This is a genomic window from Streptomyces albidoflavus (assembly GCF_000719955.1).
GTDB lineage: Bacteria > Actinomycetota > Actinomycetes > Streptomycetales > Streptomycetaceae > Streptomyces > Streptomyces albidoflavus.
On record NZ_JOII01000012.1, the window covers coordinates 1 to 115,343 of the forward strand.

A 115,343-nucleotide genomic window follows, 5' to 3' on the forward strand; every position below is an offset into this window, starting at 1 on the left:
GCCCCCGCGCCACCCGCCGCGCCCCGCCCCCTGGACGCCGCCCGCGACCAGCTCCAGGCCGCCCTGACCGCCCGCCACGCCGCCCTCCCCGAGGCCGAACGCGCCCTGCTCCCGGCCCCGTCCGTGGTCCCGCTCGGCGCCGCCGACACCCTCGGCACCGGCGCCCCGGACCCGTACGCCGCCGCGCGCCCGGCCGCCACCGTCCACCTCACCTCCCGCGCCGTCCTCACCGGGCCGTGGCTGCCCGAGGGCGCGGGGCCCGAGACCGCCGGCGCCTGCGGCCAGTGCCTGGCCATGCGGTGGCAGCGGCTGCGGGGCCGCACCGAACGGGAGGCGCTGGAGCGTCGGCACGTCCCGCACGGCGCCACCGGCTGGCCGGTGGTCACCGACTGGGCCGTGGACGCCGTCTGGGCCGCGTACCGGGCGGTGCACCGGCCGGGCCGGACGGCCCCGGAGGCCGAGGAGCCCGCCGACCGGACCCTGCCCCGGGTCACCCGCACCGACCTGGTCACCCTCGCCACCGCCACCTTCCCCCTGCTGCCCGACCCGCTCTGCCCGGCCTGCGTCACCCCGCGCCCGGAGACCGCCGGCACCGCCCGCCTCACCCTGGAGCCGGCCCCCAAGCCCGACCCCGGCACCTACCGCGTACGCCCCCTCGGCGCCTACGCACTGCCCGTCGCCGCCCTCGCCAACCCGGTCTGCGGCGCCCTCGGCTCCGACACCTGGATCAACCCGGCCTCCACCACCACCGCCCCCGTCGCCGGCACCCACTTCGTGCGCGGCTACGCCGGACTCACCGACGTCACCTGGTCCGGCCAGGCCAACCGCACCGCCACCAGCCGCCGCCTCGCCTTCCTGGAGGGCCTGGAGCGGTACGCCGGCACCCACCGCCGGCGCGGCACCACCCCCGTCCTCGGCAGCTACCACCAGCTCGCCGCCGACGCCCTCGACCCGCGCACCTGCGGGGTCTACGCCCCCGAGACGTACGCGAACGACCCCCTGCTCAGCCCCTTCGACCCGGACCGCGAGATCCCCTGGGTCCGGGGCCACTCGCTGCGCGACGAGCGGCCCGTCCTCGTCCCCGCCCGGCTCGCCCACTACAGCGCGGGCGTCGACGCCGACAACTTCGTCTTCGAGTGCTCCAACGGCTGCGCCACCGGCTCCGGGCTCGCCGAGGCGATCCTTTTCGGCCTTCTCGAACGCGTGGAACGTGACGCGTTCCTGCTCGCCTGGTACGGCCGCGCCCGGCTCACCGAGATCGACCTCGCCACCCTCACCGACCCCGAGGTCCGCGCCATGACCGGCCGGGCCGCCCTGCACGGCTACGACATCCACGTCTACGACACCCGGATGGGCCCGCCCGTCCCCGTCGTCACCGCCCTCGCCGTCCGCCGCGACGGGGGCCCCGGCACCCTCGCCTTCGCCGCCGCCGCCGGGTTCGACCCCGCCGAGACCGTCGCCTCCGCCCTCTCCGAGGTCCTCACCTACATCCCGCACCTGCCCTACCAGGTCACCGAACGGCGCGCCGAACTCACCGCCATGGCCGCCGACTTCACCCTCGTACGGGAACTCAAGGACCACGCCCAGCTCTACGGCCTGCCCGAGATGGCGCACCACGCCGAGCCCTTCCTCGACCCCCTGGACCGCCTCCCGCTCGCCGAGGTCTTCGCCGACTGGGACGCCGTCCGCCCCCGCACCGGCGACCTCCGCGACGACCTGGCCCTGCTCACCGGCGCCCTCGCCGACGCGGGCCACGACGTGATCGCCGTCGACCAGACCACCCCCGAACAGGCCCGCGCGGGACTCAGTACCGTCGCCACCGCCGTCCCCGGCCTGCTCCCCATCGACTTCGGCTGGACCCGCCAGCGCGCCCTGACCATGGACCGCCTGCGCACCGGGCTGCGCACCGCCGGACGCCGCCCCGACGACCTGCCCGCCGACGCCGTCCACCTCGCCCCGCACCCCTTCCCGTGACGGTCCGGGCCCGGGACACACGAGGGCCCCTGACCCGGCGGTGGACGCCGCCGGGACAGGGGCCGTACGCGCGATCGGCCGGATCAGGCCGAGCAGGAGGTGGTGCTGGTGGTGCTGGAGCAGGTCGACGTCGAGGAGCAGGACGTCGAACCGGCGAGCACGACCTCGGCCGCGTCCGAGTAGTCCGAGATCTCGAAGGTCTCCGACTCCAGCTCCAGGATCTCGTCGGCGAGGGTGGCCAGCTCGGTCTTGGGGGTCATCGCGTACTCCCTGCGGTCCCAGGGGTCCACCGGCCGCTCCGGCGGAACTCACCTGCTGCCGCCATCCCAGCCCCACCCGCTGTCAGATCCGCCGCCACCCCGCTGTCACCGGCTGACAGTGGCCTGACAGCGGAACGAGACGCCCCTGACACGGCCGCGCCGCACGCTGCCCGGACGGCCCCGTACCTGAGGACGAAGAGGTGACGCCCGTGGCCGCCCCCGAGACCCAGCCGCCCCGCGCCGAGGTGAGGGCCGCCGTCGAGCTGTACCTCGCCCTGCACCGCGCCCCCGAACTCTCCGGCGCCGAACACGCCACCGCCGCCCTGCTCGCCGACCGCCTCACCGCCCTCGGCCTCACCGTCCACCGCGGCCTCGCCGGTACCCCCTCCTTCCTCGCCGAACTCCGCAACGGCCCCGGCCCCACCGTCCTCATCCGCACCGAACTCGACGCCCTCCCCGTCACCGAGGCCACCGGCCTGCCCTACGCCTCCACCGTCCCCGGCGCCATGCACGCCTGCGGCCACGACCTGCACGCCGCCGCCGCCCTCGGCGCCGCCGCCCGCCTCGCCGCCACCCGCGCCGGCTGGCGGGGCCGCCTGCTCGTCCTCGGCCAGTCCGCCGAGGAGACACTGACCGGCGCCCGCGCGCTCGCCGACGACGGGCTGTACGACCGGTTCGGCCGTCCCGACGCCGTCCTCGCCCAGCACGCCGCCCCGCTCCCCGCCGGCACCGTCGCCCACGCCACCGGCGGCCCGCTGATGGCCGGCAGCCGCACCCTGGACGCCGTCCTGCACGGCCGCGGCGGCCACGCCGCCACCCCGCACCTCGCCGCCGACCCGCTCCTGATGGCCGCCTCCGCCGTCCTGAGGCTGCACACCCTCACCGCCCGCGAGAGCGCCCCCGCCGAAGGCGCCGTCCTCACCGTCGGCACCCTGCACGCCGGGACCCGCGCCAACGTCATCCCCGACCGGGCCACCCTCTCGCTGGGCCTGCGCGCCTTCACCGAACCCGCCCTGGACCGGCTCCACGAGGCGGTACGCCGCGTCCTGGACGCCGAGAGCCAGGCCGCCGCCGCACCCCGGCCGCCCGAACTGACCCTCACCGCCCGCTCACCCGTCCTCACCCCGGACCCCGCCCTCACCGCCGCCCTGCGCACCGTCCACGCCGAACACCTCGGCGCGGGCCGTGTCCTGGCCGCCGCCCCGTCCCCGGCCACCGAGGACCTCACCCACCTCACCGCCCTCCCCGACGGCACCCACGTCCCGCTCGCCTACTGGATGCTCGGCACCACCCCCGCCGCCACCTGGCGGGCCGCCGCCGCGGAGGGCCGCACCGTCCCCGCCAACCACGCCCCGGACTTCGCCCCCGACCTCCGCCAGGCCCTGCCCACCGGCATCACCGCGCTCACCGCCGCCGCCCGCCACCTCCTCGCGGCCGGCCCGCCCACCGTGGGAGCGGTCCCGCCCCACCCGGAGGCCGCCCCATGACCCCCCGGCTCCCCGCCCACCTCGACGTCACCCTCCACCGCGCCGACCCGGCCGCCCCGCCCGGCCAGATCACCGTCATCCGCCTGCTCGCGCTGTTGCCGCCCGACTGGTGCTGCCACCCGGACGCGGGCACCGACCAGCTCCGCCTGCGGGTCCGCCCCGCGCCCGCCGAGCCGGGGCCGGCCCTGGCCCGCGCCCTGGCCGACCCGGCGCTGTGCGGGTGGGGGATGGCGGGGCAGGGGGCGTCACTCCGCTGAGCCGGGCGGCGCCTCCCAGAGCCCGGCCAGATGCGCGTGGAGCACCTCGTACGCCTCCTCCGGGGTGAGGTGGCCGACGAGGACGTGTGTGGTGAGGCCGTCCGCGAGGGCCAGCAGGGTGCGGGCGGCGCGGCGCGGATCGGGCGGCGCGGGGTGCCCGGCGTCCTCCAGGGCCTCCCGGGCCAGCCCGGTGAACGCCTCCTGGAGCCGGGCGTAGTCGGCCCGCAGGGTCCGCGCCAGCGCCGGGCTGACGGCGGCCTGCGCGACGAAGGCGAGCCAGACCCGGGCCTCGGCCCGGTCCTCCGCGCGCAGCAGGGCGGTCTCCTCTGCGGCGTGGCCCAGCGCGGTGCGGGCCGACTGGGCCGGGCTCCCGGCGAGGCGGGCCCGTACGCGCCCGGTGACCCGCTCGCCGATCTGCCCGAGCGTGAAGGCGAGCATCTCCTCCTTGGTGCGGAAGCACCGCTGCACCGCCCCCATCGACACCCCGGCACGGGCCGCCACGTCGCGCAGGGTCACCCCTTCCAGCCCGTGCTCGTCGGCGAGCCGGCAGACGGCCCCGGCGATGAGGCGCCGCCGTTCCGCGTGATCCACCTGCTTGGGCATGCCCGTCCCTCTCGTCGTACCGCTCGTACCGCTCGTACCGCACTCGGCTCGCCCGCAGCTTATTCGATGCGGGCGTATCGGTTCAGGGGTTACCGTGGCGTTCCGATGCGAGCGCATCGGTACATCGGAGTGCGCCCCGGAACGGAGAACCATGCAGGACGACGCCCTGTGGAGGATGACGGCCGCGGACCAGGCCGCGGCCGTGCGCGGCGGGCAGGTCTCGGCCGCCGAACTGACCGACAGCCACCTCGCCCGCATCGAGGCGGTCAACCCGCGGGTGAACGCGGTCACCCAGCTCTGGGCGGACCGCGCCCGCGAGGAGGCGGCCCGGCTGGACCGCAGACGGGCGGCGGGGGAGGAACTGGGGCCGCTGGCCGGAGTGCCCTTCACCGTGAAGGAGAGCACCCCCGTCGAAGGCGTCCCCACCACCTTCGGCGCCGAGCGCTTCCGCGACCTGGTGGCCCGCGCCGACGCGCTGCCCGTGGCCCGGCTGCGGGCCGCCGGGGCGATCCCCGTCGGGCACAGCAACATCCCGACCATGATCCTGGCGGGGATGCACACCCGCAGCGAGCTGTTCGGCGACACGGTCAACCCGTGGGACCCCGCCCGCACCCCCGGCGGCTCCAGCGGCGGCGACGCCGTGGCCGTCGCCACCGGCATGGCCCCGCTCGGGCTCGGCAACGACTCCGGCGGGTCGGTGCGCATCCCGGCGCAGTTCTGCGGCGTCGCCGGACTCAAGCCGTCCACCGGCCGCTTCCCCGCCGACCACCGCGTCCTCGGCCCGGACGACCCCGGCCTCGCCTCCCAACTCCTGGTCACCGACGGCCCGCTGGCCCGCAGCGTGGCCGATCTCCGGCTCGCCTACGAGGTGCTGGCCGGCACCGACCCCCGGGACCCGCGCGCCGTACCGGTCCCCGCGTACGGGGAACGCCTCCCCGGCCCGCTCAAGGTCGCGGTGGTGGCCGACCCCGGCGGGCACGGCGTCCACCCCTCGGTCCGCCAGGCCGTCGCGCGGGCGGCCGACGCACTCCGCGACGCCGGGTACGAGCTGTGCGAGGTGCCGGACGTGCCCCGTCTCGACGAGGCCCTGGAGGCGTACGGCCGCATCACCGTCACCGAGTTCGCGCCCTCCTGGCCGGTGGTGCGCACCCTGCTCGGCCCCGGCGGCGACCGCTACATCGCCGCGGCGATGGAGCAGACCCCGCCCGCGACCGCCGCCGAACTGACGGCGCTGACGGGCACCTGGCTCGGCGTCCGCCGCGCCTGGGCCGAGTTCCTCGACGCGTACCCGCTGCTGCTCGGCCCCGTCTTCACCGAGCCGCCGGTCGAACCGGGGCTGGAGTCCCGGGACCGGGCGGGCCGCGAGCGGGTCGGCTCGGGGATGCGGCTGTGCACCGCGACCAGCTTCGCCGGCGTACCCGGCGTGGCGGTCCCCACGGGCCTGGTGGACGGGCTCCCGAGCGGGGTGCAGCTGGTCGGGCGCGCCTTCCGGGAGGACCTGTGCCTGGCGGCGGCCCAGGCGATCGAGGACCGGCTCGGCGTCCTCACCCCGCTCGACCCGCGCCCCTGACTCAGACCCACCCCCGCTCGCGCGCCAGCAGGGCCGCCTGCGCCCGGCTCGCCGCCCCGAGCAGCTGCATCAGGTCGGCGACGTGCCGCCGGTAGGTACGCACCGAGACCCCCAGTTCGCGGGCGCCCGCCTCGTCCTTGCCGACCGTGCACATCGCCAGGAGCACCCGGCGCTCCATCTCGCTCAGGGGGCTCTCGCCGTGCTGTCCCGCGGCCTCGTCCAGGGGGGCGGCCTGGGCCCAGATCTTCTCGAAGAGGGCGATGATGTTGGCGACCAGGCCGCTCTTGTGGGCCAGCAGGGCGCCGCGTGCGGTGTCGCGGGGGTCGAGGGGGACCAGCACGGTCCGGCGGTCGTAGACGAGGAGGCGCTCGCCCGCCTCGCCCTCGTCGGCGACCCGGATGTGGGCCCCGGCGGTGGCCAGCTCCCGCAGGTAGGCGGCGGTCGGCGGGTCGGCGAGGGCCGAGTGCCGGACGACGTTGCGGATGGTGACGCCGCGGGCCAGGCAGCGCAGGTCCAGCGGGCGGGAGCGGGTGATGTTCTCCGGGGAGAGCCGCGTGTAGGGCTCCACAGAGAGGATCTCCTCGCGGGCGAAGAAGGCCAGGTCCTCGATGCGGCCACGGATCGCCGCCAGCCCCTCGATCTGCTCGATGCCCTGCGGGGTGGCGGTCCGCGCCCCCTGCTCGGCCCGCAGCCCGTCCACCACGTGCCGGGAGCGGGTCACCCGCCGCAGATCCTGGTGCAGCTCGTGCAGCCGCCGGTCGGTGAGGCGGGACACGGCCTGTTCCGGGTCGGCCGGGACCACCCGGCCGTCCGGCCCGGTGGGCAGCAGCAGGCCCAGCTCGCGCAGGCGGTCCAGCGCGCGGGCCGCGTCCTTGTCGGCCCGGTCGGCGGTGCGCAGCAGCAGGTGCACGTCGTCGGCGGAGGTCCCCGGATTGCGCAGGAAATGCCGGTAGAGCTCCTCCTCGGTCGAGGAGAGCCCGAAGACGGCCATCTCGTTGTCACCCACGCTCTGCCCCCGGCTGCGTCATGGGCCGACGGCACGGTCCGGAGATTGTCCGGGCACGTGCCGCGACGGTCGAGGTTTTTTCGGCACAGAGTAAGCGTTCGCGCCCCACGCCGGGATGGGGCCGGTGCGAATTGTGTGCGAAGAGTGAGCCAACCGTGCCCGGTTCCGCGTGAACCCCGGACGCCTTCCGTCCGTACGGCACGCGCCGCGGCGACCCAGCGCGAGCGGGACGCGACGGACCGTGCCGGACGCGTCCACCGGCCGCACGTCGTACGCTGGAGACCCCCGGCCCGTTGGACGTGTCGGGCACTCGCGTGTTCCCCGTCGGCGTGACGACTCCGCCCCGCCCGGGCGCCCCGGCGCCCGGGCAGCGCCGGGCACGCGGTGGACGACGACCACGACGAGCACGAACGAGGACGGACTTCCCTTCATGAGCCTGCACGGACTGCTCGACGCGGTGACCGAGGACCCGGCGCTGACCCAGGCGCTGAAGGCGGCCGGGGACGGGCACCTCCTCACCGCCGACCTGGTCGGCCCGCCCGCCGCCCGGCCCTTCACCGTCGCCGCCCTCGCCCGCGAGACGGGCCGTACCGTGCTCGCCGTCACCGCCACCGGCCGCGAGGCCGAGGACCTGGCGGCCGCCCTGCGCACCCTGCTCCCGCCGGACGGCGTCGTGGAGTACCCCTCCTGGGAGACGCTGCCGCACGAGCGGCTCTCGCCCCGCTCCGACACCGTCGGCCGCCGCCTCGCCGTGCTGCGCCGCCTCGCTCACCCGGACGCCGGCGACCCCGAGACCGGCCCGGTCTCCGTCGTCGTCGCCTCCGTGCGCTCCGTCCTCCAGCCGCAGGTCAAGGGGCTCGGCGACCTGGAGCCGGTGGCGCTGAAGGCCGGGCGGACCACCGACCTGGAGGAGGTCGTGCGGGCGCTGGCCGCCGCCGCGTACTCCCGGGTGGAGCTGGTCGAGAAGCGCGGCGAGTTCGCCGTGCGCGGCGGCATCCTCGACGTCTTCCCGCCGACCGAGGACTACCCGGTCCGCATCGAGTTCTGGGGCGACGAGGTCGAGGAGATCCGCTACTTCAAGGTCGCCGACCAGCGCTCCCTGGAGATCGCCGAGCACGGCCTGTGGGCCCCGCCCTGCCGCGAACTCCTCCTCACCGACCAGGTCCGCGAGCGGGCCGCCGCCCTCGCCGTGGACCACCCCGAGCTGGGCGAACTCCTCGGCAAGATCGCCGAGGGCGTCGCCGTCGAGGGGATGGAGTCCCTGGCCCCCGTCCTCGTCGACGAGATGGAACTCCTCCTCGACGTGCTGCCCGAGGGCGCCATGGCCCTGGTCTGCGACCCCGAGCGGGTCCGCACCCGCGCCGCCGACCTGGTCGCCACCAGCCTCGAATTCCTCCAGGCGTCCTGGGCCGCCTCCGCCGAGGGCGGCCACGCCCCCATCGACGTCGGCGCGGCCTCCCTGTGGGGCATCGCCGACGTCCGCGAACGCGCCCGCGAGCTGGGCATGATGTGGTGGTCCGTCTCGCCGTTCGCCGCCGACGAGGAGACGTACGACGGCGACACCTGGCAGCTGGGGATGCGCGCCCCCGAGACGTACCGGGGCGACACCGCCCGCGCCCTGGCCGACACCAAGCGGTGGCTCGGCGAGGGGTGGCGGACCGTCTTCGTCACCGAGGCGCACGGCCCCGCCGCCCGCACTGTCGAGGTGCTGGGCTCCGAGGGCGTCCCGGCCCGGCTCGACGGCGACCTCGGCGAGATCAGCCCCTCCGTCGTCCACGTCGCCTGCGGCGCCATCGACCACGGCTTCACCGACGAACGCCTCAAGCTCGCCGTCCTCACCGAGACCGACCTCTCCGGCCAGAAGGCGGCCGGCAAGGACGGCCAGCGGATGCCCACCCGGCGCCGCAAGACCATCGACCCGCTCACCCTCGAGTCCGGCGACTACATCGTCCACGAGCAGCATGGCGTCGGCCGCTACATCGAGATGGTCCAGCGCACCGTCCAGGGCGCCACCCGCGAGTACCTCCTCGTCGAGTACGCCCCCGCCAAGCGCGGCCAGCCCGGGGACCGCCTCTACATCCCCACCGACCAGCTGGAGCAGGTCACCAAGTACGTCGGCGGCGAGGCGCCCACCCTGCACCGGCTCGGCGGCGCCGACTGGACCAAGACCAAGGCGCGCGCCAAGAAGGCCGTCAAGGAGATCGCCGCCGACCTCATCAAGCTCTACTCGGCCCGGATGGCCGCCCCCGGCCACGCCTTCGGCCAGGACACCCCCTGGCAGCGCGAACTGGAGGACGCCTTCCCGTACATGGAGACGCCCGACCAGCTCTCCACCATCGCCGAGGTCAAGGACGACATGGAGAAGACGGTCCCGATGGACCGCCTGATCTGCGGCGACGTCGGTTACGGCAAGACCGAGATCGCGGTCCGCGCCGCCTTCAAGGCCGTCCAGGACGGCAAGCAGGTCGCCGTCCTCGTCCCCACCACCCTCCTGGTCCAGCAGCACTTCGGCACCTTCTCCGAGCGGTACGCGCAGTTCCCGGTGAACGTCCGCGCCCTCTCCCGCTTCCAGTCCGACGCCGAGGCCAAGGCCACCCTGGAGGGGCTGCGGGACGGCTCCGTCGACATCGTCATCGGCACCCACCGCCTCTTCTCCTCCGAGACCAAGTTCAAGGACCTCGGCCTGGTCATCGTCGACGAGGAGCAGCGGTTCGGCGTCGAGCACAAGGAGCAGCTGAAGAAGCTCCGCGCCAACGTCGACGTCCTCACCATGTCCGCCACCCCCATCCCGCGCACCCTGGAGATGGCGGTCACCGGCATCCGCGAGATGTCGACGATCACCACCCCGCCCGAGGAGCGCCACCCGGTCCTCACCTTCGTCGGCCCCTACGACCCGAAGCAGATCGGCGCCGCCATCCGCCGCGAACTCCTCCGCGAGGGCCAGGTCTTCTACATCCACAACCGCGTCGAGTCCATCGACAAGGCCGCCGCCCGGCTGCGCGAGATCGTCCCCGAGGCGCGGATCGCCACCGCCCACGGCAAGATGTCCGAACAGGCCCTGGAACAGGTCGTCGTGGACTTCTGGGAGAAGAAGTTCGACGTCCTCGTCTCCACCACGATCGTCGAGTCCGGCATCGACATCTCCAACGCCAACACCCTCATCGTCGAGCGCGGCGACAACTTCGGCCTCTCCCAGCTCCACCAGCTCCGCGGCCGCGTCGGCCGGGGCCGCGAACGCGGGTACGCCTACTTCCTCTACCCGCCCGAGAAGCCCCTGACCGAGACCGCCCACGAGCGCCTCGCCACCATCGCCCAGCACACCGAGATGGGCGCCGGCATGTACGTCGCCATGAAGGACCTGGAGATCCGCGGCGCCGGCAACCTCCTCGGCGGCGAGCAGTCCGGCCACATCGCCGGCGTCGGCTTCGACCTGTACGTCCGCATGGTCGGCGAGGCCGTCGCCGACTACCGCGCCGCCCTCGACGGCGGCGTCGAGGAGGAACCGGCCCCCGAGGTCAAGATCGAACTCCCCGTCGACGCCCACGTCCCGCACGACTACGCCCCCGGCGAGCGCCTCCGCCTCCAGGCGTACCGCGCCATCGCCTCCGCCACCACCGAGGACGACATCCGCGCCGTCCGCGAGGAACTCACCGACCGCTACGGCAAACTCCCCGAGCCCGTCGAGAACCTCCTGCTCGTCGCCGGCCTCCGCATGCTCGCCCGCTCCTGCGGCATCGCGGAAATCGTCCTCCAGGGCAACAACGTCCGCTTCGCCCCCGTCGAACTCCGGGAATCCCAGCAACTCCGCCTCAACCGCCTCTACCCCCGCACGGTCATCAAGGCCAACACCCACCAGATCCTGGTCCCCCGCCCGACGACCGGGAAGATCGGGGGGAAGCCCGTGGTGGGGCGGGAGCTGCTGTCGTGGGTGGGGGAGTTCCTGACGTCGATTCTGGGGTCGTAGGGGGCGTGGGGCCGCCCTCCGCTCTCACTCCGGTCGCGGACCGGGGTGTGCGGGTGGCCCCTCGGCGCGTAGCCGGAAGGTCAGGTCCAGGAGTCTGCGGGCATGCATGGCCAGGGTGAGGACGGGGGAACGTCCGGGGGTGGGCGCCCTGCCCGCGGCGCGTATCGCTGCCACCACGGCAGGATGGGTTGCCTCGTCGTAGCTCACGCACAAGGCCCGCAGCCCGGCGGTCAGCTGACGGGCCTGACGCGTGGAGAGGCCCTGCCCTGCCAGGGCGGCGTCCGCAGCGACCGACAGCCTGTGCAGCGCCTTCATGCAGAACAGATCCGGGTCTGGCCACCGGTGCGAGGCGCCTGCGGCGTTCATCGGGGCACCGTCCCGCCCAGAGGGAGGAACGCGCACATCTTCTTGCCCGTTGCGACCTGTTCCCAGGTCGTACGAGCTCCGAGCGCGTTGACGAGGAACAGACCGCGCCCGCTTTCGGCTTCCGGGTGGGGAGGCGGTGCGGGTGGCGCGGCGGGGAGGCTTCCTTCGTCAGTCACCTCGACGGACAATCCGCCGCACGGGTGGACGCTCAGCCGCAGCAGAAGTGCGGTGTCTTCCGGTGATGAACCGTGCTCGACGGCGTTGGTGACCAGCTCCGAGACGATCAGTACGGGAGCATCCAGCTCTCCCCGGTAGCCGAGCCGGGGGAGCAGCCTTCTCGCGGCCGCTCTCGCCTCTCGCACCGCCCTCCGGTCCGGCCGGAACTCTCCGGACCATTCGCGGGCCCTGGCTGCGGAAGCTGTCGTACTCAAGCCCGTCCTCCTTGGACACGGAACCCAGAAGAAATCGCTCTGCGTACGGCTTGAGCGACGCTGGGTGACCGTACTGCTTTTCGCGAATTCCAGCAAGGTAGGGTGGGCTGTCTGGAACGGTCACCTACTGTGTGGTCCCGTAGATTGCGCGGGAAGAGCCGAGAGGACGGTGGGTCGTGGGCGACGCCGAGAGGGCCAGTACTTCCGCCCGGTATCTCGCGGCAGGCGGCGCCGGGGGTGACGCGTGGGCGGCCGAGGCTCGGGCAGAGGGGCGGCGCGGGACACAGCGCATCGTCCAGGCGGGCGAGGTTCCCGCGCCCGAACTCGTCGCCGGGCGGCTGGGACTGGAGCCCAGCCAGCCGGTGATCGCCCGCCGCCGCATCATGTACGCCGACGACGAGCCCTGCGAGCTGACGGACACCTACTACCCCGTGTCGATCGCCCGGGGGACCGCCCTCGCCGGAACGGCCAAGATCCGCGGGGGAGCGATACGCCTGCTCGCGGAGCTGGGCCACGTCGGCGCCTGGGTCGAGGAGGACGTCACGGCCCGCCTCCCCACCCCGGACGAGGCGGCCACCCTCGCCCTCTCCGGCTCCGAACCCCTGCTCCAGCTCGTCCGGCTCACCGAGGACGCCGAGGGGCACCCCATCCAGCTGGACGTGATGGCGATGGCGCCGAGGCGGCAGCGGCTTCGGTACCGGTTCAGGGCGGGTGACCGGCCGTGACGCGAGGTGGGGCCGACGGCGTGGACCCGCGTTCGCTGCATGAACGGATCGCGGCTGACTTGCGGGCACAGATCCTGAGCGGTGACCTCGCGCCCGCGTCGGCACTGCCCTCGACCGCACAGCTCAAGAAGCGCTTCGACGCGTCGAACGCCACGATTCAGAAGGCGTTGCAGCTCCTGAAGAGCGAGGAGTTGGTGGTGGGCCGCGCCGGTGCCTCGGTGACGGTCAGGGCGCGCAGGCAGCGAACGGTCCGGCCGTCTTCCTACCTGGCCGCCGGAGCTTCCGGTACACCGTCCCGCTGGCTGGCGGAGACGGACGACGAGGCCCCGCCGGCCCGGAGCGAACTCCTGGACGTCGCCGAGTGCCTGCCTCCGGCCGACGTACGAGCGGTCCTCGGGACGGGCGAGCCGGACCTGGCCGTCCGTCGGCGTCAGCTTCTCCTCTTGGGCGAGGAACCGGCGGAGCTGGTCACCTCGTACTACCCGGCAACGCTGGCCCGGGGGACGGCTCTGACCGTACGCCGCAAGATCCGTGGCGGAGCCCCGGCCGTCCTGGCGGAGCTGGGCGTACCACCCCGGCGCTGCGTCGACCGCGTCTCGGCCCGCGTGCCGACCCAGGAAGAACACCGGCTGCTCCGCCTGCCCACCGGTCTGCCGGTACTGCGGACACTCCGGGTGGCCTTCAGCGCCGACGGAACGCCGGTGGAGGCGACGGTGATGGTCAAGGCGGGGCATCTGTACGAGCTGGAGTACGGGTTCGGGGTGGCGTGACGTCCGCACGACGGGCACGCGTGGTGCTCCGGTCGCACACGCAGCCGGTTGCTGCGGAAGCCGGTGCAGGGCCCCGTGGCCCGGTTCAGCCCGGAAGCGCGTCCCCGAGTTCGGCCAGCTCGCGCGGGGTCAGCGTGAGTTCCACGGCTCTGGCGGAGTCGGTGATGGAGGACGGGCGGCTCGCTCCCGGGACCGGGATCATCGCCGGGGAACGGGCGAGCAGCCAGGCCAGGGCGAGCCGCTGGGGGCTGACGCCGTGTCCGGCGGCGATGCGGTGGAAGGCGGTGGCGGCGGGGGCCAGGCCGGAGGGGCCGTCGAGGGAACTGCGGGAGATGCCGCCGAGCGGGCTCCAGGGCAGGAAGGCCAGTCCCAGCTGTTCACTCAGCCGCAGCTCGGGCTCGCTGTCCCGGACGGCGGGCGAGTAGCGGTTCTGTACCGAGACGAGTCCGTCGCCCAGGATCTGATGGGCCTGGCGGATCTGGTCGGTGGTGACGTTGGAGATGCCGACGGCACGGACGGTGCCGGCGTCGAGCAGCTCGCGCAGCGCGCCGACGGAGTCCGCCCAGGGCACGGCCGGGTCCGGCTTGTGCAGTTGGTACAGGCCGATCGCGTCGACGCCCAGGCGCCCGAGGGAGGCCTCGGCCGCTCGCTTGAGGTGGTCGGGGGTGGCGGTGACGGTCCAGCTGCCGTCGCCCGGGCGACCGCGGCCGCCCTTGGTGGCCACCAGGACATGGGAGGTGTCGGCCCCGTAGCGGGCCAGCGCGCGGGCGATCAGCAGCTCGTTGTGGCCCGCCTCGGCGGCGTGCCAGTGATAGCTGTCGGCGGTGTCGATGAGGGTGACCCCGGCGTCGAGGGCGGCGTGAAGGGTGGCGACCGCCCGCGCCTCGTCCGGGCGGTGCTCGATGGACAGCGGCATGGCGCCCAGGCCGATGGCGCTGACGGCGGTGTGCGCGAGGGTGCGGTACTTCATGGCGGCCTGATTCCTCAGTCGGTGGGAGCGGCGGGTAGGGCGAGAGCGGCGGCGACGGCGCCGGGCAGCCAGTCGGTGGTGCGGGAGAAGGCGAAGCCCAGTTTCTTCGCGCGGGCGTTGCTCATGGCGTAGTGACGGTCGAAGGAGAACGGCGAAGCCTTCTCGCCCGCCGGGACGATCCGGTGGACGGCCTTCCGGCCGGCCTGTGCGGCGACGATCCCGGTGAGGCCGCGCACGTCGAGCGGACCGTCGGAGCAGGCGTTGACCGGGCCGGTGAAATCCGCGGTGGCTGCCCAGGACAGCAGATCCGCCAGTTCCTCGTGGTGGATGAAGACCGTGGGCAGCGCAGGGGCGTGCACCGCGATGTCCTCGCCCCGGCTGACGCGCCCGGTGTAGTGCGCCAGCCGACCGGTGAACTCCTGCGCGCCGCCGCCCAGAACATGCGCGCTGCGCACCGAGGCGAAGGCGAAGCCCGCGGTGCGGGCGAAGACGGCCTCGGCCTGCCGCTTGCCCTCGGCGTAGTGGGCGTCCAGGTAGGCGTCGTCGTGCCAGGGGAGGTCCATGGCCACCCGCCAGCCGGCCGGGTCCACGCTCTCCTCCGGTACGGGGGTCGACGGGGGTACGGGCGGCAGGGCGGCGGTCGCGGGGTCGTAGACCTCGATGGTGGAGGTCATGGCGTAGCGCCGGGTGCGGCCGGTGAAGGCGCGGGCGGCGATCGCGGCCTGCACCGGGGTGTAGCAGACCTGGTCCACCACGACGTCGAAGGTGCGGGTGCCGAGTGCGGCCGTCAGGGCCGCCTCGTCGTCGCGGTCGGCGACGAGACGGGTGACGCCGGCGGGTGGCGCGGTGGAGCCGCGGTTGACGACCGTGACCTGGTGGCCCGCGTCACGCAGACGTTCCACCAGGAGCTTTCCGAAGTACCGGCTTCCGCCGATGACGCAGATCTTTGACATGTCCCCATCTTGGGGAGCTACCGTCACCAGCAGAAGTCCTCACTTGCTGGACGGGTATGAAGGAAAACTGTTGATCGATGTGCAGCGGCTCCGTGTCCTGCGGGCGGTGGCGGAACACGGCAGCTTCAATCAGGCAGCCACGGCTCTCCACCTCACCCCCTCGGCCGTCTCCCAGCAGGTGGCGGCCCTGGAACGCGGACTCGGGACCCAGGTCGTCGCACGCAGCACCCGGGGCGTCACGCTCACTCCGGCGGGCCGGATCATGGTCGGCGCCGCCGAATCCGTCGCCGCCGAACTCGAACACGCGCAACAGCGGATCGCCACCCTCAGCACCGGCCGCACCCAGCTCACCGTCGCCGCCTTCACCAGCGGCGGCAGGCTCCTGCTGCCCGCCGCCCTGCCCCGGCTCATGGCCGCTCACCCCCGCACCGTGCTCCACATCAGGGAGGGCGAGCCCGAGGAGATTCTCCCCCTCGTCCGCCAGGGCGCCGTGGACCTCGCCCTCGCCTACCACTTCGACGGCCCGCTCCCCGCCGGACCGGGCCCTCGCTCCAGCCTGACGTGGACGCCGCTTCTCGAAGACCCCCTGCACGTCGTCCTGCCGCAGGGGCACCGGCTGGCCCGCCAGGACGCGCTCGACCTCGCCGACCTGGCGGCCGAACCCTGGGTGCTGGGCTGTCTGAAGACCGAGGCGTACCTGCGCCGCTACGCCGAGCGGGCCGGCTTCGACCCGGAGATCCGCGGGACCACCACCGACTACTTCTTCGCCCGTTCCCTCGTCGCCGCGGGCCTGGGAATCTCCCTGATCCCGTCGATCGCGCTGGCCCCCGAGATCCCGGGACTGAGCACCGTCCCGATCGTTCCCCCGGGCCCGGTCCGCCACATCGGCGTCGCCACGCTCGCCGGCCGCGACCAGCCCCACGCGACGACGCTCGTGCACGCCCTCCGTGAGCAAGCCGACGCGACACCGGCCGAGTTGCTCCGCCACGGGCCCGTCGGGGTCCGGCGGCGGAGCACCTCCTGAGCCCTGCGGTGACGGCAGTACACCGTGGCCCCGGCCGGGCACCCGCCGTACCTCCGGCCCGGACATGAGCGCGCTGCGGTCCCCTTCACCCCACCCGCGGCTCCCGCATCCCGTCGATGATCCGCGTCCAGTTGTCACCCCCGTGACCGTCCTCCACCGCCCGCCGGTAGTGCCCGAGGATCGTGCTCGGCAGGGCCAGGTCCAGGCCGAGCGTCGCGCTCGTCTCCAGGATGTGGTCGGCCGTCGCGCCCATCATCGTGACCGTGCTGAGGTCGCCGGGGTGTTCGCCGGCGTCGAGGGCGGCGCCGGGGCGGTCCTCGCCGGCGGTCATCATGGCGCCGATGGTGTCGGCGGTGAGGAAGAGTTCGGGGAGGGCCTGTTCGGCGGTGATGCCGGCGGTGCCGAGCAGGGCGGTGGCGTGCATCAGGCCGGAGAGGGCGGTGAGGAAGACGGTGAGGTGGGCCTGGTACATGAGCTGGGCGAGGCCGGGGTCGGTGCCGAGGTACTTGGGGGCGCCGATGACCGCCAGTGCGGCCCGGTGGCGTGTCAGGACGTCCTCGTCCCCGCTGTAGTAGACGTACGCCTCGTCCGTGCCGACCATCGGGGCCGGGTTCATGACGCCGCCGGTGAGGAAGGCGGCGCCGTGCCCGGCGGCCCAGGTGGCGGCCTCCCGGGAGCGGTCGGGGGTGTCGGAGCTGAGGTTGACCAGGGTGCGGCCGGAGAGGGCGGTTGTGGCGTCGGTGAGGATGTCGTACATCGCCGGGTAGTCGGTGAGGCTGAGCAGGGTCAGTGGGCTCGCCTCGATCGCCTCGCGCGGGGTCGTCGCGCGCTTCGCCCCGTCGGAGACGACGCCGTCGGCGCGGGAGGCGGTGCGGTTCCACACGGTGACCTCGTGGCCGGCCGCGAGAAGGGTACGGACCATCGCCCGGCCCATCGGGCCGAGGCCGATCACCGTGACAGGGGTGGGAAGTTGAGCGGTGGGGTGCGGGTTCTCCTGGTGTGCGTTCACGGCTCCATGCTGTGGGGGCGCGACTAGGATCGTAAGTACCCACTATTTACTGCGGTACTTACCTTTTGGTGCGTGAGGGGAGCAGGGGTATGGCGGCCAGAGCCAAGGCGCCGCGTGTCGGGCCGTATCTGTGCGGCATCGACGCCGCGTTCGACGTGCTGAGCGGGAAGTGGAAGGCGCTCATCCTGTGGGAGCTGCACGCCCACGGCGTCCGCCGTTTCGCCGAACTGCGGCGCGGGGTACCGGGGGTCAGCGAGAAGATGCTCACCCAGCACCTGCGGGAGATGGAGGAGGACGCCCTCGTCCACCGCGAGGTGTACGCCGAGGTCCCACCCCGCGTCGAGTACTCCCTGACCGAGCACGGCCACACCCTCAACGAGGCGCTGGGCGCGCTGGGGGCCTGGGGCGAGGAGCGGATTCGCCGGGAGGGGTGCGAGGTGGTGGGCGGGGCGGAAGCGGTCGCGCGTTGACAGGACGCTCGCCGAGGCGGGAGTGCCGACACGTGGCGGGAGCCCACGAGGGGCCCCCGCCACGAAGGTCAGCCGAAGCTGAGCTTCGTCGTCCCCCACCCGCTGCCGGCGCTGATCACGGTGACTCCGGCTCCGAGCTGGGTGGCGCCGCCGGCGAAGACCTTGACGCTGCCGTCCGGGGAGAGCGCCCAGATGTCAGGGATGCTGTCGCCTGTCACGTCCGGGGTGCCCCTGAGGAACCGCGTGGGATAGCCCGCCGCCGTCCAGCCGGAGGCGTACGTCTGGTCGCTGCCGGGCCGCGACCCCGCCGAGGTGGCCAGGGAATCGAGGGTGGCGCCGCCGGTGGTTGCCTTCCTGCCGTACCGGATACGAAGGTTGTCCGACTCCGAGCGGAAGAGGAGGTCGGGTACCCCGTCCTTGTCGACGTCTCCGAGGGTCACCAGATCCCGGCTCTCCCAGGCGCTGACGGCGATCTCGTGCGCCGCGACGAAGGAGGCTCCGGTGTATCCGGTGAGGGCCCAGAGGCCGCCTGAGGTGGTGGTGGCGAAGAGGTCGGTGTGCCCGTCGGCGTCGTAGTCCCCGACGATCATCTGGTCGAAGAGGGCGGGGTCGGGGCCGGGAGGCAGCTCCATCAGCTGACGCTGTTCGATGTCGACGCCTCCGTAGCCGTCGCCGCGGTACACGTACAGCTTGCCGTCGGGCATGCGAGCGAAGAGGTCGCCCAGGCCGTCGCCCGGCAGGATGTCGCCGCCGTGGGCGAGCAGGGCGGGCTTGTCGCCGGCCTTCCAGTACCCGGGGGCCAGAGGGTCGCTGCTCTCATCGTCGACCGGCAGGATCAGCTGGTGCCCCGAGCTGTGGGCTGCCGGCATGCCGCGGTGCAGGTCGCCCTTGTCGTTGGCCGGGTAGAGGTAGAGGTTGCCGGCGCCGTTGATGACGAAGAGGTCGGGGAAGTTGTCGCCCGTCACATCGCCGGGCTTGTCGGCGCTGTCCCTGGGGGTGACGTAGAAGACATAGGCGGTCGGCGTGGAGGTGTTGCCGGCGCTGTCCTTTGCGCAGACGTACAGGATGTTGGGCCCGGCCAAGGGCGGCGAGAGGCTGATCTTCAGTGAGGCGCCGGCCTGGACCGCCTTGGAGGTGGCGCAGGTGCCGGTGTTGAAGGAGTACCCGAAGCTGGTGACGTCCTTGTCCTCGACGGGAGCGAAGGTGAACTCACCAGGATTGCCCAGGGGCTTCACCGACCACACGTCGCCTGCGTCCGTCTCCTCCGGGAAGGCCGTCGAGGTCACCTCGGGTGAGTTGGGGAAGGTGCTGTCGTAGACGAAGCGGCAGGTGGGATCGAGCTCGTCGGTGTTCAGGGGCGCCCATTCCGAGCTAGCGCCGCTCGTGTCCGTCGCTTTGACCCCCCAGGAGTAGGTCCAGCCGTTCTTGAGGTCGGAAACCGGGAAGATCGCCTCGGCGCTGCCCTTGCCCTTGTCGTCGTCCTTGCTGACGCTGACCGTCTTCGACTTGAGCGTGGTGTCGGCGTAGCCGGTGCGCCACAGCTCGAACGTGAGCGACTTGAGGTTCTTGTCGGGGTCGGTGCTCGACGCCGACAGGCGCAGTTCGCGCTTGCCGATGTGAGGGTAGGGGGCGGAACGGTCGCAGGTGGGGCCGGGCGACTGGTCCAGCGCAAAGGGGGTCTTCGGCTTGCGGTTGTAGGTGATCTTGATGTGTGGGGCGTTCTTGCCCTCGGCGCGGAACTTCTTCCAGGCGTACGCGGACTTCTCGTCCCTGGCCTGGAGGCCGATGGTCACCGAGCTCCACCCGCCGTCGGCGGCGTCCTGGACCAGCGACCGGCCGTCGAAGTCGATGTACTCGTCCGGGCACGACGAGTTGTAGCCGTGGGCCACGTCGAGCGCGTCCACCTGCCGCTTCCAGTCCGGCTGGTTGCTCCAGGTCGTCTTGGAGGAGATGGCACCCGTGTGCCAGAGCTCCACCACGCGCCCGTCGCAGGACCATGAGTAGGTTTCCAGCAGGCGGACCGACGCAGCGGAGATCTTGGCGCCCTTGAGGTTCTTGAGGCCGTCGAGCCGGAAGAAGGAGCGCGAGGTGCCCCAGGTGGTCGACTCGAACCCCACCCGGCCCTCGGTCGTACCGGTGTTGTAGTTGGCCCCGTCGTAGAAGCTGGAGTTCTTGAACCGGTCGTACGCCGTTGTCCAGTTCGTGGTCTTCGCGGTGATGGAAGGGTCGATGAAGAGCGGGTACTCCGTCTTCTCGCCCGTCACCAGTCCGCGCGGGGGTGTGACGGTCAGCACGGCGTCGTGGGTGTCCTCGCCGTCGAGTTCCGCCTCGGCCGCCGCGGCGTGAGTGCCGGGGTCGGGACCGGCCAGGCCGGGCAGGTCGAGGATCTGGCGGTCGGTGAGAGAGGGACGGGTCACGAACGCGGCTTCACGTACGGATGCGCCGGCCTCCGGACGCGGCGCCTGCGACCGGTGGGCAGCCGGGTCGACCGGGCCCTCGGAATCGTCGGCGTCCGAGGGCGGCCGGGTGGGCTCCTCGAGATCTCCGTCGTGTGCTCCGCCGGGACTGGGTGACTCGTCCGTCTCCGGTGCCTGCGTGGGGTCGGGGAGTGGGTCGGGTTCCGGGTCGCTGCCCTCCGTGACGGCCAGGGTGCCCGCCGAGTCCCAGGCGAAGGGGGTGGGGCTGACCGCCAACTCGTCTCCGTCCCGGTCCACGGCTGTCACCACATCGGTCTTGGCATCGTGACGGAAGACCAGTTCGTCGGAGGTCAGCCGGTAGGGGAGGCTGAGAAGCTCCGGACTGGTGGCGGCGCGTTCGGTGTGGACCACCAGGACGTGGTTGAAGCCCCCGTCCCGCGCGGTGAGCAGCAGATCGGTCTCGGGGAGGATGTTCCGGTAGAGCGCGCGAGAGCCCTCGATCACCGGCTCGGGCACGTCCCCGGGCCAGCTGAGGACCAGTTCGTGCCCGTCGGTGACCAGGCGAACCAGTTCGGTGAAGCGGGAAGGGTCCTCCGCCGTGGCCGTCCGGGAAGTGGTGCTCGCTCCCGTCGTGCGGCGCAACACGGCGGACGAGGTGGTACCGAGGTCGCTCCGGCCGGTGGAGACCTGGTCCGTCTCCGAGGCCCGTCCTCCGTTCGAGAAGACCACGGGCGCGGTGGAAGCAACCGGGGCCCAGCCCTCTTCGGTCCGCCGCAGGGTGGTGTCGATGGAGCGCCACCGGCCATCGACCCGAGCGCGTACCGGTGCGGCGTGGCTGACCAGTTCGAAGCTGCGGTTCGGCAACGCGTAGGTGGTGCTCGTCTCGGTGCGAGCGGCCGTCACCTCGACACGTTTACCGCTGCGTACGGCCTTCTCCTGAGCCCTGTCCTCCGGCAGGCCGGCTTCCTGTGCACCGTGCTCAGCCGACGCGGCGGTGTCGCGGTCCTGGGCGTCGGTCCACAGCAGAGTCCCCACGGCAAGGGCGGCTGCCGTCACTCCGGCCACGGCGGCGGCCGCTCGGCGGCGACGCGTGCGGCGCCTCGGTTCCGGTGTCTCCACGTTCTCGTTCCCTGCCCCTCGTGAGTAGTGGCAGACGCGTCGAGGAGGTACGCCGGGCGCCGCCGTCACACCTGCGAAGCCCAAGTGAAGCTTTGGAAAAGCCACCGGCCAGGTGAAAGCACGAACGAAGGATGACGTACGGGCCCCCGTCCCGCCACCGGCCTGAATTCGGGAAAGCCTGTCGAGGAGGCAACCGGGTCGGTTGTTTCTGCCTCTTCCGGGGTGTCGCGAAGGGCGGAAAAGGGTGCCTCGGGGAAGCCCCAGGATTTCCCGGTGGATCGTTTCAGGGGAATTTGCTCCGTATGCGTACCGTCCGAAGAGGCCATTTTGACCTGGTAGAACAGCCGCTGTGTGACCTCGTGGGAGATGGGCGCCTCTGTCTCGGTGGCGCCCTTCCTGCTGTTTGCAGGAGCATGATCCACTGTTGCCCTGAACATCCTGTGAACCAAGTCACGTAACTCTCTGCCGAGTTGACGTGACGTCGGGTCTCTCCGCAAGATTCCGCTCATCAATCGGGGAGCAGTGGACCCTCAGAATCCGTTTTTCTGACCCCTGCCGAATCGCAGGGGGCTGTGAAAGCCGTGTGGAGATCAGTTCTGCGCAGCGCGCGTGCCACGTCGAGACGACGTCAGGCGCGGCGGAACCGTGACGGCTTCCGCGGCCCGAGGCTCGCCCTTGTGGCCGCGATCTTCCTCTCCCTGATGGTCGGGGCGGTCCCGCTCGCCGCCGCAGCGCCCCCGGACCGTGACCGCAGCGGTGTCGAGCTGGTCGATCTCCCCGAGGACGTGCCCCAGGAGGCGGCCGAGGAGAACCGCCTCACCGAGCTCACCACGGGCAACATCGACCCCGAGGACGAGTTCGACCCCCAGGCGGTGGCGGAGCCCGCGGGCGGCCAGGTGGTCGAGGAGCTGTCGGACATCGCGCCGGGGGAGCTCGTCCCCCTCGGGGACCTCCCCATCGCGGTGGGCGCCCCCGAGGACGCGTCCGCCGAGGCCACCGAGGCGCTGGAGGGGGAGTGGCAGGCGGCCCTGGCCTCACCCGAGGAGGTCGCCGCGACCGAGATCCAGGGTCTCGTCTTCTCCGTGAACCCTCCCGCCGAGGCGTCCGGCGAGGTCGTGGTCTCGCTGGACTACACGGAGTTCGCGGAGCTGTACGGCGCTGCCTGGGCGGATCGCCTGGACCTGACCCGCCTGCCGTCCTGCTTCCTCGAGACCCCCGAGGTGGAGGCCTGCACCGAGCCCGCGGACGTCAGCACCGATCAGAGCGTCACCCCCAAGGCCGGTGACGCCCCCACCGACGGCAAGCTCGACGGCACCCGGCGGATCACGGCCACGCTCGACGTCGCCGAACTCACCGACGACGGCACTCCCACACCCAGCCCGGCCGTCTCCCACACGTCCGGCGCCACCACCGACGCGCTCTTCCGCCCGCGCACCGGCGACGGCATGGCCTTGACCTCGCTGCGTCAGGCGGCGGCCACGAACACCCAGGCCGGGACCGTGCTGATGGCCACCTCCAAGGGCAGCGGCTCGCAGGGTGACTTCGCCGCCACCCCGCTGGCGAGCGCCGGCTCCTGGTCGGCGGGCGGCTCCTCGGGCGCCTTCACGTACGGCTACACGCTGAACACCCCGGTCGTACCGGGCGGCCCCTCGCCGAGCCTCTCGTTCAACTACAACTCGCAGGGCGTCGACGGCCGTACCTCGGCCACCAACAACCAGGCCTCATGGATCGGCGACGGCTGGGAGTACAACGCCGGGTCCATCAGCCGGACGTACCGCTCGTGCCGCGACGACGCGAAGGACGGCAACAACGAGAAGCGGAAGACCAGCGACCTCTGCTGGGCCTCCGACAACGCCGTTCTCACCCTCGGCGGCAACACCACCGAGCTGGTGAAGGACGACGACGAGAAGTCCGACATCTGGGTCACGGCCAACGGCGACGGCAGCAAGGTCGAGCTCCGCAAGAACAGCGGCTACGCCAACGGGGACGCCGACGGTGAGCACTGGGTCGTGACCACCCGGGACGGTACCGAGTACTGGTTCGGCCGTAACCGGCTGCCCGGCTGGAAGGACGGCGACCAGGCCACCAACTCGGTGCTCACCGCGCCGGTGGCCGGCAACCACCCCGACGAGCCCTGCTACAAGGCGGCCTTCGCCGACTCCTTCTGCGCCCAGGCGTGGCGCTGGAACCTCGACTACGTCGTCGACGTGCACGACAACGCCATGGCTCTCTACTGGAAGCAGGAGACGAACCACTACGCCAAGAACAACGCCTTCAAGAAGGCGGTCCCGTACGACCGGGGCGGCTATCTGGAGCGCATCGACTACGGCCTGCGCGTCGACGACGACAAGGTGTACGGCAAGGCCCCGCTGTCCCGGGTGACCTTCCGGACCGAGGAGCGCTGCTTCAAGGAGTCCGACGTCACCTGCACGGACGCCAACTTCAGCTCGGGGCACCACTACAAGAACCGCATCTGGTACGACACCCCGGCCGACCTCTACTGCAAGGGCGGCAGCGCCGAGTGCTACGTACCGGTGCCCACCTTCTGGTCCCGGAAGCGTCTGGAGCAGGTCACCACCTACACCCAGCGCACCAAGGGGTCGACCGAGCTCTCCAAGGTCGACAGCTGGACGCTGCACCAGTCCCTGCCGCCCCACCTCACGGATGAGGGGACCGCCCTCTGGCTCGACTCCATCACCCGCATCGGCTACGACACCGCGGGGGAGCCCGACTCCCTCAACCCGATCGAGTTCGTGGGCAACCAGGAGTCGATGCCCAACCGCGTTCGCCTCGGCGCCGCCGACAAACGGCCCGACTTCGACCGCCGCCGGATCGAGCGGATCGTCAACGAGTACGGCGGCGAGACCCTCGTCTCGTACCGGAGCCCACGCGGCCCCTGCCAGACCGGCGAGGGCCTGCCCGCACCGGAGAAGAACACGGGGCTGTGCTACCCCGTGTACTGGCATCCGGACCCCGACAAGGCCGACGAGACGCTCTCCTGGTTCCACAAGTACGTGGTGGACACCGTCGAGGAGAAGCCCAACATCGCCGGCAGCCCGAGCGAGTTCACCAGGTACGAGTATCTCGGGGACGGCGGCGGCTGGGCCTTGAACCAGGCGGAGTTCTCCAAGAAGAAGACCCGCACGTACGACCAGTGGCGCGGCTTCGGCCTCGTCCGCACCCTCACGGGCGCCGACAGTGGCAGCGGCTACACGGCGACGCAGGCCGGTATGACCGAAACCGTCTTCTTCCGCGGGATGGACGGCGATCCGCTGCCCGGTGAGAACAAGTCCCGCGAGGCCGTCGTCAAGGACGCCGAGAACGGGACGATCGCCACCGATCACCTCGCCTACCAGGGACGCGTCGCCGAAACCCGCACGTACACCAAGGCGGGCGGCACACTGCTCACCCGCACGGTGGACAGACCCTCCAGCCCGCAGGTGCTGGCCACCCGCAAGCGCGACGGCGGCATCCCTGCGCTGAGGGCGTACCGCGTCCTCGCGGCCGGAACGGACACGGTCACCCGGTACTCCGGCAAGAGCGGAGACGAGACCGACGCCTGGCGGACTGTCTCCACCCGCACCGCCTACGACGACACCTACGGTCTCCCCGTCTCCACCGAGTTCCTCGGGGACACGGCGCGCACCGGCGACGAGAGCTGCACGGTCAACACCTACGTACACAACACCGGCGCGCACCTGATCGGCCTGTCCGCCCAGTCCCTGACGACCGCCGGGACCTGCGACAAGCCGGGCGAGTGGGTTTCCGGCTCCCGCGTGGCCTACGACAAGCGCGCTTTCCAGGACGCCCCCACCAAGGGCCAGGCCACCATGACCTGGACCATCAACGCCGCGGGCGACAACTGGAACCCCAGCGGCACCGTCACCTACGACTCCCTGGGACGCCCCACCGCGGCGGAGGACGCGCTCAAGAACACCTCCACCACCACGTACACCCCCGCCTCGGGCCAGGTCTACGAGGTCAAGACCGCCAACGCGCTCGGCCACACCACCACCACCGAGATCGAGCCCGGCCGGGGCGTCGCCCTCCGGGAGACGGACGCCAACGGCCGGACCACCGCCTACACCTACGACGCCCTCGGCCGCACCACCGAGGCGTGGGCACCCAGCCAGCCCCGCACCGAGGACCCCTCGGTGAAGTTCACCTACGACATCTCGCAGGGCAACCCGGTCAACGTCACCACCTCAGCGCTGAACAACGAGGGCACCTACGACCGCAGCGTCGTCTTCTACGACGGCCTGGGCCGCGAACGCCAGACCCAGATTCCCGCGGTCGGCGAGGGACGGCTGATCACCGACACCCTCTACAGCGCCAACGGCACCGTCCGGCAGTCCAACAACGCCTACTACGCCACTGGCGACCCCGACGGCGTGATGTTCGACCCGAAATCGGACTCCGAGGTCCAGAACGCCACGCTGTACTCCTACGACGGCCTGGGCCGCGTCCTGACCGAGACGCCGTACCTCAACGGCAAGGCCGAGCCCTCCAAGGCCGTGCATGTCGTCCGAGGCTACGACCACACCACCGTCGTCGAGCCGAAGGGCGCCGCAACCCAGCGAACCTGGAGCGACGCGCTCGGCCGCACCGTCCGGGTGGACACCTTCACCGACGAGGCGCGCACCAAGTTCCGCAGCTCGACCTATGAGTTCGACGCCCGCGGCAACCAGGTCAAGGCCACCGACGCCGGTGGCAACTCCTGGAGCTGGGACTTCGACGCACGGGGCCGCCAGACCAAGTCCGTCGACCCGGACACCGGCACGAGCACCACCACCTACGACGTTCTGGACCGCCCGGTCAGCACCACCGACAGCCGGGGCAACACCGTCTGGACCAAGTACGACGCCCTTTCGCGGCCGGTCGAACAGCGCCGCGACAACCCGCTCGGGGAACGCCTCACCGCCGCGACCTACGACGCCGTGGGCGCCCTCGGCCTGCCCGCGTCCAGCACCCGCTACACCGACGGCCTCGCCTACACCTCGACCGTCACCGGCTACACCACCGACTACCAGCCGCTCGGCGAGAAGCTCTCCCTCCCGCCGCTGGTCGCGCAGAAGTACGGGCTCCAGGAGACGTACACCCACACCTACGAGTACGCCAGGAACGGCCTGCTCAAGTCGACCACCCTGCCCGCGGCCGGCACCTTCGGCGCGGAGAAGGTGATCACCCGGTACAACAAGGACGGTCTGCCGGTCTCCACCTCAGGAGAGAACTGGTACGCGGCAGACACCACGTACAGCCCTTGGGGGCAGGTGCTGCGCACCGCCTCCGGTGAGAACCCCTCCCGAGTCTGGACCACGCAGCTCTTCGATGCGGCGACCGGCGAACTGACCCGTCAGGTGGTCGACCGCGAGTCGACCACCGACACCACCGCCGTCACGGGCCACCGGGTCAACTCCCGCTACTACAACTACGACGACGCGGGCAACGTCCGGCAGATCACCGACTACTCCGGCGGACGCACCGACCGCCAGTGCTACGCCTACGACCCGATCGGCCAGCTCACCGAGGCGTGGACCTCGCCCAACGACGGCTGCCGCGCGACGGGCAAGACCGAGCGCATCCCGGACTACGGCGACGGAACAGTCAACGTCACCGCGGACAACAACGGTTACTGGAACTCCTACCGGTACGACGCCGTCGGCAACCGCACCGAGCTGGTCAACCACGACCCCGCACTCAACGCCGCCAACGACACCCGCACCACCTACCGGTACGGCACCGAGGACGGCAAGCGCCCGCACACCCTCTCCGCCTCCACCTCGACCCTCACCAAGGACAACGGCGTCCGCATCACCGAGGAGTCGACCTACGACTACGACGCCGCCGGCAACACCACCGCACGCCGTCAGGGCGGCGACGAACAGGCCCTCGCCTGGACCTGGGACGGTCAGATCGAGAAGATCACCGGCTTCGGGGCCTCAGGCGAAGGCGCCTTCGTCAACACGGCGAGCGGCATGTGCCTGGATCTGACCTCCGGCCTCACCAACGCGGGCACCGCCCTCCAGGCATACGGCTGCAACGGTGCCAAGGGCCAGAAGTTCCGCATCGAGGCCGCCGACGCCAAGGCCGACCCGGCGACCGGCCAGCTCAAGGTGGTCGGCCGGTGCGCCCAGCCGACCAAGAGCGGCACGAGCGCGGGCACGCTGGTCGTGATCGCCCCGTGCTCCTCGGCCACCGCCTCCCAGCAGTGGACGGCGACCTCGACCGGCGCCCTGAAGCACGTCGCCTCCGGCCTGTGCCTCACAGTGCCCGGCACCAACCCGGCCGTCGGCACCGACATGGTCCTCGGCGCCTGCTCGGGCACCGGCTCCGTCTGGGCACCCGCCGACACCACCACGTACATCTACGGCCCCGGTGGCCAGCGGCTGCTGTCCGTCTCGGCCGGCCAGAACGTCCTCCACCTCGGCTCCACCACCGTCGCCACCACGGCGTCCAAGGCTCCCTCCTACACCGAGCGCTACTACTCGCAGCCGGGCGCGCCCACCGTGATGCGCCACGCCGAGGGCGGTGCGGAGGCCACGCTCTCCGCGCAGGTGCAGGACAACACGGGCAGCGCCTACGTCAGCGTCGGCCTCCAACAGGGCAACCAGGTCCAGTTCTCCCTGCGCGACCCCTTCGGCGTCGAACGCACCGAGGACTCCCGCTGGCGCTCGCACCGCGGTTTCGTGGGCGGCAACGACGACGACGCGGCCGGCCTGACCCACCTGGGCGCCCGGATGTACGACCCGTACACCGGACGCTTCCTGTCGGCCGACCCGATCCTCGACCTGGCCGACCCCGTCCAGATGAACGGGTACGTCTACGCCGAGAACAACCCGGTCACCTACTCCGACCCCAGCGGTCTCTCCTCGGGCATCGACGCGTCCGACTACTACGACGGGCCTTCGGCCTCGGCGGTCAGCGACGCCAAGGCCACCATGGGCACCACGATGTGGGACATCATTCTGTCCAACGGGTGGGCCGTGCTCGGCGAGTTCATCGGGTGGGGTGACATCAAGGCATGCTTCGGGCGCGGGGATCTGTGGGCGTGCGGAAGCATGGTCATCTCGGCCATTCCCATCGGAAAACTCGGGAAGATCCCTGCCGTCTGGAAGGCGATCGAGCGGATCGACGCGGCCATCGGCGCGTGGCGGGTGGCGCAGCGGGCGGCGAAGCAGCTGCTCGCCGCGGCAGAGCGGGCCCGGGTCGCCGCGGAGAAGGCGGCGGCCGCGGCCAGAGCCGCCGCGAAGAAGGCGGCCCAGGCGGCCAAGAAAAGGGCGGCCGAGGCAAGGGCCGCCGCGACCCGCGCGGCCAAGGAAGCCCAGAAGAAAACCGGTAACGCCGTCCAGAAGGCGGCCAAGACCAACGCGACCAAGACCGCGGCCAAGACCCAGTCCACGACGGCCCGTAAACAGTCCAAGGGCGACGACAGCTCAGGCCCGGGCAAGAACAGGAAGCCCGACGAGCACGAGGGCGCTTCTGAGGGCGGCTCCTGCCCCATCAACAAGACCGACAACAGCTTCACCCCCGGCACGGCCGTGATGATGGCCGACGGCACCACGAAGCCCATCGAGGACGTCGCCATCGGCGACACCGTCCTGACCACCGACCCGGAGACCGGCGAGACCTCCCCGCAGAAGGTCACCGCCACCATCACCGGCAAGGGCACCAAGCACCTCGTCGACATCACCCTGCACACGACCGACCCCGAGTCCGAGGCGGAAACGGAGTCCGGCACCAAGTCCGCCGGCGGAAAGGGCCCCGCCCCGACCACCCTCACGGCCACCGACGGCCACCCCTTCTGGGTCCCCCAGCTGGACACCTGGATCGACGCGGCCGACCTCAACACCGGCCAGTACCTCCAGACCTCCGCCGGCACCCGCATCCAGATCACCGCGATCACCCAACGCACCACCCAGGCCACCGTCCACAACCTGACGGTCGCGGGGACGCATACGTATTATGTGGTGGCGGGGACTGCGCCGGTTCTGGTTCACAATTGCGGTAGCGTCTACCGCGGGGAGTCTCGTTCGCCTGAAGAAATCCAAGCTGATGGAGGTTTCACTCCGCAAGCCCCGGGTTCCAGCACCACCCTTTACGAATATGTAGTGAAAAACTCCCCTAGCAACTTTGTGAGCACTTCCAAGCATGCCAACACCGCTGCAACGTTCCCCGCAGGAGGGAACGCTGGTCTCTACGTATATGAGATCAGAATGTCAGGTGGCATTGATGTGAATGCGCGGCTAGGGCCTGGGGTCAATCCCAACGCGCACGAAGCGGAAGTGGCATTCGAGGGTGGAATACCCTGGAGTGCGGTATCTCGTGTCTGGATGAGGGACCCTGAGACGGGGGACATCGATTTTGATTTCGACGATCCGATTTGGGAGAGAAAGTGACACGCTCCTCCAGGGGAGGATGAGGCTCCTGTGAGCAATTTTCGCTTCGGTGAGGATATTACGGTCTGCGATACAGAGCGGCTCGAAGCCTTCTTGATGGATCGAACCGATCGTATAGCCCGAGCTGATCGCGGATCCGATGAGCGCATGGTGGCGCGTTCCGTCAGAGCCGCCCTTCGGCAGCACGTTGTCACGATTCAGCACTGCTTCTCATTCCCTGCGGAAGGCGCCGGCCCCCAGGAGCTGATTCGATGGAAGGTGATGCTTTCGTGGAATTCTCTTTGCGTCCTGGCCTCTCCGTGGCTGGGTCACGAAGGCTATGACCGTGAGAGGTGGACATCGGTTAAAACTTGGGGGCGTCCAGTCGGCACGAGTCGAAGTGAATGAGGGCGTCGATCGTGCGGGGATGGTCTCTGTCGAATTCAACTCTGAGGGACGGAAAACTGGCCTGCTTCAGCGGTGAGTTCGACTCGATCCTTGACCTGCAGGGCGTTGTGTCATTTCGTCCCGGTTCGGCCTAGGGTATCGGAAAGTCGTTCTTGAGCCAGCTCCGTATCGCTTCCCATGGTGGTCGGAGGGCCGCCTGTCCAGCCGCGCTTCTGGATGCCCCGATCGCTCAGAGTGGTTGACCCCTTGCCCACCACCACATGGGGGCGTGGCTGAGGTACAGCTCGCGCCCTCCTGCCCGCCTCCCCAGTCGCCAGAAGGGGTGTGTGGGTCAAGGGCTGCTTACGGTTGGCGGCCGCCTGCCTGGTCTTGAGGGGAGACCGTTCTCTGTAGCGCCTTGCGTGGTGTGGAACGGATGACGAAGGCGGATTCGAGGCGCCGCCGCCAGGGGCTCCCCTTGCGGCGGTGCGCGCGTGCTCGAGGAGGCGGAGCAGGGCCCATGCCAGGCCGATCACCAGGGCCAGGACGAGGATTCCGAGGACTGTGGCGAGTCCGGGTGGGAGGTCCGCGACCTGCTCGACTCGGTGCCGGATGTTCATTGCCCTCCGTCAGCCGAGCAGGGCCAACTGTGCCCGTACCAGAGTCTCCGGTACGGCCGGCGGCTTGGTCGAGTCTCCCGCTGTGGCCTCGGTGCGGAAGGTGGCGATGACCGCTCCCTTACGGGCCACCACGAACGTGACGGGTCCTGCGGTGTCGAGGGTCGCCGTCAGGGACATGACCTCGTCGGCGCCTGAGGGGGCGAGGGCGCGGGTGATGTCCGTGACCTTGGTGCGGCCGTCGGGGGCGTTGTAGGTGAAGCCTTGGGCGCAGGTGTCGGTGGCCGTACCCAGTGCGGCGGTGGCCGTGGTGGCCTCGTCGGCCTTGTAGGCGGCCAACACGGTGGTGACCGTGACCTTGTCGGCTTCGGAGTCCTTGCCGGTGTTTCCCCGCCAGTTGTAGCCCGCCGTGGCTTCCGGCGTGCCCAACGCTGATCCCGCCACCAGTCGGGCCAGGGGAGTGCAGGGTTCGTCCGTGGTGCGGACCTTGTCGCCGGGCAGGGGGTGGTGGGCCGGGCCTTTGAGGATGCGGCCTTCGCCGAGGTCGGCCTGGTTGAGGGTCGCGCCCTGCAGATGGGCCTGCGAAGGGGCGGCCGCTTCACCGAAAGGGTCGACCGCAGCGGAGGGGAGAGGTTCCGCACGTCGGGTCTGGGAGTCGGAAGAGGCGGTGGCCTGGTCCGTCGTGGCGTCGGGGCCGGACGTCGTGCAGCCCGTCACGGGGAGGGCGCAGAGCAGTACGCCGGTCAGGGCGCGAGCGGGGAGGGTGAGGCGCATGGCGGGGTCGGTCTCGCAATCTGCCGCACGTGAAGGCGCGTTCGTCCGGTGACGGACGCCCGCGGACCGGAGGGCCGCCTCGGTTGGTTCGGTTCGGCGGTCAGATCATACGGACGGATCCCCCCGAACTCCGTCCCCCCGATCCCCCCACGCCCCCGCCCCGCCCCCACCGCGCCCCACCCCGTCCGACTGCCCGTCACTCCGCAGGGCAGGATGCCTCTGGGATTGGGACGGAAGCAGGGCTGGGCGAGAGAAGGGTGTGCGTGGTGACGGTGCGGCGGTACGGGATGGTGGGGCTCGCGGTCGGGGCGCTGCTGTGGAGTGCGGGGTGTGGGCTCGGGGAGCCGTCGACCGGGAGTGACGGGGCCGGCGGCGAGGGTGCCAAGGGCGGGGCTGCCGCCGGGACGGCGCTGGCGGCGCTGGAGACGTTGACCGTCAAGGAGGAGGGGAGCAAGGACGGGTACGGGCGGGAGCGGTTCGGGTCGGCGTGGGCCGACGTGGACGGGAACTCCTGCGGTACGCGGGACGACATCCTCAAGCGGGACCTCGCCGAGGTGGAGTACAAGGACGGCGACGACTGCGTGGTGGCGTCGGGGGTGTTGAAGGACGACCCCTACTCGGGGGAGGACGTGGAGTTCCGGCGCGGGGCCAGCAAGGTGGACATCGATCACCTGGTCTCGCTCTCCGACGCCTGGAAGAAGGGGGCGTCCGAGTGGGAGCCGGCCAAGCGCATAGCCTTCGCCAACGATCCGCTCAACCTCCTCGCGGTCAACGCGAGCCCCAACCGCGCCAAGGGCGACGGTGACGCCGCGAAGTGGCTGCCGCCGAACAAGACGTACCGGTGCGCGTATGTCGCCGGGCAGGTGGCGGTGAAGAAGAAGTACGAGGTGTGGGTGACCGCCGGGGAGCGGGACGCGATGCGAACCATCCTCGACGGCTGCCCGGAGGAGAAGCTGCCGGAGGGGGACGCGCCCACCGAGGCGCCGGACCGTTTCAGCGCGAAGTAGCGGCCCCAGGACCGTTCGGGGGAGCGGCCCGGGCCGGAGCGGCACCGCATGACGGTGCTCGCTCCGGCCCGGGCCGCCCCGGCGTGGCGACCGCCGCCCGGGTCGTCGACGCGGCCGGCGCCGGTGCCGCGCTCGGCCGCAACCTCACCCTGCTGCGGCCCGACCCGGACGCCCTCGACCCCTGGTTCCTCGCCGGGTTCCTGCGCGCGACCGCCAACCACCGGCAGGCCAGCAGCTACGCCTCCGCCGCCACCCGGCTCGACGTCCGGCGCATCCGGCTGCCACGGCTGCCGCTGGCCGAACAGCGGGAGTACGGCGCCCGGTTCGCGGCCGTCGCCGCCTTCGAGGAGAGCCTGCGCCGCGCCGCGCGCCTCGGCGGACAGCTGGTGCAGGGGCTGCACGACGGGCTGACGGGACCGGCACTCCCGCCCTCCTGAGCCGAACATGTCACACCTCGTCACCAGGAGGACAACGGTTCCGTACAACGGGGTCCGGCCTGCGGCGGCGGGTGTATACGCTCGGACCCGCACGCGCGTCCGGCGCGGCCCACGATCTTCAGGGAGCAGGACATGCACAGCACCTACCCGGCGGCCCCGAAGCCTCAGGGTCCGTCCAGGGAGGCCCGCGTCTGGCTCCGGGTGCTGTTCACCGCTCTGGCCGTGATGAGCTGCGGGTTCTTCGCCTTCGGCGCCCTGATACGCCTGGCCTGCCTGACCCGCAGGCCCAAGGACTGGGTGCTGACGGGGATCTCCGCCGCCTGCACCTTCCTGGCGATCGGGATGATGCCCGAGGGCGACGACAGCACGACCATCCTGGACGACCTGGCGGTGGGGCTCATCCTGCTCAACATGGTCGCCGTCGTCACGTACTACCTCTGGGCCGACATCCGCCACGACCGGAAGGTCTACGGCACCGGCCACCCCGGCGTCCCGGGCCCGCACCTCGCCGGCCCGTACCCGCCGCACGGCGTCACCCGCCCCGCCACCGCTCCCCTCCAGCACCACCCGTACCCCCAGCCCCCGCACCAGCCGCACCCCCAGCAGCACTACACCCCGCCGACCGCGCCCACCGGCGTCGGCGAGGCCTGGGCCCGGCCGCAGACGGGGCCCGCGCCCACCCCCGCCGGGCCGCGCCCCGCGCCCGGCACGCCGCCGCCCGGCGGTCCCGCCCGCATCGACCAGGTCCGGGCCGAGCTGGACGAACTCAGCGCCTATCTGCGGGACTCCGGCGGACAGCAGGGTGACGGCCGGGGCAACGGCTCGCAGGAGGGATCCCGTTGAGCGGGCGGATCATCGCCGGGCGGTACGAACTCTCCACCCTCATCGGCCAGGGCGGGATGGGCCAGGTGTGGACCGGGTACGACCAGCGGCTCGACCGGCGCGTCGCCGTCAAGCTGCTGCGGCCCGACCGGGTCGCCGGGGCCGAGGCGGAGGAGCTGCGCCGCCGCTTCGTGCGGGAGTGCCGGGTCACCGCCCAGGTCGACCACCCCGGCCTGGTCACCGTGCACGACGCGGGGACCGAGGGCGAGGAGCTGTACCTCGTCATGCAGTTCGTGGACGGCGCCGACCTCGGCGACCACCTCGCCGAGCACACCCCCTACCCGTGGGAGTGGGCCGTCTCGGTCGCCGCCCAGCTCTCCGCCGTGCTCTCCGCCGTGCACGCCGTGCCGATCGTCCACCGCGACCTCAAGCCGCGGAACATCATGATCCGGCAGGACGGCACCGTCACCGTCCTCGACCTCGGCGTCGCCTCCGTCATGGACAGCGACACCACCCGCCTCACCCACACCGGCTCGCCCATCGGCAGCCCCGCCTACATGGCCCCCGAACAGGCCATGGGCGGCGCCGTCGGCCCGTACACCGACCTGTACGCGCTCGGCATCGTCCTCTACGAACTCCTCAGCGGGACCGTGCCGTTCGACGGGAACACCGTCCTCGGCGTCCTCCACCGCCACCTCTACGAGGCGCCGCTGCCGCTCGGCCGGCTGCGCCCCGGACTGCCCGACGGGCTCGAACCGCTCGTCATGCGGCTGCTCGCCAAGGAGCCCCAGGACCGCCCCGGCTCCGCCCAGGAGGTCTACCAGGCGCTCGCCCCGCTGCTGCCGCCCCGCGGCATCCCGCGCGGCACCCCGCTCGACCCGGCCCGGCCCTTCCTGCGCCCGCACGCCCCCTGGCCCGACCACCCGCTGGCCCCCGCGCCCCGGCCCGACCGGCCCCCGGCCGCGCCCGCCGGGGGCGAGGGCGCCGATGTCGCCGCCGCCGTGGACGACGTCAAGCGGCTGCTCGGCGAGGGCCGCATCACCCAGGCCGTCGACATCCTCGGCGCGATCCTGCCCACCGCCGCCCGGCAGCACGGCGAGCACTCGGCGGTCGTCCGCACCCTGCGCAAGCAGTACGCCGCCACCCTGCTCGACGACGGCCAGTACCGCCGCGCCCTGCCCGAACTGCGCCGCCTCGCCGACGAGTACGCCGCCGAGGCCGGCACCGCCGACCCGCGCTCCCTCCAGTTCCGCTACGAGGCCGCCCAGTGCCTCGAACAGCTCGGCGAGCCCGCCGCCGCCCTGGCCGAATACCGCGCCCTGCTCCCGTACTTCGAGAACCAGTACGTCAGCACCGACCGGGATCTGCCGCTGGAGGTCCGCCGCCGCATCGGCCACCTGCTGCTCGCCCTCGGCGACCGCCCGGCCGCCCAGGACACCCTGCTGCGCCTGCTCCACGACGCCGAACAGCGGTACGGTCCGGGCCATCCGCTCCCCGCCGAGGTGCGCCGCACGCTGCACTGGCTCGGCCTGGTCTGAGCCGGACACCCGGCCGCGAAGGGCGGCGGGGGACGGACAGGAACCGGACACGCGGGGAATCGTTGCTCCCGACAGTGGCCCAGATCACGCCGACTGCCTACGATCGATCTTCGCAAGGACGTCCGGACCGTCAGGTCGTATGTCGTCAGGTCGCAGGTCGTCAGGTCGCCCCATCGTCCCCGCACCGCCGAACGATCCCGCCGGGAGGCTCCCTTTGCACCGCCGCCGTCGCACCTCGCTCGCCCTCATGGCCGCCACCCTGGTCGCGGCCCCGCTGCTGACCGCCTGCGGCGCCGACGCCCGGCCCGGTGCCGCCGCCGTGGTGGGGGGTGAGCGCATCACCGTCGCCCAGCTGGAGGCCCAGGTCGGCCAGGTCCGCGACGCCCAGGTCGCCGTCCTCGGTGAGGAGGGGTACGCGGACGCCCTCGACCAGCAGTGCTCCGCCGCCCGCCAGGCCGAGCTGCAGCAGCGTGACGCCTCCGCCGCCCAGGGGGAGAAGGTCGTCGAGGGCCGCGAGACCTGCGCCCCCGACCGCTCCACCCTCGCCGGGATGATCAGCGAGCGCGTCGTCAAGGAGGCCGCCGACGAGGCCGGGATCAGCCCCACCCGCAAGGAGCTCCGCGAGCGCCGCGCCCAGCTCCAGGAGCAGACCGGCGGCACCGCCGAGCAGCTGGAGGAGGCGTACCTGCGGACGTACGGCATCCCCGCCGCCCGCATCGACGACCACCTCGCCTACCAGCTCCGCCTCGACGGGCTCCGCCAGAAGTACGCGCCCGGCACCTCGCCCGAGCAGGCCGACACCCAGGTCCGCAAGGAGCTGGTGCGGACCGCCAAGGGGCTCGGCATCGACATCAGCCCCCGCTACGGCGCCTGGGACGGTGAGCAGCTCCTGATGGTCACCGGCTCCGACCCCTGGCTCAGCTCCGACCCGCGCCGCCTCGGCGAGGAGAAGGCCCAGGCCCGCTCCGAGTCCCAGAGCGAGGGCCTCCCGGCGCTCTGACCGGCGCCGACCGCCCCACCGGGCCCGGCGGCCGGGCTCCCGGGTGCGTTACGTTCGAGGCGTGAACGCACCCAGCCCCGGCCGCCTCGTCCTGCTCACCACCAGCCACCGGGTCGCCCCCGGCCAGCTCTCCTGGCCCGCCTGGCAGGCCCTGCACCAGGCCGACCGGGTGCTCTGCGCCGACCCGGCCCACCCGCAGCTGCCCTACCTGCGGGAGGCGGGCGTCGCGGTCGAGGTGGCGGCCACCCCGGACGCAGCCGACCTGGTCGACTTCCTCGCGGGCGGCCGTACCGCCGTCCTCGTCCAGTCCGGCGAGGGCGACCGGCGCCTCACCGACGCCCTCTCCCGCCTCGCCGGCTCCGGCCGCGTCGCCATGCCCGACCTGGAACTCCTCCCCGGCGCCTACGACCTGCCCGGCGCCCGCCTCATCGACCTCGTCCAGGTCATGGACCGCATCCGCGAGGAGTGCCCCTGGTCGGCCCGGCAGACCCACGAAGGGCTCGCCAAGTACGCCATGGAAGAGGCGTTCGAACTCATCGAGGCCATCGAGGAGGGCGACCGCGACGCCCTGCGCGAAGAACTCGGCGACGTGCTGCTCCAGGTCGTCTTCCACGCCCGTATCGCCGAGGACGGCGCACCGGCCACCGGGGACGACGAGGAGGCGGAGGACGGGGGGCCGTTCTCCATCGACGACGTGGCCGCCACCCTCATCGACAAGCTGGTCCGCCGCCACCCGCACGTCTTCGGGGACGCCGTCGCCGAGACGCCCGAGGAGGTCCGCGCCCAGTGGCTGCGGGTGAAGGGGGAGGAGAAGGAGCGCACCTCGGTCACCGACGGCGTGCCCGTCGCCCAGCCCGCCCTCGCCCTCGCCGCCAAGCTCGCCTCCCGCGCCCGTGGCGCCGAGCTGCGCGTCCCGCTCCCCGAGGGCCCCGGGCCCGGCCCCGCCCTGCTCGCCCTCGCCGTCGAGGCCGAGCGGCAGGGCACCGACCCCGAGGCCGCCCTGCGCGAGAGCGCCCGCCGCTACCGCGAGGCCATCCGGGCCGCCGAGGGCCACTGAGCCGGGCCACCGGGCCCCCGATACGGTCGGACCATGAGCGAAACCCAGGCAGCCGGGCGTCCCGAACTCTTCGGCTGGGAGTTCGCCGCCGACCCGTACCCCGCCTACGCCTGGCTGCGCACCCACGAGCCGGTCCACCGGACCCGGCTGCCCAGCGGTGTGGAGGCGTGGCTGGTCACGCGGTACGCGGACGCCCGGCAGACCCTCGCCGACCCCCGGCTCAGCAAGAACCCGGTCCACCACGCCGCCGACGAGGCCGGGCGCAGCCGCACCGGCATCCCCGGCGAGCGCAGCGCCGGGCTGATGACGCACCTGCTCAACATCGACCCGCCGGACCACACCCGGCTGCGCCGCCTGGTGTCGAAGGCGTTCACGCCGCGCCGCGTCGCCCAGTTCGCGCCGCGCGTGCAGGAGCTGACGGACGGGCTCATCGACGGTTTCGCCGGGCGCGGCGAGGCCGACCTCATCCACGAGTTCGCCTTCCCGCTGCCCATCTACGCCATCTGCGACCTGCTCGGCGTCCCGCGCGAGGACCAGGACGACTTCCGCGACTGGGCGGGGATGATGATCCGGCACGGCGGCGGGCCGCGCGGCGGCGTCGCCCGCTCGGTGAAGAAGATGCGCAACTACCTCGCCGAGCTGATCCACCGCAAACGCGCCGACCTCGGCGACGACCTCATCTCGGGCCTGATCCGCGCCAGCGACCACGGCGAGCACCTCACCGAGGAGGAGGCCGCCGCCATGTGCTTCGTGCTCCTCTTCGCCGGCTTCGAGACGACCGTGAACCTGATCGGCAACGGCACCTACGCGCTGCTCCGCAACCCCGCCGAACGCGCCCGCCTCCAGCGCGCCCTGGCCGAGGGCGACGAGGCGCTGCTCGACACCGGTATCGAGGAACTCCTGCGGTACGACGGCCCGGTGGAGATGGCCACCTGGCGGTACGCCACCGAGCCGCTGCGGATCGGCGGGGCCGACATCGCCGCCGGGGACCCGGTCCTGGTCGTCCTGGCCGCCGCCGACCGCGACCCCGCACGCTTCGACGGGCCCGACCGCCTCGACCTCGCCCGCACCGACAACCAGCACCTCGGCTACGGCCACGGCATCCACTATTGCATCGGTGCCCCGCTGGCCCGTCTGGAGGGAAAGGCGGCCCTCGCCACCCTGCTGACACGCCTTCCGGACCTGCGGCTCGGCACCGAACCCGAGGAACTGCGGTGGCGCGGCGGACTCATCATGCGCGGACTGCGCACCCTGCCGGTGGAGTTCACGCCGGAGCGGGGCTAGGGCGCGAAGAAGGTGTCAGGGCCACCCTTTTCGTTCACGAGAACTGACGACACGTCAATAATGTGATGTTGACGTGATCTCCGCTGCATCGACTTGTGACGAACGTTCGACAGCCGCTACCTTCAGCGCCAACCGGAAGCCCCGCCGCCACCTGGCGGGCGCCGGTCAGCAGTCGTCACGCGAAAGGCAACCGCATGCTCTCCGGGAACGGACGTCACCGACGCCCCCGACAGGCTCCGGCCTTCGTCGTCGCGGCCGGGGTGACCGGTTCGGCCATCGCCATCCCCCTGCTCGGCGCCGGATCGGCCAGTGCGGCCGACACCGCCACGTGGGACCGGCTGGCCGAGTGCGAGAGCGGCGGTGCCTGGAGCACCAACGCCGGCAACGGCTACTACGGCGGCCTCCAGGTCACCCAGGAACTCTGGGAGCGCCACGGCGGCCTCAGCTACGCGCCCTCCGCCGACCTCGCCAGCCGCTCCCAGCAGATCGTGGTGGCCGAGCGCATCCTCGACGCCGAGGGCACCGCCGCCTGGGCCACCTGCGCCCCCGCGATAGGCCTGAAGCAGGGCGGCGAGTCCGCCGACGTGAACCCGGGCGTCCCCAGCGGCACCGGCACCCCCTCCGCCTCCCCGACCTCGCCCGCCGACAAGGGCGAGGGCAAGGGCGACACCGAGGACGAGGACGGCAAGGCGTCCGGCAAGGACAAGAAGGACGAGAAGGACAACAGGGACGAGAAGGGCAAGGGGGAGAAGAAGGAGAAGGGGGAGAAGGGGGACGCCGCCTCGGCCACCCCCTCCGCCGACCCGACCTCCCTCCCCGACGGCTACCCGTCCGCGACCCCGGACGAGGAGGCCACGGAGATCCCCGACGCCCCCTCGGACGCGCCCTCCGCGACCCCGGGCGAGGACGAGGACTCCGGAGGCGGACGCCATCGCGGCGGCACCGCGGCCGAGCCGGGCTCCGGCGAGAGCCGCGAGGGCTCCGGGCGGCACGCCTCGCGGGGTGACCGTGGCGACGCGCCCGACGCCTCCGGCGCGTACACCGTCAAGGAGGGCGACAGTCTCTCGGTCATCGCCTGGCTCCACGAGGTGGACGGCGGGTGGCCCGCGCTGTACGAGGCGAACAAGGAGATCGTCGGGGACGACGCGGACCACATCCTGCCCGGTCAGGCCCTTGATCTCGGATCGGACCCGGCGGCTGAAAAGGACCGAATCGGGCGCTAGTTCGGGCGCAAATGTCCGGATCGGGGGAAGTGAGACATGGATCTCAGACCCCCTGATCGTCTTTGGAATCTGCCGCCGGCCGTGCTTACGGTCTAGGCCGCTCGCCACTGGCGGGCCCCAGCGGTCGTTACGCCGAATCCTGTCGACGGCCGTCCGGGACAGTCGTCGCGCAAGCGCCGTAGACAGGAGCGGGGGACCCAAGGTTTGCCGCCGCACCGGCCGTTCGCCCCGTCACGGGGCGGGCGCCGGAGCGGCTCGGGGTGAAGCCGCGCGTTCCGCACAGGAGCGCGTGGCCGGGCACTCATCCGGCCCGAACCCGACAGCTCACCTCGTAGGCGTCGGTGAGGAGATTCCTTTCATGCTGACCAACAAGGCCAAGCACCGCCGTCCCTCCAAGGTCACCCGCATCCTGTCGCTCGCCGGGGTCGCCGGTGTCGCCGTCGCCGCGCCGCTCGTCGCGACCGGCTCCGCCTCCGCCGCCACCGCCTCCGAGTGGGACGCCGTCGCCCAGTGCGAGTCGGGTGGCAACTGGTCCATCAACACCGGCAACGGCTTCTACGGCGGCCTGCAGTTCACGCCGTCCACCTGGGCCGCCTTCGGTGGCACCGCCTACGCCTCCAGCGCCGACCAGGCCACCAAGGAGCAGCAGATAGCCGTGGCCGAGAAGGTCCTGGCCGGCCAGGGCAAGGGTGCCTGGCCGAACTGCGGCACCGGCCTGAGCAACGCCGCCTACAACGGTGGCGGCGCCGAGGCCGAGAAGCCCGCCGAGAAGCCGGCCGAGCAGCCCGCCCCGCAGGCCGCCCCCGAGCGTCCCGAGCCGCGCGCCGACCGCAGCGAGCAGCGGACCGCCCCGGCCGAGGAGACCGTCGAGACCCCCACCGGCGAGACCGTCGCCAAGGGTGACGGCGAGTACAAGGTCGTCAAGGGCGACACCCTCAGCCAGATCGCCAAGGCCGAGAACGTCGAGGGCGGCTGGAAGAAGCTCTTCGAGCTGAACAAGGACGTCGTCGACAACGCCGACCTGATCTTCCCGGGCCAGCAGCTCCACCTCTCCTGATTGCGAGCTTCGCTCGCCTCCGGGGCGCTGGGGTCGTTGTCGAGCCACCCGACGTGCTCAACCGCTTCGCGGCCTGCGCGCGACGGGTGTCTCGACAACGACGCGCCCCTTCGGCTCGCGAAGCCGCCGGTGTGGCGGGGTGAGCAGGCTCCCCACGGCCTGACCCCGCCCCCCTAGACAGCCCCGTTCCGATGCGTGACTCCCCCCCTGCGCATCGGGACGGGGCTTCCCCTTTCCTCCCCGTCGCCGCCCGGCGGTCGTTACCGGTGAGTAGAAATCGGCGGTTGCGTAGGGTTTCGCCCCGTACGGGCCTCTTTTCGTCCCAGCGTCCGGGCGCGAGGCCGGGATGGGGCCGGCCGCCGGTTAGGCTCTGGAGCGAACGGCCGACCGAAGGCCGACCCGCGTCACATCCCAGAAGGAGATGCTCGTGCCGTCCATCGACGTCGTCGTAGCCCGGGAAATCCTGGACTCCCGAGGCAACCCCACGGTCGAGGTCGAGGTCGGCCTCGACGACGGCAGCACCGGCCGCGCCGCTGTGCCGTCCGGCGCCTCCACCGGCGCCTTCGAGGCCATCGAACTGCGTGACGGTGACCCCAACCGTTACCAGGGCAAGGGTGTCGAGAAGGCCGTCCTCGCCGTCATCGAGCAGATCGGCCCGGAGCTCGTCGGCTACGACGCCACCGAGCAGCGCCTGATCGACCAGGCCATGTTCGACCTGGACGCGACCGACAACAAGGGCTCGCTCGGCGCCAACGCCATCCTCGGCGTCTCCCTCGCCGTCGCCCACGCCGCCTCCGAGGCCAGCGACCTGCCGCTCTTCCGCTACCTCGGCGGTCCCAACGCGCACCTGCTCCCGGTGCCGATGATGAACATCCTGAACGGCGGCTCGCACGCCGACTCCAACGTGGACATCCAGGAGTTCATGATCGCCCCGATCGGCGCGGAGTCCTTCTCCGAGGCCCTGCGCTGGGGCACCGAGGTCTACCACACGCTGAAGAAGGTCCTGAAGCGCAAGGGCCTGGCCACCGGCCTCGGCGACGAGGGCGGCTTCGCCCCGAACCTCGACTCCAACCGCGCCGCCCTCGACCTCATCCTGGAGGCCGTCAAGGAGGCCGGTTACGTCCCCGGCAAGGACATCGCGCTCGCCCTGGACGTCGCCGCCTCCGAGTTCTACAAGGACGGCTCCTACGAGTTCGAGGGCAAGTCCCGCTCGGCCGCCGAGATGACCGAGTACTACGAGGAGCTCGTCGCCGCGTACCCGCTGGTCTCCATCGAGGACCCGCTCTTCGAGGACGACTGGGCCGGCTGGAACGTCATCACCGAGAAGCTCGGCGACAAGGTCCAGCTCGTCGGCGACGACCTGTTCGTCACCAACCCCGAGCGCCTCGCCCGCGGCATCGAGGAGAAGTCGGCCAACGCCCTGCTCGTCAAGGTCAACCAGATCGGCTCGCTCACCGAGACGCTGGACGCCGTCGAGCTGGCCCAGCGCAACGGCTTCAAGTGCATGATGAGCCACCGCTCCGGCGAGACCGAGGACGTCACCATCGCCGACCTCGCCGTCGCCACCAACTGCGGCCAGATCAAGACCGGCGCCCCGGCCCGCTCCGAGCGCGTCGCCAAGTACAACCAGCTCCTGCGCATCGAGGAGATCCTGGACGACGCCGCGGTCTACGCCGGCCGCAGCGCCTTCCCGCGCTTCAAGGGCTGACCCGGCCGGGCCGCCGACGGCCCCCCGGCCTCCCCGCGTCCCCGCCCCCGGTCCCGTACCGTGGGCGGGGACGCGGGCACGTGCGGGCGAGGATCAGCAGCACGTGCGGTCGCGGAACACCTGACGGACGGGCAGAGCGGCCGCGCACAGCGCACGGCCGAAGGGGAGGCGGGCATGGCCGGGAAGAAGAGCGGCGCGGACCGCTTCTCCACCGCGACCCGGCTCAGGCTGTTCGGCGAGCAGACCGCCGCCCGCGTCTACCGCTCCCAGAACCGCCGCCAGGCCCGCCGCTCCCGCCTCACCGGCCGCGCCGCCCTCCTCGCCCTCGTCCTCTGCTCCCTGATCGTCGCCCTCGCCTACCCGATGCGGCAGTACGTCTCCCAGCGCGCCGAGATCGCCGACCTCCAGCGCGAGCGGGAGGCCCACCGCGCCAGGGTCCAGCAGCTGCGCGACGAGAAGGCCCGCTGGGAGGACGACCGCTACGCCGAGCAGCGCATCCGCGAGCGCCTGCACTACGTACGCCCCGGTGAGACCGGCTACACCATGATCGACCCGGACGCGGCCGAACCGAGCCGCACCGACCGCACCGCCGCGACCCGGCCCTGGTACACCAACCTCCTGGAAGGCGTCGACCGCGCCGACCAGGCCGCCGGGCCCCGCCCCGTCCGCCCCGCCACCGAGTGAACGACCGAGAGACCTGACCCCGCCATGGACACGCCCCCGCCGCCCACCCCGCGCACCGAGCCGACCGCAGCCGACGTCGACGCCTTCCAGCAGCAGCTGGGCCGTCCGCCGCGCGGGCTGCGCGCCATCGCGCACCGCTGCCCCTGCGGACAGCCCGACGTCGTCGAGACGGCGCCCCGCCTGGAGGACGGCACGCCCTTCCCCACGCTGTACTACCTGACGTGCCCGCGCGCCGCCTCGGCCATCGGCACGCTGGAGGCCAACGGCGTGATGAAGGAGATGACCGAGCGGCTGGCCACCGACCCGGAACTGGCCGACGCCTACCGGGCCGCGCACGAGGACTACATCAAGCGCCGCGACGAGATCGAGGAGCTGAAGAACTTCCCCTCGGCCGGCGGCATGCCGGACCGGGTGAAGTGCCTGCACGTCCTGGTCGCCCACTCGCTGGCCGCCGGACCCGGCGTCAACCCGCTCGGCGACGAGGCGCTCGCGATGCTCCCCGAGTGGTGGCGCAAGGGCTCCTGCGTGACGCTGCCGATCAGCGCCGAGCCGTCCGCCCTGTCCGCCGACGAGCCCGCGGGGGAGGGCCGGTGACCGCCCGTCGCGTCGCCGCGATCGACTGCGGCACCAACTCCATCCGCCTGCTGGTCGCCGACGCCGACCCGGCCACCGGCGAGCTGACCGACCTCGACCGCCGGATGCGGATCGTCCGCCTCGGCCAGGGCGTCGACCGCACCGGCCGCCTCGCCCCCGAGGCCCTGGAGCGGACCTTCGCGGCCTGCCGCGAGTACGCCGAGGCCATCCGCGAACTGGGCGCCACCGAGGTCCGGTTCACCGCCACCTCGGCCACCCGCGACGCGGAGAACCGCGCCGAGTTCACCGAGGGCGTCCGCGACCTCCTCGGCGTCACCCCCGAGGTCGTCACCGGCGACGAGGAGGCCGCGCTCTCCTTCACCGGCGCCACCAAGGAACTGACCGGCCGCGCCGACCTGGACACCCCGTACCTGGTCGTCGACATCGGCGGCGGCTCCACCGAGTGCGTCGTCGGCACGGACGGCGTCCGCGCCGCCCGCTCCGTCGACATCGGCTGCGTCCGCCTGACCGAGCGCCATCTCGCCCGACCCGACGGCACGGTGACCGACCCGCCCACCGCGGACCAGGTCGAGGCGATCCGCCGCGACATCACCGCCGCCCTCGACGAGGCCGCGCGTACCGTCCCGCTCGCCGAGGCCCGCACCCTCGTCGGCCTCGCCGGCTCCGTCACCACCGTCGCCGGCCTCGCCCTCGGCCTCACCGCGTACGACTCCACCGCCATCCACCACGCCCGCATCCCCTACGCCAAGGTCAAGGAGGTCACCGACACCCTCCTGACCTCCACCCACGCCGAACGCGCCGCCAACCCGGTCATCCACCCGGGCCGCGTCGACGTCATCGCGGCGGGGGCACTGATCCTCCTGACCCTGATGGAGCGCACGGGCGCGAGCGAGGTCGTCGTCAGCGAGCACGACATCCTCGACGGGATCGCCTGGAAGGCCGCGGGGGCCTAGAGACCCCGGGGGAAGGGCGGTTCGGCGACGGGCGGGTACCCGGGCCGGGCCGCCCTTCCGCGTTTCCGGGCGTCGCTCAGCGCAGGTCCGCCGCCCGCGCCGCCAGGACCAGCAGTTCGCCCCCGCGTACCAGGCAGGCGAGGCGCTGGCCCTCCACGCGGAGGCGGAACAGGCCCGGGGTCGTGCCGATGGGGGCGGCGTCCGGGTGCGGGCCGGCCGGGTCCTCGGCGACGGCGGTCAGGGTGGCGAGGACGCGCAGGGCGGTGGGGCGGGGGAGGGAACGGAAGTGGTGGCGGGCGGCCGGGGTGAAGTGGGGCGCGGGGGTCATGCCGGGCCCGGGGTGCGGCCGGAGAAGAGGTCGGCGACCAGTTCGGCCATGGTGACGGTCGGTTCGTCGCGGGCCAGGACCGCCTCCGCCTCCCGGGCCAGCATCAAGTCGGCCGCCTCCTCCAGGACTTCGAAGTCGGCGAAGGGGACCAGGGCGGCGACGGGGGCGCCGTTGCGGGTCACCACGGTCGGGGTGCCGGACTCGGCCCGGTTGATGTGCTCGGCGAGATGGGCGCGGGCCTCCCGCACGGAGACGCTGTTCTCCACTGCTTCGACGGCGGCCCGCGCGACACCGCCCGCGTGCTCCTGGTGCTCCGGCATGGAGGGGAGGGTACGCCTCCGGTTACCGGCATCGCGACATCGCGGCGGGAGCGGTACGGGGGCCGGTCCGCGCGGCCGGACCAGGGGTGCGTGGAGGACCGGCGGGACGGCCTGGAGAAGGGTACCCGTCGATCCGGCCCGGAGCCGCCCGGCCGGATCGCGGGCTCCGGCGGCGGGGGCAGGTTCACGGGTGCGGTCCGCCCCTCGTCCCGACGCTCCCGGCGCGGTGGCGCGCCCCGGCGCGGGCGCCCTCGCGCACGCCCTTCAACCCCGGTGCCGCACTGCCCGTTTGAGCGTCGCGGGCACGGGCCTGAGCGGCCCCTGAGGGCCGTCCGGGGGGTCTCTCCGGCATGCCGTCGGGAAACTTCGTGAACTTCTTCACAAGAGAAAGTGCTCCGATGGGCGAAGTCGAGGGCCTTTCGGCCTCCATCTGGGCGACTCCGGGCCCCAACCCTCTGTGCATGGGGTGTTTCCCGCGCGTTGCCTGGGGATGAAAGGCCGGCCGGGCTCCTGCCCCCGGAAGAGGCGAGCGGGCAGCTCACAGGGGGTGGGGAACGTCCGAAGGGGGATGGTGGTTCCGCCACGCGGACATGACCTGGGTCACGCGGGCCGCGCAGTGTAGCAGAGGGGGTGGGGAACCTTGTGAAGGGGCGCACGAACCACCCCCCATGGACGGGTGGATACTCGATGGCATGAGCACCACGGAGCGTCCCAGGATCCTCGTTGTAGGCGGTGGGTACGTTGGCTTGTACGCAGCACGACGCATTCTGAAGAAGATGCGCTACGGCGAGGCGACCGTCACGGTCGTCGACCCGCGCTCGTACATGACGTACCAGCCCTTCCTCCCCGAAGCCGCAGCCGGCAACATCTCGCCGCGCCACGTCGTCGTCCCGCTGCGACGTGTACTGCCGAAGGCCGAGGTGCTGACCGGCCGGGTCACCACCATCGACCAGGACCGCAAGGTTGCCGCCATCGCGCCGCTGGTCGGCGAGGCGTACGAGCTGCCTTTCGACTACCTCGTCATCGCGATGGGCGCGGTCTCCCGCACCTTCCCGATCCCCGGCCTCGCCGAGCAGGGCATCGGCATGAAGGGCATCGAGGAGGCCATCGGCCTGCGCAACCACGTCCTCGAGCAGCTCGACAAGGCTGACTCCACGACCGACGAGGAGGTCCGCCGCAAGGCGCTGACCTTCGTCTTCGTCGGCGGTGGCTTCGCCGGGGCCGAGACGATCGGTGAGGTCGAGGACCTCGCCCGGGACGCCGCCAAGTACTACAACAACGTCTCCCGCGAGGACATGCGGTTCATCCTCGTGGACGCGGCCGACAAGATCCTCCCCGAGGTGGGTCCGAAGCTCGGCGCGTACGGCAAGAAGCACCTGGAGAGCCGGGGCGTCGAGGTCTACCTCTCGACCTCCATGGACTCCTGCGTCGACGGCCACGTGGTGCTCAAGAACGGCCTTGAGGTCGACTCCTCCACCATCGTGTGGACCGCCGGTGTGAAGCCGAACCCGGCGCTCAGCCGCTTCGGCCTGCCGCTCGGCCCGCGCGGGCATGTCGACACCGCCGCCACGCTCCAGGTGCAGGGCACGGACTACATCTGGGCGGCCGGCGACAACGCGCAGGTCCCGGACATGATCGGCCGCAAGAACGGCAACCCGAACGCCTGGTGCCCGCCCAACGCGCAGCACGCGCTGCGGCAGGCCAAGGTCCTCGGCGACAACGTGATCTCCGGCATGCGGGGCTTCCCGCAGAAGGAGTACAGCCACGCCAACAAGGGTGCGGTCGCCGGTCTCGGCCTGCACAAGGGCGTCGCGATGATCGTCATGGGCAAGATGAAGATCAAGCTCAAGGGCCGTCTCGCCTGGTACATGCACCGCGCGTACCACGGCATGGCGATGCCGACGTTCAACCGCAAGATCCGCGTCTTCGCGGACTGGACCCTCGGTATGTTCCTCAAGCGCGAGGTGGTCTCCCTCGGCGCGATGGAGACGCCGCGCGAGGAGTTCTACGAGGCGGCCAAGCCCGCCCCGGCCCCCGCCGCCAAGGCGGAGGAGTCCGAGTCGGCCAAGGCCAAGGCGTCCTGACGTCCTGACCGCACGCTGAATGCTCCCTGAGGGGGCGCTCGCCGTCCGTGGTGCGAGCGCCCCTTTCGGCGCGCCATATAGATGGCCTCTACATGTATTTTGCGGATTCCTTACCCGGAACCGGGACTGCGCGAGCCCCCCATCGGTGTTCACATGTGTACGTACAGCAGCGGCCGCGTCCGCACGCGCGGCCGGCCACCGACACAGGAGCTCAGGCACACCGAACCCGGAAGGTGACGCGTCATGCACGGTGCCGCCCAGCGGCTGGCCACACACGCCGAACAGATACTGGGAGCCCCCCTCCCGGTCCGCCTGCGCGCCTGGGACGGCACCGAACACGGCCCGCCCGGAACCCCCGTGATCATCCTCCGCAACCGCCGGGCCCTGCGCCGCATCCTCTTCAAGCCCGGCGAACTCGGCCTCGTGCGGGCCTGGGTCTCCGGCGACCTCGCCATCGAGGGCGACCTCTACGAGGCGCTCGACCTCCTCGCCGGAGTGGTCTGGGAGACCGAACGTCCCCCACTCGGCCCCCTCGACGCCGTCCGGGACCCGCAGGTGCGCGCCGCCGCCCTCGACGTCGCCCGGCTGGCCGGGCCCTTCCTCCCGCCGCCGCCCCCGCCCGAGGAGGCCCCCGTCCGGCGCCGCCTCGGCAGCCGCCACACCAAGGGCCGCGACCGCAAGGCCATCAGCCACCACTACGACGTCGGCAACGACTTCTACGAGCGGGTCCTCGGCCCCTCCATGGTCTACTCGTGCGCCTACTGGCAGGGCGACGCCACCCTGGAGAGCGCCCAGCGCGACAAGCTCGACCTGATCTGCCGCAAGCTCGGCCTCGCCCCCGGCATGCGCCTGCTCGACGTCGGCTGCGGCTGGGGCTCGATGGCGCTGCACGCCGCCCGCGAGTACGGCGTCCAGGTCGTCGGCGTCACCCTCTCGCGCGAACAGGCCGCCTACGCCCGCAAGCGCGCCGCCGAGCAGGGTCTGGCCGACCGCGTCGAGATCCGCGTCCAGGACTACCGCGACGTCCGGGACGGGCCCTACGACGCGATCTCCTCCATCGGCATGGCCGAGCACGTCGGCGCCGTCCGGTACCTGGAGTACGCCGAGGACCTGTACGCCCTGCTCAAGCCCGGCGGCCGGCTCCTCAACCACCAGATCGCCCGCCGCCCCCAGGACGACGAGGCCGCCTACCACGTGGACGCCTTCATCGACGCCTACGTCTTCCCCGACGGCGAACTCGCCCCCGTCGGCTCCACCGTCGCCCAGCTGGAGCGCGCCGGCTTCGAGGTCCGCGACCTGGAGGCGCTGCGCGAGCACTACGCGCTGACCCTGCGGGCCTGGGTGCGGAACCTGGAGGCGAACTGGGAGGAGTGCGTCCGGCTGGCCGGGGCCGGCCGGGCCCGGGTCTGGCTGCTCTACATGGCCGCCTCCGCCCTCTCCTTCGAGCGCAACCGGATCGGCGTCAACCAGATCCTCGCCGTCCGCACCCCCGCCGAGGGCCACCCCGGGCTGCCGCTGCGCGCCCGGAAGTGGACCGCCCTCTCCGCCCGGAGCGACACCGGCCGGGACTCCACGTCACCCGGCCGGCCCGACGGCGGCGCGGCCGGCCGGGACGAGGCCGGCGCCCGCCGCGAGGAGCCGGGCGGTCGCGCCCCGGGCTCCGGCGACGACGGGACCACCCCGGCACCCCGGTCCCCCGAGTCGGTCTGAGGCCACCCCGCCCTTCGCGCGTACGGCGCCGGGCCCCGCCCCTGCGAACAGGGGCGGGGCCCGGCGCCTCGCTCGTACCGCCGCCCGTCCCGGGCGGTCCGGCCGGTCTACTCGGTCTTGATCGCGGTGAGCATGTTCAGCCGGGCGGCGCTGCGGGCCGGCCAGAGGGCGGCCAGGACACCGACCAGCCCGGCCAGCGCCAGGAAGATCGCGATCCGGTCCCACGGCAGCACCAGCTCGTACCCGGGGACGGACTCCGCGATCGTCTCGCCGATCGCCCAGCCCAGGAAGACCCCGAGGGCGGTGCCGAGGACCGCGCCGAAGAGCGAGATCACCACGGCCTCCAGCCGGATCATCCGCTTCACCCGGCGCCGGTCCAGGCCGATCGCCCGCAGCATCCCGATCTCCTGCTGCCGCTCGAAGACCGACATGGCCAGCGTGTTGACCACACCCAGCACCGCGATGATCAGGGCCATCGCCAGCAGGCCGTACATGATGTACAGCATCGTGTTGATCATGCCGCCGAAGGCGTTGCGGATCTCCTGCTGGTCCATCACGTCGATCGCCGGGTTGTTGCCGAGTGCGTCCACCAGGGCCTGACGGGCGGAGTCCGAGGGGCCGCCGTCGGTGTTGACCCAGATCTCCATGATCATCGGGGCGGCCTCGTGGGCGTCCGCCACCGCGCGGTCGATCAGGACGCTGTCGAGGAACTCGTTGCCCTCGAAGGTGGCGCCGACCTTCAGCTCGCCCTTCTTCTCGTCGTCGAAGGTGACCGGGAGCGTGTCACCGACCTTCCAGCCGCGCTTGTCGGCGGTCTTCGTGTCGACCGCGATCGCGCCGTCCTCGAGCGTGGCGAGCGAGCCGTCGACGACCTTGAGGTGGAAGACCTTGTCCACCGCCGCCGGCGTCACCGACGAGGCGCCCAGGTAGTCGTCCTCGAACTGGAAGCCGGCCGCCTGCTTCGGCGACACCGCGCTCACGCCGTCCGCGCCTTCCAGCGCCTTCAGGGCGGAGGAGTCCATGGGGCGGCCGGAGGCCATCGTCACCATGTAGTCGGCCCGGATGTGGTCCGTGGTCATCCGGTCGATGGCCTGGCCGACCGTGAGACCCAGCACCGACAGGCCGGTGACCAGGGTCAGCCCGATGGCGAGCGCGGAGGCCGTGGTGCCGGTACGGCGCGGGTTGCGCACCGCGTTCTGCGCGGCCAGCTTGCCGGAGACGCCGAACACCTTGGTCAGCAGCGGCCGGACCGCCGCGATCACCGGCCGCGACAGCAGCGGGATCAGCACCATCACACCGAGCAGTGCGAAGAAGGCGCCGCCCGCGATCAGGTACCGGCCGTCCCCGCCACCCTTCGAGGCGCCCGCGACGATCGCCACCGCGCCCGCCGCCGTCACGATCGAACCGATGGTGTTCCGCACCACCAGGGACTTCACCGTGGCCACCGCGTGCACGCTGTTCATGGCGGCGACCGGCGGGATCTTCGCGGCCCGGCGGGCGGGCAGCCAGGCCGCCAGGACGGTGATCACGACGCCGACGCCGAAGGCGGAGCCCACCGCCACCGGCGAGACCACCAGCGGACCGGCGGGCATCTCCGCGCCGAAGGCGTCCATCGCCGAACGCAGCGCCACCGCGAGCCCGAGCCCGAGGCCGAAGCCGACCGCCGAGGCGACGAGACCCACCAGCGCGGCCTCGGCCAGCACCGAGCGCTTCACCTGGCGGCGGGAGGCGCCGACCGCGCGCATCAGCGCCAGCTCACGGGTGCGCTGGGCGATCAGCATGGTGAAGGTGTTGGCGATCAGGAAGACACCGACGAAGAGGGCGATCCCCGCGAAGGCGAGCAGCATGGTGTTGAGGCCGGTCAGCCCCGACTCGATGTCCTTGGCCTGCTCCTCGGCGAGGGCCTGTCCGGTCTGCGCCGTGGCGTCCTCGGGCAGCAGCGCCTCGACCTTCTCCAGCAGCGCGGTGTCCGAGGCGCCGGAAGCCGCGGTGACCGTCACGTCCTTGAAGTAGCCCGGGCGCAGGTACTGCTTCTGGGCGGTGCGCTGGTCGAAGAGGACCAGGCTGCCGCCGGCGTTGACCGCGCCGTCCTCGGTGGTGAAGACGCCGGAGAGGGTCAGCTCCTGGACGGGCCCGTTGGTGGCGACGCGGACCTTGTCGCCGACCTGGTACTCGCCCTGGTCGGCCGTGGCCCGGTCGAGCGCGACCTGGCCGGCCTTCGGGCCCTTGCCGTCGGTGAAGGTGTACTGGGGGTCCTTGCCGTCCGCGCCCGGGGCGAAGTTGGCGCCGGTGTTGGACCAGCCGCTGCCGATCAGCTTGCCGTCCGGGTCGGCGACGCCGGCGAAGCCGGAGACCCGGCCGTGGGCCGCGGCCACGCCGTCGATCCCCTGGATCTTCTCCAGCGTCGCGGCGTCGATGCCGGTCTTCTCCTGGTCGCGCTGGTCCGCGTAGGTCTGCACGGAGACGGCGACGTCGTCGTAGCTCTTGGCGGACTGGTTGCGCAGGGCGTTGCCGAGGGTGTCGGTGAAGACCAGGGTGCCGGAGACGAAGGCCACGCCGAGCATCACGGCGAGCACGGTCATCAGCAGCCGGGCCTTGTGCGCAAGGACATTGCGCAGGGCGGTACGGAACATGAGGAGTCCTGGGAAGGAAGGGGCGCGCCCGGTGGGCCGCGCGGGACGGAGGAGTGAGCGGGGGCGCGGTCCTAGCTGGTGCGGCCCTTCGCGTCGAACTCCTTCATCCGGTCCAGCACGCTGTCGGCCGTCGGCCGGTGCATCTCGTCGACGATGCGGCCGTCGGCGAGGAAGACCACGCGGTCCGCGTAGGAGGCGGCGACCGCGTCGTGGGTCACCATCACCACGGTCTGGTGGAGGGTGCGCACGGAGTTGCGCAGGAAGCCCAGCACCTCGGCGCCGGAGCGGGAGTCCAGGTTGCCGGTGGGCTCGTCGCCGAAGATGATCTCCGGCTGCGAGGCGAGCGCCCGGGCCACCGCCACGCGCTGCTGCTGGCCGCCGGAGAGCTGCGCCGGACGGTGCTTCAGCCGGTCGCGCAGGCCCACCATGTCGATGACCTGGTCCAGCCACGCCTGGTCGGGCTTGCGCCCGGCGATGTCCATCGGGAGGGTGATGTTCTCCAGGGCGGTGAGCGTCGGCAGCAGGTTGAACGCCTGGAAGATGAAGCCGATCTTGTCCCGCCGCAACTGCGTGAGCTGCTTGTCCTTCAGCGCCCCCAGCTCCGTGTCACCGATCCGCACCGAGCCGCCGTCGAAGGTGTCCAGCCCCGCCACGCAGTGCATCAGCGTGGACTTGCCGGAGCCCGAGGGGCCCATGATCGCGGTCAGCTCGCCCTGCCGGAAGTCGATGGAGACCTGGTCCAGCGCGACCACCCGGGTCTCGCCCGTGCCGTACACCTTGCTGAGTTCGGTGGCGCGGGCGGCCACCTCGGTGGACCTGGAGGCCAGAGGGGTGGTGGTGGTCACGGGGAAGCTCCTGTCGGTGGGGGCGGCGCGGACTCGTGGCTCCCGGCGTCTGCCCGGCGGGCGGACACGGCAAGCCACCCCTGTTCCTGAGGCCGGGGTGAGTCGTCTGACGGTCTGCGTCCATCCTTCCTGCCGGAACCCCGCCGGCCATCACCCCCCAGTTCCCTTTCGCGTGCCACTCCGTGGGGTGACCCGGGGAGCCGCCCTCATACCTGGGTATGACCCTCCGCCCGCCCCGACCCTGACGGCCGCCCCTGAGACGGGTCCCCGGGAAGCCCCGCGCGGCCCCGGGAAGCCCGGGCGTCAGGAGACCCTGATCACGCTTTCCGGTGGTTCTCGTGGCCCGCCCCGTGCCCCGGTACCGGCGCCGCTCGGTAGGCCCGGGGGAGGCGCCGCGGCCCAACCCGCCACGGAGGCAATGATCTTCGACCGCCGGCTGGTCGCATTCCGGTCATTCTCGGTCCGGGCCGCCTTCGGCCGGGTGTGGGGAGTGCCTGCCGAAGGGCGGCGTGGGGGGAGCACGCGATGTTCTGATGCACCCTCAGGCGCCAATAAAATAAGACAACATCGGCTTGAGGGCCCGCTGTCCGAGTGACTTGTCCGGATAGGCTCACACCGCGTATATGCGGCCCCCAGCTTGCCCGGATGGTGGAATGCAGACACGGCGAGCTTAAACCTCGCTGCCCTTCACGGGCGTACCGGTTCGAGTCCGGTTCCGGGCACATCCGCACCCAGCCTCCGGGCCGCGTGAGCCCCCCGCCGCCCTCACCCCGCCCGGCGCAGGATCTCCGCCACCACCTCGCTCTTCGCGTCCGCGTACTGCTGCGTGTACGTCCAGCTCCGGGCGGACAGCTCGCGCTTGGTGCGCGCGTACAGGTCGCGGTCGGCGGCGTCGGCGCGCAGGTGGTCGCGGAAGCGGAGCATCCGCACGGTCTCGGGGCAGTCCTCGGGGAAGACGTGCAGGTTGACGGCGTCCGCCGCGGGGTGTCCTGCCGCGCCCCTGAGCAGGCGGTGCGCGTACCAGTCGGGCTCGCGGATCGTCAGGCGCAGGCCGAGCGGGGCGAGCGCCGGGACGTAGGCGTCCTCGTCGGCCGGGTCGGGGACGGTCAGGACGAGGTCCAGGACCGGTTTGGCCGGCAGTCCCGGGACCGAGGTCGAGCCGGCGTGGTCCAGGCGGTGCGGGAGAGGGGTCAGCCGCTCGCCGATCCGGGCCGCCAGTGCCGCGTACGCCTCGGGCCAGCGCGGGTCGTACGGCACGAGGGTGACCGGTCCGTCCAGCCGGGGCGGGGCGGTGACGTATGCGGCCTCGATCTCCGTGTCCGTCATGGGGGTGCGGTCCTCGGGGCGGGCGGGGGGCTGCTGGTCAGGCATGAGGGCTCCTAGCGGGCGGGGCGGTGGCCTTCCTGGATTCTGCCGCTCGCGGCGGGCCCTCGCCGCCGCCCGCCGGCTTTGCCTTTTCCTGACCTTCGGCATACCGAACACTGGAAGAGATGTAGTACTCCTGCTACGTTTCATCGCAGTAGCAAGACGGGGAAGTGAAGGTACGCACGGATGGGGGAGCCGGAGATGGCGTTCGACAGCGGGGGCACGGGCGGGGGCGGCGAAGTCGTCGTCGACGTGCGGGACCTGTGGATGAGGTACGGGGAGAAGGACGTGCTGCGCGGGGTCTCGTTCGAGATCCGGCGGGGCGAGGTGCTGGGGCTGCTCGGGCCCAACGGCGCGGGGAAGACGACGACGATCGAGATCATGGAGGGGTTCCGGCAGCCCTCCTCCGGCCACGTCCGGGTGCTCGGCGAGGACCCGCTGCACGGCGGGGACGCCTGGCGGGCGCGGGTCGGCGTGGTGCTCCAGTCCTGGCGCGACCACAGCCGCTGGCGGGTCGGCGCGCTGCTGGAGCAGTTCGCCTCCTACTACCGGCCGTACGCCGGGCGCGACGGGTACCCGGGGCCGTACGAGGTGGCGGAGCTGCTGGCGCGGGTCGGGCTCTCCGACAAGGCGGAGACCCGGGTCGGGGCGCTCTCCGGCGGCCAGCGGCGGCGGCTCGACGTCGCGGTGGGGATCGTCGGCCGGCCGCGCCTGCTCTTCCTGGACGAGCCGACCACCGGCTTCGACCCGAAGGCGCGCAGCGACTTCCACGACCTGGTCCACGCCCTCGCCGACCTGGAGGACACCACCGTCCTGCTGACCACCCACGACCTCGCCGAGGCGGAGAAGCTCGCCGACCGCATCCTCATCCTCGACGGCGGCCGGATCGTCGCCGACGGCAGCGCGGAGCAGCTGGCCCGGCAGGTCGCGGGCGAGGACGAGGTCCGCTGGACGCGCGACGGCGTCCGCGAGGTCCACCTGACACCGGACGGCACGCGGTTCACCCGCGAGCTGTTCGAGCGGTACGGCGCGGAGATCACCGAGCTGGAGGTGCGCCGGGCCAGCCTGGAGGACACCTACCTGCGGATGGTCGCGAGGAGCGAGGCGGGGCTGGAGGAGCCGGCTCCGGACCAGGAGACGGTCAAGGAGCGGACGGGGGAGCCGGCATGAGCGGGACAGTGAGCGGAACGGGCGCGCGGGAGCGGGGAGCGGCCCGGCCCGCCCGGGGCGGAGGGTACGGACCAGGGGTCCGGCGTGGCTGCACGGAGTTCATGAACTCCCTGCGCACCCCGACCGACGTGGGCTACTACGTCATCGGTTCGGCGGTCTTCCTCTTCGTCATCCTCCGCAACCGGGACACCATCGACGAGACGACCGGCCTCAGCGCGGGCGCGCTCATGCTGCCCGGTGTGCTCGCCTTCTCGATGATCTTCGCCGCGCTCTTCGGGCTGGCGACCGCCGTCGCCACCGAGCGCGAGGACGGCACGCTGCTGCGCGCCAAGTCCCTGCCGCACGGCACCACCGGCTATGTCGTGGGGCAGAGCACCAGGACCGCGCTGGAGGTCTGCTTCTCCCTCACCCTGCTGCTGGTGCCCGGCCTCATCCTGCTCGACGACGGCTGGTCCGGCGGCGTGTGGGGGGTGCCGCACGCGGCCTCGCTGCTGGTGCTCGGGGTGCTCGCCTCGACCCCCCTCGGCTTCGCCGTCGGCTCGCTGGTCAAGAATCCGCGCACGCTCGGCGGCTGGGGGTTCCTGTTGATGGGCGGCATGGTCGCGATCTCGGGTACGTTCTTCCCGCTGTCGGTACTGCCCGGCTGGGCGGCCGGGCTCGCGCAGGTCTTCCCCCTCTACTGGCTGGGGCACGGTCTGCGCTCGGCGATGCTGCCGGACGCCGCGGCCGCCGGAGAGATCAACGGAACCTGGCAGGTGTGGGAGAGCTATGCGGTCCTCGGGGCCTGGGCGCTGCTCGGGCTGGTCCTCGCGCCCGTGCTGCTGCGCCGGATGGCGCGCAGGGAGTCGGGCGCCTCGATGTCCGCGCGCAAGGAGACCGCGCTCCAGCGGTACTGAGGTGAACCGATGACGCCCCGTACGGAGGGGGCGGGGTCCGGCGCGGCCGCCGCGCCGGACCCGGTCCACAACCGCATCGCGATGCTCCGCGTCGAACGCCAGGTCACGCGCCGCCAGCTCGCCGACGCCCTCGGTGTCCACTACCAGACCATCGGCTACCTGGAGCGCGGCGAGTACAGCCCGAGCCTCCACCTCGCCCTGCGCATCGCCGCCTACTTCGAGGTGCCGGTGGAGTTCATCTTCTCGCTGACTCCGTTCGCCCCGCTCAAGCCGTGACCGGCGGGGTCCCGGCGTGCGGGGTGGGCCCATTCCCGTCGGCCGTGAGGTGAAGGTCACCCGCCCGGCGCCCCGGTGCCGGGCGTCCTCGTGCGCATCCCGGCCGGCGTCGGGCGTGGTTGCCCGCGCGCACCCTGCCCCGCCTGCGAAGACGTCCCCCGCTCGGCGTCACGGCGAGTTGCCCTGGAGTACCCGCTTTGGGGGTTTGACCCCGGGGGATTTCGGTCAAGAGCGCGGAAAGATCCTTCCCAAGCAGTAGGGTCATTCTTTTGCCCACCCATTACTCTTGGGCCAAGGCCACGCAGGGTGGCCACGGAGGAGTGAGATGAGGAGCAGCAACCCGGTCTTCTCGCGACGGGGGTTCAGCCGCGACAACGGCCACGCGCAGTTCAACGCGGCGCCGCAGGCCGGGGGCCCCGCCGTCGGAACGCAGCAGGGCAACCCGTACGCGGGCGGCAACCCTTACGCGGGCCAGAACCCGTACGCCGGTCAGAACCCGTACGCCCAGGGCGACCAGCAGACGTACGCCAACCCGTACGCGCAGGACCAGTACGGCGTCCAGGCGCCCACCACCGACCGTATGACGATGGACGACGTCGTCATGCGCACGGCGACGACCCTCGGCACGCTGATCGTCACGGCCGCCCTCGCCTGGTGGTTCCTGCCGATCGACCCGGCCAACATGGGCAAGTCGTACGGCATCGCCATCGGCGCCGGTCTCGTCGCGATGGTGCTGGCGCTCGTCCAGTCGTTCAAGCGCAAGGCCTCGCCCGCGCTGATCCTGGCGTACGCGGCCCTCGAGGGCGTCTTCCTCGGCGTCGTGAGCAACGTCGTCGACAACTACGTCGCCAACGGCGCGGCCATGCAGGCCGTCATCGGCACCATGGCGGTCTTCACCGCGGTGCTCGTGGCCTACAAGGCCGGCTGGATCCGCGTCAACCGCCGCTTCTACGGCTTCGTGATGGCCGCCGCGATGGGCTTCGTGCTCCTCATGGCGGTCAACCTGCTCTTCGCCGTCTTCGGCGGCGGTGACGGCCTCGGCTTCCGCAGCGGTGGCCTCGGCATCATCTTCGGCATCATCGGCGTCCTGCTCGGCGCCTGCTTCCTCGCCCTCGACTTCAAGCAGGTCGAGGACGGGATCGCCTACGGTGCTCCGCGCGAGGAGTCCTGGCTGGCCGCCTTCGGCCTGACCATGACCCTGGTCTGGATCTACATGGAGTTCCTGCGTCTGATCGCCATCCTCCAGGGTGACGACTGACGGTAGGTCGCACGCACGCCGAAGCGCCCCGCGGAGCTGTCCGCGGGGCGCTTCGGCGTTCCCCGGCCGCCCCAGGGCATAGGGTCGGCGGTGTGCTTGATACGACCCCGCTGACCAGTGCCGTGGACCAGTTCGCCGACCGGCTGCGGGCCGCGCCGCAGAGCAGGCTCCAGCGCGGCGCCGCCGCCGAGGCCCTGGAGCTGGCCCGCGAGCTGTCCGCCCGCGCCCAGCGCCTGGAGGAGCCCTCCGGGGAGGTGCGCGTGATGCCGGACGCCGGGATGTTCGCCGTCGCCGACCAGGTCACCGTCGCCGCCCACGACCTCGCCCTCGTCCTGCCCGGCGAGGCCGCCCTGGAGTCGGCCGTGGCCCGGGTCGCCGAGGCGCGGGAGCGGGCCGGGATCTGACGGGGCGTACGCGCGAGGTCCGCGCCCCCGGCGGGGACGCGGACCTCGGAATGCGGAAGGCCGGACGGCCGGGCGGTCAGACGGAGGCTATGACGCGGTCGGCCAGCAGATAGACGTTGTCCTCGCCGCAGGAGAAGGTCAGGGCGTACGCGCCCGAGACCCCGGAGCCGCCCAGCAGCACCGGCGCCTCACCGGCCCGCAGGGAACCCGCCAGCAGTTCGGCCGTCTCCCGGTGGCCCGGGGTCATGCAGAGGGTGGTGCCGTCGGCGAAGACGTAGACGTCCAGGGTGCCCAGCGGGCCCGGGCGTACGTCGGCCAGGGCGGTGCGGGCCTGTGCCAGCTCCTCCAGCACGGCCACCGTCGTCTCGTGGTCGTCACCGGCGGTCTCGCGCTCCACCGGGGTGGGGCGGACCGGGACGAAGTCCGGGTGCGAGGGGTGGCGGCGGCGGGCGGCGGCCAGCTCGGGGGAGTCCTCCTCCGGCTCGGCGGCCGGGAGGTGCTGGGCTGCCTCGGCGGCGTCCAGCGCGTCGAGCCCGGCCAGGTCGGCCTGGCGCGGGATGAACAGGTCGTCCACCAGGCCGTGCAGGCCGCCCAGGAGCGAGGGCGCGTCCGAGGCGTCCCGCGCCTCCTGCGCCGCCCAGAACGCCCGTGCCTCGGCCAGCTCGCGCTCCCGCTCCTCGGCGAGCGCCTCGGCGACGGCCTCGCGGATACCGTCCGCGTCGGCCCGGGCGGCCGGGACGGTGGCGCGGCCGGAGTGGGTGGCGTGCAGCTCGGCGCGGAGCGCCGCGATCTGCCGGCGCAGCCCGTGCACGGCGTGCAGGGCGACAGCCCCCACGGCCACCACGGCGGCGAGGGCGATCAGCAGGGCAAGGGTCATGGCGCTCACTGACGTACTCCCGGTTCGAGTCGGTCCCCGACTTCCTACATCAGCTTGAAGGGCGAACCATCCGGCTGTCAGTGCATTACGTCACGAAAGGGACAGGTCTTTCGGCGGGGCGGTCCCCCTCAACCCATAGTGACCTGCGGAAACGCTGATCCCTCGGGATATAGGTCACATCCTGGGGGAGATTGGATCACGGAATGGAGGAGGGGCGGGTGGTGCGGAAGGGGCGCGGTACGGCCACTCCCCTCCCCACCTGCGAAGGGTGGCCCGGCGTGCGCGCGGGGCCACCCTCCGTGGGTGGGACCTGGGGTCCCGGGGCTGTCAGCTGAGGCGCTCGATGACCATCGCCATGCCCTGGCCGCCGCCCACGCACATGGTCTCCAGACCGAACTGCTTGTCGTGGAACTGGAGGCTGTTGATGAGGGTGGTGGTGATGCGGGCACCGGTCATGCCGAAGGGGTGGCCCACGGCGATGGCGCCGCCGTTGACGTTGACCTTCTCCAGGGGCAGGCCGAGGTCGCGGTAGGAGGGGATGACCTGGGCGGCGAACGCCTCGTTGATCTCGGCGAGGTCGATGTCGTCGATGGTCAGGCCCGCCCGGCGCAGGGCCTGGTTGCTCGCCTCGACCGGGCCGTAGCCCATGATCTCGGGGGAGAGGCCGGAGACGCCGGTGGAGACGATCCGGGCCAGCGGGGTCAGGCCCAGCTCGCGCGCCTTGGTGTCGGACATGATCACCAGGGCGGCGGCGCCGTCGTTCAGCGGGCAGCAGTTGCCCGCGGTGACGCGGCCGTCGGGGCGGAAGACGGGCTTCAGGCCCGACACGCCCTCCAGGGTGACGCCGGCGCGCGGGCCGTCGTCCTGGCTCACCACGGTGCCGTCCGGGGTGGTGACGGGGGTGATCTCGCGCTCCCAGAAGCCCTTCTTGATGGCTTCCTCGGCGAGGTTCTGCGAGCGGACGCCGAACTCGTCCATCTCCTCGCGGGTGACGCCCTTCAGCCGGGCCAGGTTCTCGGCGGTCTGGCCCATCGCGATGTACGCGTCGGGCAGCTTGCCGTCCTCGCGCGGGTCGTGCCAGGAGTCCGCGCCCTGCTCGGCGACGGCGGCCGTACGGGCCTCCGCCTCGGCGAAGACGGGGTTCCGGGTGTCCGGGAGGGAGTCGGAGTTGCCCTTGGCGAAACGGGAGACCGTCTCGACGCCGGCCGAGATGAAGACGTCGCCCTCGCCGGCCTTGATGGCGTGCAGCGCCATGCGGCTCGTCTGGAGGGACGAGGAACAGTAGCGGGTCACCGTGCAGCCGGGCAGGTGGTCCATGCCCATCTGGACGGCGATGATCCGGCCGAGGTTGTTGCCCTGCTCGCCGCCGGGGAGGCCGCAGCCGAGCATCAGGTCGTCGATGTCACGAGGGTTCAGCTCGGGGACCTTGGCCAGAGCCGTCTCGATGATGTGGGCGGTCAGGTCGTCCGGGCGTACGTCCTTCAGGGAGCCCTTGAAGGCGCGGCCGATGGGGGAGCGGGCGGCAGAGACGATCACGGCTTCGGGCATCGGGCGGCTCCAGTCGGTACGGGGGCGGGGCTTCCTTGCGGAAGCTACCCGTACGTAGGGTGCGGGTCACCCACTCTGGGCTGTGACACGGACCGCACTTTCTAAGCGCTTGCTCACGGCCGCGGGGCCGAGCTACAGGGCTGGGGGTGCGGGGGCTGGGGTGGCCTCAGGCGCCGGCCGGGCTCAGTGGCCTCAAGCGCCGGCCGGGCTGGGATTGGCTGAGGTGATGCCTCAGCCGTCCGTCACCGATGGCCTCAAACGCCGGCCGGGCTATCGATAGCTCGGCCGGCGTCTGAGGCCACCTAGCCGGGCCGGCGCTTGAGGCCACTCAGCCGGGCCGGCGTTTGAGGCCAAGGAGCCCGGCCGGCGATTGAGGCCACCCCTAGCCGGGCCGGCGATTGAGGCCACACTCAGCCCGGCCGGCGATTGAGGCCACCCCTGTCAGGGGCCGGGGTCTGGGGGGTCGGGGTGGGGGAGGGCTCGTGGGGGATGCGGCGGCGTCGGCGGCGTTTGAGGAGGGCGAGGGGGCCTCGGGGGCCGGTGGCGGCGGTGACCTCGGTGCCGCCTTCGGAGGCGGCGCGGACGGCGGCGCGCGCCACGGGCAGGAACCCTTCGTCGCGGGCGGCCTCCGGCCGCTCCCCCTCGGGCCAGAGTCCGAGCGAGGCGCAGAGGGTGGGGAGCACCGCCATCGCCGCCGTCGCGTACCCCTCGGCGGAGGGGTGGTAGTTGTCGGGCCCGAACAGCTCGCGCGGGTTCTGCGCGAACTCGGGCCCGAGCAGGTCGCCGAGGGAGACGGTCCGCCCGCCCTGTTCCACCGTCCCGATGGTCTGGGCGGCCGCCAGCTGCCGCGAGGCCCGCCGGGCGAGCCAGCGCAGCGGCTGGTAGACGGGCTCGATGGTGCCGAGGTCGGGGCAGGTCCCGACCACCACCTCGGCCCCGGCCGTGCGCAGCCGCCGTACCGCCGAGGCGAGCAGCCGGACCGACTCGGTGGCGGCCATGCGGTGGGTGACGTCGTTGGCGCCGACCATCAGCACGCAGACGTCGGGCACCCACCCGCCGTCGGCCAGCGCCAGCGACACCTGACGGTCGAGGTCGTCGGAGCGGGCGCCGGGCACCGCGACGTTCCGCAGCTCCACCGGGCGCTCGGCGACGGCGGCGAGCCCGCTGGCCAGCAGCGCGGCCGGGGTCTGCCGGGACCGGTGCACGCCCTGCCCGGCCGCCGTCGAGTCGCCCAGCATCAGGAACCGCAGCGGCTCCAGCGGCGGCTCCCCGTCCGGGCGGAGGCCGAAGGCCCTCCCGTACACCCCGTCGGCGCGCGGCGGCGCGGCCCCGTTCCCCTGGCTCCCCACGGAGCGCTTGGCCAGCTGCGCCTCGGCCAGCAGCACCCCGACGCCGGCCACGCCGAGCAGTCCGATGCCGCCGCCGCCGTACGCCGCGCCCGCCGCGATCCGCCGTGCCACCCTCGCCCTCGACAACACCGGCAGCCACCTCCTCGTAGCCGTACACCCACACTGTGCCCCGCCGGGGCCGTGCGCCAATCCCCGGCGGCTTACGCTGTGCGCACCCATACAGCCCTGCGTTACGCAGTCATCGACGCCCGGAGACAACGGTGCACATCCACGACTCGATGGTCGATCTGGTCGGCAACACCCCGCTGGTCAGGCTCAACAACGTGACCGAGGGAATCCAGGCGACGGTCCTGGCCAAGGTCGAGTACTTCAACCCCGGCGGTTCCGTGAAGGACCGCATCGCCCTGCGCATGATCGAGGACGCCGAGGAGCGCGGGCTGCTCGGCCCCGGTTCCACGATCGTCGAGCCGACCAGCGGCAACACCGGCGTCGGCCTGGCCATCGTCGCGCAGCAGAAGGGGTACAAGTGCATCTTCGTCTGCCCCGACAAGGTCTCGCTGGACAAGATCAACGTGCTGCGGGCGTACGGCGCCGAGGTCGTGGTCTGCCCCACCGCGGTCGACCCGGAGCACCCGGACTCGTACTACAACGTCTCCGACCGGCTGGTCCGGGAGACGCCGGGGGCGTGGAAGCCCGACCAGTACTCCAACCCGAACAACCCCCTCTCCCACTACCACTCGACCGGCCCTGAGCTGTGGGAGCAGACCGACGGGAAGATCACCCACTTCGTCGCGGGCATCGGCACGGGCGGCACCATCTCCGGCACCGGCCGCTACCTCAAGGAGGTCAGCGACGGAGCCGTGCAGGTGGTCGGCGCCGACCCCGAGGGCTCGGTCTACTCCGGCGGCTCCGGCCGTCCGTACCTGGTCGAGGGCGTCGGTGAGGACTTCTGGCCGACCGCCTACGACCGGAACATCACCGACCGGATCGTCGCGGTCTCCGACAAGGACTCCTTCCAGATGACCCGCCGCCTCGCCAAGGAGGAGGGGCTGCTGGTCGGCGGCTCCTGCGGGATGGCGGTCGTCGCCGCGCTGGAGGTCGCCCGCGAGGCCGGCCCCGACGACGTGATCGTCGTGCTGCTGCCGGACAGCGGCCGCGGCTACCTCTCGAAGATCTTCAGCGACGAGTGGATGAACGACTACGGCTTCCTCGACCAGGGCGGCGACGAGCCCCGCGTCGGCGACGTGCTGCGCGACAAGGAGGGCGCCATGCCCTCCCTCGTCCACATGCACCCCGAGGAGACCGTCGGCGAGGCCATCGAGGTGCTGCGCGAGTACGGCGTCTCGCAGATGCCGATCGTCAAGCCGGGCGCGGGCCACCCCGACGTGATGGCCGCCGAGGTCGTCGGCTCGGTCGTCGAGCGCGAACTGCTCGACGCCCTCTTCGCCAGCCGCGCCGCCCTGGACGACCCGCTGGAGAAGCACATGTCGCGCCCGCTGCCGCAGGTCGGCTCCGGTGAGCCGGTCGCCGACCTGATGGCCGTCCTCGGCAAGGCGGACGCCGCGATCGTGCTGGTGGAGGGCAAGCCGACCGGCGTCGTCAGCCGCCAGGACCTGCTCTCCTTCCTCGCCCGCTCGGCCGGCACCGCCGTCAAGTGAGCCCCCGCGCGGCCCGCCTCCCGGACCTCCCGGAGCGGGCCGCGCTCCCCTTCGCACAAGTGGTACGAGCCCGACACGTCGGCGCAGCACCCGGTTAACACGCGTCCGGCACATTGGTGGGTGTCGGCAGGAGACAGCACACGACCACCGGGGGAACCCGGGGGCGATGGGCCGCTTCCCACCGGCACGCGAACGGCGTCACGGACCTCCGGAGCGGCTCCCGGACCTCCGCACGACGCCCGTGGGCGCGGTGCCCGGCCCTGACCCGGCGCCCGCCCCTCGCGGGGACCGCCGTCGTCCCGCCCTCCTGGGGCTCGCCCCGGGGGGTGCGGCGGTCCCCGCGCATCTCTCCTCCTCAGCCGGCCCTCGGACGGTACGAGCCGCCGTGCTCCACTCCGCGCCCGGGAATCGTCGTCCAGGCTGCGCGAGGGATTTTCCGCCTGGTGTCCCCCGTCACGGTCCGGCCTTTCGGCGGAACCATTCCCTTCGCTTTCGGATTCCGTCGGGAGGAACATCAGGGTCCGGTTCTTCGCGCGTTTCGGCCACGCGGAAATCCCTTGAACGGGCCGGTCCGGCGTTGTTACTTTCGGGGCGTCAACTTCACTGCTGCAAACGAGATTTGCACTGCGAGAGGTGTTCGTCTTGAAGATGCGCAAGGTCGGCAGGGCTTTCTTCGTGCTTTCTGTGGCGGCGGGTATGACCGTGGCGCTGCAGGGCTCGGCTTCGGCCGCGTCGTACACCTACCGGGCCACCGACGTGAGTGGCGGGCCGGACTGGAATCAGCTGAAGGCGTGTTCCTACGTCAACTACAACGGGGAGGCGGGACGGGCCTGCTTCCAGCCGAACGGTGACAAATTCTGGGTGCAGGACCTGAAGGCCGACGGGCATCACGTGGAGATGAATGCCCAGGTGAATGTCAACGGCAACTGGTACCACTGCCTGAATTACCACGGCAAGGCGGCCGGCTGGACGTCCTGCTCCTTCGCCACGGTCGTCCCGGAGAACGCGAGGATCGCCTACAACGTCTCCGTCTGGGAGGGGGACAAGCTGCTGCGCTCGGGCCAGCTGATCGCCGCCGACACGTAAATTCCCCGCTGTCGGAGCTCCCGGTGGCGGCCGGCCGTTCCGCCCCGGGGTCTCCGGGCGCCCCGGACCGTGTCTCCTGCCCCCGTCACCCTGTATAGGGTCATGCACAGCGCATGACGGATGAATGGCGGCGAGCTCCGAGGGGACGCGACCGATGACCCACAGCCCGGCCGGGAGGCTTCAGGGGCTCTTCGAGGGGCGGCGGCTGACGCCGACGCAGCGCAGGATCGCGCACTGCATGGTGCGCCATGCCGACGAGGTGCCGTTCCTGTCCAGCGTGGAGCTGGCGGAGCTGGCCGGGGTCAGCCAGCCGTCGGTGACCCGGTTCGCGGTCGCCCTCGGCTTCGACGGGTATCCGGCGCTCCGGCGCGACCTGCGGGAGCGGGCGCCCGGTGCCCCGTCCGCGCCCGCCGAGGCCAACGGCTACCAGCAGGCCGTCGAGGCCGAGGTCGCCAATCTGCGGCGGCTCGCCGACTTCCTCGCCGACCCGGCGCCGTTGCAGCGGGCCGGGCGGCTGCTCGCCCAGTCGCGTCCGCTGCCGGTGCTGGGGCTGCGGGCGGCGGCCGCGCAGGCGCGGGGCTTCGCCTACTTCGCCGCCAAGGTCCACCCGGACGTACGGCTGCTCGACGAGGGCGGCACCATGCTGGTCGACCGGATCGACGCGGCCCGGCTCGCCGGGGCCTCCGCGCTGCTCTGCTTCGCGCTGCCGCGCCACCCGCGCGAGGTGGTCGAGGCGCTGGCGTACGCCAGGGAGCGCGGGCTCACCGTGGTGACCGTGGCCGACTCGGCGTTCGCGCCGGTCGCCGCCGAGTCGGACATCCTCGTCCCGGGCGCGGTCGGGACCGGGCTCGCCTTCGACACGGCCTGCGCGCCGATGCTGCTGGGGCGGGTCCTGCTGGAGGCGATGTGCGACGCGCTGCCCGACGCGCAGGCCCGGATGGAGCGGTTCGACGTGCGCGCCGCCGACCGGGGGCTCTTCGCCGACTAGGACCGAATGGGACCGAAAGAGCCGCATAGGACCGAACAGAGGGGGAGGCCGGTGTTTCTCACCCGCGTCTCAGGAATGGCCGGTAACCTCCGGGCCCACACCGGCCCCGGGCGGCCCGGGGCGAGCGGCAGTGGGAGGAGCGGGAGTTGAGACGCGGAGCGCGGGGACTGGTACGGGTGGCGGTGGTCCAGCGGGCCGGGGCGGCACCCCTGTGGTGGCTCGGAGTGGTGGCGGCCGGCGCCGGGCTGGTCCCGGAGGGGCTGACCGGACGCCGTATCGGCGTCCTCGTCGGGGCCCTGCTCTTCCTACTGGCGGCGGCGGTGGTCGCGCTGGTGCGCGGTGGCCGGGCCGCCGCGCTGGCCGCGGAGGCCGAACGCGCCGCCCGCTCTGACATCCTCCAGGCCCGCTCGGTGACGGTACGCAACTGGCGGCGCGGGCACCGCTGGTGGCTCCTGCTCGCCTTCGCCGCCGCCCTCGGCAGCGCCTTCGCCCTGCCCGCCGCCGGCGGCATGGCGCTGGCCGGCTGGGGGGCGGGGCTGTGGCTGCGGGCCCGCGGGACCGGGCGGGTCGAGGAGGCGCGGGAGGTCCTGCTGTGGACCGCCGCCGACGCCCTCGGCCGGGGCGCGGGCGACCCGCTGGGGGCGAGGACGACCCGGCTGTGGACGACCGGCACGGAGGCGGGGGACGCGGCGCCCGGCGGCGGCCGGCGGCGCTGACCGCGCCGGGGGCGTCCCCCGTCCCGTACCGGTCCTACCGGCTCAGACCTCCAGTTCGGTCTCGATGCGGCGCAGCTGGTGGCGGGCCATGGCCAGGTTGGCGCGACCCGCGTCCAGCACCAGGTAGAGGAAGAGGCCGTTGCCGCCACGGGACTTGAGCAGGCGGATCAGGTGGTACTGGCCGCTGAGGGTGATCAGGATGTCCTCGATCTCCTCCTTCAGCCCCAGGTGCTCCATGGTGCGGAGCTTGGCGCGGACCACGTCGGTGTTGCCGGCCGCCGCGACCTCCAGGTTGAAGTCCTTGCCGCCGCCGAGGGTGCCCAGCGCCATGCCGCTCGTGTAGTCGACGAGGGCGACGCCGGTGGCGCCCTCGATGATGCTCATCGCTTCCTTGAGGGACGTTTCGGTGTTGGCCATGGGTGCGTTCCTTTTCTTCCTCGGATGGTTGCGCGTACGGGGTGATGCGGTGGGGCTCATACGGGACGCCGGGGCAGGACGCCCGGCGGGGTGCCGGTGGCCGGGCCCGGAGCCTGCGGCGGCGGGGCCGCCGGGCGGGCGGGCATGGCCGTGCGGGTGTGTTCGGGACGGGGCTGCGGGGTGGCCGCCCGTTCCAGGGCGGCGTCGACCAGGGCGCCGATCCGGGTCCCGGCGCGGCGGCCCTCCAGGTGGAGGCGGCCGACGTTGATGCGGTCCTCGGCGAGCAGGGTCAGCACCGCCGAGGAGCCCGCCGCGTACGTCGCCACGTACCCCTTCTCGCCGCGGACCAGGAGTTCGCGGAAGGAGCCGCGGGCGGTCGCGTCGGTGAGGCGGACCGCGACGCCGAGGGCGGCGGCGGTCAGGGCGGCGAGGCTCTCCGCCTCGACACCGGCCGTGTCCTGGGCGAGGACCAGGCCGTCGGCCGAGGCCGCCAGGGCGCCCGAGAGCAGCGGGACGCGGGCCCGCAGCCGCTGGAGTTCGTCGAGGACTTCCCGTTCGGCGGCCATCAGTTGTCTCCTCTCGGCACGCTGTCGGCGCGCACGTATCACAGGACCTCCAGGGCGTCTCGGAGCCGGCGCAGCAGGGCGATGTCCGGGTCGGGCGTCACCTCGGGGAGGACGGGGGCCCCGGCGCGCGGGCCGGACGAGCCGTCGTCTGGGCGGCCGCAGGACCGGACGGCGTCCAGCGCGCCCGCCGCCGCCAGCCGTCGTACGTCGACCAGGGTGTGGAAGGCGGAGCGGCCCAGTCCGCGGGCGATCTCGGCGGCGGACCGGGACCCGTCGACCGCGGCCAGGACGGCGCGGCGGCGCGGGGTCAGCGGCGGGGCGGCGGCGTCCGGGAGGCGGACCAGGGGGGCCGTGTCGACGGTGGCGTCCGGCCAGATGCGGTCCAGCAGGGCGCGGCGGCGCAGGGTCTCGCGCTCCACCGAACCGGCGGCGACCGGGTGGACCGGGCCGATCCAGTGCGAGACGCCGTACCGGAAGCGGGCCGGGGTGCTGGTCGGGGCGAGGGCGAAGAAGGCGGCGTCGTACAGGGCGCCGAGGTGGCAGAGTTCCAGTGCGCCGCCCGGCACCCGGCCGCTGTCCACCAGGTACGCCGCGACCCGCTGCCGTGCGCCGGCGGCGGCCACCGCCTCCCACCAGCCCGCTCTGGCCAGGGTGCCGCCGGCCGTGAGCAGGACGTCGATGCCCGGGGTCGCCGGGGACTCCGCGTGGACCACCTGGCCGTCGGCGAGGTAGAGGGTGCCGCTCTCGCGCATCAGGGCGCCGGTGGCGCGCTCCTCCGCGAGGCGCCGGAGCATCGGGGAGACCGCGGGTAACGGTGCGGTGGGGGCGGGGGAGGCCGGGGGTCTCATGCCAGGACCAGCCGCCGGGCCAGTTCGCCGAGGCGGATGCGGGCGAGAGCCAGGTTGCCTTCGGAGCGGTGCAGCCAGAGGTGGACGAAGACGCTGCTGTCGAAGTCGGTCTCGACGAAACGGAGGATGTGGTAACCCGCCGGGGAGGTGACGATGACGTCCTCGACGCCGGAGGCCGGGGGGTCCTCGTCAGGGGTCCCCGAGCGGGCCGACTCCTGGGCGAACGCGGGCTGTTCGGCGGCCATGCGGGCGACCTCGGCGGTCTCGGCGGCGGTGGCCTCGTGGTCGTCGTGCGGGGATTCGCCGATGGTGCCGAGGGCGAGGCCGCTCGTCCAGTCGACGACGGCCGCGCCGCGCGCGCCGGGGAGTTTCATGATGTCGAGCAGGCACTCGTCGATTCCGGGCATGCGGGGGGTTCCTCCCGGACTGGGCAGCGGCTGGGGGTGTGAGCAAGAGGCTACGCATGGTGGTGGGGGGCTTGGGGAAGTTCTGGCATTTTCCAGGGGTACTTGCGTTCGGGGCGATAAGGTTCGGCCCCGTTCGGCACGGGGGTTGCCGTGGACGGTGGCAGGGCTGTATGGGCATGGCTGTGCCACGGGGGTGGCCTCGGGGGCGGCCGGGCCGGATTCTGGGCGGGGCCGGCGGCTCCGGGTACCGGGCCGGGACGGTTCGGCCGGGGCCCGAGGCTCGTAGCCCGAGGCGCCTCAGCCTGCCCCGGAAGCCGCTAGCGGATCAGCCGAGTCGTGCCGGCCGGCCTGCCACCCGTCCGCCACGGGGCGGAGTCAGGAGGACTCCCGTACGACGAGTTCCGTCGGCAGGACGACGTGCTGCCGAGGCTGTCCGGGGTCGTCGATCTCCGCCAGGAGGATCTGGGCCATCGTGCGGCCGATCGCCTCGACCGGCTGGCGCACGCTGGTGAGGGGCGGGTTGCTGTGCCGGGCGATGACGGAGTCGTCGAAGCCGATCAGCGCCACGTCGTCGGGGACCCGCCGGCCCTGGCGGCGCAGTTCCGCCAGCGCGCCGGCCGCCATGACGTCTGAGGCGGCGAACACCGCGTCCAGACCGGGATCACGTTCAAGTAGTGAACGCATCGCGGCCTCGCCGCCGGCCTCGGTGAAGTCGGCGGTGGCCACCAGCGTCTCCGCCGCCTCGACGCCCTCGTCCCGCAGGGCGTCCCGCCAGCCGTCGAGGCGGCTGCGCGACACGTCCATGTCGAGGGGCCCGCTGATGGTGGCGATCCGGCGCCGCCCCCGGGCCACCAGGTGGGCGACGGCCGCCGCGGCGCCGCCCTCGTTGTCGGCGCGGACATGGCTGAGCGGCTCGCCGTGGGCGCGCCGGCCGGCGAGGACGGTGGGCAGCCCCATGTTCTCCAGCAGGCCCGGCAGCGGGTCCTGCTCGTGCACCGAGACCAGCAGCACCCCGTCCACCCGGCGCTCGGCGACCGACTCGGTGAGCTGGTCGCGCTCGGCCTGGTCGCGTACGAGGACCAGTTGGAGCTGGATCCGCCGCTCGGTGAGACCGGTGCTGACGCCGCGGATGACGGCGGAGAAGTAGGGCTCCGAGCCCAGCCGGCTCTCCGACTCGGGGATGACCAGGGCGACGGAGTCCGTCCTGCTGGTCACCAGCCCCCGCGCGACCGAGTTGGGCACGTAGTTCAGCTCCGCGATGGCGGCGAGCACGGCCGTCCTGGCCTCGTCGCTGACCAGCTCCGAACCGTTGATGACGCGGGAGACCGTGGTCCGTCCCACGCCCGCACGCGCGGCGACGGTCTTGATCGTCGGGCGTTGCCTGCTGCCCATGGAGCCTCCCTCGCGCCAGGTCGGTCAGACCGTGATCCGCCGGGCGGGGCCTGGCCGTGACCTGCCGCCGTTCGCCTGCGCATTCTGCCAGAACGCCCCTGCGGCCGACGGGGTCGGAGAGCGGCGGGCGGACATCCCCCCGAAACAAAGTCGCGTCAACTTCTTGACACAGCCTTTCGGCGGCGGCCAGTCTTCGAGCTCCCAAGTGGGTACGTTCCCACCGTCAGTTGGGAACGTACCCACTACGCAAATCGGCCTTGCGGGACAGCTACGCGGGCTCGAACCCCGGTGCGTGAGCGCCGCTGAGGAGGACTACATGCCCAGAACCCGCAGGAAGCCGCGTACAAGAGTCGTCGCCGCCATCTCCGCGGTGTCGGCCCTCGGGTTGCTCGTCGGCTGCTCAGGCGGTGGCGAGAGGACCGGCGGCGGCCGGAAGGACGGCAAGGTCACCATCAGCATGGGGCTGTACGGCGTGATGGGCTTCAAGGAGACCGGGCTGCTCGACAAGTACATGGAGGAGAACCCGGACGTCGTCGTCGAGGCGGAGATCGCGGGCGACGAGCAGACCTACTACACCGCGCTCCAGACCCATCTGGCCGCCGGCAGCGGGCTGAAGGACATCCAGGGCATAGAGATCGGCCGGGCCAAGGAACTGGTCGACACCCAGAAGGACAAGTTCGCCGACCTGTCCGGCGTGAAGGGGACCGACCACTTCCTGCCGTGGAAGCAGAGCCAGGTCACCTCGGGCGACGGCAAGGTCATCGGCCTCGGCACCGACATCGGCCCGATGGCGGTCTGCTACCGCAAGGACAAGTTCGAGGAGGCGGGCCTGCCCACCGACCGCGACGAGGTCGCCAAGTTGTGGGAGGGCGACTGGGCGAAGTACGTCGCTGTCGGCGAGCGCTTCAAGGAGGGCGCCAAGGGCGACAAGGTCGCCTTCATGGACAGTGCCAGCGGACTGTTCAACGCCATGATCTACGGCGGCCCCCAGCAGTTCTACGACAAGGAGGGGGAGCTGGTCTACGCCGACAACCCCGTCGTGAAGGACGCCTGGAAGCTGGCCTCGAAGGCCGCCACCTCCGACCTCACCGCCAAGCTCCGGCAGTTCCAGCCGGGCTGGGACCCCGGGCTCGCCAACGGCACCTTCGCCACCGCCGTGTGCCCGGCCTGGATGCTGGCGCACATCAGCGAGAAGGCCGGCGAGGCCAACAAGGGCAAGTGGGACGTGGCCAAGGCCCCCAAGGGCGCCAACTGGGGCGGCTCGTTCCTCGGGGTGATGGAGGACAGCCCCGTCAAGAAGGAGGCGCAGGAACTCGTCGCCTGGCTCACCGCGCCCGAGCAGCAGGCGTTCCTCTTCCAGAAGCAGAGCCTCTTCCCCTCGTCCCGGACCGCCCTGGAATCCCCTGAGGTCGCCGGCGCCAAGTCGGAGTACTTCAACGACGCGCCGATCGGCGAGATCTTCGGCGCCGCGGCCCGGGAAGTCCCCGAGGAGCAGGTGCTCGGCCGTAAGGACGGCACCATCAAGGACATCTTCTCCCAGGGCCTGACGCTGATCGAGTCGCAGAACAAGAGCCCCGACGACGCGTGGAACACCACGGACGAGCGCGTCAAGAAGGCCGTCGGCTGACCCGGGGGGCCCGGCCCCCCCTCGCAGCGGTCCGGCGCCCCCTGCCTCCCCTGAGGGCGCCGGACCGGACCCCGACCGCCCACCCACCCACCCCCAGGAAGGACGCCTTCCGGTGGCCACCTCCACCTCGTCCCCCCAGGACCGCACGACCGGTACCGGCCCGCCGCCCGGCACCGACCCCGGTGTGAAGCGCCGACGGCGCGGTGCGCTGCTGCACCGACTGGACGTCAAGGGCGCGCCGTACGCCTTCATCGCACCGTTCTTCGTCGTCTTCGCGGCCTTCAGCTTCTACCCGCTCATCTACACGTCGTGGATCTCGCTCCACCGCGTGGAGCTCGCGTCCCTGGACTTCATGGAGTGGGTGGGGTTCGACAACTACCTGGCACTGGTGCGTGACGAGCGCTTCTGGAACGCGCTGGGCAACACCATCACCATCGGCGTCCTGTCGACCGTGCCGCAGTTGCTGATGGCGCTCGGACTGGCGCACCTGCTCAACTACCGGCTGCGCGGCTCGACGTTCTTCCGCGTCGCCAGCCTGACCCCGTACGCCACCTCGGTGGGTGCGGCCGCCCTGGTCTTCACCATGCTCTTCGAGCGCGACTTCGGGATGATCAACTGGGGCCTGAGCCTGTTCGGGTTCGAGCACCTGGACTGGGAGAACAACAAGTGGGCCGCGCAGGCGGCCATCTCCGTCATCGTCATCTGGCGCTGGACGGGCTACAACGCGCTGCTCTACCTCGCGGCGATGCAGGCGATCCCCCGTGACCGGTACGAGGCGGCGGCCATCGACGGCGCCTCGCGGTGGCAGCAGTTCACCAAGGTCACCGTCCCCGGCATCCGCTCCACCATCGTTTTCACCATCGTGCTGTCGACCATCGGCGCCACCCAGCTCTTCGGTGAGCCGCTGATCTTCGGGCAGGGGCCGAACGGTGTCACCGGCGGAGCCGACAACCAGTACCAGACGCTCGGTCTGCTGCTGTACGAGGAGGGCTGGAAGAGCTACCAGATGGGCCGGGCCGCCACGGTCGCCTGGGCGATGTTCCTGCTCCTCATCCTCGTCTTCGTCGTCCAACGCCTCGTCAAGCGCTTCGTCGCGCGCAAGGCCTGACCGGGAGATCCCCCATGACCACAGACAGCCTCCCGGTCCGGCCCCCGGACACGCCCGTGGCCCCGCAACCGGGCAGCGGCCCCCGGCCCGCCCCACGGCGCCGGCGGTTCTCCCTGCGCCCCAGCGCGGGCCGCCAGCACCACGCGGGCCCCCTCGCGTACGTCCTGCTCGGCCTGGCGTCGCTCCTCTCGCTCTTCCCGCTCTACTGGACCCTGGTGGCCGCCTCGTCCGACAACACCCGGGTCACCCAGACGCCGCCGCCGTTCCTCCCTGGCCCGCATCTGCTGGAGAACCTGGGCAAGGCGTGGCAGGACGCCGCGCTGGGCAAGGCCATGTTCAACAGCCTGGTCGTGGCCGGCGCGGTCGCCCTGTCCACCGTGCTGTTCGCGACGCTGGCCGGATTCGCCTTCGCCAAGCTCCGCTTCAAGGGCCGCAACATCCTGCTGATGCTCGTCATCGGCACGATGATGGTCCCGCCGCAGCTCGGGGTCGTTCCCCTCTTCATGATGATGACCGAGCTGGGCTGGGGACAGAAACTGCCCGCCGTCATCTTCCCCACCCTGGTCAGCGCCGTCGGCGTGTTCTTCATGCGGCAGTACCTCGCCGAGGCGCTGCCCGACGAACTCGTCGAGGCCGGGCGGGTGGACGGGGCGCACTCGCTGCGCATCTTCTGGAGCATCGTCCTGCCCGTCGCGCGGCCCGCGATGGCCGTGCTCTTCATGATCACGTTCGTGCACACGTGGAACGACTTCTTCTGGCCGTTCATCGTGCTCGACATGAGCAACCCGACCGTCCCCGTGGCGCTCACCCAGCTGAGCGCCGGATACGTCCGGGACCAGTCGCTGATCATGGCCGGCGCCCTGCTCGGCACGCTCCCCCTGCTCGCCCTCTTCGTCGTCTTCGGCCGCCAGATCGTCGGCGGCATCATGCAGGGCGCCGTGAAGGGATGAGTGCCCGCCGCCTCCCCGCGTCCGGGCCCCGCCGTCCACCCGAGGGCCCCGAACCCGCCCCGCAGCCCCGCTCGGAAGGAACCACGTGACCATCGCCCCCCGACGTCCCGCCACCGTCCCGCAGACCCCCGGCGTCCGCCACTTCCCGCAGGGGTTCACCTGGGGCACCGCCACTGCCGCCTACCAGATCGAGGGCGCCGCCTCCGCGGGCGGGCGCACCCCCTCCATCTGGGACACCTACGCGCACACGCCCGGCCGGGTGCGGAACGGCGACACCGGTGACGTGGCCACCGACCACTACCACCGCTGGCGCGAGGACGTCGAGATCATGGCCGATCTCGGGGTGAGCGCCTACCGGTTCTCCATCGCGTGGCCCCGTGTGCAGCCGACGGGCCGCGGCCCGGCGGTCGAGCGGGGACTCGACTTCTACCGCGCGCTGACCGACGCCCTGCTGGAGAAGGGCATCGAGCCGGTCGCCACCCTCTACCACTGGGACCTGCCCCAGGAGCTGGAGGACGTCGGCGGCTGGCCCGGCCGCTCCACCGCCGGCCGGTTCGCCGACTACGCCACCCTGGCGGCGCGTGCCCTCGGGGACCGGGTGAAGACCTGGATCACCCTCAACGAGCCGTGGTGCAGCGCCTTCCTCGGCTACGCCTCCGGAGTGCACGCGCCGGGCCGCACCGAACCCGTGGCGGCCCTGCGCGCGGCGCACCACCTCAACCTGGCGCACGGCCTGGCCGTCCAGGCGCTGCGCGCCGAGCTCCCCGCCCGCGCCGAGGTGGCCGTCACCCTCAACATCCACCACGTGCGGGCCCGGACGGAGTCCGCCGAGGACCTCGACGCGGCCCGGCGCATCGACGCGCTGGCCAACCGCGTCTTCACCGGGCCCCTGCTGGAGGGGAAGTACCCCGCGGACCTCCTGGAGGACACCCGGACCCTGACCGACTGGTCCTTCGTCCAGGACGGGGACCTCGCCACGATCCACCAGCCGCTCGACTTCCTGGGCGTCAACTACTACACGCCCACCCTGGTCTCCGCCGCCACCGGCGAGGGCGGGCACGGCTCCGACGGCCACGGGGCGAGCGAGCACAGCCCGTGGCCCGGCGCCGGCCACGTGGCCTTCCACCGCCCGCCCGGCGACACCACCGCCATGGGCTGGGCGGTCGACCCCAGCGGCCTCTACGACCTGCTGCTGCGCCTCAAGGCCGACCAGCCGGACCTGCCGCTGATGATCACGGAGAACGGGGCCGCCTTCGACGACTACGTCAACCCGGAGGGCGAGGTCGTCGACCCGGAGCGCATCGCCTACCTGCACGGTCACCTGACCGCCGTGCACCGGGCGATCGAGGCGGGCGTCGACATCCGCGGCTACTTCCTCTGGTCCCTCCTGGACAACTTCGAGTGGGGCTACGGGTACAGCAAGCGCTTCGGCGCCGTCCACGTGGACTACCCGACGGGCACCCGGACCCCGAAGTCGAGTGCGCGGTGGTACGCCGAGGTGGCCCGCACGGGCGCCCTCCCGGCCGAGGCCGGGCCGGGCCGGTGAGCGAGCCGTAGCGCCCCGGCGGAGCCTGGGGGTCGTGGGGGCGCTCGGGACTGCGGTAGCCGCGGGAGGCGTGGTGAGGGCCCGCGGCCACCGCTGTCCCCGGTCCGCCCGGGACCACGGGGAAGGCCAGCGGCGGGACTCAGCCCCGCTCTCCGCGCAGGACCAGCTTGTTGAGGCCCCAGAGGCCGATGCCCAGCAGCAGGAGGACGCCGGCGCGGATGTAGACGTCGGCGGGGCGGTCGGCGAGGGGGCTGGCGAGGACGAGGGCGGTGAGGGCGCCGAGGACGGGGAGGGCGGTGGGGGTGCGGAAGTGCGGGTGGTCGACGCGGTCCTTGCGGAGGACCAGGACGGCGATGTTGACGACGGCGAAGACGCAGAGGAGGAGGAAGGCGGTGGTGTCGCCGAGGCCCTCGATCTCGCCGGTGAGGACCAGGCCGAGGGCGAGCAGGGTGACGAAGACGATGCCGACGACGGGCGTGCGGCGCTTGGGCAGGACGCGGCCCATGGCGCGGGGCAGGATGCGTTCGTTGGCCATGCCGTAGCAGAGGCGGGAGGCCATCATCATGTTGATCAGGGCCGAGTTGGTGACGGCGAAGAGGGCGATCAGGGCGAAGAGCTGGGGCGGGAACTGGACGCCGCCCGCCTTGACCACTTCGAGGAGCGGCCCGTCCGAGCCGGAGAGGGTGCCGGGGTCGACCAGGAGCGAGGAGACCAGCGCCACCAGGATGTAGATGGTGCCGGTGACGGCCACGCCGATGAAGATGGCACGCGGGAAGGTGCGGGTGGGGTCCTTGGTCTCCTCGGCCATGTTGACCGAGTCCTCGAAGCCGACGAAGGCGAAGAAGCCGAGCGCGGTGGCGCCGAGCACGCCGGTCATCAGGGCGAAGCCGGTCCCGCTCGACTCGAACTCGACCAGCCGGGACGGCTCACCGCCGCCGGTCAGCACGGCGTACGCGCCGATGCCCAGGATGATGGCGAGGCCGCTGAGTTCGACCAGGGTCAGGACGACGTTCATCTTGACCGACTCGGCGACGCCGCGGAGGTTGACGGCGGCGAGGATCAGCACGAAGGCGACGGCGATCAGGGTGGGCGGCAGGGCGCCGGCGGTCAGCTCGCTCATGTAGTCGCCGCTGAAGGCGAGGGCGGCGGCGCTGGCCGAGGAGAGGCCCGAGCACATCACCATGAAGGCGATGATGAAGGTGAGGAAGGGGACCTTGAACGCCTTCTGGGTGTAGAGCGCCGCCCCGGCCGCCTTCGGGTACTTGCCGACCAGTTCGACGTAGGAGGCGGCGGTCAGCAGCGCCACCACGAAGCCGATCGCGAACGGGACCCAGAGCGCGCCGCCGACCTTACCGGCGACCTTGCCGGTGGTGGCGTAGATGCCGGTGCCGAGGATGTCGCCGATGACGAAGAGGATCAGCAGCTTGGGGCCGATGGCCCGTTTGAGGGACGGCTCCCCGGCCGGGGAACCGGCCTTCTCCTCGGGCGGGTTGCCGGGGGCTCCGGCGGGTCGGGTGGCGTCCATGGGTCCTCCCCCTGGTGAGTGATGGAGGCTTCCTTACCCGCACCCGACCCGCACAAGCACCTCAGATCCCGGCCTCGGAAGGGCAATTCAGGTCAGGCCGTCAGAGATCCGCCAGCCCGGTGAGGCCGTCCCGGTGGGCCTCGCCGCCCTCGGCGACGATCTCGGCCACCGTCTGCGCCGGCCGCACCGTCGCGAACCGCACCTCCGGCTCCTCGCCGGCCGCGCCCGGCCGCTCCGTCCAGCCGTGCACGGCCGGCCGGGGCAGGCTGTTGTACGCGTAGTGGTGGGCGAAGTAGTACGCCCCGGTGTCCAGGGCCGCCGCCCAGTCGCCCGGGTGCAGCCGCGGCATGGTCTGCCCGGTGGCGAGCAGGTCGCCGGCGAAGCAGGCGGGGCCCGCCACGTCCTGGACGACGGTGTCGCCGGTGCGCGGGCGGCCCTCGGCGTCGAAGGCGGCGATCCGCAGCGGCCAGGACTCGGGGTTGTAGACGGTGCGGGTGGCGACCTGGACCCCGGCGTGGGTGACGGCGATGGGGCGCTCACCGGCCGACTTGGTGTACTCGACCCGGGCCAGGACCGTGCCGTGCTTGGCCAGCACCGAGCGGCCGAACTCGGTGACCAGGCCGTACCGGCCGTCGAAGAGGCCGGGCACGGTCTTCCTCAGCAGGGCGGCGTAGGCGGCGTGGCTCGGGTCGTCCGCGTCGGAGTGGAAGTTGACGGGGAGGCCGCCGCCGATGTCGAGGGTGTCGATCTGCTTGCGCCCGGCCGCCTCGTTGATCTCCTCGGCCAGGTCGTACAGGGCGCCGAGTCCTTCGGCGAGGAGTTCCAGCGGCATGCCCTGCGAGCCGGAGTGGGCGTGCAGCCGGGTGAGCCAGGGGCGGGCGGCGTAGGCGCCCAGGACCCAGTCGCGGGCGCCCGGATCGCGCAGCGCCACGCCGAACTTGGAGGTGGGGGTGGCGGTGGAGAGGGCACCGATGGAGCCGCCGCCGACCTGAGGGTTGACGCGTACGCCGACGGGGGAGGAGGGGGTGGCGCCGTCCAGGATGGCGTCGAGGCGTTCGAGTTCCTGCGGGTTGTCGGCGTTGAGGGCGACGCCCAGGCGCAGCGCCTCGCGGATCTCGGCGGGGGTCTTGGCGGGGGAGTCGAGGACGATCCGCTCCGGCGGGATACCGGCGGCGGTGGCTAGGGCGAGTTCGCCGGGGGAGGCGACCTCGGCGCCCAGTCCCGCCTCGGCGAGGAGCCGCAGCACCGGTACGAGCGGGGTGGCCTTGACGGCGAAGGCGTGCAGGACCGGGGTGCCGGGGGCGGTGACGGCGTCGAAGGCCGCGTGCAGGGCGGCGGCGGTGGCGCGGATGCCGTCGACGTCGAGGAGCCCGGCGATCGGCTCGTCCGGGCCGACCAGGCCCTGGGCGACGGCGGCGCGGACGGCCCGGTCGCGGCGGGCGGCGCGCGCCGCCGGCTCGTTCGCCCCGGCGTCGGCGCTGTCCGGGAGGTGGCTGAGGTCGTATCGGTGATCACCCATGAGGGCCAGGCAACCATCGCGACGCGCCCGTGGCCAGGGCACCGGGGCTGACGCCCCCGCTCTGACTAGCTATATTCAGCGGAACGGCTCGTGAATGAACAGGGTGCGGGCCGGCCCCCTCCGGAGGAGACCCCTGTGTCCCACCCCCGCCCCGCGAGCCCGACCGGCACCGCCCGCCAGACCCCCGACTTCCTCACCATGTGGCGCGATCTCGCCCCCCTCGGCCGCCACGCCACGAGCGGCGGCTACCGGCGCTACGCCTGGGGCGGCGCCGACCGCGAGTGCCGCGCCTGGTTCCGCGAACAGGCCGAACTGCGGGAGCTGGCCTACGAGGTCGACCGCAACGGCAACCAGTGGGCCTGGTACGGCGTCCGGGGCTGGGCCGAGGCGGGCCCCGGCGAGGCCGTCGTCACCGGCTCGCACCTCGACTCCGTCCCCGACGGCGGCGCCTTCGACGGCCCCCTCGGCGTCGTCTCCGCCTTCGCCGCCCTCGACCGGCTCCTGGCACGCGGCGCCGTCCCCACCCGCCCCCTCGCCCTGGTCAACTTCGGCGACGAGGAAGGCGCCCGCTTCGGCCTCGCCTGCGTCGGCTCCCGCCTCGCCACCGGCCGCCTCACCCCCGCCGACGCGGCCCTCCTGCGCGACGCCGACGGCATCACCCTGCCCGCGGCGATGGAGGCCGCCGGCTACGACCCGGACACCCTCGGTCCCGACCCCGACCGCCTCTCCCGCATCGGCGCCTTCGTCGAACTCCACGTCGAACAGGGCCGCTCCCTCGACCTCACCGGCGACCCGGTCGGCATCGCCGGCTCCATCTGGCCGCACGGCCGCTGGCGGTACGACTTCCACGGCGAGGCCAACCACGCCGGCACCACCCGCCTCGGCGACCGCCGCGACCCGATGCTGACCTACGCCGGGACCGTCCTGGAGGCCCGCCGCGAGGCCGAACTCGCAGGCGCCGTCGCCACCTTCGGCAAGGTCGCCGTCGAACCCAACGGCGTCAACGCCATCCCCTCGCTGGTCCGCGGCTGGCTCGACTCCCGCGCCCCCGACCAGGCGAGCCTGGACGCCGTCACCAGCGCCGTCGAGGCCGCCGCCCGCACCCGCGCCGCCCGCGACGGCATCTCCCTCGACGTGGTCCGCGAGTCGTTCACCCCCGTCGTGGAGTTCCACCGCGCCCTCGGCGCCGAACTCGGCCGCATCCTCGACGCCCCCGGTATGCCGCCCGTCCCCGTCCTCGGCACCGGCGCCGGACACGACGCGGGCATCCTCGCCGACTCCGTCCCCGCCGCCATGCTCTTCGTCCGCAACCCCACCGGCGTCTCCCACTCCCCGGCCGAACACGCCGCCGAGGACGACTGCCTCGCCGGCGTCGAGGCCCTCACCGACGTCCTGGAGGGACTCGCGTGCGTGTGAACACCTACTGGCTGGAGCACGCCTGGCTCGGCGACCGCGTCGAGAGCGGCGTCGTCGTCGACCTCGTCCCGCCGGACGCCCCCGGTCCCGTCCCCCTCGACGAGGAACTGGGCGACGGCACCCGGGCCCCCGGCCCCGTCCCGCCCGGACACCTCCTCGCCGTCCGCACCGGGGTCCCCGCGCCCCCGCCCGGCGCCGTCCGGCTGCCCGGCCTCACCCTGCCCGGCCTCGCCAACGCCCACTCGCACGCCTTCCACCGCGCGCTGCGCGCCACCGTCCAGGTCGGCTCCGGCACCTTCTGGACCTGGCGCGAGACCATGTACCGCTTCGCCGCCGCCCTCACCCCGGACAGCTACCACGCGCTGGCCCGCGCCGTGTACGCCGAGATGGCGCTGGCCGGGATCACCGCCGTCGGGGAGTTCCACTACCTCCACCACCAGCCCGACGGCCGCCCCTACGACAACCCCAACGCCATGGGCGAGGCGCTGATCGCGGCCGCCGCCGACGCCGGCATCCGGCTCACCCTGCTCGACACCGCCTACCTCTCCTCCGGCTTCGGCGCCGCACCCGACCGCCACCAGCGCCGGTTCAGCGATTCCACCGCCGACGCCTGGGCCGAGCGCGTGAGCCTGCTGCGCGGCGACAGCCACACCCTGATCGGGGCCGCCGTCCACTCGGTCCGCGCCGTCCCCGCCGGTCAGCTCGCCACCGTCGCCGACTTCGCCCGCCACCGGGACGCGCCCCTGCACGTCCACCTCTCCGAGCAGCGCGCCGAGAACGAGGCGTGCCTCGCCGCCACCGGCCGCACCCCCACCCAGCTCCTCGCCGACCACGGTGTCCTCGGCCCGCGCACCACCGGCGTCCACAACACCCACCTCACCGACGAGGACATCACCCTCATCGGCACCAGCGGGACCGGCACCTGCATGTGCCCCACCACCGAACGCGACCTCGCCGACGGCATCGGCCCCGCCCCCCGCCTCCAGCGCGCCGGCAGCCCGCTCAGCCTCGGCAGCGACAGCCACGCTGTCATCGACCTCTTCGAGGAGGCCCGCGCCCTCGAACTGAACGAGCGGCTGCGCACCCGCACCCGCGGTCACTGGACCGCCGCCGCCCTGCTGCGCGCCGCCACCGCCGACGGCCACGCCGCCCTCGGCCGCCCCGAGGCGGGCAGCCTCGCCCCCGGCGCCCCCGCCGACCTCACCACGCTCGCCCTCGACACCGTACGGACGGCCGGGGCGCCGCCGCTGCTCGGCGCCGAGACCGCCGTCTTCGCCGCGAGCGCCGCCGACGTGACGCACGTCCTGGTCGGCGGGCGGGTGATCGTCCGCGACGGCGTCCACGTACGGCTGCCCGGGACCGGGCGGGCGCTCGCCGAGGCGGTGGCCGCCGTCCGGGACGGGGGCGGCCGGTAGCCGCCCCCCTCGTGCAGTCGTCAGCAAGTCCCCTGTCGGAGAAGGTGGTTGTGGTGCAGAGCAGTACGTACGGGAACGGTGGCGGACAGGGCGGGTCGACGGCGGTGGTGGGGATCTCCTCGCTGGTGACCAACGACCCCGCGCAGGGCGACGGTTCGCCGCTCGGGGTGATCCGGGACGCCGCCCTCGTCATCGAGGGCGACCGGGTCGTGTGGACGGGGGAGGGGGCGCGCGTCCCCGCCACCGACCACGTCGTGGACGCGGGAGGGCGGGCCGTCGTCCCCGGCTTCGTCGACTCCCACTCGCACCTCGTCTTCGCGGGCGACCGCACCGAGGAGTTCGCCGCCCGGATGTCCGGCCGCCCGTACAGCGCCGGAGGCATCCGCACCACCGTCGCCGCCACCCGGGCCGCCAGTGACGAGGCGCTCTCCGCCAACGTCGCCCGCTACCTCGCCGAGGCGCTGCGCCAGGGCACCACCACCTTCGAGACCAAGTCCGGCTACGGCCTCACCGTCGAGGACGAGGCCCGCGCCCTGCGCGTCGCCGCCGCCCACACCGACGAGGTCACCTACCTTGGCGCCCACATCGTCGCCCCCGAGTACGCCGACGACCCCGCCGCCTACGTCGACCTCGTCACCGGCCCCATGCTCGACGCCTGCGCGCCCCACGCCCGCTGGGTCGACGTCTTCTGCGAACGCGGCGCCTTCGACGGCGACGCCGCCCGCGCGATCCTCACCGCCGGACGCGCCAAGGGCCTCGTCCCGCGCATCCACGCCAACCAGCTCGGCCACGGCCCCGGCGTCCAGCTCGCCGTCGAACTCGACGCGGCCAGCGCCGACCACTGCACCCACCTCACCGACGCCGACGTGGACGCCCTCGCCGCCGGGAACACCGTCGCCACCCTGCTGCCGGGCGCCGAGTTCTCCACCCGCGCCCCCTGGCCGGACGCCCGCCGGCTGCTCGACGCCGGGGTCACCGTGGCGCTCTCCACCGACTGCAACCCCGGCTCCTCCTTCACCTCCTCGGTCCCCTTCTGCGTCGCCCTCGCCGTCCGCGACATGGGGATGACCCCCGACGAGGCGCTCTGGGCGGCCACCGCGGGCGGGGCCGCCGCCCTGCGCCGCGAGGACGTGGGCCGCCTGGAGCCCGGCGCCCGGGCCGACCTGGTCCTCCTCGACGCGCCCAGCCACGTCCACCTCGCCTACCGGCCGGGGGTGCCGCTGGTGGCGGGCGTCTGGCGGGCCGGGGAGCAGGCCGTCCCGCTGGGCTGACCGGGGACGCCCCCCCCACACGCGGCAGGGCCCGCCTCCCCGAGGGGAAGCGGGCCCTGCCGAAGCCTGTGTGCGGGTGGCGCGGCCGTGCGGGGCCGGTCACTCCACGACCGTCAGCCCCTTGCGCAGCCGGTTCAGCGTGCGGGTCAGCAGACGGGAGACGTGCATCTGGGAGATCCCCAGCTCCTCGCCGATCTCCGACTGCGTCATGTTGGCGGTGAAGCGCAGCGAGAGGATGCGGCGGTCGCGGGCGGGCAGCTCCGCGATGAGCGGCTTGAGGGACTCGACGTACTCGATGCCCTCGATGCCGTGGTCCTCGTACCCGATGCGGTCGGCCAGCGCGCCCTCGGAGTCGTCCTCCTCGGGCTGGGCGTCGAGCGAACTGGCGGTGTACGCGTTGGACGCCGCCATCCCCTCGACGACCTCCTCCTGGCTCAGGCCCAGGCGGTCGGCCAGCTCGCGCACGGTCGGCGCGCGGTCCAGCTTCTGTGCCAGCTCGTCCCCGGCCTTCGCCAGGTCCAGCCGCAGCTCCTGCAGGCGGCGCGGGACCCGCACCGACCAGGAGGTGTCGCGGAAGAACCGCTTGATCTCGCCGATGATCGTCGGCATGGCGAACGTGGGGAACTCCACGCCGCGGCTCAGCTCGAACCGGTCGATCGCCTTGATCAGGCCGATCGTGCCGACCTGGATGATGTCCTCCATCGGCTCGCTGCGGGAGCGGAAGCGGGAGGCGGCGAACTTCACCAGGGCGAGGTTCAGCTCGACCAGGGTGTTCCGTACGTAGGCGAACTCCGCGGTGCCCTCCGCCAGCGTCTCCAGCCGGGCGAAGAGGGTCTTGGAGAGGGCGCGGGCGTCCAGCGGCCCCACCTTGTCGTACGCGGGGATCTCCGGCAGCTCGTGGCCCGGATCGTCATAGGGGAGGTCGTCGGCGGCCATGGCCGCCGCGGAGTCCTCGTGCGTTTCCTGGGTTTCCCCGGCGCTGTCGGCGGACAGGTGTGCGAGTGGGGCGGTCGACGCCGTCAGGCGGGTCTGCGCGTCGAGCTGGGGTGACATGATGTCCTCCATCGTTCTCGGCATATGGCTGCCGATGCCAATACGTGCACTGAAGGTGTGCGGCGCCTCCGAAGCCGGCCGTGTCGAATGGGTGCTCCTATAGCCCTACCGAATCCCCTGACCAGGTCGCAAGTGAGCTTTGTGGCTAAATGTCCGTTTTCCAGGGCTGGTTCGGGTACCGGACGACCTGGTGAGGGCGTAGTGTTCGAGGGCGTCAGTCAGTAGTCAGGACGGGTCGGAAATGAGTAACGGCATGGACCGCCAGACGGTCGGCAGCACCCCACGGGGCCGGCTCCGTGTAGACGTCCGCAACGAGGGCAGCAGTGCCGTGGTGACCCCGGCGGGTGAGCTGGACCACCACACCGCCGATCTGCTCCGGGAGCCCCTCGAAGAGGCCGTATCCCAAGGCAGGGCGCGTCTCGTCGTCGACTGCTCACAGCTGGAGTTCTGCGATTCCACCGGGCTCAACGTCCTGCTCGGCGCCCGCCTCAAGGCGGAGGCTGCCGGGGGCGGGGTCCATCTCGCCGCGATGCGGCCGGTGGTCGCACGCGTCTTCCAGATCACCGGGGCCGAGGCGGTCTTCACCGTCCACGACTCCCTCGAGTCGGCCCTCGCCGACTGACCCCCCGGGCCTTCTTCGCCGCCGGGACCAGGATTTATCCCACAGTTGCGCCGCCGTGACCGACGCGTTACCAGTGTCACAGGCAGGTCGCGAAATACGTGGGTGTTCTCACGGTCACTTCGGGCAGGAGAGACCCTGGACGCGTCGCTCGGACCAACGGGCGGCGCGCCAGAACCCCCTATAAGTTCCTTTTATGTTCCGCAGGATCGACCAGGCACATCGTTGAACTGGCGAATCGGTGAGGTGAAGCGCTGATGAGCACCACCCGGCCCTCTCTGCCGGGCGACCGCGGCCCCGAGACGGACGCGAACGTCGCCCAGGGGCCCCTGGCGCCCGTGGAGCGCCTGGTGCGCAAGCTCGGGCTCGCCGACGCCACCGGCATCGTCCCGATGGCCCGGGACTTCACCCGGCAGGCCCTCTACGACTGGGGCTGGCTGCCGGCGCCCGACGCCGAGCGCAGGGCCGCCGCCGAGGATGTGCTGCTGGTCGTCTCCGAGCTGGTCACCAACGCGTGCCTGCACGCCGACGGGCCCCAGGAGTTGCGCGTGGGCGCGCAGGGCAAGGTCCTGCGACTGGAAGTCGCCGACAAGGGGGCCGGTGAGCCCGCTCCCCGTACCCCCCACCGGGCCGGGCGGCCCGGCGGCCACGGCATGTTCATCGTCCAGCGCCTCTGCCTCGACTGGGGCGTCCTCCGCGTCCCCGGCGTCCCCGGCAAGACCGTCTGGGCCGAACTCGCGGCCCCGGACGACCTGGGCGCCGCTGCGACGTCCTGACGGCGGGCCTCAAACGCCGGCCGGGCTCGATCTGTGGCCTCAAACGCCGGCCGGGCTGAGATGGGCTGGGGTCCGGCTCCACACACCGGTTCAGGATGGCCTCAAACGCCGGCCGGGCTGGAACTGTGGCCTCAAGCGCCGGCCGGGCTGGAACTGTGGCCTCAAGCGCCGGCCGGGCTGGAAGTTACGGCCTCCAGCGTCGGCCGCCGGGCTGGAAGAACGTGGCCTCCAGTGCCGACTGGTCCTGGCCGTGTGCTCTCCAGAGCCAACCGGGCTCGGAAACTGTGCCCTGAAGTCAGGCCGGGCTGGAAGAGCTGTCCCCGGTGCCGCCTGTCTCGACTCGAAGGCTTCCCCGATTGCCGAGGGGCCGGCCTCCAGGGCTGGCCGCGTCTGAGGTCGTTCTAGGCCGGAACGGGCCCGGGGAGCCGGGGCAGGACAGATGCCCGCAATACCCAGCCCGGCCGGCGTTTGAGGCCATCCTGAACCGGTGGGTGGGACCGGAGGTCAGCCATAAGTCAGCCCGGCCGGCGCTTGAGGCCACAGTTCTGAGCCTGGCCGGCGTTTGAGGCCACAGAGTTTCCAGCCCGGCCGGCGCTTGAGGCCACCCCTCCCAGCCCGAACGGCGCCTGAGTCCCGCAGCGGGCCCATGGGCGCGGCCCAGCGACCCCTCAGCCCCGGCCCTCCGGGCCGGAAAAGCCCCGAGCCCCGCGACCTGGCCGGCAGGCCAAGTGCGGGGCTCGGGGTGTGAGGTGGGGCGAGGTCAGTGGATCTCGCCCATGAGGGACTTGACCTTGCGGCGGTACATGAAGATCGCGAAACCTCCGACCACGGCGAGGGCGGCCTCGAGGGCGACGACGCCGGTGCGGTTGAGGTCGACCCCGGAGTCGGAGAGGAGGCCGGTGACACTGTCGCCGGCGGTCACCGCGAGGAACCAGACGCCCATCATCTGGGAGGCGTACTTGGCCGGGGCCATCTTGGTCGTCACCGACAGTCCGACGGGCGAGAGCATCAGCTCACCCACGGTCTGGCAGAAGTAGATGACCACGAGCCACCACGGGTTGACGAGCGACCCGTCGGAGCTGGCCGTCAGCGGCAGCAGGAAGACGAAGAAGGAGATGCCGACCAGCGTCAGACCACCGGCGAACTTGGTGATCGTGCTGGGCTCCTTGCCCTTCTTGTTCAGGTAGAGCCAGATCCAGGCGAAGACCGGCGCGAGCGCCATCACCAGGATCGGGTTGACCGACTGGAACCAGGAGACCGGGAACTCCCAGCCGAACACCTGGTTGTCGACCTTGCCGTCGGCGAAGATCGCGAGGGTCGAGCCGCCCTGGTCGTAGATCATCCAGAAGACGGCGGCGGCGATGAAGAACCAGACGTAGGCGGAGAGCTTGGACTGCTCGGTGCCGGTCAGTTCCTTGTCGCGCTTCATCCGGCCCAGGACCATGATCGGGATGACCAGGCCGAGGATGGTGAGCGGGACGGTGGCCCACTTGATGGTGAAGCTGCCGGAGAAGCCGACGATGCCGTAGAAGACGACGGCGATCAGCAGCCAGATCAGCGACTTGCGGATCACGTTGTTCCGCTCGTCGGAGCTGAGCGGCTTCGGCACCTCGGAGGAGCGCGGGCTCAGGGTCTTGCCGGCCAGCAGGAACTGGAGCAGGCCCAGACCCATGCCGAGGGCGGCGAGGCCGAAGCCCCAGTGCCAGCCGACGTTCTCACCGACGGTGCCGATGACCAGCGGCGCGGCGAAGGCACCGATGTTGATGCCCATGTAGAAGACGGTGAAGCCGCCGTCGCGACGGGGGTCGTTGGGCCCGTCGTAGAGGTGACCGACCATCGTGGAGATGTTGGCCTTGAGGAGGCCGGAGCCGATGGCCACCAGGACCAGGCCGACGTAGAAGACCGCGTCGCCGGGGAGGGCGAGGGTCAGGTGGCCCAGCATGACGATGGAGGCCGCGATGGCGACCGTCTTCCGCGGTCCCCAGTACCGGTCACCGAACCAGCCGCCCGGCAGGGTCAGCAGGTAGACGGTGGCCATGTAGACGGAGTAGATGACCGTGGCCGTCGCCGCGTCGAGGGCGAGTCCTCCGGGCGCGATGAGGTACAGCGGGAGGAGGGCGCGCATGCCGTAGTAGCTGAAGCGCTCCCACATCTCTGTGAGGAACAGTGTGGCCAGTCCGCGGGGGTGGCCGAAGAAGGTCTTCTGCGATCCGGGGTTGCCGGCCGCGTCCTTCGTCAGGCTGGACGCCATGGGTCGATCCTTGTGGGTTCGGGACGCGCGGCTGCGAGAGCGGATACGCGCCCGGTGGGGGGTTCGGCCGGCACCGGCGTCGTCCTCCGTCCCAGTTCCCCCACGCCCAGGGGTCCTGACCTCGCGGAGTCCGTGAGGCGGGGGACGGCGACACCGGGATCCACACCCCGTCCGCCACCACCGCCTCCGGGTCCGCGCGGGATCTCGGGGCAGGGGCGGCCGGGGCCCGGCCACAGGTCATTCCTTTCAGGGCCGGACGGAACCGGCCCGCACACAAAAGTGACCTTCAGCCCGCATAGCAGGCCAAAGGTCCTCATGTAGTGCTACAGGCGTCTCGCCACCATACGTCATGACTATCTGGACTATGGAAGAGCTTGAGAGATGGATCACAGGTGAAGGAGGTGTCGAACGCCTCAATCGAAGGTGAATGGATCATTCCATCGCTGCCTTGCAGGGTACGCCCCGGGCGGGCGCGCAGCAGGGGCGGAGCCCGGGCGGGGCCGGGGCCGCGCGGACTACCATCACCCCATGACCCGTGTACTGCTCGCCGAGGACGACGCGTCCATCTCGGAGCCCCTGGCCCGCGCCCTGCGCAGAGAGGGATACGAGGTGGAAGTCCGCCAGGACGGGCCCACCGCCCTCGACGCCGGACTGCGAGGCGGTGTCGACCTCGTCGTCCTGGACCTGGGACTGCCCGGCATGGACGGCCTGGAGGTCGCCCGCCGGCTCCGTTCCGACGGCCACACGGTTCCGATCCTGATCCTGACCGCCCGCGCGGACGAGGTGGACACCGTCGTGGGCCTCGACGCGGGCGCCGACGACTACGTCACCAAGCCGTTCCGCCTCGCCGAACTGCTGGCCCGGGTCCGGGCCCTGCTGCGGCGCGGCGCCGCCGAGCCGCCCCAGCCCACCGCGACGCACGGCGTGCGGATCGACGTCGAGTCGCACCGGGCCTGGATGGGCGACGAGGAACTCCAGCTCACCGCCAAGGAGTTCGACCTGCTGCGGGTCCTGGTGCGGGACGCGGGCCGGGTCGTCACCCGCGACCAGCTGATGCGCGAGGTCTGGGACACCACCTGGTGGTCCTCGACCAAGACCCTCGACATGCACATCTCCTGGCTGCGCAAGAAGCTCGGCGACGACGCGGCCAACCCCCGCTACATCGCCACCGTGCGCGGCGTCGGCTTCCGCTTCGAGAAGTCCTGAACCCCCGAGGACCTCTGCCCCGCCGAGGCCCCCTGATCGCCCGAGGACCCCAGTGCGCCGCCGTCTGATCAACTCCACGCTCGCCGTGGTCCTCGTGGTGATCGCCGTCTTCGGCGGCACGCTGGTGATCGTGGAGACCCGCACCATCACCAACAGCGCGCAGGAGAGCGTCGAGTCCGAGGCGCTGCGGCTCGCCTCCATCGTCGACAGCCGCCTGATCAGCGAGGAACGCATCAGCGCGGGCCTGCTGCAGGACCAGATCGCCGCCAAGCGCTACGCCCGGATCGACATCCCCGGGCGGGCCGCCATCGAGATCGGCGAGCGCCCCGACGGGGACGTCATCGAGGCCCGCGCCACCGGCGAGGAGGGCGAGTCCGTCCTGGTCCAGGAGCCGCGCGCCGCCGTCACCGGGGAGGTCGGCCGTACCCTGATGATCATCGGCGGGGTCGCGCTGCTCGCCGTGGTCGCCGCCGTCCTCCTCGCCGTCCGCCAGGGCAACCGGCTCGCCGCGCCCCTGACCGACCTCGCCGAGACCGCCGAACGCCTCGGCTCCGGCGACCCCCGGCCGCGCCACAAGCGGTACGGGGTGCCCGAGCTGGACCGGGTCGCCGACGTGCTGGACGGGTCGGCCGAACGGATCGCCCGGATGCTGACCGCCGAGCGGCGCCTCGCCGCCGACGCCTCGCACCAGCTCCGCACCCCGCTGACCGCCCTCTCCATGCGGCTCGACGAGATCACCCTCACCGAGGACCTGGAGACGGTCCGCGAGGAGGCCACCATCGCGCTGGCCCAGGTCGAGCGGCTCACCGACGTGGTCGAGCGGCTGCTGACCAACGCCCGCGACCCCCGTACCGGCTCGGCCGTCGCCTTCGACCTGTACGAGGTGGTCAAGCAGCAGCTGGAGGAGTGGCGGCCCGCCTACCGCTCCGAGGGGCGGGCCATCGTCTGCTCGGGCCGCCGCGACCTGCGGGCCGTCGCCACCCCGGGGGCGGTCGCCCAGGTGCTGGCGGCGTTGATCGAGAACTCGCTCATGCACGGCGGCGGCACGGTCGCGCTCAGGACCCGGGTGACCGGGAACCAGGCGGTGGTCGAGGTCGCCGACGAGGGGTCCGGCGTCCCCGCCGACCTGGGCGCGCGGATCTTCGAGCGGACGATCAGCGGCCGCAACTCGACCGGGATCGGGCTGGCGGTGGCGCGGGACCTGGCCGAGGCGGACGGCGGGCGGCTGGAGCTGCTCCAGCCGCAGCCGGCGGTCTTCGGGCTCTTCCTCTCCCGGGCGCCCGAGGACTGAGCCGGGCGGCCGGGCTCAGCTCCGCCCGGCGGAGGTGCCCGAGGCGACGGGCTCGCGGACGGGTTCGGCGGCCTGCTTCGCCGCGCGGACGGCGGCCGGGGCGCGGAAGACCCAGGTGCGGTAGGACCAGAAGCGGAACAGGGTGGCCACGCCGATGCCGGCGAACTTCAGGACGTTCGACTCCAGCCGCCCGTCGAAGCCCAGGCCGTAGGTGCCGGTGTAGAGGATGCCGTTCTCGATGACCAGGCCGATCACGCTGAAGGCGAGGAAGAGCGACATCTCGCGGGTCCGGCCGCCCTTGTCGCGGTCGCGGTAGGTGAAGTAGCGGAACCCGAGGTAGTTGAAGACGATCGCCACCACCGTGGCGAGGACGCTGGCGCGGACCACCTGGAGTTCGGTCAGGTGGCGGACGAGGTTGAAGACGGCGAGGTTGACCAGGACGCCGGCGCCGCCGACCGCGCCGAACTTCGCCACCTCGCGGACCAGCCGCCGGACCCGCTCCCGGAGCGCGGAGGCGCCCGGCGCGGTGGCGGCGGGCGTCGGTTCTCCCGGTGCAGGACTCATGTACGGGCTCAGCCCCTGTCGCTCGTCGTCGGTACCGCCGGTGCGTCGGGCGGCCGGGCTTTCCGTGGCCGCGTCAACCCGGTCATGCTAACCACCGCGCTTCTGCCCCGTCCTGGGGTGTCGACGCGCTGTCCGGACGCCGTCACGCCCAGTGCGCGACTCCGGGGTCCGGCGCGAGGGCCGATACCCTGGACCGCGTGACGTTTCCGGTAGTCGGCATGGTCGGCGGTGGACAGCTCGCGCGCATGACGCACGAGGCAGGCATCCCGCTCGGCATCAGGTTCAAGCTCCTCAGTGACACTCCCCAGGACTCGGCGGCCCAGGTCGCCGGTGAGGTCGTCGTCGGCGACTATCGCGATCTGGAGACACTGCGCGCCTTCGCGCGGGGCTGCGATGTGATCACCTTCGATCACGAGCACGTCCCGACCGAACACCTACGGGCCCTGGAGGCGGACGGCATCCCCGTCCGCCCCGGGCCCGACGCGCTGGTGCACGCCCAGGACAAGGGGGTGATGCGGGCCCGCCTGACGGAGATCGGCGCGCCCTGCCCCCGCCATCGCATCGTCGCCGATCCGGCCGATGTGGCGGCCTTCGCCGAGGAGGGCGACGGCTTTCCCGTCGTCCTCAAGACGGTGCGCGGCGGGTACGACGGCAAGGGCGTGTGGGTGGTCCGCTCCGAGGCGGACGCGGCCGAGCCCTTCCGCGCGGGCGTCCCGGTCCTCGCCGAGGAGATGGTCCCCTTCCGCCGTGAGCTGGCCGCCAACATCGTCCGCTCCCCGCACGGGCAGGCCGTCGCCTACCCGGTGGTCGAGTCCCGCCAGGTCGACGGGGTCTGCGACACGGTGATCGCCCCCGCTCCCGGGCTCTCCGAGGAGCTGAGCGGGCAGGCGCAGGAGCTGGCGCTGCGGATCGCCGACGAGCTGGGCGTCGTCGGCCACCTCGCCGTCGAGCTGTTCGAGACCGAGGACGGCCGCGTCCTCGTCAACGAGCTGGCGATGCGCCCGCACAACTCCGGCCACTGGACCATGGACGGCGCGGTCACCTCGCAGTTCGCCAACCACGTCCGCGCCGTCCTCGACCTGCCGCTGGGCGACCCCCGCCCGCGCGCCCCGTGGACCGTGATGTGCAACGTGCTGGGCGGCGACTACCCCGACATGTACGCCGCGTACCTGCACTGCATGGCGCGCGACCCGCAGCTGAAGATCCACATGTACGGCAAGGACGTGAAGCCCGGCCGCAAGGTCGGCCACGTCAACACCTACGGCGACGACCTGGACGCGGTGCTGGAGCGCGCCCGGCACGCTGCCGGATACCTCAGGGGAACGATCACCGAGTGACCGCACACACCAGCCAGAACCCCGTCGTCGGCATCGTCATGGGCTCCGACTCGGACTGGCCCGTCATGGAGGCCGCCGCCCAGGCCCTCGACGAGTTCGAGCTGCCCTACGAGGTCGACGTCGTCTCCGCCCACCGCATGCCGCACGAGATGATCGCCTACGGCGAGCAGGCGGCCGGACGCGGGCTGAAGGCGGTCATCGCCGGGGCGGGCGGCGCCGCCCACCTGCCCGGCATGCTCGCCTCCGTCACGCCGCTGCCGGTCATCGGCGTGCCGGTGCCGCTGAAGTACCTCGACGGCATGGACTCGCTGCTCTCCATCGTGCAGATGCCCGCCGGGGTCCCGGTCGCCACCGTCTCGGTCGGCGGCGCCCGCAACGCCGGGCTGCTGGCCGCGCGCATCCTCGCCGCCCACGACGAGGAGCTGCTCAGCCGCATGAAGGAGTTCCAGCGCGAGCTGAACGAGCAGGCCACCGAGAAGGGCAAGCGGCTGCGCGCCAAGACCGCCGGCGGCCCGGCCGGCTTCGGCTTCGGAAAGTGAGGCGGAGGACGTGACGAGCACCCCCACCGGACCCGTACCCAACGCCGAACTCCTGCCCACGGCACTGGAGTTCCTCGCCGAGCACCCCGTGGTCGACGGCCACAACGACCTGCCGTGGGCGCTGCGTGAGCAGGTCCGCTACGACCTGGACCGGCGTGACATCGCCGAGGACCAGTCGGCCCACCTGCACACCGACATCGCCCGGCTGCGGGCCGGCGGGGTCGGCGCGCAGTTCTGGTCGGTCTACGTCCGCTCCGACCTCGGCGGCGACGAGGCGGTCAGCGCCACCCTGGAGCAGATCGACTGCGTCGACCAGCTCCTCGCCCGCTACCCGGCGGACCTCGCGCCCGCCGAGACCGCCGACGCGATGGAGAAGGCGCGCACCGAGGGCCGGATCGCCTCCCTCAAGGGGGCCGAGGGCGGCCACTCGATCAACAACTCGCTGGCCACCCTGCGCGCCCTGCACGCGCTCGGCGTCCGCTACATGACGCTCACGCACAACGACAACATCGCGTGGGCCGACTCCGCCACCGACACCGAACGCCTCGGCGGGCTCTCCGCCTTCGGGCGCGAGGTGGTGCGGGAGATGAACCGGACCGGCATGCTGGTCGACCTGAGCCACGTCTCGGCCGGGACCATGCGGGACGCGCTGGCCACCAGCGAGGCGCCGGTGATCTTCTCGCACTCCTCGTCCCGCGCGGTCTGCGACCACCCGCGCAACATCCCGGACGACGTGCTGGGCCGGCTCCCCGCCAACGGCGGCGTCGCGATGGCCACCTTCGTGCCGAAGTTCATCCTCCCGGCCGCCGTCGAGTGGACCCTGCGCGCCGACGAGAACCTGCGCGCGCACGGCCACCACCACCTCGACACCGGCGAGGAGGCGATGGCCCTGCACCGCGCCTTCGAGGCGGCCCACCCGCGCCCCGTCGCGACCGCCGCCACCGTCGCCGACCACCTCGACCACATGCGCGAGGTCGCGGGCGTCGACCACATCGGCATCGGCGGCGACTACGACGGGACGGCCTTCACCCCGGCCGGCCTGGAGGACGTCGCGGGCTACCCGAACCTCGTCGCCGAACTGCTCAGCCGCAACTGGTCCACGGCCGACCTGGCCAAGCTGACCTGGGGCAACGCGGTCCGCGTGCTCCGCGACGCCGAGGCCGTCTCGCGCGACCTCGCCGCCCGGCGCGGCCCCTCCAACGCCACCCTGGAGCAGCTCGACGGCTGAGCCGCCCCCGTGGCCGTACGGCCGTACGCGAGAAGCCCCCGCCCTCACCGGCGGGGGCTTCTCGCCTTCCCGCTCACTGGCGGCAGAGGCAGAACGGGTGGCCGGACGGGTCGGCGTAGACGCGGAACGAGCGGTCGGGGCGGGTGTCGAGCGGGCGGGCGCCCAGCGCGAGGACCTGGCTCTCGGCGGCCTCCAGGTCGGGGACGTTCAGGTCGAGGTGGAACTGCTGGGAGTTGTCGGGCGAGGGCCAGGTGGGCGGGACCATGTCCGGCGCCTCCTGGAAGGCGAGCTTGACGCCCGGACCGTGCAGCTCGACCCAGTAGTCGGCGGGCTGCTCCACGGTGCCGCCGAGGATCGCCTGGTAGAAGGTGGCGAGGGCCAGCGGGGCGGGGGTGTCCAGGACGACCACGTCGAGGGTGGCGATGGGCATGGCGGGCTCCTCGTGGGGCGGGGACGGCGGGAGGCGTGCGGTGCGTCGCCGCCATCATGGTGTTACCGGTAGCGCCTTTCAAGAGGTAACGCGCCCCGGAGTGTCGGACCGGCCTATCCTTCCGGGGTGACAGAACCGACCGGGCCCGCGACGCGGCACCGCGTGAACCAGGGGCCGCGGGCCGCCGCGCGCAACCGTGCCGCGCTGGTCGCCGCCGCCCGGGAGGTCTACGCGGAGCTGGGGCTCGACGCCCCGATGGCCGAGATCGCGCGGCGGGCCGGCGTCGGACAGGGCAGCCTCTACCGGCACTTCCCGGACCGGGACGCCGTCGTCGCCACCGTCCTGGAGGAGAACGTGCTCCAGGTCGAACAGGCCGCCGCCGCCGACGGCGCCACCCTCGCCGACGTGCTGGCCGTCCTGACCTGGCACCTGGTGGAGTCGGCCGCCTTCATCGGGCTGCTGCGCGCGGAGTACGCCACCGTCCGCCGCGAGGAGCTGGGCCGGGCGGGGGAGCTGGGCGAGCGGGTGGAGCGCGCCCTGCGCGGGGAGCTGCGCGACCGGGGCCCGCTGCCCGCCGGTTCCCTGATGCTCGCCGTCGCCATGGTCTCCGGCGCCGTCACCGGCCCCACCCGCGAGGACCGCGAACGCCGGGCGCTGGAGGCGTGGGCGCTCCTCGGGGTCGAGGTGGGACCGGTACGGCCGTTCCCCGGCTGACCGGGGCGGCGGGTCAGCCGCCGTTGGACTGCCGGATGCCCTCGGCCAGGGCGTCGAAGGTGTACACGTACCCGCCCGCCGGGCCGCTCACCGTCAGGTAGGCCCGGGTGCCGCCCGGGGTGATGGCGACGTTGGTGGCCGATTCCAGCCCCCGGTGCCGGGCGGGCACCTCGACGGTGGCCAGCCGTGCGCCGTGCCGGTCGTAGACGGCCATCGCGGCGCGGCCGTGCAGCCCCTGGTAGAGGTTGCCGTCGGTGTCCACGGCGATCGAGTCGGTCTGGGCGAGGCCGCCGTCGACGCGGATCGCGGTGTGGCGGGAGGTGACCTCGCCCTGGTCGTCGAGGCGGAGGTAGGAGATCCGGTTCTCGGTCAGCTCGCTGAACCACAGGCCCCGGTACTCGGCGTCGAAGGAGATGCCGTTGGTCGCGGCGAGCTGGTCGGCGAGGACGGTGGCCTTCTTCCCGTCCCGGCTGATCCGGACGACGCGGCCCTCGGCCGTCCCCTCGCTCAGGCCGCGCGAGTCGCTGACGTAGAGGTTGCCGCTCCGGTCGAAGGCGAGGTCGTCGGGGTGCATCGCCGCGCCGTCGACCTTCCCCGTGAAGAAGACCTGGCGGTCGCCGCCGCCGGGGGCGAGGCTGACGATCTCGCCGTGGGCGTAGTCGGTGAGGTAGATCCGGCCGTCGTGCGGGCTGTACTGGGCGGAGGTGTACGCGCCGCGCTCGTCGGTGTGGAAGGGCGTGCCCTTGCCCGTCCTCACGTCGACGCGGATCATCTTGGGCTCGCCCGCGGGGGCGGTGACGTCGACGACCAGGAGGCGGCCCTTCGCGTCGAGGAGCGGGCCCTCCAGCAGGGTCATGCCGGTCTGCTCGTGCGGCTGGGTGAGGCGCGCGAGGCGCTTGGCCGTGATGGTGCGCTCGGCGGGGCCCGCGGCGGCGGGGCTGTCGTCGGCGAGGCCCTGCTGGGTACCGCAGCCGGTGAGGGCCAGCGTCGTGAGGGCCGCGATTCCGGCCAGGGAGCGGAGCGTGGTGCGTCGCATGGGGGGAGGTCACTTCCTGTCGGCTGGCGGGAGGTGCCGCACGCGTCGTGTTCGCTTCCGCGAAGAGGTCCGGCGCCCGGCCGGCGGGCCCTTCGAGAGGCGGCACCCAGCAACCGGACAGCACTGTCCGGTTGCGGTGTACGGTAGTCGACACTCCGCCCCCGCCGCGGCCCGGCCCACCCTCCACGCTCCGGCCCGCGGCGCGGAGCACACCCCCAACAGAGCGAGGAACCACCCCACATGACGCTCCCTCACCCCGTCACCGAGGCAGAGATCGCCCAGCTCAGGAAGCGGTACCGGCAGGAACGCGAGCGGCGCGTCCGCCCCGACGGCACCCGCCAGTACCAGGGGGCCGAGGCGGAGTTCGGCTACTACGCCGCCGACCCGTACGCCGGTGCGATTCCCGAACGCGACCCGCTGAACGACACCGTCGACGTGGCGGTCGTCGGCGGCGGCTTCGGCGGCATCCTCGCCGGGGCGCGGCTGCGCCGGCAGGGCGTGGAGCGCGTCCGCATTGTGGAGACCGGCGGCGGCTTCGGCGGCACCTGGTACTGGAACCGGTACCCCGGCGTCCACTGCGACATCGAGTCGCACGTCTACCTGCCGCTCCTCGACGAGACCGGCTACGTCCCCGAGTGGAAGTACGCCCCCGGCGAGGAGATCCGCCGCCACGCGGTGCGCATCGCCGAGCAGTTCGGCCTCGGCACCCACGCCCTGTTCTCCACCACCGTCACCTCACTCACCTGGGACGACACCGCAGAGGAGTGGCTGATCACCACCGACCGGGACGACGCCTTCCGCGCCCGTTACGTGATCACGGCGACCGGCACCCTCTCGGAGCCCAAGCTCCCCGCCCTCCCGGGCATCGAGAAGTTCGCCGGCCACACCTTCCACACCTCGCGCTGGGACTACGGCTACACCGGCGGCACCCCGGACGGCGGCATGACCGGGCTCGCCGGAAAGCGCGTCGGCGTCGTCGGCACCGGCGCCACCGGCGTCCAGGCCATCCCGAAACTCGCCGAGGACGCCGGACACGTCTACGTCTTCCAGCGCACCCCCTCCTCCGTGGACGTACGCGGCAACCGCCGCACCACCCCCGAGGAGGTGGGCGCCGACCGCGAGGGCTGGGCCCACGAGCGCCGGGAGAACTTCCTGCGCATCGTCTCCGGCGAACAGGCGGAGACGGACCTGGTCGCCGACGGCTGGACCGCCTCCGCCGCCCTGCTGGAGAAACTCCTCCCCAGCTTCCGCCGCGAGGGCGACCCCGCCACCTTCGAAGCCGCCTACGAGGCGGCCGACGCCGCCAAGATGAACCAGCTGCGGGCCCGGGTCGCCGGCGAGGTCACCGACCCCGCCACCGCCGAGAAGCTCCAGCCCTGGTACCGGTACGCCTGCAAGCGCCCCGCCTTCTCCGACGCGTACTACCCGGCGTTCAACCGGGAGAACGTCACCCTGGTCGACACCGCCGACACCCACGGCATCGAGCGCCTCACGGAGGACGGCGTCGTCGTCGGCGACACCACCTACCCCCTGGACTGCCTGATCTTCGCCACCGGGTTCTCCGTCGGCGTCTCCGGCGTCCTCTCCGGCAAACTCCCCGTGCTCGGCCGGGGCGGGCGCTCCCTGCTGCACGCCTGGGGAGAGCGGGGGCCGCGCACCCTGCACGGGTTCACCAGCAACGGCTTCCCCAACCTCATCCAGCTCGGCAGCATGCAGAACGCCAGCAGCGTCAACTTCACCCACATCCTCGACGAGCAGGCGCTCCACGCGGCCGCTCTGATCGCCGCCGCCGAACAGGCCGACGCGGTGCTCGAACCCTCCCGCGAGACCGAGGACGCCTGGCTCGCCGCGATCCGCGAGGGCGCCCCCGACCACGAGTGGTTCCACGCCGAGTGCACCCCCGGCTACTACAACCGGGAGGGAGGCGGCCGCCCCAACCCCGCCGCCTACCCGCACGGCGCCGTCGCCTTCCACGCCCTCCTGCGGCAGTGGCGCACCGACTCCGTCGCGGAGATCCTGACCCCCCGGACCACGCCCACGACCCGGTAGCGGGTTCGACTACCGTCGTCGCCATGGCCAGACCTTCCGCCCCCGGGCCCCTCGTCCTCGTCCAGGACCTGGTCAACACCCTGGATCTGGAGACGGGGGCCGACACCCTCGCCACCGAGGAAGGACGCGCCGCCTTCGGCCTGCGCGAGGCCGACGTGGCCGCCGCCCTCGCCCTGCGCGAAGCCCTGCGGGCCGCCTGCCTCGCCCACGCCGGGCACGGCGCGCCCGCCGAGGTGGCCGCCCTCGGCACGCTGCTGGCCCGGGCACCCCTGGTCACCACCGTCGACCCGGCCGACGGCTCGGCCCGCCTCGCCCCGGCCGATCCCGCCTCCCTCACCGCCCGAGTCGCGGCGGCCGTCGCACGGGGCTCGCTGGACGGCAGCTGGCAGCGGCTGAAGGTCTGCGAGGACGAGACGTGCCGCTGGGCCTACTACGACCGCAGCCCGGCGGGCCGGGGCCGCTGGTGCTCGATGGAGGTGTGCGGGGCCCGCGCCAAGATGCGGGCCTACCGGGCGCGGCGGGCGGGGGAGTAGGCCCCGTCCGCCGTACCCGCCCCCGTCAGGCCCGGGGCCGGCCCATCGCCCGGAACGTCCAGCCGGCCTTGCGCCAGACCTCCGGGTCGAGGGCGTTGCGGCCGTCCAGCAGGGTCGGGGTGGCGACGGCGGCGGCCAGTTCGGCCGGGTCCAGCTCGCGGAACTCGCGCCACTCGGTGAGGTGGAGGACGACGTCGGCGCCGCGGACCGCCTCCAGCGCCGAGTCGGCGTAGCCGAGGGTGGGGAAGATGCGGCGGGCGTTGTCCATGCCCTTGGGGTCGTAGACGGTGACCTGGCCGCCCTGGAGGTGGATCTGCCCGGCCACGTTGAGCGCCGGGGAGTCGCGGACGTCGTCCGAGTCGGGCTTGAAGGTGGCGCCCAGCACCGCGACCCGCTTGCCGAGGAACGAGGTGGTGCCCAGCGCCTCCAGGGCCAGCTCCACCATGTGCCCCCGGCGCCGCATGTTGACCGAGTCGACCTCGCGCAGGAAGGTCAGCGCCTGGTCGGCCCCCAGCTCACCGGCGCGGGCCATGAACGCCCGGATGTCCTTGGGCAGGCAGCCGCCGCCGAAGCCGATCCCGGCCCGCAGGAACTTGGCCCCGATCCGGTCGTCGTGGCCGAGCGCCTCGGCGAGCTTGGCCACGTCGCCGTCGGCGGCCTCGCAGACCTCGGCCATCGCGTTGATGAAGGAGATCTTGGTGGCGAGGAAGGAGTTGGCGGCCGTCTTCACCAGCTCGGCGGTGGGGAAGTCGGTGACGATGAAGGGCGAGCCCTCCGCGACCGGCGTCCGGTACACCTCGCGCAGCAGTTCCTCGGCGCGGGCGCCGCGGACCCCGACCACGATCCGGTCCGGGTGCAGGGTGTCGTCGACCGCGAACCCCTCGCGCAGGAACTCCGGGTTCCACGCCAGCTCGGCCTCCTCGCCCACCGGCGCCGCCGCGGCCAGCTCGGCGGCGAGGCGCTCGGCGGAGCCCACCGGCACCGTCGACTTGCCGACCACCAGCGCGGGCCGCTTCAGGTGCGGGGCGAGCGAGGCGAGAGCGCTCTCCACGTAACTCATGTCGCAGGCGTACTCGCCCGGCTTCTGCGGGGTGTTCACGCAGACGAAGTGGACGTCGCCGAAGTCCGCGACCTCCTCGAAGGAGGTGGTGAACCGCAGCCGGCCGCTGGAGCCCTCGATCCCCGCGACGTGCTTGCCGAGCAGCTCCTCCAGGCCCGGCTCGTACATCGGGACCCGGCCCTGGGAGAGCAGCGCGATCTTCTCCGGGACGACGTCCAGCCCGAGCACCTCGAAGCCCAGCTCGGCCATGGCGGCGGCATGGGTGGCGCCGAGGTAGCCGGTGCCGATCACGGTGATCCTGAGGGCCATGGTGGGTGCTCCAGTGCGTCCGGGGGAGGCGGATCAAGTCGTACGGGGTGATGCGCCGACCGAGCATAGCCCCGTGCGTGGCGCGGCCCTCAGCTGGGCATTTCCCCCCTGTCGTCAACCTCACGTACCGCTCGGTGCGGCACGGGCCCTAAGCTTTGGACGAGTTACTGGGTTACTTAACGGTAGTTAGCATGACTGGGGAGTGAGAGACCGTGGCCGGAGCGCCTGATTTCGACCTGTACCGCCTGTCCGAGGAGCACACGATGCTCCGCGAGACGGTCCGCGCGCTCGCCGAGGCGAAGATCGCCCCGCACGCCGCCGCCGTCGACGAGGAGGCCCGGTTCCCGCAGGAGGCCCTCGACGCGCTCACCGCCGCCGACCTCCACGCGGTCCACGTACCGGAGAGCTACGGCGGCGCCGGCGCCGACGCGCTCGCCACCGTCCTGGTCATCGAGGAGGTGGCCCGCGTCTGCGCCTCCTCCTCCCTGATCCCGGCCGTCAACAAGCTCGGCTCGCTCCCGGTGGTCCTCTCCGGCTCCGAGGAGCTGAAGAAGAAGTACCTGGGCCCGCTCGCCAAGGGCGACGGCATGTTCTCGTACTGCCTCTCCGAGCCCGACGCGGGCTCCGACGCCGCCGGCATGAAGACCAAGGCCGTCCGCGACGGTGACTTCTGGGTGCTCAACGGCGTCAAGCGCTGGATCACCAACGCCGGCGTCTCCGAGTACTACACGGTGATGGCCGTCACCGACCCGGAGAAGCGCTCCAAGGGCATCAGCGCCTTCGTCGTGGAGAAGGGCGACGAGGGCGTCTCCTTCGGCGCCCCGGAGAAGAAGCTCGGCATCAAGGGCTCCCCGACCCGCGAGGTCTACTTCGACAACGTCCGCATCCCCGCCGACCGCATGATCGGCGCGGAGGGCACCGGCTTCGCCACCGCCATGAAGACCCTGGACCACACCCGCATCACCATCGCGGCCCAGGCCCTCGGCATCGCCCAGGGCGCCCTGGACTACGCCAAGGGGTACGTCCAGGAGCGCAAGCAGTTCGGCAAGCCGATCGGCGACTTCCAGGGCGTCCAGTTCATGCTGGCCGACATGGCGATGAAGCTGGAGGCGGCCCGCCAGCTCACCTACGCCGCCGCCGCCAAGTCCGAGCGCGTCGAGAACGACCTCACCTTCTTCGGCGCCGCCGCCAAGTGCTACGCCTCCGACGCCGCCATGGAGATCACCACGGACGCCGTCCAGCTCCTCGGCGGCTACGGCTACACCCGCGACTACCCGGTCGAGCGGATGATGCGCGACGCGAAGATCACCCAGATCTACGAGGGCACGAACCAGGTCCAGCGCATCGTGATGGCGCGCAACCTGCCGTAACAGGTCCTCGCAGGAGACCAAGGGAGAAGCCCCGGCCGTGCAGGCCGGGGCTTCTCCCTTGCTCCGGCTACGCCACCGGGCAGCCCAGCCCGGGGCCGGCGCGGTTCGGGGAACAGGTCACCACCGCCAGGGACAGGAACGTGGGGCGCTCCAGGTAGAAGCCGTACGAGACATCGGTACCGGAGTGCAGCTGCCCGGCCGCGGCGTCCACCAGCCGGGCCAGGCGCGTGACGTCCCGTTCCCCCGCCGAAGCGAACCGGGGCGCGTACGCGGCCAGCCGCTCACCGAGCCACGAGGCGGCCTCCTTCGCCTCGCCCCAGGTGCCACGGACCAGGGAAGGGGGCTTGACGAGCCAGTACGCCGTCTCCAGCGGCGGCAGGTCACCGGCCGGGAACTCCGCCGCCACCTCGCGATACCGCTGGATCAGCTCCGGCCTGCCGCCGGCGGGCGGAGGCTCAGGATGCGGCGGCCGCCGAAGCGCCTCCTGGTCGAAACGCTCCTTCGGGCCAACCCAGAGATAGCCGTGGTGGTGCACCTGTCATACCCGCTCGGTGTCGTGGACCAAGTCACGGGCGCGAAGGGCGGTCAGGCGCCCAGCCCGAAGCGCGCGGGGTCGATCCCGGCCGCCCCCAGCTCCTCCGTGGTGAACCGCAGCGGTTTCGCGTCGGGCCGCTTGCTGTCCCCGAGCGCCCAGGCACCGTCCCCGATCCGGGCGAGCGTCACGCACGACTCGCCGTCCGGGTGCGTGTTACCCCCGCACGCCTTCACGAACAAGGCTCCGTGGATGTCGAGTGCGTACAGGTCGGTTCCGTTCTGCATCTCTGCGCCTTCCTGTTCAACCGATTCCCGCCACTGCGGCAGGGGGAACTCAACGGCGTTTCGCCCCATTCAGGACGATTCAGCGCCGATGTGCCGACAGTAGGAAGCGCCGGGTTCCGCGCTCAATGAACTTGCATGAACTTGCACGGCAATTCATCGGCGCAACAGCCTTCTTGGCGCGGCCCCAGCAGCTCAGCGAGGCTGATGCAAGCCCGGGCAAAGGTCTCAACCTGCGAGGCGGCTTGGCGGTAGCGTTCATCGGAACCGAGCCCGACATGCACCGGGACCACTGGCCTCTCCCGTGCGGGCGCACGCGCCGAGGCCCAGGAGGTCATGTTGCAGGGGGTGGAAGCCGAGCACTGAAACTCAGGCGCCGTGCGAGGCAAGCGGCCCCGCGCACTACCCGGTACCTGACGAGGGAGGCCGGTGTCGTGATTCCGGCCGGATGATCCCGATGATCAGGGAGGCGCGTGATGCCGTCGAGTGTGCCCAGCTTCACTGAGCTGCTTGGCCAGTGCGAGCGGTCCGCCGTTCACCTGGAACTGCGTGCCTCCTGCGTCCCGACGGATCGGTTCGCGGCGTGGAAGCGCGGTGAGCGGATCGATGGGGAGGACCGCGCATCCTGGTGGCACCCCTACGACCCTTTGATCACGGACGCGGTGGTCCGGGGGTGGTTGCCCCGGCGGCGGGCTACGAGCATTGCCGTGAAGCTGTGCTCCGCCGCTTTCGAAACGGTTCGAGAGCGAGCTGTCCCGCACCTCCTGTACGAGATCTGACGAAGGCCTGCTCCATGCACTCTCCTCCCTCATCACGCGTTCAGAAGGCCCGTGAAGAATTAGCTGGCCGACTGCGTGAGATCCGCAAGGACGCGGGGATCAGCGGCCGGGAGCTGGCTCTCAGGTGTGGCTGGTCAGAGTCGAAGTCCTCCCGGATCGAGAACGCGAAAACCCCTCCCTCCGACGCGGATGTCAGAGCCTGGTGTCGTGCATGCGCCGCCGACGAGCAGGCTGCCGACCTGATCGCCGCCAACAGGCTCCCCGCCGACGCTCATGCGCAGTGGCCGCGACTCCAGCGAAGCGGGCTGCGCCGTTTGCAGGAGTCCACCGGAGACCTGTACCAGGAAACAAGAACATTCAGGACCTACGTGTCCGACGTGATCCCCGGATTCCTCCAGACACCTGGATATGCCGCCGCCCTGCTTTCCTCCATCGCGGACTTCCGGGGGACCCCGGACGACGTGAGCGATGCCGTTGCGGCCCGCATGAGGCGTAACGAGGTGCTGAGCAACGGTGCACGCCGGTTCTCGTTCGTCATGGAGGAGTCGGTGTTGCGATACCGGCTGTGCAGCGCGGAGACCATGGCGGCCCAGCTCGGTCACCTGCTCGGGGTCATGGATCTCCAGAACGTGGCGGTGGGGTTCATCCCGTTCTCAGCCCGGCGAGCCGTGTGGCCCATGCCCACGTTCACGATCTTCGACGACACCAGGGTGCACGCGGACACCCTGGACGCCGCAGCCACGCTCACGCAGCCCGGCCAGGTCGAGCTGTACGCGCGAGCCTTCGAGCGACTGGCGCAGGGGGCGGTGCGGGGCGCGGCGGCACGTTCCCTCGTAGCGGATGCGGTGGCCTCCCTGGCGTGAGGGCCGGTATCGGAGCGTCCGTGGCCTCCTTCCCGGATGCCACGAGCAGGGCCCGCAGCGCGGCCCCGATCTGTGCTCTGTTCACGCCTCGTGCTCGGCCCACCATGCGGTGAACGGTTCAGCGTGGCTGAGCGCCGTGTCGCGATACCTGATGAACTCCGCCGCTCGTTCCGGGGCCGGCACGTCCGAGCCCAGATACCTCCCCGTGTCGTCGTACCTCATGACGGCCACGGACTCGGAGTCGAAGCACCAGAAGTCCGGGACGCCGGGGAGGGGGTTGGGCCTGTTCGTGACGTCGAGGATGAAGAACTCTTCGCCGCCGGTCATGTTCTTCCGGTAGCCCCAGCCGAGTTCGAATCGAAGGTATTCCGTCAGTGGGCGCGACAGAATGTGCACTCGGCGGATCCGCTTCCCGTTCTCGGTGTGGGAACGGACTTCGTCCACCCAGTCGGCGTTGTAGCCGGCGGGCTGCGGCTCCCCGGCCAGGTAGGCGTGATAGGCGTCGACGTTCCCCGACCGGCTGTAGTCGTCCAGGGTTTCCAGGCGGAACGCCTCCTGCTGGAATGAGTCGAAAAGATCGCCGAGGGAATCAGATGAGCTTTTCACGCATGGCCTTCCGGAGATGTTCTGCCGGGATCTCGACCAGGGTTTCGCGGACCAGCTTGGTGGTCTTCATACGGTGGTCCCTTCCCCTGCCGCAGGCTGTGCCTGGCGTCCGAGTCGATGCTCCCGATGGCCGGGGGCGCGGGTCAAGCGATCACGGTTGACGGAACGGGAAACCGGGCAGCTGGCCCTCGCCGGTCACCACGTCCGGGTACTCCCGGCGCGGCGGACGGGGGAATTCCGGCGCGCCCGGCGAGGCGGGCGGGGCTCAGGGGAACCCTCGCGTGGCCAGCACCGCGCGATCAAGGAGCCGTAGCCGTGACCGAGCCCGCCAACAAGGACCGTCCCTACCTGACCAACCGGCAGGGCCATCCCGTCTACGACAACCAGAATCAGCGGACGGTGGGGGCCCGGGGGCCCGCCACGCTGGAGAACTACCAGTTCCTGGAGAAGATCAGCCACTTCGACCGGGAGCGGATCCCGGAGCGGGTGGTGCACGCGCGTGGGGTGACGACCTTCGGGTTCTTCGAGGCGTACGGGAAGTGGGGCGACGAGCCGATCAGCCGGTACACGCGGGCCAAGCTCTTCCAGGAGGCGGGGAAGCGGACCGATGTGGCCGTGCGGTTCTCGACGGTGATCGGGGGGCGGGACTCCTCCGAGGCGGCGCGGGACCCGCGCGGGTTCGCCGTGAAGTTCTACACCGAGGACGGCAACTGGGACCTCGTCGGCAACAACCTGGGGGTCTTCTTCATCCGGGACGCCATCAAGTTCCCCGACGTGATCCACTCCCTCAAGCCCGACCCGGTCTCGCACGAGCAGAAGCCGGCCCGGATCTTCGACTTCATGTCGCAGACCCCGGAGGCCATGCACATGCTGGTCAACCTCTTCAGCCCGCGCGGCATCCCGGCCGACTACCGCCACATGCAGGGCTTCGGCGTCAACACGTACAAGTGGGTGGACGCCGAGGGCGGCACGGTGCTGGTCAAGTACCACTGGGTGCCCAAGCAGGGGGTCGCCTCGATGACCGAGGAGGACGCGGCCAACGTCCAGGCCGACGACCTCGGCCACGCCACCAAGGACCTGTACGAGGCCATCGGGCGCGGCGACTACCCGGAGTGGGAGCTGCGGGTCCAGATGATGTCCGACGACGACCACCCCGAGCTGGACTTCGACCCGCTGGACGACACCAAGACCTGGCCCGAGCAGGACTTCCCGCCCAGGCCGGTCGGCCGGATGGTGCTCGACCGGGTCCCCGGCAACTACTTCGCCGAGAACGAGCAGGCCGCCTTCGGCACCGGCGTCCTCGTCGACGGGCTCGACTTCTCCGACGACAAGATGCTGGTCGGCCGCACCTTCTCGTACAGCGACACCCAGCGGTACCGGGTCGGCCCGAACTACCTCCAGCTCCCGGTCAACCAGCCCAAGGCCCCCGTCGCCACCAACCAGCGCGACGGCCAGATGGCGTACGAGAACGGGCCCGACGGGGAGAACCCCGAGGTCAACTACGAGCCCTCGATCATGGGCGGGCTGCGCGAGGCCGAGTACCCGACGCGGGACGAGGAGGGCCCGGTGCTCCAGGGGCGCCTGACCCGGGCCCGCATCCCGCGCACCAACGACTACCTCCAGGCCGGTCAGCGCTTCCAGCTCATGGAGGAGTGGGAGCAGGACGACCTGGTCAAGAACTTCACCGACCTGTTCGCCCAGTGCACCCGGCCCGTCCAGGAGCGGATGATCTGGCACTGCCTGATGGCCGACAACGAGCTGGGGCTGCGGGTCGGCGAGGGCATCGGCATCGCCCCCTCCGACGTCGCCCACATGGCGCCGCTGCCCGGCCAGACCCTCACCGAGGAGGACCGCGTCCGCCTCGGCCGCCTCGGCGACAACCCGCCCCGCGACGTCACGGGGCTGACCATGACCCACTGCGTCCCGGACAAGCACCACGTGGTGACGCGGCGCTGAGCCGGGGCGGTCCGGGCGGGAACCGGTCGTGTTCCGGTCCCCGCCCGGGCGAAGGGCGGGTGTCTTCCGGGCGTCAGCCGAGCCGGGGCGGCTTGTCCATCCGCGTCCAGGAGAGGCCGAAGCCGTACGCCTGGTCGACCAGCTGGTGGATGCCGAGTTCGGGGTGGCCGTCGAACCAGCGGACCTCGCGGCGCACGGTCAGGCCGGTGCCGTCGGACTCGGTGAGGGCCACGGCGCACCCCGCGGCGGTGGCCGGGGCGTCGTCCAGGAGAATGCGGAAGGTGCCCGCCGTGCCGCTGACCGTCACCGAGGCGCCCAGCTCCCGGAAGGAGACGGAGCCCTCGTAGAGGTAGGTGAAGAAGAGCAGGCGGCGGAAGAGGTGGTGGTGGTCGAGGTTGACCCGCAGGGTCTCCCCGTCGGCGCTGGCGCCGCTGCGGTCGTCGTGGTCGAGGGCGATGTACGGCCAGGCGTCGAGCCGGCCGAAGGCGTCGCCGAGGGCCTGCACCACCTGGAGCGTCCCGTCGGTGAACTCGGCCAGTGCGCAGAGGTCGACGTCGGCCTCGGCCCGCGCCGACCAGTTGAGGTTGACCTGGAGGAGACCGCCGCCGCCGAGCCGGGCGGCGGGCTCGGCGCGGGTGAGGCGGACCTCCTTGGCGAGGGCCGCCCGGCGGCGCCGTTCCGCGGCCTCCCGCGCCGCGTCGGCGGCGGGCGGGGGCTGCTGTTCCGCGCCCGGCGCACCCGTACGGCGCGCGGGGCTCTCCGCGCCCCCGGGGCGCAGCCTGATGGTCTTCCGTTCGCGCCCGTCGCTGCTCAACCCGGCCCCCATACCGTCGTGTTGACGAAGATTCCACGACTCTGGCGGAGTGTAAGCGATCGGTGACAGCTGCACTATGCTGTGCCGTCCCGGTGGCAGAGGGGGATGTGCCGCCGGCCGGGGGAGCGGGGCGCGGACGCGCACCGCACAGCACGGGGGCGCCCCCGCGACGCGGCTGCCGGGGGGTTGCAGAGGATGACCGGAGAACTGACCGACAGCCGCAGGCTGGGCAGGTCGCTGAAGAAGCTGGCCGCCGAACCGGCGCTGGCCACCCGGCAGGCCGAACTGGAACACCTCGCGGAAGCCGTCTCCGACCAGGACGGGAACCGGCTCGACCGGTGGGCCGAGGTCGACCTGCTGCACACCTTCGTCCGCCCCGAGTCCGTCGCCGCCGCCACCCGCAGCCCCGAGGAGCACCGGGCCTGGGCCTGGCTGGAGGCCGGGCTCGGCGCCTTCGTCTTCCTGCCGCTGGTCCTCAGCTGGTACGGCCTCACCCAGGCGTCCCGCGCCTACCAGGAGCTGGTCGCCGAACGCCCCGCCGCGGCCGCCCGCCCCTTCCTCCAGCTCTGGCAGACCGGCTTCGAGGGCCACCTGTCGGGGGTGCACACCTTCGGCTCCGTCGCGCTCGGCGCCACCGCCGTCATCGTGGTGCTGCTCGCACTCGCCCTGGTGCACGGGGCGCGCGGCGCCGCCGTGGACCGGCGCGAGGAGCGGGGCCGCCGCGCCACCGAGGACGTCCTGGGCCGCCTCACGGTGACGCTCTCCCGCACCCAGCTGTACCTCGGCGAACACCGGCGCACCTCCCCGCTGCGGTTCGCCGCCGAACTCACCGAGTCCGCCGCCACCCTGCGCCGGCTCGGCCAGGACGCGGTACGCGTCCAGACGGAGCTGGGGGCGGCCGCCGCCTCCGTGGAGACGGCGGTCCGGGGCGCGGAGACCGCCCTGAGCGCCGTCGACACCTCCGTCCGCCCCCTGGAGCGGGCCGCCGGCCAGATCGAGAAGGCCGTACGCGAGAGCGGCGACGGGATCGGGGGCGCCCTCGGCGAGGTGCGCGGCGGCCAGAAGGAGCTGCACGAGGGGATCGGCGCCGCCGCCGAACGCGTCGAGGACTCGGCGGGCGCGCTGGCGGCGGCCCAGCAGTCCTTCACCACCGGCATCGAGGTCTCCGCCGACGTCACCGCCCGGCTCCTCTCCCGGCTCGACTCCTACGCCGAACGGTCGGCGGCGGCCGACGAGGCGGCCGGGGCCGCGCTGCGGCAGCTCGCCGAGCAGACCGCGGCGCTGCGCCGCACGGCGGACCGGTTCGCAGAACTGACCGAGGCGCTCCAGGAGTACCCGCCCGGCCCGCCGCCGGAGCCCGCCGGGCGGGAGCCCGCGAAGAAGGCGCCCGCCGCGCTGCCCGCCGGGGCGCCGGGCGACGCCCGATGAGGCGCCGCCGGTTCCGGCCGCTGCACCTCGCGGGGTGGCTCTTCGCCGACATGCTCCTGGTGCTCGCGCTGGTCGCCCTCGGGGACCGCGGGGACCCGCAGGCGGCCAAGGCCGTGCCCTCGCCCGGGCCCAGCCCCTCCGCCACGGCGACCGAGACCGGCAAGCCCCGGCCGAAGGGACCCCGCTCGGTCAGCCGCGAACCGGTCACGCTCACCGTCGACGCGGACTACGGTGACCGCGCGGGCCTGGAGAAGAAGCTCCGGGCGGCGACGAAGCGGTACGCCGGACGGCAGGCGGCCATCGTCCTCACCTTCGGCCGGCACCCCGACCCGGGCGGCGGCCAGGCCTACGCCCGGCGGGTCAACTCCACGCTGACGAAGGCCCGTCCGGACATGTTCGAGAAGACGACCCGGCGCGATTTCTGGAAGGGCGGTGCCGCCGGACACGCCTCGGTCGAGATCTACTTCTACACCTACTGAACGCTCCCGCGCCCCGGCGCCCGCCGGGAGGGCCCCGTCCCCATCCGAGCAGCCACGGAGGTACACCGTGCAGATCCTTCCCTTCTACCTGCTGTGCGACGAGTCCGGCTCGATGACCGGCGATCCCATCGACGCCATCAACCGGGCCCTGCCCGACCTGCACCACGAGATCAGCACCAACCCGACCGTCGCCGACAAGACCCGGTTCTGCCTGATCGGCTTCTCGGACGACGCCAGCGTCCTCCAGCCGCTCGTCGACCTGAGCGACATCGACGAGGTACCGGCCCTCTCCGCCGGCGGACTGACCGACTACGGCACGGCCTTCCGCACCCTGCTGCGCTCCGTCGAGAAGGACGTGGCCGAGCTGAAGGCCCAGGGCCACGAGGTGTACCGGCCGGTCGCCTTCTTCCTCTCCGACGGCATCCCGACCGACGAGGACTGGCCCACCGCCCACCGCGAACTCCTCAACTCGCGGTACGCGCCGAAGATCATCGCCTTCGGCATCGGGGACGCCGAGGCGCAGATCATCGGGCAGGTCGCCAACTTCCGGGCCTTCATCCAGAAGGACAACAGCGTCTCGCCCGCCCAGGCGCTGCGCGAGTTCGCCTCCAGCCTGACCCGCTCCATCGTCCGCTCCGCCTCCAGCATCTCCAGCGACGGCAGTTCGGACTTCACCCTCGCGGTCGAGGAGAAGGTCCCCGGCTTCGAAACCGTCACCCTCGACAAGGTCTGAGATGCCCGAGCCCACCGCGTACGAGCCCGAGGAAGCCGACGGCCTGGACGCCACGTTCCGTCAGAACGAGGCGATCCTGCGGGAGAGCGGCCCCGCCGTCCCGGCGGGCGAGGCCGCCGCCCCCTCGGTACCGGCCCAGGGAAGCCCCTGGCGTCCGGTCCACCCCGGCGAGGCCCCGCCGGCCCCGGCGTACGCCCCCGCCCCGGCGTACGCGCCCCCGCGCCAGGACCCGGCGGGCCCGCTGCCGGAGGAGGCCGGGCCTCCCCGGCCGCCCGCGCCGGAACCCGGACCCCCGGCGGCCTCCGCTCCCACCCCGGAGCCCGAAGCCGGGCCCGCCCTGCCCGAGTTGGGCGAACCCTGGCACGGCGGCCCCAAGCCGCCCCTGTACCGGCCCGTCCCGCAGGCGGCCCCCGCCGTGCCGAGCGCCGGGATCGAGGGTGCCCTGGTCCCCGACATCGTGGTGGACGGGGCGGAGCACGGGGCGCTCACCGTCCGGGCCGCCTCGGTGCGCGGCGACTCGCACCGCTACCAGGCCGAGCCGCGCCAGGACTCCGTCTGCGTGGCCAGGATCGGCTCGGGGGAGTCGGAACTGCTGGTGCTGGGGGTGGCCGACGGGGTCGGCTCCGCACCGCTCTCGCACGTCGGGTCGCAGAAGGCGTGCGCCCTCGCGGCGGGCGCCCTGGACCGGGTGGCGGGGCCGCTCGCGGCGGCCGTCGCCGAGAGCGACCTCCCCGGGTTCACGGCCCTGGCGCGCCAGGCCACCGCCGAGGTGGCGACGCTGCTGCGGCACGAGGCCGAGCGGTACGGGCGCCGGCCCTCGGAGTTCGCCACCACGCTCCGCCTGCTCGTCGTCCCGCTCGACCCGGAGGTGCGTGTCCGGGGCCTGCTCACCCTCGGCGACGGCGGCACCGCGCTGCTGCGCGAGGGCCGGTGGGACACGGCCCTCGGCGCCACGGAGGAGGGGGACGGCGCCGTCATCGACACCCGCACCCCGGCCCTGCCCACCACCCGCGAGCCGGTCGCCACCCTGATCAGCACCCGCCCCGGCGACGTCCTGGTGGTCTGCACCGACGGCCTCTCCACCCCGCTCGCCGGCGACCAGGACACGGCACGCTTCCTGGCGCGCGCCTGGTCCCCGGAGCGCGTGCCCGGACCGGCGGACTTCCTCTGGCAGCTCCAGTACCGGGTGAAGTCCTACGACGACGACCGCAGCGCCGTCGTCCTGTGGGAAGGCCCCGCCCGATGACCGTGCACGACGGGGAGGACCTCGCCCTCCACCAGGTGAAGCGGTTCGCCCGGGTCGGCGACGGCGGGCAGGGCGAGGTCTTCGAGGCGGGCGGCCCCGGGCGCCTGCTCTACAAGGAGTACCGGGAGCCCCACAAGGTGCGCGGGGACGCCCTCACGCACCTGGTCCGGGTCCGCCAGGAGATGGCCCCGGCCGAACGGGACCGGCTCGACCGGCAGGCCGCGTGGCCGCTCTGCCGGGTGACCGACGGCGGGCGCGTCACCGGGTTCCTCATGCACCGGGCGCCGGAGGCGATGACCTGGACGACGTCGAAGGGCGACGGCAAGCTCATCGAGCTGTCGTACCTGCTCAGGGAGGCCAAGGCCGCCTGGAGCGCCGTGCCGCAGCCGGTCCCGGCCCAGCGCCTCGACCTGGTGGTCCAGGTCGTTTCCCTCCTGGAGTGGCTGCACGGGCTGGGGCTGGTGGTGGGCGACCTCTCGCACGCCAACGTCCTGTGGAGCCTCGCCCCCGAGCCCGCCGTCCACCTCCTGGACTGCGACGGCATCCGCGCCGGCGGCCAGGACCCGGTCCTCGACCAGGCCGACACCCCCGACTGGCACGACCCGCTGGCCCCCGCCGGACTCCCCGCCTCCGTCGACAGCGACCGCTACAAGGCGGCCCTGATGATCGGCCGCATCCTCTGCCGCGACCCGCTCATCCGCCCCGGCGAGCCCCTGACCCTCGTGCCCGGAACCCTGGACGACCGCCGCGCCGGCCAGCTCGCCCCCCTGTGGCGCCAGGCGGCCGGAGCGGCCGGCTCCCGCCCGGACCTGGGCCGCTGGCGCACCGCCCTCAGCGGCCGGGGCACCATCCCCCTGCGCCGGGGCGTCCCCCGCCCCGCCCCGTCCGGCGCCGACCCGGCCGTCTTCCAGCAACGCGGCCCCCGCGGCACCATCCCGCTCCGCGGCGACTGAGGCCCCCGCCACGACACCGGCCCGCCCCTCGCGTATGCGGGGAGCGGGCCGAAGCGCGTCACAGGGTCAGCTCGCGACGACACCCTCGACGAACGCGGACAGGGCGGCGGCCGAGAACAGCAGGGCCGGGCCCTGGGGGTGCTTGCTGTCGCGGACGGCGACGGTGGTGGGGGAGACGATGCCGCATTCGACGCACTGGGCGCCGGTGTCGGAGTACGTGGACTTCCACCAGGTCACGGGGAGGGTGGAGGCGTCGTTGACGTGGCTCATAGCTTCTTCCTTATCTGGGTGATCAGGTCCGCCGACGCGTCCACAGAGGCAGCGGCAGAAGTGAGGCGCTGCCAGGCGTCCCGGTGCGCTGCCACCTTGTCGCGCTCTTCCACGTACAAAGCGGAGGTCAGGCTTTCGGTGTGGACGACATCGAGGTCCGGGTGGGGGCCGAAGCCGAGCAAGGTGAAGGACCCGAGCTGGCCGACGTGCAGAGGTGCGTCGGAAGGCAGCACCTGGATGTTGACATTAGGGCGCTTGCCCATGGAGAGAAGGCGCCCCAGTTGCTCACGCATGGCTCCGTCCGTCTGGGAACTGGAGCGCAAGGCGTGTTCGGCGATGATCGCCCACAGGCTGACCGGGTCCTCACGAGTGAGAACGGCCTGACGAGCGAGGCGGACTTCCACCAACGCATCGACGCGGGCTTCCAGAGCTTCGGACATCGCGGTCGCGCGAATGATCTCGCGAGCGTACTCGGCGGTGTGCAGCAGCCCCGGAATGGCACCCACCTGCCAGGAAAGGATCGACTCCGCCTCTGACTCCAGGCTGATCAGATCCGCGTGTACGGGGCTGAGCACACCCCGGTACGAGTGCCACCAGCCCCGCTGTGACGCCTCCTTGGTGAGGGTGACGAGGGCGGAGCGGAGTTCGTCGCTGACCTCGCGGCCGAGGGAGGCGTACAGGTCGAGGAGGGTTTCCACGTCCTTGGCCTTGGCGGCGCTCTTGGCGGTCTCTATGCGGGAGAGCTTCGAGGTGACGAAGAGGCCGCCCGAGGCCTCAGCGACTTCCTCCAGGGTGAGTTCGCCGCGCAGGGTGCGGAGCTTGGCGCCAAGTCGCCTGCGACGCACGGTCGGTGCGCTCACGTGGTCCCCCTCACTGTGCTCAAGTGCTGCTCGAAAGTCTGCCGTGAGCTGACATGCCGTGTCACCCGAGCCAGAGGCACATCACCCTCGCTCACTACCGACATCTGCTGCCACCCCGCCGAGGGGCCGCCCCCGATCCTGGTGCTGGCCGGCGAGCCGCAGTCGGCGCGCGCCGCCCGCCGGTTCGTCGCCGAGTACCTGGCGCACCACGTTCCGGAGGCAGCCGAGGAGCACGTCAACACCGTGGTCCTGGTCGCCTGCGAGCTGGCGGGCAACGCCATCCGGTACGGCACCGAGCCGGGGGACTTCTTCCGCGTCGTCATCGGGGCCGACGACCGGCGTACCCGCGTCGAGGTGCACGACCCGGTACGCCGCCGGCCGCGCAGGCGTCCCCGGTCCGAGGCGCGGAGCCGGGGCCGTGGGCTACTGGTGCTCGACGCGTTGTGCGAGGGGAGGTGGGGCGTGGAGGACATCCCGCTGGGGAAAGCCGTGTGGGCCGAGATTCCTCGCTGATCGCCTGCCCTACGGCGCCGCGTCCCCCCGCTCCCGCTCCTGCCCCAGCACCTCGTCCAGGTCCTTCAGCCGTTCCATGCCCCGGGCGGCCTGGGCGGTGCGCGGGTTGTGGACGAGGCGTTCGTGGTGGCGGTGGACGAAGCTCCAGTAGCCGGCGGTGTAGGGGCAGGCCCGGTCGCCGGTGCGGTGGTCGGGGCGGTAGGCGCACGGGGAGCAGTAGTCGCTCATGCGGTTCAGGTAGGCGCCCCCGGAGGCGTAGGGCTTGGTGGTCATGCGGCCGCCGTCGGCGTACTGGGACATGCCGAGGACGTTGGGGAGCATCACCCAGTCGTAGCCGTCGACGAAGCAGCGGTGGAACCAGTCGGTGAGGGCGGCGGGGTCCCAGCCGCGCTGGAGGGCGTAGTTGCCGAGGACCATCAGGCGGGGGATGTGGTGGGTCCAGCCGGTGTCGCGGAGCTGGGCGAGGACGGTGGAGAGGCAGTGGGCGGTGACCGCGTCGGCGTCCAGGTCGGACCACCAGTCGGGGAGCGGGGCGTGGTGGCCCAGCGCGTTGGTGGTGCGGTACTCCTCGCCGAAGTGCCAGTAGAGGTGCCAGATGTACTCGCGCCAGCCGGCGATCTGGCGGACGAACCCCTCGACGCTGTTGAGCGGTGCCTCCCCGGCCCGCCAGGCGGCCTCGGCCCGCTCGACGCACTCGGCGGGGTCGAGCAGGCCGAGGTTGAGGGAGGAGGAGAGGAGGCTGTGGCTCATCACCGGGTCGGCGGTGAGCATGGCGTCCTCGTACGGGCCGAAGGTGGCGAGGCGGTCGGAGACGAAGCGGCGCAGGGCGTTCAGGGCCTCGCGGCGGGTGGCGGGGAAGCGGCGGGGGCCGTCGCGGCCGACGAAGGTGACCTCGCCGGAGCGTTCCCAGCGGTCGAGGTCGTGGCGCACCTCCTCGTCGATGGCGTCCTCGCGGGGGCGGTAGGGGGCGGGGACGTCCAGGGCCCCGGCGTCGCGGGGCGGGGGTTCGCGGTTGTCGTGGTCGAGGTTCCAGCGGCCCGAGGCGGGGCGGTCGCCCTCCATGAGGAGGTCGTGGGCGGCGCGGGTGCGGCGGTAGAAGTCCTCCTGGCGCAGCGCGCGCCCGCCCCGGCCCTCCGCCCAGTCGGCGAACTCCTGGTGGCCGACGAGGAAGCCCCGCGCGGGCAGCACCGTGACCTGGGGGAGGGCGTCGACCAGGGCGAGGGCGGCGCGGGAGGTGGGATGGTGGACGGTGACGGGGCGCTCCCCGGCCGCCTTCCGCAGGCCCTCACGGTACGTCCCGGCCTTCACGTACGTGACGCGGTCGCCCAGCTCGGCGGCGCGGTGGCGCATCGCGGAGAGGACGAGGTGGGCCTTGGCGCGGTGGAAGCGGCGGCGCCGGAACACCGCGCGGGACTCGATCATCATCAGCGGGGTGTCCCGGTGCGGCCCGTCCTCGCCGGGGGTGAGGAAGTGCGGGCCGAGCTGGTCGCCGAAGAGCCAGTGGACGGCCCCCGTCCCCTTGCCGCCGGATCGCTGCCCCATCGTGCGCGCCCCTTCGTCTGGCCCTGCGGTGTCCGGACGACACCGCGCCCCCAGCTTCAGGCGCCGGGGGCGCGGCGGATGCGCGGGGGAGCCGTACGGGTGAGGGGTACGGCCCGGGGCTCACTCCGTGACGGTGACCTTCTCGTCGTTGCGGAGCTGCTGCATGAGCTGGTCCTTCTTGGCCTTGTCCCAGACGAGGTTGCCGCCGTTGGAGCCGGAGATCGGCATGTTCATCGAGGTGCCCTCGCCGCCGGTCAGGCCCTTCATCGCCCAGAACATGCTGGCCAGGTCGAACAGGCCCATGTCCTTGTCGACGATGAGGGTGTCCAGGCCCGCGCCGAGCGTCGGGTAGAGCCGGAACGGGTTCAGCACGGTGGACGGGGTGGCCGCCTGGTTGGCCAGGGTCGCCAGGAACTTCTGCTGGTTCTTGGTGCGGTCCAGGTCGCTGCCGGCGAAGGCGTACCGGGTACGGACGAAGGCGAGCGCCTGCTCGCCGTCGAGGGTCTGCTTGCCCGCCTGGAAGTCGGCGCCGGACTTCTTGTCCTTGAACGCCTTCGGGATGTCCATCTCGACGCCGCCGAGCGCGTCCACGATGTTGGCGAAGCCGCCGAAGCCGATCTCCGCGTAGTGGTCGATGCGCAGGCCGGTGTTGTACTCCACGGTGCGGACCAGCAGCTCGGGGCCGTCCTCGGCGTAGGCGGCGTTGAGCT

The 115,343-nt window shown here is 72.4% G+C and carries 98 protein-coding genes, 1 tRNA gene, 1 pseudogene and 1 riboswitch (1 of these 101 running past the window's edge); of the genes and pseudogenes, 62 read left to right on the plus strand and 38 right to left on the minus strand.

Annotation, left to right across the window (positions count from 1 at the left end):
* The coding region (locus IF45_RS0115080) for a TOMM precursor leader peptide-binding protein (protein WP_030307878.1) at positions 1–1,974 on the plus strand (1,974 nt) is incomplete at its 5' end.
* A gap of 83 nt (positions 1,975–2,057) precedes the next feature.
* Here the strand turns inward: IF45_RS0115080 and IF45_RS0115085 are convergent.
* Complete coding sequence (locus tag IF45_RS0115085; protein WP_026048345.1) at positions 2,058–2,234, minus strand: thiazolylpeptide-type bacteriocin; 177 nt, start codon at positions 2,232–2,234, stop codon at positions 2,058–2,060.
* 200 nt (positions 2,235–2,434) lie between these two features.
* Here IF45_RS0115085 and IF45_RS0115090 point away from each other — a divergent pair, with 200 nt between their 5' ends.
* Entirely contained in the window at positions 2,435–3,721 is a 1,287-nt protein-coding gene (locus IF45_RS0115090) for an amidohydrolase (RefSeq protein ID WP_030307879.1), read from the plus strand.
* On the plus strand, positions 3,718–3,978 hold the full coding sequence (locus IF45_RS0115095) for a hypothetical protein (RefSeq protein ID WP_010642996.1): 261 nt from the start codon (positions 3,718–3,720) through the stop codon (positions 3,976–3,978). The genes IF45_RS0115090 and IF45_RS0115095 overlap by 4 nt, the downstream gene beginning before the upstream one ends.
* Here IF45_RS0115095 and IF45_RS0115100 read toward each other — a convergent pair.
* Positions 3,967–4,581, minus strand: coding sequence for a TetR/AcrR family transcriptional regulator (locus IF45_RS0115100; RefSeq protein ID WP_003950328.1), 615 nt, complete (start codon positions 4,579–4,581; stop codon positions 3,967–3,969). The genes IF45_RS0115095 and IF45_RS0115100 overlap by 12 nt on opposite strands.
* A 151-nt stretch (positions 4,582–4,732) precedes the next feature.
* On the opposite strand from IF45_RS0115100, the gene IF45_RS0115105 reads away from it, so the two are divergent.
* Positions 4,733–6,151, plus strand: coding sequence for an amidase (locus tag IF45_RS0115105; RefSeq protein ID WP_030307882.1), 1,419 nt, complete (start codon positions 4,733–4,735; stop codon positions 6,149–6,151).
* Position 6,152: 1 nt separating this feature from the next.
* Here the strand turns inward: IF45_RS0115105 and IF45_RS0115110 are convergent, their stop codons facing one another.
* A complete protein-coding gene (locus tag IF45_RS0115110; protein WP_242534289.1) occupies positions 6,153–7,157 on the minus strand; it encodes a LuxR C-terminal-related transcriptional regulator in 1,005 nt (334 codons plus the stop codon).
* Between the two features lie 430 nt (positions 7,158–7,587).
* Between IF45_RS0115110 and mfd the strand changes: the two genes are divergently transcribed.
* Entirely contained in the window at positions 7,588–11,121 is a 3,534-nt protein-coding gene (gene mfd / locus IF45_RS0115115; protein WP_030307885.1) for a transcription-repair coupling factor, read from the plus strand.
* A 362-nt stretch (positions 11,122–11,483) separates the two neighbouring features.
* Here mfd and IF45_RS32380 read toward each other — a convergent pair whose 3' ends face one another.
* A complete protein-coding gene (locus IF45_RS32380; protein ID WP_308114397.1) occupies positions 11,484–12,014 on the minus strand; it encodes an ATP-binding protein in 531 nt (176 codons plus the stop codon).
* Between the two features lie 80 nt (positions 12,015–12,094).
* Here IF45_RS32380 and IF45_RS0115125 point away from each other — a divergent pair, with 80 nt between their 5' ends.
* Positions 12,095–12,643 (plus strand): GntR family transcriptional regulator, encoded by a 549-nt coding sequence (locus IF45_RS0115125; RefSeq protein ID WP_008410251.1) that lies wholly within the window; start codon positions 12,095–12,097, stop codon positions 12,641–12,643.
* A 20-nt stretch (positions 12,644–12,663) separates the two neighbouring features.
* Positions 12,664–13,413, plus strand: coding sequence for a GntR family transcriptional regulator (locus tag IF45_RS0115130; protein ID WP_030307887.1), 750 nt, complete (start codon positions 12,664–12,666; stop codon positions 13,411–13,413).
* An 85-nt stretch (positions 13,414–13,498) separates the two neighbouring features.
* Here the strand turns inward: IF45_RS0115130 and IF45_RS0115135 are convergent, their stop codons facing one another.
* Entirely contained in the window at positions 13,499–14,383 is an 885-nt protein-coding gene (locus tag IF45_RS0115135) for an aldo/keto reductase (protein WP_030307888.1), read from the minus strand.
* A 14-nt stretch (positions 14,384–14,397) separates the two neighbouring features.
* Positions 14,398–15,336 (minus strand): NAD-dependent epimerase/dehydratase family protein, encoded by a 939-nt coding sequence (locus IF45_RS0115140; RefSeq protein ID WP_030307890.1) that lies wholly within the window; start codon positions 15,334–15,336, stop codon positions 14,398–14,400.
* A 70-nt stretch (positions 15,337–15,406) separates the two neighbouring features.
* Between IF45_RS0115140 and IF45_RS0115145 the strand changes: the two genes are divergently transcribed.
* The gene (locus IF45_RS0115145) at positions 15,407–16,360 is read left to right on the plus strand and encodes a LysR family transcriptional regulator (RefSeq protein WP_051720697.1); all 954 of its coding nucleotides are present in this window, start codon (positions 15,407–15,409) and stop codon (positions 16,358–16,360) included.
* Positions 16,361–16,445: 85 nt separating this feature from the next.
* Here IF45_RS0115145 and IF45_RS0115150 read toward each other — a convergent pair whose 3' ends face one another.
* A complete protein-coding gene (locus IF45_RS0115150; RefSeq protein WP_030307893.1) occupies positions 16,446–17,369 on the minus strand; it encodes an NAD(P)-dependent oxidoreductase in 924 nt (307 codons plus the stop codon).
* An 89-nt stretch (positions 17,370–17,458) separates the two neighbouring features.
* Here IF45_RS0115150 and IF45_RS0115155 point away from each other — a divergent pair, with 89 nt between their 5' ends.
* Positions 17,459–17,839, plus strand: coding sequence for a winged helix-turn-helix transcriptional regulator (locus tag IF45_RS0115155; RefSeq protein WP_030307895.1), 381 nt, complete (start codon positions 17,459–17,461; stop codon positions 17,837–17,839).
* Between the two features lie 68 nt (positions 17,840–17,907).
* Here the strand turns inward: IF45_RS0115155 and IF45_RS0115160 are convergent, their stop codons facing one another.
* A complete protein-coding gene (locus tag IF45_RS0115160; protein WP_129805521.1) occupies positions 17,908–21,159 on the minus strand; it encodes a DNRLRE domain-containing protein in 3,252 nt (1,083 codons plus the stop codon).
* 893 nt (positions 21,160–22,052) lie between these two features.
* On the opposite strand from IF45_RS0115160, the gene IF45_RS34275 reads away from it, so the two are divergent.
* Positions 22,053–29,771, plus strand: a complete 7,719-nt coding sequence (locus IF45_RS34275) for a scabin-related ADP-ribosyltransferase (protein ID WP_051720699.1) — start codon at positions 22,053–22,055, stop codon at positions 29,769–29,771.
* A 995-nt stretch (positions 29,772–30,766) separates the two neighbouring features.
* Here the strand turns inward: IF45_RS34275 and IF45_RS0115170 are convergent.
* Positions 30,767–31,528, minus strand: a complete 762-nt coding sequence (locus IF45_RS0115170; RefSeq protein WP_030307900.1) for a hypothetical protein — start codon at positions 31,526–31,528, stop codon at positions 30,767–30,769.
* 287 nt (positions 31,529–31,815) lie between these two features.
* Between IF45_RS0115170 and IF45_RS0115175 the strand changes: the two genes are divergently transcribed.
* From IF45_RS0115175 to IF45_RS0115235, 13 genes and pseudogenes are all read left to right on the plus strand, one after another.
* Positions 31,816–32,535: an HNH endonuclease family protein gene (locus IF45_RS0115175; RefSeq protein ID WP_030307902.1), complete on the plus strand. Its 720-nt coding sequence runs from the start codon at positions 31,816–31,818 to the stop codon at positions 32,533–32,535.
* An 89-nt stretch (positions 32,536–32,624) separates the two neighbouring features.
* Positions 32,625–32,972: pseudogene (locus tag IF45_RS0115180) on the plus strand (restriction endonuclease subunit S domain-containing protein); the annotation flags it as partial.
* Between the two features lie 132 nt (positions 32,973–33,104).
* On the plus strand, positions 33,105–33,815 hold the full coding sequence (locus IF45_RS0115185) for a hypothetical protein (protein WP_030307906.1): 711 nt from the start codon (positions 33,105–33,107) through the stop codon (positions 33,813–33,815).
* Positions 33,812–35,332: a serine/threonine-protein kinase gene (locus IF45_RS0115190; RefSeq protein ID WP_008406881.1), complete on the plus strand. Its 1,521-nt coding sequence runs from the start codon at positions 33,812–33,814 to the stop codon at positions 35,330–35,332. Before IF45_RS0115185 ends, IF45_RS0115190 begins: the two co-directional genes overlap by 4 nt.
* Positions 35,333–35,546: 214 nt before the next feature.
* Positions 35,547–36,332, plus strand: coding sequence for a SurA N-terminal domain-containing protein (locus tag IF45_RS0115195; protein ID WP_008406880.1), 786 nt, complete (start codon positions 35,547–35,549; stop codon positions 36,330–36,332).
* A 61-nt stretch (positions 36,333–36,393) separates the two neighbouring features.
* On the plus strand, positions 36,394–37,389 hold the full coding sequence (locus tag IF45_RS0115200) for a nucleoside triphosphate pyrophosphohydrolase (protein ID WP_018471592.1): 996 nt from the start codon (positions 36,394–36,396) through the stop codon (positions 37,387–37,389).
* Between the two features lie 33 nt (positions 37,390–37,422).
* Positions 37,423–38,673 carry a cytochrome P450 family protein gene (locus tag IF45_RS0115205; RefSeq protein ID WP_030307912.1) on the plus strand — a complete coding sequence of 417 codons (1,251 nt, stop codon included), beginning with the start codon at positions 37,423–37,425 and terminating at the stop codon, positions 38,671–38,673.
* Positions 38,674–38,867: 194 nt separating this feature from the next.
* The gene (locus IF45_RS0115210; RefSeq protein WP_030307913.1) at positions 38,868–39,896 is read left to right on the plus strand and encodes a transglycosylase family protein; all 1,029 of its coding nucleotides are present in this window, start codon (positions 38,868–38,870) and stop codon (positions 39,894–39,896) included.
* A 164-nt stretch (positions 39,897–40,060) separates the two neighbouring features.
* A riboswitch (cyclic di-AMP (ydaO/yuaA leader) is annotated at positions 40,061–40,249 on the plus strand.
* Between the two features lie 5 nt (positions 40,250–40,254).
* A complete protein-coding gene (locus tag IF45_RS0115215; RefSeq protein ID WP_003950348.1) occupies positions 40,255–40,953 on the plus strand; it encodes a LysM peptidoglycan-binding domain-containing protein in 699 nt (232 codons plus the stop codon).
* A 421-nt stretch (positions 40,954–41,374) separates the two neighbouring features.
* Entirely contained in the window at positions 41,375–42,661 is a 1,287-nt protein-coding gene (gene eno / locus IF45_RS0115220; RefSeq protein ID WP_031178891.1) for a phosphopyruvate hydratase, read from the plus strand.
* Positions 42,662–42,835: 174 nt separating this feature from the next.
* Positions 42,836–43,345, plus strand: coding sequence for an FtsB family cell division protein (locus tag IF45_RS0115225; protein WP_030307917.1), 510 nt, complete (start codon positions 42,836–42,838; stop codon positions 43,343–43,345).
* Between the two features lie 24 nt (positions 43,346–43,369).
* Entirely contained in the window at positions 43,370–43,939 is a 570-nt protein-coding gene (locus tag IF45_RS0115230) for a DUF501 domain-containing protein (protein WP_030307919.1), read from the plus strand.
* Positions 43,936–44,892, plus strand: coding sequence for a Ppx/GppA phosphatase family protein (locus IF45_RS0115235; RefSeq protein ID WP_003950352.1), 957 nt, complete (start codon positions 43,936–43,938; stop codon positions 44,890–44,892). The genes IF45_RS0115230 and IF45_RS0115235 overlap by 4 nt, the downstream gene beginning before the upstream one ends.
* Positions 44,893–44,968: 76 nt before the next feature.
* Here IF45_RS0115235 and IF45_RS0115240 read toward each other — a convergent pair whose 3' ends face one another.
* Positions 44,969–45,220 carry a type II toxin-antitoxin system RelE family toxin gene (locus IF45_RS0115240; protein ID WP_003950353.1) on the minus strand — a complete coding sequence of 84 codons (252 nt, stop codon included), beginning with the start codon at positions 45,218–45,220 and terminating at the stop codon, positions 44,969–44,971.
* The gene (locus IF45_RS0115245; RefSeq protein WP_008406873.1) at positions 45,217–45,540 is read right to left on the minus strand and encodes a type II toxin-antitoxin system Phd/YefM family antitoxin; all 324 of its coding nucleotides are present in this window, start codon (positions 45,538–45,540) and stop codon (positions 45,217–45,219) included. Before IF45_RS0115245 ends, IF45_RS0115240 begins: the two co-directional genes overlap by 4 nt.
* A gap of 692 nt (positions 45,541–46,232) precedes the next feature.
* Between IF45_RS0115245 and IF45_RS0115250 the strand changes: the two genes are divergently transcribed.
* A complete protein-coding gene (locus tag IF45_RS0115250; RefSeq protein WP_026235452.1) occupies positions 46,233–47,624 on the plus strand; it encodes an NAD(P)/FAD-dependent oxidoreductase in 1,392 nt (463 codons plus the stop codon).
* A 243-nt stretch (positions 47,625–47,867) separates the two neighbouring features.
* Positions 47,868–49,334 carry an SAM-dependent methyltransferase gene (locus tag IF45_RS0115255; protein ID WP_030307920.1) on the plus strand — a complete coding sequence of 489 codons (1,467 nt, stop codon included), beginning with the start codon at positions 47,868–47,870 and terminating at the stop codon, positions 49,332–49,334.
* 107 nt (positions 49,335–49,441) lie between these two features.
* Here IF45_RS0115255 and IF45_RS0115260 read toward each other — a convergent pair whose 3' ends face one another.
* Entirely contained in the window at positions 49,442–51,967 is a 2,526-nt protein-coding gene (locus IF45_RS0115260) for an ABC transporter permease (protein WP_030307921.1), read from the minus strand.
* Positions 51,968–52,038: 71 nt separating this feature from the next.
* Complete coding sequence (locus tag IF45_RS0115265; protein ID WP_003950359.1) at positions 52,039–52,812, minus strand: ABC transporter ATP-binding protein; 774 nt, start codon at positions 52,810–52,812, stop codon at positions 52,039–52,041.
* A gap of 639 nt (positions 52,813–53,451) precedes the next feature.
* Here IF45_RS0115265 and IF45_RS0115270 point away from each other — a divergent pair.
* Positions 53,452–53,534: transfer RNA gene (locus IF45_RS0115270), tRNA-Leu, on the plus strand.
* Positions 53,535–53,577: 43 nt separating this feature from the next.
* Here IF45_RS0115270 and IF45_RS0115275 read toward each other — a convergent pair.
* Entirely contained in the window at positions 53,578–54,183 is a 606-nt protein-coding gene (locus IF45_RS0115275; RefSeq protein ID WP_008417708.1) for a GrpB family protein, read from the minus strand.
* 195 nt (positions 54,184–54,378) lie between these two features.
* Between IF45_RS0115275 and IF45_RS0115280 the strand changes: the two genes are divergently transcribed.
* The 5 genes from IF45_RS0115280 to IF45_RS0115300 all read left to right on the plus strand — a co-directional run bounded on the left by IF45_RS0115280 (position 54,379) and on the right by IF45_RS0115300 (position 58,181).
* Positions 54,379–55,347 (plus strand): ABC transporter ATP-binding protein, encoded by a 969-nt coding sequence (locus IF45_RS0115280; RefSeq protein ID WP_234344724.1) that lies wholly within the window; start codon positions 54,379–54,381, stop codon positions 55,345–55,347.
* Positions 55,348–55,448: 101 nt separating this feature from the next.
* Complete coding sequence (locus tag IF45_RS0115285; protein WP_030307923.1) at positions 55,449–56,243, plus strand: ABC transporter permease; 795 nt, start codon at positions 55,449–55,451, stop codon at positions 56,241–56,243.
* 9 nt (positions 56,244–56,252) lie between these two features.
* The gene (locus IF45_RS0115290; protein ID WP_003950363.1) at positions 56,253–56,519 is read left to right on the plus strand and encodes a helix-turn-helix transcriptional regulator; all 267 of its coding nucleotides are present in this window, start codon (positions 56,253–56,255) and stop codon (positions 56,517–56,519) included.
* Between the two features lie 325 nt (positions 56,520–56,844).
* A complete protein-coding gene (locus IF45_RS0115295) occupies positions 56,845–57,777 on the plus strand; it encodes a Bax inhibitor-1/YccA family protein (RefSeq protein ID WP_030307929.1) in 933 nt (310 codons plus the stop codon).
* Positions 57,778–57,869: 92 nt separating this feature from the next.
* Positions 57,870–58,181, plus strand: coding sequence for a hypothetical protein (locus IF45_RS0115300; RefSeq protein WP_003950365.1), 312 nt, complete (start codon positions 57,870–57,872; stop codon positions 58,179–58,181).
* 76 nt (positions 58,182–58,257) lie between these two features.
* Here the strand turns inward: IF45_RS0115300 and IF45_RS0115305 are convergent, their stop codons facing one another.
* The 3 genes from IF45_RS0115305 to IF45_RS0115315 form a co-directional block, all read right to left on the minus strand.
* Positions 58,258–59,058, minus strand: a complete 801-nt coding sequence (locus IF45_RS0115305; RefSeq protein WP_003950366.1) for a hypothetical protein — start codon at positions 59,056–59,058, stop codon at positions 58,258–58,260.
* A 327-nt stretch (positions 59,059–59,385) separates the two neighbouring features.
* On the minus strand, positions 59,386–60,606 hold the full coding sequence (locus IF45_RS0115310; protein ID WP_003950367.1) for an acetyl-CoA C-acetyltransferase: 1,221 nt from the start codon (positions 60,604–60,606) through the stop codon (positions 59,386–59,388).
* A 410-nt stretch (positions 60,607–61,016) separates the two neighbouring features.
* Positions 61,017–62,066, minus strand: coding sequence for an SGNH/GDSL hydrolase family protein (locus IF45_RS0115315; protein ID WP_030307932.1), 1,050 nt, complete (start codon positions 62,064–62,066; stop codon positions 61,017–61,019).
* A 149-nt stretch (positions 62,067–62,215) separates the two neighbouring features.
* On the opposite strand from IF45_RS0115315, the gene IF45_RS0115320 reads away from it, so the two are divergent.
* The 4 genes from IF45_RS0115320 to IF45_RS0115335 all read left to right on the plus strand — a co-directional run bounded on the left by IF45_RS0115320 (position 62,216) and on the right by IF45_RS0115335 (position 66,403).
* Positions 62,216–63,613: a cystathionine beta-synthase gene (locus IF45_RS0115320; protein ID WP_008417695.1), complete on the plus strand. Its 1,398-nt coding sequence runs from the start codon at positions 62,216–62,218 to the stop codon at positions 63,611–63,613.
* Between the two features lie 648 nt (positions 63,614–64,261).
* Complete coding sequence (locus IF45_RS0115325; RefSeq protein ID WP_008417691.1) at positions 64,262–64,699, plus strand: hypothetical protein; 438 nt, start codon at positions 64,262–64,264, stop codon at positions 64,697–64,699.
* 154 nt (positions 64,700–64,853) lie between these two features.
* Positions 64,854–65,687, plus strand: coding sequence for a MurR/RpiR family transcriptional regulator (locus IF45_RS0115330; protein ID WP_015507238.1), 834 nt, complete (start codon positions 64,854–64,856; stop codon positions 65,685–65,687).
* Between the two features lie 176 nt (positions 65,688–65,863).
* Positions 65,864–66,403: a hypothetical protein gene (locus tag IF45_RS0115335; protein ID WP_030307934.1), complete on the plus strand. Its 540-nt coding sequence runs from the start codon at positions 65,864–65,866 to the stop codon at positions 66,401–66,403.
* Between the two features lie 42 nt (positions 66,404–66,445).
* On the opposite strand, the gene IF45_RS0115340 is transcribed toward IF45_RS0115335, so the two are convergent.
* The 5 genes from IF45_RS0115340 to IF45_RS0115360 form a co-directional block, all read right to left on the minus strand.
* Positions 66,446–66,820, minus strand: coding sequence for a hypothetical protein (locus tag IF45_RS0115340; protein ID WP_003950372.1), 375 nt, complete (start codon positions 66,818–66,820; stop codon positions 66,446–66,448).
* 56 nt (positions 66,821–66,876) lie between these two features.
* Positions 66,877–67,386: a roadblock/LC7 domain-containing protein gene (locus IF45_RS0115345; protein ID WP_008417684.1), complete on the minus strand. Its 510-nt coding sequence runs from the start codon at positions 67,384–67,386 to the stop codon at positions 66,877–66,879.
* A 38-nt stretch (positions 67,387–67,424) separates the two neighbouring features.
* Positions 67,425–68,180 carry a hypothetical protein gene (locus IF45_RS0115350; RefSeq protein WP_015507237.1) on the minus strand — a complete coding sequence of 252 codons (756 nt, stop codon included), beginning with the start codon at positions 68,178–68,180 and terminating at the stop codon, positions 67,425–67,427.
* Positions 68,181–68,230: 50 nt separating this feature from the next.
* Positions 68,231–68,641 (minus strand): hypothetical protein, encoded by a 411-nt coding sequence (locus IF45_RS0115355; RefSeq protein ID WP_008417680.1) that lies wholly within the window; start codon positions 68,639–68,641, stop codon positions 68,231–68,233.
* A 375-nt stretch (positions 68,642–69,016) separates the two neighbouring features.
* A complete protein-coding gene (locus IF45_RS0115360; RefSeq protein WP_010642932.1) occupies positions 69,017–70,033 on the minus strand; it encodes a LacI family DNA-binding transcriptional regulator in 1,017 nt (338 codons plus the stop codon).
* Between the two features lie 316 nt (positions 70,034–70,349).
* Between IF45_RS0115360 and IF45_RS0115365 the strand changes: the two genes are divergently transcribed.
* From IF45_RS0115365 to IF45_RS0115380, 4 genes are all read left to right on the plus strand, one after another.
* Positions 70,350–71,660, plus strand: coding sequence for an ABC transporter substrate-binding protein (locus IF45_RS0115365; RefSeq protein ID WP_030307937.1), 1,311 nt, complete (start codon positions 70,350–70,352; stop codon positions 71,658–71,660).
* 112 nt (positions 71,661–71,772) lie between these two features.
* Positions 71,773–72,768, plus strand: coding sequence for a carbohydrate ABC transporter permease (locus IF45_RS0115370; RefSeq protein ID WP_003950378.1), 996 nt, complete (start codon positions 71,773–71,775; stop codon positions 72,766–72,768).
* 14 nt (positions 72,769–72,782) lie between these two features.
* Positions 72,783–73,718, plus strand: coding sequence for a carbohydrate ABC transporter permease (locus tag IF45_RS0115375; protein ID WP_008417674.1), 936 nt, complete (start codon positions 72,783–72,785; stop codon positions 73,716–73,718).
* Between the two features lie 85 nt (positions 73,719–73,803).
* On the plus strand, positions 73,804–75,264 hold the full coding sequence (locus IF45_RS0115380) for a GH1 family beta-glucosidase (RefSeq protein WP_008417672.1): 1,461 nt from the start codon (positions 73,804–73,806) through the stop codon (positions 75,262–75,264).
* 139 nt (positions 75,265–75,403) lie between these two features.
* On the opposite strand, the gene IF45_RS0115385 is transcribed toward IF45_RS0115380, so the two are convergent.
* Both IF45_RS0115385 and IF45_RS0115390 read right to left on the minus strand, forming a co-directional pair.
* Positions 75,404–76,789: an APC family permease gene (locus IF45_RS0115385; protein WP_003950381.1), complete on the minus strand. Its 1,386-nt coding sequence runs from the start codon at positions 76,787–76,789 to the stop codon at positions 75,404–75,406.
* A 100-nt stretch (positions 76,790–76,889) separates the two neighbouring features.
* On the minus strand, positions 76,890–78,308 hold the full coding sequence (locus IF45_RS0115390; RefSeq protein ID WP_030307940.1) for a type III PLP-dependent enzyme domain-containing protein: 1,419 nt from the start codon (positions 78,306–78,308) through the stop codon (positions 76,890–76,892).
* Positions 78,309–78,443: 135 nt separating this feature from the next.
* Here IF45_RS0115390 and IF45_RS0115395 point away from each other — a divergent pair, with 135 nt between their 5' ends.
* Genes IF45_RS0115395 through hutI form a run of 3 tightly spaced genes read left to right on the plus strand, consistent with a single transcriptional unit; the run spans position 78,444 to position 82,410 of the window.
* Positions 78,444–79,724 carry an allantoate amidohydrolase gene (locus tag IF45_RS0115395; RefSeq protein WP_008417668.1) on the plus strand — a complete coding sequence of 427 codons (1,281 nt, stop codon included), beginning with the start codon at positions 78,444–78,446 and terminating at the stop codon, positions 79,722–79,724.
* A complete protein-coding gene (locus IF45_RS0115400; RefSeq protein WP_003950384.1) occupies positions 79,721–81,139 on the plus strand; it encodes a formimidoylglutamate deiminase in 1,419 nt (472 codons plus the stop codon). Before IF45_RS0115395 ends, IF45_RS0115400 begins: the two co-directional genes overlap by 4 nt.
* Positions 81,140–81,189: 50 nt before the next feature.
* The gene (hutI, locus tag IF45_RS0115405; protein WP_051720700.1) at positions 81,190–82,410 is read left to right on the plus strand and encodes an imidazolonepropionase; all 1,221 of its coding nucleotides are present in this window, start codon (positions 81,190–81,192) and stop codon (positions 82,408–82,410) included.
* A gap of 99 nt (positions 82,411–82,509) precedes the next feature.
* On the opposite strand, the gene IF45_RS0115410 is transcribed toward hutI, so the two are convergent.
* The gene (locus IF45_RS0115410; protein WP_030307944.1) at positions 82,510–83,475 is read right to left on the minus strand and encodes an RNA polymerase sigma factor SigF; all 966 of its coding nucleotides are present in this window, start codon (positions 83,473–83,475) and stop codon (positions 82,510–82,512) included.
* 241 nt (positions 83,476–83,716) lie between these two features.
* Between IF45_RS0115410 and IF45_RS0115415 the strand changes: the two genes are divergently transcribed.
* Positions 83,717–84,085 (plus strand): STAS domain-containing protein, encoded by a 369-nt coding sequence (locus tag IF45_RS0115415; protein WP_010642918.1) that lies wholly within the window; start codon positions 83,717–83,719, stop codon positions 84,083–84,085.
* A gap of 254 nt (positions 84,086–84,339) precedes the next feature.
* Positions 84,340–84,858 (plus strand): ATP-binding protein, encoded by a 519-nt coding sequence (locus IF45_RS0115420; RefSeq protein ID WP_003950388.1) that lies wholly within the window; start codon positions 84,340–84,342, stop codon positions 84,856–84,858.
* A 760-nt stretch (positions 84,859–85,618) separates the two neighbouring features.
* Here the strand turns inward: IF45_RS0115420 and IF45_RS0115425 are convergent.
* Positions 85,619–87,109: a peptide MFS transporter gene (locus tag IF45_RS0115425; protein ID WP_030307946.1), complete on the minus strand. Its 1,491-nt coding sequence runs from the start codon at positions 87,107–87,109 to the stop codon at positions 85,619–85,621.
* A 528-nt stretch (positions 87,110–87,637) separates the two neighbouring features.
* Here IF45_RS0115425 and IF45_RS0115430 point away from each other — a divergent pair.
* Both IF45_RS0115430 and IF45_RS0115435 read left to right on the plus strand, forming a co-directional pair.
* A complete protein-coding gene (locus IF45_RS0115430; RefSeq protein WP_003950390.1) occupies positions 87,638–88,315 on the plus strand; it encodes a response regulator transcription factor in 678 nt (225 codons plus the stop codon).
* Between the two features lie 52 nt (positions 88,316–88,367).
* Positions 88,368–89,606 carry a sensor histidine kinase gene (locus IF45_RS0115435; RefSeq protein ID WP_030307949.1) on the plus strand — a complete coding sequence of 413 codons (1,239 nt, stop codon included), beginning with the start codon at positions 88,368–88,370 and terminating at the stop codon, positions 89,604–89,606.
* 15 nt (positions 89,607–89,621) lie between these two features.
* On the opposite strand, the gene IF45_RS0115440 is transcribed toward IF45_RS0115435, so the two are convergent.
* Entirely contained in the window at positions 89,622–90,170 is a 549-nt protein-coding gene (locus tag IF45_RS0115440; protein ID WP_018895286.1) for a GtrA family protein, read from the minus strand.
* 245 nt (positions 90,171–90,415) lie between these two features.
* On the opposite strand from IF45_RS0115440, the gene IF45_RS0115445 reads away from it, so the two are divergent.
* From IF45_RS0115445 to IF45_RS0115455, 3 genes are read left to right on the plus strand one after another with little or no spacing between them, the layout of a single operon-like run.
* A complete protein-coding gene (locus IF45_RS0115445; RefSeq protein ID WP_234373668.1) occupies positions 90,416–91,507 on the plus strand; it encodes a 5-(carboxyamino)imidazole ribonucleotide synthase in 1,092 nt (363 codons plus the stop codon).
* Positions 91,504–92,046: a 5-(carboxyamino)imidazole ribonucleotide mutase gene (purE, locus tag IF45_RS0115450; RefSeq protein ID WP_030307951.1), complete on the plus strand. Its 543-nt coding sequence runs from the start codon at positions 91,504–91,506 to the stop codon at positions 92,044–92,046. The genes IF45_RS0115445 and purE overlap by 4 nt, the downstream gene beginning before the upstream one ends.
* A gap of 10 nt (positions 92,047–92,056) precedes the next feature.
* On the plus strand, positions 92,057–93,274 hold the full coding sequence (locus tag IF45_RS0115455; RefSeq protein WP_010642907.1) for a dipeptidase: 1,218 nt from the start codon (positions 92,057–92,059) through the stop codon (positions 93,272–93,274).
* A gap of 73 nt (positions 93,275–93,347) precedes the next feature.
* Here IF45_RS0115455 and IF45_RS0115460 read toward each other — a convergent pair whose 3' ends face one another.
* Positions 93,348–93,704, minus strand: a complete 357-nt coding sequence (locus tag IF45_RS0115460) for a VOC family protein (protein WP_003950396.1) — start codon at positions 93,702–93,704, stop codon at positions 93,348–93,350.
* A 162-nt stretch (positions 93,705–93,866) separates the two neighbouring features.
* On the opposite strand from IF45_RS0115460, the gene IF45_RS0115465 reads away from it, so the two are divergent.
* Entirely contained in the window at positions 93,867–94,418 is a 552-nt protein-coding gene (locus tag IF45_RS0115465) for a TetR/AcrR family transcriptional regulator (RefSeq protein WP_008417648.1), read from the plus strand.
* Positions 94,419–94,431: 13 nt separating this feature from the next.
* Here IF45_RS0115465 and IF45_RS0115470 read toward each other — a convergent pair whose 3' ends face one another.
* The gene (locus tag IF45_RS0115470; protein ID WP_030307954.1) at positions 94,432–95,454 is read right to left on the minus strand and encodes an SMP-30/gluconolactonase/LRE family protein; all 1,023 of its coding nucleotides are present in this window, start codon (positions 95,452–95,454) and stop codon (positions 94,432–94,434) included.
* Positions 95,455–95,694: 240 nt separating this feature from the next.
* Here IF45_RS0115470 and IF45_RS0115475 point away from each other — a divergent pair, with 240 nt between their 5' ends.
* Positions 95,695–97,503, plus strand: a complete 1,809-nt coding sequence (locus tag IF45_RS0115475; protein WP_003950399.1) for a flavin-containing monooxygenase — start codon at positions 95,695–95,697, stop codon at positions 97,501–97,503.
* Between the two features lie 23 nt (positions 97,504–97,526).
* Positions 97,527–98,036: a CGNR zinc finger domain-containing protein gene (locus tag IF45_RS0115480; protein WP_030307956.1), complete on the plus strand. Its 510-nt coding sequence runs from the start codon at positions 97,527–97,529 to the stop codon at positions 98,034–98,036.
* Positions 98,037–98,061: 25 nt separating this feature from the next.
* On the opposite strand, the gene IF45_RS0115485 is transcribed toward IF45_RS0115480, so the two are convergent.
* Entirely contained in the window at positions 98,062–99,405 is a 1,344-nt protein-coding gene (locus tag IF45_RS0115485; RefSeq protein WP_010642901.1) for a UDP-glucose dehydrogenase family protein, read from the minus strand.
* Positions 99,406–99,617: 212 nt separating this feature from the next.
* On the opposite strand from IF45_RS0115485, the gene IF45_RS0115490 reads away from it, so the two are divergent.
* A complete protein-coding gene (locus IF45_RS0115490; protein WP_003950402.1) occupies positions 99,618–100,775 on the plus strand; it encodes an acyl-CoA dehydrogenase family protein in 1,158 nt (385 codons plus the stop codon).
* A 67-nt stretch (positions 100,776–100,842) separates the two neighbouring features.
* On the opposite strand, the gene IF45_RS0115495 is transcribed toward IF45_RS0115490, so the two are convergent.
* On the minus strand, positions 100,843–101,310 hold the full coding sequence (locus IF45_RS0115495; protein ID WP_030307958.1) for a hypothetical protein: 468 nt from the start codon (positions 101,308–101,310) through the stop codon (positions 100,843–100,845).
* A gap of 50 nt (positions 101,311–101,360) precedes the next feature.
* The gene (locus IF45_RS0115500; protein ID WP_008417638.1) at positions 101,361–101,594 is read right to left on the minus strand and encodes a DUF397 domain-containing protein; all 234 of its coding nucleotides are present in this window, start codon (positions 101,592–101,594) and stop codon (positions 101,361–101,363) included.
* Positions 101,595–102,067: 473 nt separating this feature from the next.
* Between IF45_RS0115500 and IF45_RS33940 the strand changes: the two genes are divergently transcribed.
* Entirely contained in the window at positions 102,068–102,370 is a 303-nt protein-coding gene (locus IF45_RS33940; RefSeq protein WP_030307961.1) for a DUF6879 family protein, read from the plus strand.
* 14 nt (positions 102,371–102,384) lie between these two features.
* Positions 102,385–103,233, plus strand: coding sequence for a helix-turn-helix domain-containing protein (locus IF45_RS0115510; protein ID WP_030307962.1), 849 nt, complete (start codon positions 102,385–102,387; stop codon positions 103,231–103,233).
* An 81-nt stretch (positions 103,234–103,314) separates the two neighbouring features.
* Here the strand turns inward: IF45_RS0115510 and IF45_RS0115515 are convergent, their stop codons facing one another.
* Entirely contained in the window at positions 103,315–103,839 is a 525-nt protein-coding gene (locus IF45_RS0115515; protein ID WP_008417632.1) for a DUF6879 family protein, read from the minus strand.
* A 315-nt stretch (positions 103,840–104,154) separates the two neighbouring features.
* Here IF45_RS0115515 and IF45_RS0115525 point away from each other — a divergent pair, with 315 nt between their 5' ends.
* Positions 104,155–105,795, plus strand: a complete 1,641-nt coding sequence (locus IF45_RS0115525; protein ID WP_003950408.1) for a catalase — start codon at positions 104,155–104,157, stop codon at positions 105,793–105,795.
* 73 nt (positions 105,796–105,868) lie between these two features.
* Here IF45_RS0115525 and IF45_RS0115530 read toward each other — a convergent pair whose 3' ends face one another.
* Positions 105,869–106,609, minus strand: a complete 741-nt coding sequence (locus IF45_RS0115530; RefSeq protein WP_234313095.1) for a tellurium resistance protein TerA — start codon at positions 106,607–106,609, stop codon at positions 105,869–105,871.
* A 195-nt stretch (positions 106,610–106,804) separates the two neighbouring features.
* Here IF45_RS0115530 and IF45_RS0115535 point away from each other — a divergent pair, with 195 nt between their 5' ends.
* From IF45_RS0115535 to IF45_RS0115555, 5 genes are all read left to right on the plus strand, one after another.
* Positions 106,805–108,037: a hypothetical protein gene (locus IF45_RS0115535; RefSeq protein ID WP_030307965.1), complete on the plus strand. Its 1,233-nt coding sequence runs from the start codon at positions 106,805–106,807 to the stop codon at positions 108,035–108,037.
* Positions 108,034–108,516: a hypothetical protein gene (locus IF45_RS0115540; RefSeq protein ID WP_003950411.1), complete on the plus strand. Its 483-nt coding sequence runs from the start codon at positions 108,034–108,036 to the stop codon at positions 108,514–108,516. The genes IF45_RS0115535 and IF45_RS0115540 overlap by 4 nt, the downstream gene beginning before the upstream one ends.
* Positions 108,517–108,583: 67 nt before the next feature.
* Positions 108,584–109,249 carry a vWA domain-containing protein gene (locus IF45_RS0115545; protein WP_003950412.1) on the plus strand — a complete coding sequence of 222 codons (666 nt, stop codon included), beginning with the start codon at positions 108,584–108,586 and terminating at the stop codon, positions 109,247–109,249.
* 1 nt (position 109,250) lies between these two features.
* Positions 109,251–110,495 carry a protein phosphatase 2C domain-containing protein gene (locus IF45_RS0115550; protein WP_030307967.1) on the plus strand — a complete coding sequence of 415 codons (1,245 nt, stop codon included), beginning with the start codon at positions 109,251–109,253 and terminating at the stop codon, positions 110,493–110,495.
* The gene (locus IF45_RS0115555; protein WP_030307969.1) at positions 110,492–111,448 is read left to right on the plus strand and encodes a hypothetical protein; all 957 of its coding nucleotides are present in this window, start codon (positions 110,492–110,494) and stop codon (positions 111,446–111,448) included. The genes IF45_RS0115550 and IF45_RS0115555 overlap by 4 nt, the downstream gene beginning before the upstream one ends.
* 66 nt (positions 111,449–111,514) lie before the next feature.
* Here the strand turns inward: IF45_RS0115555 and IF45_RS0115560 are convergent, their stop codons facing one another.
* Together IF45_RS0115560 and IF45_RS0115565 are read right to left on the minus strand one after the other, a co-directional pair.
* Positions 111,515–111,718 (minus strand): DUF397 domain-containing protein, encoded by a 204-nt coding sequence (locus tag IF45_RS0115560; protein WP_008417617.1) that lies wholly within the window; start codon positions 111,716–111,718, stop codon positions 111,515–111,517.
* Complete coding sequence (locus tag IF45_RS0115565; protein WP_008417614.1) at positions 111,715–112,578, minus strand: helix-turn-helix domain-containing protein; 864 nt, start codon at positions 112,576–112,578, stop codon at positions 111,715–111,717. Before IF45_RS0115565 ends, IF45_RS0115560 begins: the two co-directional genes overlap by 4 nt.
* 141 nt (positions 112,579–112,719) lie before the next feature.
* On the opposite strand from IF45_RS0115565, the gene IF45_RS0115570 reads away from it, so the two are divergent.
* Positions 112,720–113,091, plus strand: coding sequence for an ATP-binding protein (locus IF45_RS0115570; RefSeq protein WP_239469457.1), 372 nt, complete (start codon positions 112,720–112,722; stop codon positions 113,089–113,091).
* A gap of 9 nt (positions 113,092–113,100) precedes the next feature.
* On the opposite strand, the gene IF45_RS0115575 is transcribed toward IF45_RS0115570, so the two are convergent.
* Entirely contained in the window at positions 113,101–114,633 is a 1,533-nt protein-coding gene (locus IF45_RS0115575; protein ID WP_030307975.1) for a cryptochrome/photolyase family protein, read from the minus strand.
* 120 nt (positions 114,634–114,753) lie between these two features.
* Positions 114,754–115,343 carry the 3' end of an LCP family protein gene (locus IF45_RS0115580; RefSeq protein ID WP_174905213.1) on the minus strand. It continues 679 nt past the right edge of the window, so only the last 590 of its 1,269 coding nucleotides appear in the window; the start codon falls outside the window, past its right edge — the gene reads right to left on this strand; it ends in the stop codon at positions 114,754–114,756.

Bases quoted from the DNA above. Each gene is read 5' to 3' on its own strand.
- IF45_RS0115485 (WP_010642901.1), bottom strand. From the start codon at position 99,405: ATGGCCCTCAGGATCACCGTGATCGGCACCGGCTACCTCGGCGCCACC.
- eno (WP_031178891.1), top strand. From the start codon at position 41,375: ATGCTCGTGCCGTCCATCGACGTCGTCGTAGCCCGGGAAATCCTGGAC.
- IF45_RS0115215 (WP_003950348.1), top strand. From the start codon at position 40,255: ATGCTGACCAACAAGGCCAAGCACCGCCGTCCCTCCAAGGTCACCCGC.
- IF45_RS0115365 (WP_030307937.1), top strand. From the start codon at position 70,350: ATGCCCAGAACCCGCAGGAAGCCGCGTACAAGAGTCGTCGCCGCCATC.
- IF45_RS0115500 (WP_008417638.1), bottom strand. From the start codon at position 101,594: ATGCAGAACGGAACCGACCTGTACGCACTCGACATCCACGGAGCCTTG.
- IF45_RS0115480 (WP_030307956.1), top strand. From the start codon at position 97,527: ATGGCCAGACCTTCCGCCCCCGGGCCCCTCGTCCTCGTCCAGGACCTG.
- IF45_RS0115345 (WP_008417684.1), bottom strand. From the start codon at position 67,386: ATGGCCGCCGAACGGGAAGTCCTCGACGAACTCCAGCGGCTGCGGGCC.
- IF45_RS0115510 (WP_030307962.1), top strand. From the start codon at position 102,385: ATGCACTCTCCTCCCTCATCACGCGTTCAGAAGGCCCGTGAAGAATTA.
- IF45_RS0115460 (WP_003950396.1), bottom strand. From the start codon at position 93,704: ATGCCCATCGCCACCCTCGACGTGGTCGTCCTGGACACCCCCGCCCCG.
- IF45_RS0115470 (WP_030307954.1), bottom strand. From the start codon at position 95,454: ATGCGACGCACCACGCTCCGCTCCCTGGCCGGAATCGCGGCCCTCACG.
- IF45_RS0115420 (WP_003950388.1), top strand. From the start codon at position 84,340: ATGAGCACCACCCGGCCCTCTCTGCCGGGCGACCGCGGCCCCGAGACG.
- IF45_RS0115560 (WP_008417617.1), bottom strand. From the start codon at position 111,718: ATGAGCCACGTCAACGACGCCTCCACCCTCCCCGTGACCTGGTGGAAG.
- IF45_RS0115555 (WP_030307969.1), top strand. From the start codon at position 110,492: ATGACCGTGCACGACGGGGAGGACCTCGCCCTCCACCAGGTGAAGCGG.
- IF45_RS0115440 (WP_018895286.1), bottom strand. From the start codon at position 90,170: ATGAGTCCTGCACCGGGAGAACCGACGCCCGCCGCCACCGCGCCGGGC.
- IF45_RS0115475 (WP_003950399.1), top strand. From the start codon at position 95,695: ATGACGCTCCCTCACCCCGTCACCGAGGCAGAGATCGCCCAGCTCAGG.
- IF45_RS0115415 (WP_010642918.1), top strand. From the start codon at position 83,717: ATGGACCGCCAGACGGTCGGCAGCACCCCACGGGGCCGGCTCCGTGTA.
- IF45_RS0115330 (WP_015507238.1), top strand. From the start codon at position 64,854: ATGACCCACAGCCCGGCCGGGAGGCTTCAGGGGCTCTTCGAGGGGCGG.
- IF45_RS0115205 (WP_030307912.1), top strand. From the start codon at position 37,423: ATGAGCGAAACCCAGGCAGCCGGGCGTCCCGAACTCTTCGGCTGGGAG.
- IF45_RS0115095 (WP_010642996.1), top strand. From the start codon at position 3,718: ATGACCCCCCGGCTCCCCGCCCACCTCGACGTCACCCTCCACCGCGCC.
- IF45_RS0115240 (WP_003950353.1), bottom strand. From the start codon at position 45,220: ATGACCCCCGCGCCCCACTTCACCCCGGCCGCCCGCCACCACTTCCGT.
- IF45_RS0115355 (WP_008417680.1), bottom strand. From the start codon at position 68,641: ATGCCCGGAATCGACGAGTGCCTGCTCGACATCATGAAACTCCCCGGC.
- IF45_RS0115185 (WP_030307906.1), top strand. From the start codon at position 33,105: ATGCACAGCACCTACCCGGCGGCCCCGAAGCCTCAGGGTCCGTCCAGG.
- IF45_RS0115410 (WP_030307944.1), bottom strand. From the start codon at position 83,475: ATGGAGGACATCATGTCACCCCAGCTCGACGCGCAGACCCGCCTGACG.
- IF45_RS0115210 (WP_030307913.1), top strand. From the start codon at position 38,868: ATGCTCTCCGGGAACGGACGTCACCGACGCCCCCGACAGGCTCCGGCC.
- IF45_RS0115425 (WP_030307946.1), bottom strand. From the start codon at position 87,109: ATGGCGTCCAGCCTGACGAAGGACGCGGCCGGCAACCCCGGATCGCAG.
- IF45_RS0115540 (WP_003950411.1), top strand. From the start codon at position 108,034: ATGAGGCGCCGCCGGTTCCGGCCGCTGCACCTCGCGGGGTGGCTCTTC.
- IF45_RS0115550 (WP_030307967.1), top strand. From the start codon at position 109,251: ATGCCCGAGCCCACCGCGTACGAGCCCGAGGAAGCCGACGGCCTGGAC.
- IF45_RS0115430 (WP_003950390.1), top strand. From the start codon at position 87,638: ATGACCCGTGTACTGCTCGCCGAGGACGACGCGTCCATCTCGGAGCCC.
- IF45_RS0115305 (WP_003950366.1), bottom strand. From the start codon at position 59,058: ATGACCCTTGCCCTGCTGATCGCCCTCGCCGCCGTGGTGGCCGTGGGG.
- IF45_RS0115340 (WP_003950372.1), bottom strand. From the start codon at position 66,820: ATGGCCAACACCGAAACGTCCCTCAAGGAAGCGATGAGCATCATCGAG.
- IF45_RS0115535 (WP_030307965.1), top strand. From the start codon at position 106,805: ATGACCGGAGAACTGACCGACAGCCGCAGGCTGGGCAGGTCGCTGAAG.
- IF45_RS0115285 (WP_030307923.1), top strand. From the start codon at position 55,449: ATGAACTCCCTGCGCACCCCGACCGACGTGGGCTACTACGTCATCGGT.
- IF45_RS0115290 (WP_003950363.1), top strand. From the start codon at position 56,253: ATGACGCCCCGTACGGAGGGGGCGGGGTCCGGCGCGGCCGCCGCGCCG.
- IF45_RS0115175 (WP_030307902.1), top strand. From the start codon at position 31,816: ATGGTGGGGCTCGCGGTCGGGGCGCTGCTGTGGAGTGCGGGGTGTGGG.
- IF45_RS0115100 (WP_003950328.1), bottom strand. From the start codon at position 4,581: ATGCCCAAGCAGGTGGATCACGCGGAACGGCGGCGCCTCATCGCCGGG.
- IF45_RS0115230 (WP_030307919.1), top strand. From the start codon at position 43,370: ATGGACACGCCCCCGCCGCCCACCCCGCGCACCGAGCCGACCGCAGCC.
- IF45_RS0115135 (WP_030307888.1), bottom strand. From the start codon at position 14,383: ATGAAGTACCGCACCCTCGCGCACACCGCCGTCAGCGCCATCGGCCTG.
- IF45_RS0115155 (WP_030307895.1), top strand. From the start codon at position 17,459: ATGGCGGCCAGAGCCAAGGCGCCGCGTGTCGGGCCGTATCTGTGCGGC.
- IF45_RS0115295 (WP_030307929.1), top strand. From the start codon at position 56,845: ATGAGGAGCAGCAACCCGGTCTTCTCGCGACGGGGGTTCAGCCGCGAC.
- IF45_RS0115260 (WP_030307921.1), bottom strand. From the start codon at position 51,967: ATGTTCCGTACCGCCCTGCGCAATGTCCTTGCGCACAAGGCCCGGCTG.
- IF45_RS0115225 (WP_030307917.1), top strand. From the start codon at position 42,836: ATGGCCGGGAAGAAGAGCGGCGCGGACCGCTTCTCCACCGCGACCCGG.
- IF45_RS0115360 (WP_010642932.1), bottom strand. From the start codon at position 70,033: ATGGGCAGCAGGCAACGCCCGACGATCAAGACCGTCGCCGCGCGTGCG.
- IF45_RS0115085 (WP_026048345.1), bottom strand. From the start codon at position 2,234: ATGACCCCCAAGACCGAGCTGGCCACCCTCGCCGACGAGATCCTGGAG.
- IF45_RS0115375 (WP_008417674.1), top strand. From the start codon at position 72,783: ATGACCACAGACAGCCTCCCGGTCCGGCCCCCGGACACGCCCGTGGCC.
- mfd (WP_030307885.1), top strand. From the start codon at position 7,588: ATGAGCCTGCACGGACTGCTCGACGCGGTGACCGAGGACCCGGCGCTG.
- IF45_RS0115245 (WP_008406873.1), bottom strand. From the start codon at position 45,540: ATGCCGGAGCACCAGGAGCACGCGGGCGGTGTCGCGCGGGCCGCCGTC.
- IF45_RS0115310 (WP_003950367.1), bottom strand. From the start codon at position 60,606: ATGCCCGAAGCCGTGATCGTCTCTGCCGCCCGCTCCCCCATCGGCCGC.
- IF45_RS0115255 (WP_030307920.1), top strand. From the start codon at position 47,868: ATGCACGGTGCCGCCCAGCGGCTGGCCACACACGCCGAACAGATACTG.
- IF45_RS33940 (WP_030307961.1), top strand. From the start codon at position 102,068: ATGCCGTCGAGTGTGCCCAGCTTCACTGAGCTGCTTGGCCAGTGCGAG.
- IF45_RS0115325 (WP_008417691.1), top strand. From the start codon at position 64,262: ATGCGCAAGGTCGGCAGGGCTTTCTTCGTGCTTTCTGTGGCGGCGGGT.
- IF45_RS0115250 (WP_026235452.1), top strand. From the start codon at position 46,233: ATGAGCACCACGGAGCGTCCCAGGATCCTCGTTGTAGGCGGTGGGTAC.
- IF45_RS0115140 (WP_030307890.1), bottom strand. From the start codon at position 15,336: ATGTCAAAGATCTGCGTCATCGGCGGAAGCCGGTACTTCGGAAAGCTC.
- IF45_RS0115105 (WP_030307882.1), top strand. From the start codon at position 4,733: ATGCAGGACGACGCCCTGTGGAGGATGACGGCCGCGGACCAGGCCGCG.
- IF45_RS0115350 (WP_015507237.1), bottom strand. From the start codon at position 68,180: ATGCTCCGGCGCCTCGCGGAGGAGCGCGCCACCGGCGCCCTGATGCGC.
- IF45_RS0115275 (WP_008417708.1), bottom strand. From the start codon at position 54,183: ATGCCTGACCAGCAGCCCCCCGCCCGCCCCGAGGACCGCACCCCCATG.
- IF45_RS0115445 (WP_234373668.1), top strand. From the start codon at position 90,416: ATGACGCACGAGGCAGGCATCCCGCTCGGCATCAGGTTCAAGCTCCTC.
- IF45_RS0115575 (WP_030307975.1), bottom strand. From the start codon at position 114,633: ATGGGGCAGCGATCCGGCGGCAAGGGGACGGGGGCCGTCCACTGGCTC.
- IF45_RS0115170 (WP_030307900.1), bottom strand. From the start codon at position 31,528: ATGCGCCTCACCCTCCCCGCTCGCGCCCTGACCGGCGTACTGCTCTGC.
- IF45_RS0115385 (WP_003950381.1), bottom strand. From the start codon at position 76,789: ATGGACGCCACCCGACCCGCCGGAGCCCCCGGCAACCCGCCCGAGGAG.
- IF45_RS0115390 (WP_030307940.1), bottom strand. From the start codon at position 78,308: ATGGGTGATCACCGATACGACCTCAGCCACCTCCCGGACAGCGCCGAC.
- IF45_RS0115280 (WP_234344724.1), top strand. From the start codon at position 54,379: ATGGCGTTCGACAGCGGGGGCACGGGCGGGGGCGGCGAAGTCGTCGTC.